Source organism: Pseudomonas sp. PHC1 (assembly GCF_046487845.1).
In the GTDB taxonomy this organism is placed as follows: Bacteria; Pseudomonadota; Gammaproteobacteria; order Pseudomonadales; family Pseudomonadaceae; genus Aquipseudomonas; species Aquipseudomonas sputi.
The window spans coordinates 1-115,343 of the sequence record NZ_JBJXHJ010000012.1 but is presented as its reverse complement, the minus strand read 5'-3'; the positions used below and the strand labels follow the sequence as shown (position 1 = coordinate 115,343).

The 115,343-nt window shown below is 61.4% G+C and carries 90 protein-coding genes, 4 pseudogenes and 1 riboswitch (1 of these 95 running past the window's edge); of the genes and pseudogenes, 50 read left to right on the top strand and 44 right to left on the bottom strand.

All coding sequences use genetic code 11. The features are described 5' to 3' along the window. From ACKJSM_RS16980 to cobM, 8 genes are all read left to right on the top strand, one after another. Positions 1–1,749, top strand: partial view of an acetyl-CoA carboxylase biotin carboxylase subunit family protein gene (locus ACKJSM_RS16980; protein WP_410238341.1) — the 3' portion only. It extends 672 nt beyond the left edge of the window; the window shows 1,749 of its 2,421 coding nt (coding positions 673–2,421); the start codon falls outside the window, past its left edge; its stop codon occupies positions 1,747–1,749. Beyond that, positions 1,746–2,663 carry a sugar phosphate isomerase/epimerase family protein gene (locus ACKJSM_RS16975; protein ID WP_236179032.1) on the top strand — a complete coding sequence of 306 codons (918 nt, stop codon included), beginning with the start codon at positions 1,746–1,748 and terminating at the stop codon, positions 2,661–2,663. The genes ACKJSM_RS16980 and ACKJSM_RS16975 overlap by 4 nt, the downstream gene beginning before the upstream one ends. Then, positions 2,653–3,351, top strand: a complete 699-nt coding sequence (locus ACKJSM_RS16970; protein WP_236179031.1) for an AzlC family ABC transporter permease — start codon at positions 2,653–2,655, stop codon at positions 3,349–3,351. The genes ACKJSM_RS16975 and ACKJSM_RS16970 overlap by 11 nt, the downstream gene beginning before the upstream one ends. Next, on the top strand, positions 3,338–3,664 hold the full coding sequence (locus tag ACKJSM_RS16965; protein WP_410238340.1) for a hypothetical protein: 327 nt from the start codon (positions 3,338–3,340) through the stop codon (positions 3,662–3,664). Before ACKJSM_RS16970 ends, ACKJSM_RS16965 begins: the two co-directional genes overlap by 14 nt. 34 nt (positions 3,665–3,698) lie before the next feature. Then, positions 3,699–3,921: riboswitch (cobalamin riboswitch) on the top strand. A gap of 121 nt (positions 3,922–4,042) precedes the next feature. Beyond that, positions 4,043–4,240 (top strand): CbtB domain-containing protein, encoded by a 198-nt coding sequence (locus tag ACKJSM_RS16960; protein WP_007959524.1) that lies wholly within the window; start codon positions 4,043–4,045, stop codon positions 4,238–4,240. Positions 4,241–4,251: 11 nt separating this feature from the next. Further along, the gene (locus ACKJSM_RS16955) at positions 4,252–4,953 is read left to right on the top strand and encodes a CbtA family protein (RefSeq protein WP_236179029.1); all 702 of its coding nucleotides are present in this window, start codon (positions 4,252–4,254) and stop codon (positions 4,951–4,953) included. Beyond that, entirely contained in the window at positions 4,950–5,363 is a 414-nt protein-coding gene (locus ACKJSM_RS16950) for a cobalamin biosynthesis protein (RefSeq protein ID WP_236179028.1), read from the top strand. The genes ACKJSM_RS16955 and ACKJSM_RS16950 overlap by 4 nt, the downstream gene beginning before the upstream one ends. Positions 5,364–5,454: 91 nt before the next feature. Beyond that, positions 5,455–6,201 (top strand): precorrin-4 C(11)-methyltransferase, encoded by a 747-nt coding sequence (gene cobM / locus ACKJSM_RS16945; RefSeq protein WP_410238339.1) that lies wholly within the window; start codon positions 5,455–5,457, stop codon positions 6,199–6,201. A gap of 86 nt (positions 6,202–6,287) precedes the next feature. Here the strand turns inward: cobM and nfuA are convergent, their stop codons facing one another. The 3 genes from nfuA to ACKJSM_RS16930 all read right to left on the bottom strand — a co-directional run bounded on the left by nfuA (position 6,288) and on the right by ACKJSM_RS16930 (position 10,344). Next, entirely contained in the window at positions 6,288–6,872 is a 585-nt protein-coding gene (gene nfuA, locus ACKJSM_RS16940) for a Fe-S biogenesis protein NfuA (protein ID WP_410238338.1), read from the bottom strand. Positions 6,873–6,963: 91 nt separating this feature from the next. Beyond that, positions 6,964–7,965, bottom strand: a complete 1,002-nt coding sequence (locus ACKJSM_RS16935; protein WP_410238337.1) for an acyltransferase family protein — start codon at positions 7,963–7,965, stop codon at positions 6,964–6,966. A gap of 96 nt (positions 7,966–8,061) precedes the next feature. Continuing rightward, positions 8,062–10,344, bottom strand: a complete 2,283-nt coding sequence (locus ACKJSM_RS16930) for a fatty acid cis/trans isomerase (protein ID WP_410238336.1) — start codon at positions 10,342–10,344, stop codon at positions 8,062–8,064. Positions 10,345–10,502: 158 nt separating this feature from the next. On the opposite strand from ACKJSM_RS16930, the gene metH reads away from it, so the two are divergent. Continuing rightward, entirely contained in the window at positions 10,503–14,213 is a 3,711-nt protein-coding gene (gene metH, locus ACKJSM_RS16925) for a methionine synthase (protein WP_236179024.1), read from the top strand. 100 nt (positions 14,214–14,313) lie between these two features. Continuing rightward, positions 14,314–14,532, top strand: coding sequence for a DUF2970 domain-containing protein (locus tag ACKJSM_RS16920; RefSeq protein WP_007959515.1), 219 nt, complete (start codon positions 14,314–14,316; stop codon positions 14,530–14,532). A 5-nt stretch (positions 14,533–14,537) separates the two neighbouring features. Here ACKJSM_RS16920 and ACKJSM_RS16915 read toward each other — a convergent pair whose 3' ends face one another. Continuing rightward, positions 14,538–15,611: an ABC transporter substrate-binding protein gene (locus ACKJSM_RS16915; RefSeq protein ID WP_410238335.1), complete on the bottom strand. Its 1,074-nt coding sequence runs from the start codon at positions 15,609–15,611 to the stop codon at positions 14,538–14,540. A gap of 526 nt (positions 15,612–16,137) precedes the next feature. Between ACKJSM_RS16915 and ACKJSM_RS16910 the strand changes: the two genes are divergently transcribed. Together ACKJSM_RS16910 and ACKJSM_RS16905 are read left to right on the top strand one after the other, a co-directional pair. Further along, a complete protein-coding gene (locus ACKJSM_RS16910; RefSeq protein ID WP_236179022.1) occupies positions 16,138–17,796 on the top strand; it encodes a nitrite/sulfite reductase in 1,659 nt (552 codons plus the stop codon). Next, complete coding sequence (locus ACKJSM_RS16905; RefSeq protein WP_236179021.1) at positions 17,780–18,274, top strand: DUF934 domain-containing protein; 495 nt, start codon at positions 17,780–17,782, stop codon at positions 18,272–18,274. Before ACKJSM_RS16910 ends, ACKJSM_RS16905 begins: the two co-directional genes overlap by 17 nt. Positions 18,275–18,317: 43 nt before the next feature. On the opposite strand, the gene ACKJSM_RS16900 is transcribed toward ACKJSM_RS16905, so the two are convergent. Together ACKJSM_RS16900 and sohB are read right to left on the bottom strand one after the other, a co-directional pair. Next, on the bottom strand, positions 18,318–23,195 hold the full coding sequence (locus ACKJSM_RS16900) for a dermonecrotic toxin domain-containing protein (RefSeq protein ID WP_410238334.1): 4,878 nt from the start codon (positions 23,193–23,195) through the stop codon (positions 18,318–18,320). 194 nt (positions 23,196–23,389) lie between these two features. After that, the gene (gene sohB / locus ACKJSM_RS16895) at positions 23,390–24,412 is read right to left on the bottom strand and encodes a protease SohB (protein ID WP_236179019.1); all 1,023 of its coding nucleotides are present in this window, start codon (positions 24,410–24,412) and stop codon (positions 23,390–23,392) included. Between the two features lie 206 nt (positions 24,413–24,618). On the opposite strand from sohB, the gene ACKJSM_RS16890 reads away from it, so the two are divergent. Both ACKJSM_RS16890 and ACKJSM_RS16885 read left to right on the top strand, forming a co-directional pair. Next, the gene (locus tag ACKJSM_RS16890) at positions 24,619–25,329 is read left to right on the top strand and encodes a histidine phosphatase family protein (protein ID WP_410238333.1); all 711 of its coding nucleotides are present in this window, start codon (positions 24,619–24,621) and stop codon (positions 25,327–25,329) included. Between the two features lie 48 nt (positions 25,330–25,377). After that, entirely contained in the window at positions 25,378–25,695 is a 318-nt protein-coding gene (locus tag ACKJSM_RS16885) for an SCP2 sterol-binding domain-containing protein (protein WP_007959502.1), read from the top strand. Positions 25,696–25,792: 97 nt separating this feature from the next. On the opposite strand, the pseudogene ACKJSM_RS16880 reads toward ACKJSM_RS16885, so the two are convergent. Beyond that, positions 25,793–26,063 (bottom strand): annotated as a pseudogene (locus ACKJSM_RS16880) (microcin ABC transporter ATP-binding protein); the annotation flags it as partial. A gap of 269 nt (positions 26,064–26,332) precedes the next feature. Here ACKJSM_RS16880 and ACKJSM_RS16875 point away from each other — a divergent pair. The 4 genes from ACKJSM_RS16875 to ACKJSM_RS16860 all read left to right on the top strand — a co-directional run bounded on the left by ACKJSM_RS16875 (position 26,333) and on the right by ACKJSM_RS16860 (position 31,303). Further along, complete coding sequence (locus tag ACKJSM_RS16875; protein ID WP_339487694.1) at positions 26,333–28,051, top strand: hydrogenase maturation protein; 1,719 nt, start codon at positions 26,333–26,335, stop codon at positions 28,049–28,051. 60 nt (positions 28,052–28,111) lie between these two features. Beyond that, positions 28,112–28,975, top strand: coding sequence for a LysR family transcriptional regulator (locus tag ACKJSM_RS16870; protein WP_236179016.1), 864 nt, complete (start codon positions 28,112–28,114; stop codon positions 28,973–28,975). A 109-nt stretch (positions 28,976–29,084) separates the two neighbouring features. Further along, a complete protein-coding gene (locus tag ACKJSM_RS16865) occupies positions 29,085–30,230 on the top strand; it encodes a sterol desaturase family protein (RefSeq protein ID WP_236179015.1) in 1,146 nt (381 codons plus the stop codon). 56 nt (positions 30,231–30,286) lie between these two features. Beyond that, on the top strand, positions 30,287–31,303 hold the full coding sequence (locus tag ACKJSM_RS16860; protein ID WP_236179654.1) for an SMP-30/gluconolactonase/LRE family protein: 1,017 nt from the start codon (positions 30,287–30,289) through the stop codon (positions 31,301–31,303). 46 nt (positions 31,304–31,349) lie between these two features. Here ACKJSM_RS16860 and ACKJSM_RS16855 read toward each other — a convergent pair whose 3' ends face one another. Together ACKJSM_RS16855 and ACKJSM_RS16850 are read right to left on the bottom strand one after the other, a co-directional pair. Next, entirely contained in the window at positions 31,350–31,517 is a 168-nt protein-coding gene (locus tag ACKJSM_RS16855) for a hypothetical protein (protein ID WP_236179014.1), read from the bottom strand. 109 nt (positions 31,518–31,626) lie between these two features. After that, entirely contained in the window at positions 31,627–31,869 is a 243-nt protein-coding gene (locus tag ACKJSM_RS16850) for a YdcH family protein (protein ID WP_039768852.1), read from the bottom strand. A 205-nt stretch (positions 31,870–32,074) separates the two neighbouring features. Between ACKJSM_RS16850 and ACKJSM_RS16845 the strand changes: the two genes are divergently transcribed. The 7 genes from ACKJSM_RS16845 to ACKJSM_RS16815 all read left to right on the top strand — a co-directional run bounded on the left by ACKJSM_RS16845 (position 32,075) and on the right by ACKJSM_RS16815 (position 38,263). Next, a complete protein-coding gene (locus tag ACKJSM_RS16845; protein ID WP_339487706.1) occupies positions 32,075–32,596 on the top strand; it encodes a DUF4142 domain-containing protein in 522 nt (173 codons plus the stop codon). A 240-nt stretch (positions 32,597–32,836) separates the two neighbouring features. Next, positions 32,837–33,688, top strand: a complete 852-nt coding sequence (locus tag ACKJSM_RS16840; protein ID WP_410238332.1) for an STAS domain-containing protein — start codon at positions 32,837–32,839, stop codon at positions 33,686–33,688. A gap of 3 nt (positions 33,689–33,691) precedes the next feature. Next, a complete protein-coding gene (locus tag ACKJSM_RS16835; protein WP_410238331.1) occupies positions 33,692–34,054 on the top strand; it encodes an STAS domain-containing protein in 363 nt (120 codons plus the stop codon). Next, the gene (locus tag ACKJSM_RS16830) at positions 34,051–34,455 is read left to right on the top strand and encodes an anti-sigma regulatory factor (protein ID WP_039768856.1); all 405 of its coding nucleotides are present in this window, start codon (positions 34,051–34,053) and stop codon (positions 34,453–34,455) included. Before ACKJSM_RS16835 ends, ACKJSM_RS16830 begins: the two co-directional genes overlap by 4 nt. After that, positions 34,452–35,462, top strand: a complete 1,011-nt coding sequence (locus ACKJSM_RS16825) for an ATP-binding protein (RefSeq protein WP_236179646.1) — start codon at positions 34,452–34,454, stop codon at positions 35,460–35,462. The genes ACKJSM_RS16830 and ACKJSM_RS16825 overlap by 4 nt, the downstream gene beginning before the upstream one ends. Next, positions 35,455–36,330 (top strand): sensor histidine kinase, encoded by an 876-nt coding sequence (locus ACKJSM_RS16820; protein ID WP_236179010.1) that lies wholly within the window; start codon positions 35,455–35,457, stop codon positions 36,328–36,330. The genes ACKJSM_RS16825 and ACKJSM_RS16820 overlap by 8 nt, the downstream gene beginning before the upstream one ends. Further along, positions 36,320–38,263: a response regulator gene (locus tag ACKJSM_RS16815; RefSeq protein ID WP_410238330.1), complete on the top strand. Its 1,944-nt coding sequence runs from the start codon at positions 36,320–36,322 to the stop codon at positions 38,261–38,263. Before ACKJSM_RS16820 ends, ACKJSM_RS16815 begins: the two co-directional genes overlap by 11 nt. A 51-nt stretch (positions 38,264–38,314) precedes the next feature. Here the strand turns inward: ACKJSM_RS16815 and ACKJSM_RS16810 are convergent, their stop codons facing one another. From ACKJSM_RS16810 to ACKJSM_RS16800, 3 genes are all read right to left on the bottom strand, one after another. Further along, the gene (locus ACKJSM_RS16810; RefSeq protein ID WP_410238329.1) at positions 38,315–40,948 is read right to left on the bottom strand and encodes an excinuclease ABC subunit A; all 2,634 of its coding nucleotides are present in this window, start codon (positions 40,946–40,948) and stop codon (positions 38,315–38,317) included. A 28-nt stretch (positions 40,949–40,976) separates the two neighbouring features. Next, a complete protein-coding gene (locus tag ACKJSM_RS16805; protein ID WP_410238328.1) occupies positions 40,977–43,088 on the bottom strand; it encodes an ATP-binding protein in 2,112 nt (703 codons plus the stop codon). 132 nt (positions 43,089–43,220) lie between these two features. Then, on the bottom strand, positions 43,221–43,910 hold the full coding sequence (locus ACKJSM_RS16800) for a GntR family transcriptional regulator (protein WP_410238327.1): 690 nt from the start codon (positions 43,908–43,910) through the stop codon (positions 43,221–43,223). Between the two features lie 15 nt (positions 43,911–43,925). Here ACKJSM_RS16800 and ACKJSM_RS16795 point away from each other — a divergent pair. Next, positions 43,926–44,329: pseudogene (locus ACKJSM_RS16795) on the top strand (ABC transporter ATP-binding protein); the annotation flags it as partial. A gap of 303 nt (positions 44,330–44,632) precedes the next feature. Here the strand turns inward: ACKJSM_RS16795 and ACKJSM_RS16790 are convergent. The 7 genes from ACKJSM_RS16790 to lexA form a co-directional block, all read right to left on the bottom strand. Further along, the gene (locus ACKJSM_RS16790; RefSeq protein WP_236179005.1) at positions 44,633–45,292 is read right to left on the bottom strand and encodes a DUF799 domain-containing protein; all 660 of its coding nucleotides are present in this window, start codon (positions 45,290–45,292) and stop codon (positions 44,633–44,635) included. Next, a complete protein-coding gene (locus ACKJSM_RS16785) occupies positions 45,289–45,657 on the bottom strand; it encodes a DUF4810 domain-containing protein (protein ID WP_236179004.1) in 369 nt (122 codons plus the stop codon). The genes ACKJSM_RS16790 and ACKJSM_RS16785 overlap by 4 nt, the downstream gene beginning before the upstream one ends. Before the next feature lie 29 nt (positions 45,658–45,686). Continuing rightward, positions 45,687–46,373, bottom strand: a complete 687-nt coding sequence (locus ACKJSM_RS16780) for a CsgG/HfaB family protein (protein WP_162130490.1) — start codon at positions 46,371–46,373, stop codon at positions 45,687–45,689. A 151-nt stretch (positions 46,374–46,524) separates the two neighbouring features. Continuing rightward, positions 46,525–49,623, bottom strand: a complete 3,099-nt coding sequence (locus tag ACKJSM_RS16775) for an error-prone DNA polymerase (RefSeq protein ID WP_410238326.1) — start codon at positions 49,621–49,623, stop codon at positions 46,525–46,527. Further along, positions 49,599–51,014, bottom strand: coding sequence for a Y-family DNA polymerase (locus ACKJSM_RS16770; RefSeq protein WP_410238325.1), 1,416 nt, complete (start codon positions 51,012–51,014; stop codon positions 49,599–49,601). The genes ACKJSM_RS16775 and ACKJSM_RS16770 overlap by 25 nt, the downstream gene beginning before the upstream one ends. A gap of 7 nt (positions 51,015–51,021) precedes the next feature. After that, positions 51,022–51,639, bottom strand: coding sequence for a translesion DNA synthesis-associated protein ImuA (imuA, locus tag ACKJSM_RS16765; protein ID WP_339487728.1), 618 nt, complete (start codon positions 51,637–51,639; stop codon positions 51,022–51,024). Continuing rightward, positions 51,639–52,256, bottom strand: a complete 618-nt coding sequence (lexA, locus tag ACKJSM_RS16760; RefSeq protein WP_236179000.1) for a transcriptional repressor LexA — start codon at positions 52,254–52,256, stop codon at positions 51,639–51,641. Before lexA ends, imuA begins: the two co-directional genes overlap by 1 nt. A gap of 201 nt (positions 52,257–52,457) precedes the next feature. On the opposite strand from lexA, the gene ACKJSM_RS16755 reads away from it, so the two are divergent. Next, positions 52,458–54,116, top strand: a complete 1,659-nt coding sequence (locus ACKJSM_RS16755; RefSeq protein ID WP_410238324.1) for a phosphoethanolamine transferase — start codon at positions 52,458–52,460, stop codon at positions 54,114–54,116. Between the two features lie 7 nt (positions 54,117–54,123). On the opposite strand, the pseudogene ACKJSM_RS16750 reads toward ACKJSM_RS16755, so the two are convergent. The 5 genes and pseudogenes from ACKJSM_RS16750 to ACKJSM_RS16730 form a co-directional block, all read right to left on the bottom strand. Beyond that, a pseudogene (locus ACKJSM_RS16750) lies at positions 54,124–54,393 on the bottom strand (DUF971 domain-containing protein); the annotation flags it as partial. After that, positions 54,390–54,653, bottom strand: a pseudogene (locus tag ACKJSM_RS16745) (HEAT repeat domain-containing protein); the annotation flags it as partial. The pseudogenes ACKJSM_RS16745 and ACKJSM_RS16750, both read right to left, overlap by 4 nt. Positions 54,654–54,773: 120 nt before the next feature. Beyond that, positions 54,774–55,742 (bottom strand): Gfo/Idh/MocA family oxidoreductase, encoded by a 969-nt coding sequence (locus ACKJSM_RS16740; protein ID WP_339487730.1) that lies wholly within the window; start codon positions 55,740–55,742, stop codon positions 54,774–54,776. A 9-nt stretch (positions 55,743–55,751) separates the two neighbouring features. Next, positions 55,752–56,639: a Dyp-type peroxidase gene (locus ACKJSM_RS16735; RefSeq protein WP_339487732.1), complete on the bottom strand. Its 888-nt coding sequence runs from the start codon at positions 56,637–56,639 to the stop codon at positions 55,752–55,754. 56 nt (positions 56,640–56,695) lie between these two features. Further along, the gene (locus tag ACKJSM_RS16730) at positions 56,696–57,730 is read right to left on the bottom strand and encodes an AraC family transcriptional regulator (RefSeq protein ID WP_236178997.1); all 1,035 of its coding nucleotides are present in this window, start codon (positions 57,728–57,730) and stop codon (positions 56,696–56,698) included. A gap of 212 nt (positions 57,731–57,942) precedes the next feature. Here ACKJSM_RS16730 and ACKJSM_RS16725 point away from each other — a divergent pair, with 212 nt between their 5' ends. After that, entirely contained in the window at positions 57,943–58,890 is a 948-nt protein-coding gene (locus ACKJSM_RS16725) for a transporter (RefSeq protein ID WP_134022428.1), read from the top strand. Between the two features lie 63 nt (positions 58,891–58,953). On the opposite strand, the gene ACKJSM_RS16720 is transcribed toward ACKJSM_RS16725, so the two are convergent. The 10 genes from ACKJSM_RS16720 to ACKJSM_RS16675 all read right to left on the bottom strand — a co-directional run bounded on the left by ACKJSM_RS16720 (position 58,954) and on the right by ACKJSM_RS16675 (position 82,239). Next, on the bottom strand, positions 58,954–71,466 hold the full coding sequence (locus ACKJSM_RS16720) for a filamentous haemagglutinin family protein (RefSeq protein WP_410238323.1): 12,513 nt from the start codon (positions 71,464–71,466) through the stop codon (positions 58,954–58,956). 190 nt (positions 71,467–71,656) lie between these two features. Next, entirely contained in the window at positions 71,657–72,766 is a 1,110-nt protein-coding gene (locus tag ACKJSM_RS16715) for a substrate-binding domain-containing protein (RefSeq protein WP_410238322.1), read from the bottom strand. Positions 72,767–73,114: 348 nt separating this feature from the next. Further along, positions 73,115–74,326 (bottom strand): type II secretion system inner membrane protein GspF, encoded by a 1,212-nt coding sequence (gene gspF, locus ACKJSM_RS16710; protein WP_262193297.1) that lies wholly within the window; start codon positions 74,324–74,326, stop codon positions 73,115–73,117. Continuing rightward, on the bottom strand, positions 74,326–75,732 hold the full coding sequence (gene gspE / locus ACKJSM_RS16705; RefSeq protein WP_410238321.1) for a type II secretion system ATPase GspE: 1,407 nt from the start codon (positions 75,730–75,732) through the stop codon (positions 74,326–74,328). Before gspE ends, gspF begins: the two co-directional genes overlap by 1 nt. Further along, entirely contained in the window at positions 75,729–78,074 is a 2,346-nt protein-coding gene (gene gspD, locus ACKJSM_RS16700; RefSeq protein ID WP_410238320.1) for a type II secretion system secretin GspD, read from the bottom strand. The genes gspE and gspD overlap by 4 nt, the downstream gene beginning before the upstream one ends. After that, complete coding sequence (gspM, locus tag ACKJSM_RS16695; protein ID WP_410238319.1) at positions 78,071–78,616, bottom strand: type II secretion system protein GspM; 546 nt, start codon at positions 78,614–78,616, stop codon at positions 78,071–78,073. The genes gspD and gspM overlap by 4 nt, the downstream gene beginning before the upstream one ends. After that, positions 78,609–79,754, bottom strand: coding sequence for a type II secretion system protein GspL (gspL, locus tag ACKJSM_RS16690; RefSeq protein WP_410238318.1), 1,146 nt, complete (start codon positions 79,752–79,754; stop codon positions 78,609–78,611). Before gspL ends, gspM begins: the two co-directional genes overlap by 8 nt. Beyond that, entirely contained in the window at positions 79,751–80,704 is a 954-nt protein-coding gene (gene gspK / locus ACKJSM_RS16685) for a type II secretion system minor pseudopilin GspK (RefSeq protein ID WP_410238317.1), read from the bottom strand. Before gspK ends, gspL begins: the two co-directional genes overlap by 4 nt. Positions 80,705–80,712: 8 nt before the next feature. After that, the gene (gspG, locus tag ACKJSM_RS16680) at positions 80,713–81,171 is read right to left on the bottom strand and encodes a type II secretion system major pseudopilin GspG (protein WP_007959380.1); all 459 of its coding nucleotides are present in this window, start codon (positions 81,169–81,171) and stop codon (positions 80,713–80,715) included. Positions 81,172–81,318: 147 nt separating this feature from the next. Beyond that, positions 81,319–82,239, bottom strand: a complete 921-nt coding sequence (locus ACKJSM_RS16675; protein ID WP_410238316.1) for a halovibrin HvnA — start codon at positions 82,237–82,239, stop codon at positions 81,319–81,321. Between the two features lie 259 nt (positions 82,240–82,498). On the opposite strand from ACKJSM_RS16675, the gene gspI reads away from it, so the two are divergent. Together gspI and ACKJSM_RS16665 are read left to right on the top strand one after the other, a co-directional pair. Continuing rightward, complete coding sequence (gene gspI / locus ACKJSM_RS16670; RefSeq protein WP_410238315.1) at positions 82,499–82,876, top strand: type II secretion system minor pseudopilin GspI; 378 nt, start codon at positions 82,499–82,501, stop codon at positions 82,874–82,876. Between the two features lie 376 nt (positions 82,877–83,252). Continuing rightward, positions 83,253–83,615: a DUF6124 family protein gene (locus ACKJSM_RS16665; RefSeq protein ID WP_410238314.1), complete on the top strand. Its 363-nt coding sequence runs from the start codon at positions 83,253–83,255 to the stop codon at positions 83,613–83,615. Positions 83,616–83,821: 206 nt separating this feature from the next. Here ACKJSM_RS16665 and ACKJSM_RS16660 read toward each other — a convergent pair whose 3' ends face one another. Beyond that, positions 83,822–84,037, bottom strand: coding sequence for a hypothetical protein (locus ACKJSM_RS16660; protein WP_410238313.1), 216 nt, complete (start codon positions 84,035–84,037; stop codon positions 83,822–83,824). Positions 84,038–84,336: 299 nt separating this feature from the next. Here ACKJSM_RS16660 and ACKJSM_RS16655 point away from each other — a divergent pair, with 299 nt between their 5' ends. Continuing rightward, positions 84,337–85,446, top strand: a complete 1,110-nt coding sequence (locus ACKJSM_RS16655) for a hypothetical protein (protein ID WP_410238312.1) — start codon at positions 84,337–84,339, stop codon at positions 85,444–85,446. 3 nt (positions 85,447–85,449) lie between these two features. After that, complete coding sequence (locus ACKJSM_RS16650) at positions 85,450–86,019, top strand: LemA family protein (RefSeq protein WP_410238311.1); 570 nt, start codon at positions 85,450–85,452, stop codon at positions 86,017–86,019. Between the two features lie 236 nt (positions 86,020–86,255). Here the strand turns inward: ACKJSM_RS16650 and ACKJSM_RS16645 are convergent, their stop codons facing one another. Next, on the bottom strand, positions 86,256–86,615 hold the full coding sequence (locus ACKJSM_RS16645) for a DUF6124 family protein (RefSeq protein WP_410238310.1): 360 nt from the start codon (positions 86,613–86,615) through the stop codon (positions 86,256–86,258). 544 nt (positions 86,616–87,159) lie between these two features. Here ACKJSM_RS16645 and ACKJSM_RS16640 point away from each other — a divergent pair. Both ACKJSM_RS16640 and ACKJSM_RS16635 read left to right on the top strand, forming a co-directional pair. Beyond that, complete coding sequence (locus tag ACKJSM_RS16640; protein WP_410238309.1) at positions 87,160–87,642, top strand: GNAT family N-acetyltransferase; 483 nt, start codon at positions 87,160–87,162, stop codon at positions 87,640–87,642. A 236-nt stretch (positions 87,643–87,878) separates the two neighbouring features. After that, the gene (locus ACKJSM_RS16635) at positions 87,879–89,264 is read left to right on the top strand and encodes an IS4 family transposase (protein ID WP_410238308.1); all 1,386 of its coding nucleotides are present in this window, start codon (positions 87,879–87,881) and stop codon (positions 89,262–89,264) included. Positions 89,265–89,276: 12 nt separating this feature from the next. Here ACKJSM_RS16635 and ACKJSM_RS16630 read toward each other — a convergent pair whose 3' ends face one another. The 3 genes from ACKJSM_RS16630 to ACKJSM_RS16620 form a co-directional block, all read right to left on the bottom strand. Further along, on the bottom strand, positions 89,277–90,725 hold the full coding sequence (locus ACKJSM_RS16630) for a hypothetical protein (RefSeq protein ID WP_410238307.1): 1,449 nt from the start codon (positions 90,723–90,725) through the stop codon (positions 89,277–89,279). 118 nt (positions 90,726–90,843) lie between these two features. Next, entirely contained in the window at positions 90,844–91,326 is a 483-nt protein-coding gene (locus tag ACKJSM_RS16625) for a hypothetical protein (protein WP_410238306.1), read from the bottom strand. A 315-nt stretch (positions 91,327–91,641) separates the two neighbouring features. Continuing rightward, a complete protein-coding gene (locus tag ACKJSM_RS16620) occupies positions 91,642–92,073 on the bottom strand; it encodes a type II secretion system protein N (protein WP_410238305.1) in 432 nt (143 codons plus the stop codon). A 133-nt stretch (positions 92,074–92,206) separates the two neighbouring features. Between ACKJSM_RS16620 and gspH the strand changes: the two genes are divergently transcribed. Together gspH and ACKJSM_RS16610 are read left to right on the top strand one after the other, a co-directional pair. Continuing rightward, positions 92,207–92,659 carry a type II secretion system minor pseudopilin GspH gene (gene gspH, locus ACKJSM_RS16615; protein ID WP_108562333.1) on the top strand — a complete coding sequence of 151 codons (453 nt, stop codon included), beginning with the start codon at positions 92,207–92,209 and terminating at the stop codon, positions 92,657–92,659. Further along, positions 92,656–93,264 (top strand): prepilin-type N-terminal cleavage/methylation domain-containing protein, encoded by a 609-nt coding sequence (locus tag ACKJSM_RS16610; RefSeq protein WP_410238304.1) that lies wholly within the window; start codon positions 92,656–92,658, stop codon positions 93,262–93,264. Before gspH ends, ACKJSM_RS16610 begins: the two co-directional genes overlap by 4 nt. Here ACKJSM_RS16610 and ACKJSM_RS16605 read toward each other — a convergent pair whose 3' ends face one another. The 3 genes from ACKJSM_RS16605 to ACKJSM_RS16595 are packed head-to-tail and all read right to left on the bottom strand — an operon-like array spanning position 93,265 to position 95,504. Continuing rightward, positions 93,265–94,203, bottom strand: coding sequence for a FecR family protein (locus ACKJSM_RS16605; RefSeq protein WP_410238303.1), 939 nt, complete (start codon positions 94,201–94,203; stop codon positions 93,265–93,267). Between the two features lie 33 nt (positions 94,204–94,236). Continuing rightward, positions 94,237–94,788 (bottom strand): RNA polymerase sigma factor, encoded by a 552-nt coding sequence (locus ACKJSM_RS16600; RefSeq protein WP_011334580.1) that lies wholly within the window; start codon positions 94,786–94,788, stop codon positions 94,237–94,239. Beyond that, positions 94,785–95,504 (bottom strand): STN domain-containing protein, encoded by a 720-nt coding sequence (locus tag ACKJSM_RS16595; RefSeq protein ID WP_410238302.1) that lies wholly within the window; start codon positions 95,502–95,504, stop codon positions 94,785–94,787. Before ACKJSM_RS16595 ends, ACKJSM_RS16600 begins: the two co-directional genes overlap by 4 nt. Before the next feature lie 150 nt (positions 95,505–95,654). Between ACKJSM_RS16595 and ACKJSM_RS16590 the strand changes: the two genes are divergently transcribed. Then, positions 95,655–95,969, top strand: a complete 315-nt coding sequence (locus ACKJSM_RS16590; RefSeq protein WP_236182969.1) for a hypothetical protein — start codon at positions 95,655–95,657, stop codon at positions 95,967–95,969. 45 nt (positions 95,970–96,014) lie between these two features. Here ACKJSM_RS16590 and ACKJSM_RS16585 read toward each other — a convergent pair whose 3' ends face one another. Continuing rightward, on the bottom strand, positions 96,015–96,455 hold the full coding sequence (locus tag ACKJSM_RS16585; protein ID WP_236182970.1) for a carboxymuconolactone decarboxylase family protein: 441 nt from the start codon (positions 96,453–96,455) through the stop codon (positions 96,015–96,017). A gap of 224 nt (positions 96,456–96,679) precedes the next feature. On the opposite strand from ACKJSM_RS16585, the gene ACKJSM_RS16580 reads away from it, so the two are divergent. The 4 genes from ACKJSM_RS16580 (at position 96,680) to ACKJSM_RS16565 (ending at position 100,118) form a co-directional block, all read left to right on the top strand. Further along, positions 96,680–98,116, top strand: a complete 1,437-nt coding sequence (locus tag ACKJSM_RS16580; RefSeq protein WP_236182971.1) for a PLP-dependent aminotransferase family protein — start codon at positions 96,680–96,682, stop codon at positions 98,114–98,116. Positions 98,117–98,236: 120 nt separating this feature from the next. Further along, positions 98,237–98,530 (top strand): putative quinol monooxygenase, encoded by a 294-nt coding sequence (locus ACKJSM_RS16575; RefSeq protein ID WP_236182972.1) that lies wholly within the window; start codon positions 98,237–98,239, stop codon positions 98,528–98,530. A 231-nt stretch (positions 98,531–98,761) separates the two neighbouring features. Continuing rightward, positions 98,762–99,163: a cupin domain-containing protein gene (locus ACKJSM_RS16570; protein ID WP_410238301.1), complete on the top strand. Its 402-nt coding sequence runs from the start codon at positions 98,762–98,764 to the stop codon at positions 99,161–99,163. Positions 99,164–99,404: 241 nt separating this feature from the next. Further along, entirely contained in the window at positions 99,405–100,118 is a 714-nt protein-coding gene (locus ACKJSM_RS16565; RefSeq protein ID WP_410238300.1) for an ATPase, read from the top strand. A gap of 167 nt (positions 100,119–100,285) precedes the next feature. On the opposite strand, the gene ACKJSM_RS16560 is transcribed toward ACKJSM_RS16565, so the two are convergent. Beyond that, the gene (locus ACKJSM_RS16560) at positions 100,286–105,178 is read right to left on the bottom strand and encodes an NAD-glutamate dehydrogenase (RefSeq protein ID WP_410238299.1); all 4,893 of its coding nucleotides are present in this window, start codon (positions 105,176–105,178) and stop codon (positions 100,286–100,288) included. A 658-nt stretch (positions 105,179–105,836) separates the two neighbouring features. Here ACKJSM_RS16560 and ACKJSM_RS16555 point away from each other — a divergent pair. The 9 genes from ACKJSM_RS16555 to ACKJSM_RS16515 all read left to right on the top strand — a co-directional run bounded on the left by ACKJSM_RS16555 (position 105,837) and on the right by ACKJSM_RS16515 (position 115,177). Beyond that, the gene (locus ACKJSM_RS16555; RefSeq protein WP_410238298.1) at positions 105,837–107,030 is read left to right on the top strand and encodes a colicin-like pore-forming protein; all 1,194 of its coding nucleotides are present in this window, start codon (positions 105,837–105,839) and stop codon (positions 107,028–107,030) included. Positions 107,031–107,041: 11 nt separating this feature from the next. Beyond that, positions 107,042–107,653 carry a hypothetical protein gene (locus ACKJSM_RS16550; protein ID WP_410238297.1) on the top strand — a complete coding sequence of 204 codons (612 nt, stop codon included), beginning with the start codon at positions 107,042–107,044 and terminating at the stop codon, positions 107,651–107,653. A 112-nt stretch (positions 107,654–107,765) separates the two neighbouring features. Then, positions 107,766–108,119 carry a hypothetical protein gene (locus ACKJSM_RS16545; protein WP_011334588.1) on the top strand — a complete coding sequence of 118 codons (354 nt, stop codon included), beginning with the start codon at positions 107,766–107,768 and terminating at the stop codon, positions 108,117–108,119. 212 nt (positions 108,120–108,331) lie between these two features. Next, positions 108,332–109,291 (top strand): AAA family ATPase, encoded by a 960-nt coding sequence (locus ACKJSM_RS16540; protein WP_011334589.1) that lies wholly within the window; start codon positions 108,332–108,334, stop codon positions 109,289–109,291. A 5-nt stretch (positions 109,292–109,296) separates the two neighbouring features. After that, positions 109,297–110,241, top strand: coding sequence for a DUF58 domain-containing protein (locus ACKJSM_RS16535; RefSeq protein ID WP_007959332.1), 945 nt, complete (start codon positions 109,297–109,299; stop codon positions 110,239–110,241). Further along, positions 110,238–110,735, top strand: a complete 498-nt coding sequence (locus ACKJSM_RS16530; RefSeq protein WP_236182199.1) for a DUF4381 domain-containing protein — start codon at positions 110,238–110,240, stop codon at positions 110,733–110,735. The genes ACKJSM_RS16535 and ACKJSM_RS16530 overlap by 4 nt, the downstream gene beginning before the upstream one ends. Then, positions 110,728–111,807 (top strand): vWA domain-containing protein, encoded by a 1,080-nt coding sequence (locus ACKJSM_RS16525; RefSeq protein WP_410238296.1) that lies wholly within the window; start codon positions 110,728–110,730, stop codon positions 111,805–111,807. Before ACKJSM_RS16530 ends, ACKJSM_RS16525 begins: the two co-directional genes overlap by 8 nt. Continuing rightward, complete coding sequence (locus ACKJSM_RS16520) at positions 111,804–113,540, top strand: tetratricopeptide repeat protein (protein WP_410238295.1); 1,737 nt, start codon at positions 111,804–111,806, stop codon at positions 113,538–113,540. Before ACKJSM_RS16525 ends, ACKJSM_RS16520 begins: the two co-directional genes overlap by 4 nt. Continuing rightward, positions 113,537–115,177: a BatD family protein gene (locus ACKJSM_RS16515; RefSeq protein ID WP_410238294.1), complete on the top strand. Its 1,641-nt coding sequence runs from the start codon at positions 113,537–113,539 to the stop codon at positions 115,175–115,177. The genes ACKJSM_RS16520 and ACKJSM_RS16515 overlap by 4 nt, the downstream gene beginning before the upstream one ends. Positions 115,178–115,343 lie beyond the last annotated feature (166 nt).

The window sequence follows — 115,343 nt, the reverse complement described above, 5'->3', positions numbered from 1 at the left end:
GTCGACGTGATTGCCGGTGTCGATATCGGGCGGGGTGACTTCCACCATTTCGCCCGCTACACGCCATCGCTGCTGGAACCCGATGCCGACCTGAAAGAACGCTGCCACCGACTGGCCCATGACGCCGTCAAGGCACTGGGACTCAGAGGCACGTTCGCCCATGTCGAGTTCATTCTCACCGCCAGCGGGCCGAAGATCCTCGAAGTCGGCGCGCGCCCCGGCGGCAGCCGGATTCACGTGATTCGCCACGCCTGGGGGTTGCACCTGGATGTCTGCTACCACCGGACACTGTCCGCTGAAATGCAGCCTCTGCCCGGCCGAGCCCCCGTTGCGTTCGGCATCGCCACACCGTTCGCCCGCACCGACCGGTTCTATGACGGGCTGCACCACGCCGAGCGCATCGAGCGCCTGCCGGGATTCCAGCGTCGGTACGCCTACGTCAACCCGGGCGATGCCATCGGACCGGTGAGCAACGGTTTCCAGAACTACCTGTACCTCGAGTTCAAGCAACCCGATACCGCCAGCCTGCGCGAATCCTTGCTGGCCGTCGCCGACATCGATGTCTACGGCGAAGTCCCCGGCGCGACGGGGATCCGACACATTTTGCTCATCGGCGGTCGCGATTCGGGAATGGACTGGGATACACAACGGCAGTTTCGCTTTACCCTCGTCCAACAGCCGGGTGACTTGTCTGACTATCAGCGCAAGCATGCAACGCCGGTACTGACGCCGGACATCGCAGAACTGGACACTTACAGCGAAACCATCGAGCGACTGCACCGCCAGCACCCGTTCGATGCCGTGGTTTCGTTTTCGGAACTGGGCCTGTTGCCGGCGTCCCGGCTGGGCGAACAACTGGGCATCGCCCACAACAGCCTGGGCAGCGTCGAAGTCAGCCGCGACAAGCTGCTGTTTCGCCAGTTGTTGCAGGGCAGCCGCTACGAATTGCCGGCCGCCGCCGTCAACAGTCGCGAAGAGGTTCGTGCCTTCGTGCTCCGTCACGGCCCGGCCATTGTCAAACCCGTCAACGGCTCCGGCAGCCAGGGCGTCTACGCCATCGACCGGCCAGAGGATGTCGCGCAACTGCCACTTGAGGGCCGCAATCTGATCGAGGCCTTCGCCAGCGGCGAGGAATACAGTGTCGAATCCTTGAGCCTGGATGGCCGGCACCGAATTCTCGGCATCACCCGCAAACATACCAGCGGTGCGCCGGGGTATGTCGAAACCGGCCACGACTTTCCCGCCGGGCTCGAAGATGACAGCCGCGTGCAGATCGAAGAAGCCGTGCTGTGGCTGCTCGAACGCATGGGCAACCGCTGGGGCCCGGCTCACACCGAGATCAAGCTCGACGGTTCACGCCTGCACTTCATCGAGACCCAGACTCGCTTCGGCGGCGACCAGATCTGGGAAATGGTCTGGAAAACCACCGGCGTGCATCTGGCGGCCAGTACCATCGCCGCAATGACTGGCTCTGCACCGCCGGAAATCGAGAAGCCCTACGTGAAAATGGCGATTCGCTACGTTGAAGCGGACCACGCCACCGACCCGAAACCGCTGCAGACGCATCTGCTGCAACAGCCGTTTGCGCTGCGCGCGATCCTCAACCATGACAAGTTCGGCCGGCCCATCCGCCGCTCTGCAGATCGTCACGGCTACGTGCTGCTGGGCTGTCGCGATGCGGACGACCAGGCAGCCTTCAACGCTGCGATTTCCCACCCACGGTTCACTACCCAAGGACAGGCGCAATGACCACGAATGAAACGCTGTACCGTATCGATGGCCCGATCAGTCCGGATTTTCCGCTGATCTCCTTCTCCACCAATGTCTACGACAACCCGGCGGACATCCTCGGCTCGATCACCGATCTGGCCCGACATTTCAAGGCCGTGGAGTTCGAAATCGGCGAAGACGCCGAACAGGTCTTCTGGTCACTCAGCGCCGAGGAACGTGTCAATCTGGCCCGGCAGATCCGCCGTTTCACTGAGCAGAATGGCATCACCCTGACCGTGCATGCCGGCTGGTGGGGACGCCAGTACAACCTGTGCTCCCCGGATCTGGCCGAACGCGCCCAAGCCGTCGACTGCCTGAGCGCCGCCGTGGATTTTTCCCGTGAGGCGGGTGCCACCAGCGTCACCTTTCACCCCGGCTACAAGGATCAGCTGGAAAATGGCGAGTTGCTGGACAACCTGATCAACGCGATCAATCAGGTCAGCACACGCTGCAACACCGATGGCATTGCCCTGTGCCTGGAAAACATGGGCGGACAGCGGCCGAAGTTCCCGGTATTCACGGTCGAGGAACACCTGCGCTTCCACCAGGAAACCGGATGCTTCGTGACCATCGACGTGACGCACCTGTGTTCGCTGCTGCCGTATGGCGAAAGCCTGTTCGAAGCCATCGCCGGTCTGGCGCCGATCACTCGGCACCTGCACATTGCCGATCTCAACGATACGCACCACCAACATCTGCCGATCGGCGAAGGCAACCTGCGCCTGAGCGATGTGCTCAATCGCTTCGCGGTCAACGGCTATCGCGGGGTCGCGGTGGTGGAAGAGTTCATTCCGCGTTTCTCCACCGAGTACTACCTGGAGAAGGCCCTGGCCTACAAGGAGGGGGTCGAGGAACTGCTCGCCGGCACGCGGCAACGCACCCATGCCGGTTGATTCCGCACTGGCAAAACCGGCGTCGCACAACGAGATAGCGACCGGCATTCGCGATGCGCTGCCGTTCGTGTTCTCGCTGTTGCTGACCTTCACCCTGATCGGCATGCTCGGGCGTCGCCATGGCCTGGACTTGCCGGCCATGGTGGTGTTCAGCGGTACGGTGATGGCCTCGCCGTTGCAACTGACGCTGCTGGAAACGCCCGCGCATCTGCTGAACGCCTTTGGTGTGCTGGTCTCTGCACTGAGCATCAACCTGCGCTTTCTGGTTTTCACGCTGAGCCTCAAATCCAGCCTTGAAGGGCCGATCAAGGCGTTCGTTCCGGCGCTGGCGGTGATGGCCAATGCTGCATTCACGCTAATGTCGATCCGCAAGGAACAGCAACCGATCAGTCGTGCGTACGCCAACACCGTGTGTTTTTTGCTGTACGCCGCCGCCCTGCTCGGCACCATCGCCGGCTATTGCTTTGCGAGCCTGGCCGACAACGCCGTGATGGATCACGTCAGCGTGGTGATCGCCGTCTTCATCAGCGCCTCGCTTGGCAAGATGGCCCGCGAGCGTCACAGCTTCCACGCGCAATGGATCGCCGGCCTGGCCACCGCCGTCAGCTTGCTGTCGCTGGGCGAAGTGAGCCTGCTGCTGGTCCTGGCGGTCACAGTCCTGACGAGTTATGCCTATGACCGAACCTAGTACTTTCTGGCTGTATGTGCTGATCTGCGCGCTGGTGTCCGCGATTTGCCGGCTGCTGCCGCTGGCGGTCGATGTCGAGCGGCTGTCCGGCGGTGCCCGCAGCTTCATCGGTCGCCTCGGCAAGTACACGTCGGTGGCGATGCTGGTCAGCCTGCTGGCCGGGTCACTCCATCCGCTGACCAAGCAGCACGCAGCCGCCATGCAGTGGGTCGTGCCGGTCACGCTGGCCTGGCTGCTGAGCCTGACGCCAATCAAGTCCTACTATGCGTTTCTGATCGCCTTGGCGGTGTACGTGGCACTCGCGACGCTTTAGCCGTCGATTGACGCGAATCCCCCGCCCATGGTCTCCTACACAACTTGTTACGGGTGCCCTTCACAGGGTGAAACGGGAAACCGGTGAATCATGTGCTTTACTCTCAAGCCATGTCAGTCCGGTGCTGCCCCCGCAACGGTAAGCGAGCGAAGCGTCAGATCCACTGTGCCCACGGGCATGGGAAGGTGACGCTTGCAGGTTGGCCTGACGCCAACCCCTCGTGAGCCCGGAGACCGGCCCGCAACACACAGTGCGCATCCTTGCGCCACTGAACATAACAAACCCGCGGTGGGCGGGCGCTGTTCGAACCTCTGTGTGCCCGGCCGCAGGGGCTTTCATGCGCTCTATTCACCCGCTGACACTCCAGAGGGAAGCGCCATGTCGATCATCAGCAGCACCGGCAGCAATTCGGACAAGATCTCCAGCACCACCACCCTGAGCCAACGCCTGACCGCCGCCGTCTGCGCGTCGATCCTGGGCGCCTGCCTGGTGTATTTCGCCGGTTTTTCGCACATCGAAGCGGTACACAACGCCGCTCACGATACCCGCCACAGCGCCGCGTTCCCGTGCCACTGAGACCTGACGACATGATCAAGCGTATTGCGCAGACCGCAGGTTTCACGGGCCTTCTGGCCGCCCTGCTTCTGACATTGCTGCAAAGCTTCTGGGTATCGCCGCTGATTCTTCAGGCAGAAACCTACGAAAAGGCCGAACCGGTTGCCGAAGCTCACGAACACGCCGCCGGCACCGCCGCCCACACTCACGATGCCGAGGCCTGGGAGCCGGAAGACGGCTGGCAGCGCGTGGTGTCCACCACTGGCGGCAATCTGGTGGTTGCCGTGGGTTTTGCCCTGATGCTGGCCGGCCTGTACACCCTGCGTGCACCGACCAAAACGTCACAAGGCCTGCTCTGGGGCTTGGCCGGTTACGCAACCTTCGTGCTCGCGCCGACGATGGGCCTGCCGCCTGAGCTGCCGGGGACTGCCGCCGCGGATCTGGCCTCGCGTCAAATGTGGTGGATCGGCACTGCCGCCTCCACCGCTGTCGGCCTGGCCTTGATCGCATTCAGCCGCCACTGGCTGATGAAGATCCTCGGCGTGGCAATCCTTGCCGTGCCGCACGTGATCGGCGCGCCGCAACCGCAAGTGCATTCGATGCTCGCTCCGGAGGCCCTTGAAGCTCAGTTCAAAATCGCTTCGCAGCTGACCAACGTCGCGTTCTGGCTGGCCCTGGGTCTGATCAGCGCCTGGTTGTTCCGCCGCAAAAGCGAAGGTCAGTACCCCGCATGACCGATGACAGCGCAGTGCCGACTTTCGTGGTCGGCCTGGGCTGCCAGCGCGGCTGCCCCGCCAGCACGCTGCGCGCATTGCTTGACCAGGCGTTGCAGGCGCACCGGATTGATCTTGAAAAGATCAAGGCGCTGGCCAGCATCGACCTCAAACGCGATGAACCCGGTTTGCAGGAACTCGCCGCCCAACTGGCACTGCCGTTGCTGTATTTCAGCAGTGAAGAACTGGCCAGTTATCAGCAACGCTTGAGTCACCACTCACAGATCGCCTTCGAACGCACCGGCTGCTACGGCGTGGCGGAAAGTGCCGCGCTGGCGCTCGCCGAACAGTTGATCAGCGGCCCGGCAAAACTGCTGATATCCCGGCAAAAATACGCCCAGGCAACTCTGGCATTGGCCGGCGCGGCGTAAATTCCCGATAATTCGCGCTTTCGATCATGAGCATTCTTCATCTGAAGAGTCGGTGAAGCACCGCCCTGCCCCTTTTCTACAGGATCCAACGATGACCGTTTACTTCATCGGCGCCGGCCCCGGCGACCCGGAATTGATCACTGTCAAAGGCCAGCGGCTGATCCGCAGTTGCCCGGTGATCATCTACGCAGGTTCGCTGGTGCCGACGGCAGTGCTGGAAGGTCATTGCGCTGAAACCGTGGTCAACAGCGCCGAGCTGCACCTGGAACAGATCATCGACCTGATCAAGACCGCCCACGCCAAGGGCCAGGATGTGGCGCGGGTGCATTCCGGCGATCCAAGCCTGTACGGCGCCATTGGCGAGCAGATTCGTTATCTGCGCGAGCTGGATATCCCGCTCGAGATCATTCCCGGCGTGACCGCCACCGCCGCGTGCGCCGCGCTGTTGGGCGCTGAACTGACGCTGCCGGACATCTCGCAGAGCGTGATTCTGACCCGTTATGCGGACAAGACCGCGATGCCTGCCGGCGAGGAACTGGGCAGTCTGGCGCAGCATGGGGCGACCATGGCGATTCATCTGGGGGTCAATCATCTGGAGAAGATCCTCGCCGAGCTGCTGCCGCATTACGGCGCAGATTGCCCGATCGCGGTGATTCACCGGGCGACGTGGCCGGATCAGGACTGGGCGGTCGGGACGCTGGAGGATATTGCCGAGAAGGTGGCGGCGAAGGGGTTTCGGCGTACGGCGTTGATTCTGGTTGGCCGGGTATTGGGCAGCGATCATTTCAGTGAGTCGTCGCTGTATCGCGCGGGGCATGCGCACCTTTACCGCCCATGACGGGCTTGCCCGCGAAGGCGTCATTGAATTTCACGCACAAAAAACGGCGCTCACGGGGCGCCGTTTTTCATGCCGCAGCGAACACCTTAGTAGTAGGCGTTTTCTTTCTGTGTGTGGTCGGTCACGTCGCGAACGCCCTTGAGCTCCGGAATACGCTCAAGCAAGGTGCGCTCGATGCCTTCCTTCAACGTCACGTCCGCCTGGCCGCAGCCCTGGCAACCGCCGCCGAACTGCAGCACGGCAATGCCGTCTTCAACCACATCGATCAGGCTGACCTGACCGCCGTGGCTGGCCAGCCCCGGGTTGATTTCGGTTTGCAGGTAATAGTTGATGCGCTCGTTGATCGGGCTGTCGGCGTTGACCATCGGGACTTTGGCGTTCGGCGCCTTGATGGTCAACTGGCCGCCCATGCGGTCGGTGGCGTAGTCGACGACGGCATCTTCGAGAAACGCCTCGCTGAACGAGTCGATATGAACGGTGAAGCTTTTCAGCCCCAGCGCCGTGTCTTCAGGTTTCTCTTCGCCCGGCTTGCAGTAGGCGATGCAGGTTTCGGCGTACTGGGTGCCAGGCTGGGTGATGAAAACGCGGATGCCGATGCCCGGGGTGTTCTGCTTGGAGAGCAGATCGGCCAGGTAATCGTGGGCGGCGTCGGTAATGGTAATAGCGGTCATGGAGACTCCTCGCAGGCTTGGGGCGGAGTTTACGCCAATCGGCGCGCGGCACAAAGTCCTAGTATTTACGTAGGAATAGTTCGCAAATCGGCTAAGCGCCAGGTTCGCCGTCAATCCGTGCCTTAAGCCACTGATAACTGCGTTTTTCGACCCATTCGTAGCTCAGCCACGAACCGATACCAATGGCCAGCACACAGATAACAAACATCAAATACGGGTTGATCCCATAACGGCGGGCCAGATAACCACCCGCCGACAACACCAGCACGTGCATCAGATACACCGAGTACGAACAGTCGCCCAGCAGCTTGAGCAGCCTGTTGCGCTCGACGTAGCGCTCCAGCGCCATGCTGGCCATGACCAGCACCGCACTGGGCACGCCCCAATTCAGCAACCGGGGCTGCGGCGCCAGGTGATAGATCGCCATTAGCGCCGCAGCGATTCCCAGCAATGGCAGCCAGAGCGCCGGTCCAATCCAGCCGCGGCGATAGAGCATGCCGATACCGATCCCCAGCAGGAACTCATAAACGATGTCCGAGCGATAAAACTCGCTGACCCAGCCAAATCCGGTCCAGGCCTGACACACCGCAAACAGCAGCGCCGCGACCACCAGCAAGCGCACCTGCAGCCGGAACAACAGCGCCCAGGCGAATAACACGTAGAACAGCATTTCGTAATTCAGGGTCCAGCCGACATTCAGGGTCGGATAGATCCCGTAACCACCGGGGTTCTCGGTCGGAATAAACAGCAACGACAGGAGCAGATGCCCCCAGTCCACCGCCTGGTCTGGCAGCAGCGGCCGGGCGAACACCACCAGCAACGCCATCAGCACGGTATAGAGCCAATACGCCGGAACGATCCGACACAGTCGATACAGCAGAAACCGCGCCGGCGGCAGCGCCTTGCCTTCGGTGGACAGGAAAATCACCAGCCCGCTGATCACGAAAAAGATATCGACGCCCACGGCGCCCCTGTCGATGAACAGCTGCCCTATCGGCCCCCGCGCTTCGAAGTCGAAGAAAATCTGCATGAAGTGATGGCAGACCACCGCCCACGCAGCGAGCGCTCGCAGGGCCTGCACTGAAATCAACATCGATGGCGCTCCCGTCCAGCATTTAGGGAGCACCACCGTTCCCACAACGGATTACGGTGCCCCTAAGGGTTCGGACAGCAGGCCGATCTCGAAAGATCAAAGATTCTCGTACCGGTTCATATCCAGCACGCCCTCTTCCACCGGATCGGTTTCGTGGATGTACTGACTCAAGTCGTGGAAATAGAACCAGAACTGCGGATGGCTGCGACGAATACCCCAGCGTTCGACGATTTTCTCGAACTGCGCCGCGTCCTTTGCGCCTTCCATGGCATCGACAAATGCCGGCACCTGATCCGCCGGGATGTTGAACATGAAATTCGGGTAGCTGCTGAGTACGCCCGGATAGATCGTCAGCGTGTCCAGCCCCGGTTGATAGCGCAGGGATTCACCGAGCAGGAACGCCACGTTGCTGTGGGCGCGGTTGCGCAGCAGGCTGTAGACCTCGCGTTTACCGCTGCGGGTTTCGACCCGAAGCATGGTGGCTTCCGGCAATTGATCGATCACTTTCAGGCCCGCCGCCGGGCGCGAAGTCAGGCGGCTCAGCGCCTGTTCGGCGTTTTGCAGCGCCGGGTCGATGTTCGGGCGCGAGCAATAGGCGTCTTCGCAGCGGTTGATCGGATCCGGGCGCGCGTTGAGCTCACCGTAACGCGCCAGCAACTGCAGCGCGAAATCCCGTTTCGGGTCTTTCTCGTCGAGTTTCAGTGCGCTCGGCTTGTCATCGTCGATGGCTTCGTAATCGAGCCACATCTTGAACTGGCCGCTGCTCTGGTACCAATCGTCGAGGTAGCCTTCACGGGAATCGGCAGGCATCAGGCGCAGGAAATTCTGTTCGGCACCGTTGCGGATCAGGTCGAAATACAAGCGTGTTTGCGCCTGATGGGAGACGTTGCCGAACACATCGAAATTCACCGCCAACTGGTAATAGGTGCGCTCCAGCAGCGGATAGTCAAACAGCCACATCGTCTGCGGCACCTCGCCGATCAGGCCTTTGGTCACCGAAGCACTGTCGAAGTGACGGAAGATGCTGAGCAAGGCGTTGTCGTTGCCGGCCCACAGGGTCGACCAGCTCGGCGCCGGCAGGTCGGCGTAGCTGTCACGGCGCAGCGCCTCGTATTGGTTGCGCTTGTTGCGGTAGTTGTGCCACAGGCTAAGGACGCTGCCGACGTCGTCGTTCTGCCCCGGCATGGCCAGCAACGGCGTGGCCTGGCCGCGATAGTTAGGGTCGGTGATGTACAGGTCGTGTTCGGGGGCCTGGAACAACGCCCAGAAGTTGTCGCGGATCACATCAGTCGCGATCTGCCCACGGCACACCGGGCCACGAATGAACGTGCGTACGAAGTATTCGGCGTTATCGAGCATGAACTGATAACGCGCCTGTGCCGGGATCGCTTCGAAGGTCGCGAACGGGTTGGCCCGGCTCTGCGGCCCGTAGCCCGGCAAGGCGTTGACCTGCCAGTTACCGTTATAGAACAGGCTCTTGACCCGCGCCATTTTCGCCGCGCTCAGCGGATAGGTGATGTGGGTCTTGTGCACGATCACGCCCTGCACCGGCCACAGGCGGTAATACACCTGAGTGCCCGGATCGTCGTTCGGACGACGCGTGGCGATCAGATCGATCGGCTGACCGGTCGGCGTGCGCGAACGCACCCACTGGAAGTAATGCCCCGGCTCGCCGTCCTTGAAATAGATGTGCGCCAAAAACCAGTGTTCGAACAACCAGCGCCCGACCAGACTTTCCCGCGCGCCAGGCTGGTTGAGCAGGTTTTCCCACTGGACGATCTGCATCGCCTCCTTGGCGCTTGGCGCCAGGCCTTGTTCGTCGATAGGCGCGCCGGATGCCAGCCAGCGCTGCAGCGTCTGATATTGCTGATCGGTCAGCCCGGTCACCGCCAGCGGCATGCCCTCTTTCGGATGGGCGCCGGCATAGCCGTCGAATTCGGCGGGCATCGCGCACAGGTTCTCGCGGTTGAGGCCCAGCACGATGTCTTCCGGCAGCTTGGCGTTAGGTGTCAGTGGCGTTTTGTGCCCCAGCTCCAGCATGCGCGCCATCAGCGCCGCCTGACTGCCCTGCGCGTCAAGCACCGAATAGAAGTCTTTCTGCTGCCAGGCACGTTTGCCGAAGGCGTCATAGAACAGTCGCGTGGTCGGCGCCGCCTGGGTGCGCTCGCCATCGTAGACCGGCATCTTGCTCGCGCCCCGCGCTGCGCCTTCACCGCTGCCCAGATTGAGCTGACAGGCAGAGTCGTAACACGCATGGCAGGCCACGCACTTCTCGGTGAAGATCGGTTGAATATCACGGGTATAAGAAATCGCGGGTTGCTGCGCAGCGGCGCCCCAGCTTAAGAACAGCAAAAAAATGCTGATGACGCGGTACGACATGTCCCTGACCCTGATCCTGAAGAAAAACGCCGCGATTCTACCGTTATGACGCCCGTACCAACATGAGCGATATTCATGCAAAAGTGCCACATGCTCTAAAACCGCACAGGTTTGTTATGATCCCGGCCCTTCGTCATGGTCTTTTTCGAGTAGCCCCAATGTCCGATCGCAGCGTCCGCCTTCAAGCTCTCAAGCAAGCTCTCAAAGAGCGCATCCTGATACTCGACGGCGGCATGGGCACGATGATCCAGAGCTACAAGCTCGAAGAGCAGGATTATCGCGGCAAACGCTTCGCCGACTGGCCGAGCGACGTCAAGGGCAACAACGACCTGTTAGTGCTGACCCGCCCGGACGTGATCGGCGGCATCGAGAAAGCCTACCTGGATGCCGGTGCCGACATCCTCGAGACCAACACCTTCAACGCCACGCAGATTTCCATGGCCGACTACGGCATGGAAGCACTGGTCTACGAAATCAACGTAGAAGGCGCCCGTCTGGCGCGCAAGGTTGCCGACGCGAAAACCCTCGAGACCCCGGACAAGCCGCGTTTCGTCGCCGGCGTACTGGGCCCGACCAGCCGCACCTGCTCGTTGTCGCCGGACGTCAACAACCCGGGCTATCGCAACGTCACCTTCGATGAACTGGTGGAAAACTACACCGAGGCCTCCAAAGGCCTGATCGAAGGCGGCGCCGACCTGATCCTGATCGAAACCATCTTCGACACCCTCAACGCCAAAGCCGCGATCTTCGCCGTGCAAGGCGTGTTCGAAGAACTGGGCTTCGAGTTGCCGATCATGATTTCCGGCACCATCACCGACGCCTCCGGCCGCACCTTGTCGGGCCAGACCACTGAAGCGTTCTGGAACTCCGTGGCCCACGCCAAGCCGATTTCGGTCGGCCTGAACTGCGCACTCGGTGCCCGCGAACTGCGTCCGTACCTGGAAGAGCTGTCGGACAAGGCCAGCACCCACGTTTCGGCACACCCGAATGCCGGCCTGCCGAACGAATTCGGCGAGTACGACGAACTGCCGGTGGACACCGCCAAGGTCATCGAAGAATTCGCCCAGAGCGGTTTCCTCAACATCGTCGGCGGTTGCTGCGGCACCACGCCGGGCCACATCGAAGCCATCGCCAAAGCCGTCGCCGGTTACGCGCCACGGCAGATTCCGGACATTCCCAAGGCTTGCCGCCTGTCGGGTCTGGAGCCGTTCACCATTGATCGCAGCTCGCTGTTCGTCAACGTCGGCGAGCGGACCAACATCACCGGTTCCGCGAAATTCGCCCGTCTGATCCGTGAAGACAACTACACCGAAGCCCTGGAAGTCGCCCTGCAGCAGGTCGAAGCCGGCGCCCAGGTGATCGACATCAACATGGACGAAGGGATGCTCGATTCGAAGAAGGCCATGGTGACCTTCCTCAATCTGATTGCCGGCGAGCCGGACATTTCCCGCGTACCGATCATGATCGACTCCTCGAAATGGGACGTGATCGAAGCCGGCCTCAAGTGCATTCAGGGCAAGGGCATCGTCAACTCGATCAGCATGAAAGAAGGCGTCGAGCAGTTCATCCACCACGCCAAACTGTGCAAGCGCTACGGCGCGGCAGTTGTAGTGATGGCGTTCGACGAAGCCGGCCAGGCGGACACTGAAGCGCGCAAGAAAGAAATCTGCAAACGCTCCTACGACATTCTGGTCAACGAAGTCGGCTTCCCGCCGGAAGACATCATCTTCGACCCGAACATCTTCGCCGTGGCCACCGGCATCGAAGAACACAACAACTACGCTGTGGACTTCATCAACGCCTGTGCCTACATCCGTGACGAACTGCCGTATGCCCTGAGCTCCGGCGGCGTGTCCAACGTGTCGTTCTCGTTCCGCGGCAACAACCCGGTGCGTGAGGCGATTCACTCGGTGTTCCTGCTGTACGCGATCCGCGCCGGCCTGACCATGGGTATCGTCAACGCCGGTCAGCTGGAGATCTACGACCAGATCCCGCAGGAACTGCGTGACGCCGTCGAAGACGTGATCCTCAACCGCACCCCGGAAGGCACCGACGCCCTCCTCGCCATCGCCGACAAGTACAAGGGCGACGGCAGCGTCAAGGAAGCCGAGACCGAAGAATGGCGCGGCTGGGACGTCAACAAGCGTCTGGAGCATGCGCTGGTCAAGGGCATCACCACCCACATCGTCGAAGACACCGAAGAATCCCGTCAGTCCTTCGCGCGCCCGATCGAAGTGATCGAAGGCCCGCTGATGTCCGGCATGAACATCGTCGGTGACCTGTTCGGCGCCGGCAAAATGTTCCTGCCGCAAGTGGTGAAATCCGCCCGCGTGATGAAGCAGGCCGTGGCCCACCTGATTCCGTTCATCGAACTGGAAAAAGGCGACAAGCCGGAAGCCAAGGGCAAGATCCTCATGGCCACGGTGAAAGGCGACGTGCACGACATCGGCAAAAACATCGTCGGCGTGGTGCTCGGTTGCAACGGCTATGACATCGTCGACCTTGGCGTGATGGTGCCGGCCGAGAAGATCCTGCAGGTGGCCAAGGAACAGAAGTGCGACATCATCGGCCTGTCCGGCCTGATCACCCCGTCGCTGGATGAAATGGTCCACGTGGCCCGCGAGATGCAACGCCAGGACTTCCACCTGCCGCTGATGATCGGCGGCGCGACCACCTCCAAGGCGCACACGGCGGTGAAGATCGAGCCCAAATACAGCAACGACGCGGTGGTCTACGTGACCGACGCTTCCCGCGCCGTGGGCGTGGCGACGCAGTTGCTGTCCAAGGAACTGAAGGCCGGGTTCGTCCAGAAGACCCGCGAAGAGTACATCGACGTCCGCGAGCGCACCGCCAACCGCAGCGCCCGCACCGAACGCCTGAGCTACGCCGCCGCGATCGCCAAGAAGCCGCAGTTCGACTGGGCCTCTTACACCCCGGTCAAACCAACCTTCACCGGCACCCGCGTGCTGGACAATATCGACCTCAACGTCCTGGCCGAATACATCGACTGGACGCCGTTCTTCATCTCCTGGGACCTGGCCGGCAAGTTCCCGCGCATCCTCGAAGACGAAGTGGTCGGTGAGGCAGCGACCTCGCTGTACAAGGACGCCCGCGAGATGCTGGCCAAACTGATCGACGAGAAGCTGATCAGCGCTCGTGCGGTGTTCGGCTTCTGGCCGGCCAATCAGGTGCACGACGACGATATCGAGTTGTACGGCGATGACGGCAAGCCAATGGCCCGCCTGCATCACCTGCGTCAGCAGATCATCAAGACCGACGGCAAGCCGAACTTCTCGCTCGCCGACTTCGTCGCGCCGAAGGACAGCGAAGTGACCGATTACGTTGGTGGTTTCATCACCACCGCCGGGATCGGCGCCGAAGAAGTGGCCAAGGCTTATCAGGACGCGGGCGACGACTACAACTCGATCATGGTCAAAGCACTGGCCGACCGTCTGGCCGAGGCCTGCGCCGAGTGGCTGCACCAGCAGGTGCGTAAAGAGCACTGGGGTTACGCCAAGGATGAAGCCCTCGACAACGAAGCGCTGATCAAAGAGCAATACTCCGGCATCCGCCCGGCCCCGGGCTACCCGGCGTGCCCGGATCACACCGAGAAGGCCACGCTGTTCGCCCTGCTCGACCCTGAAGCCCGGGAAATGCGTGCCGGCCGCAGTGGCGTGTTCCTCACCGAGCACTACGCGATGTTCCCGGCGGCAGCGGTCAGCGGCTGGTACTTCGCCCATCCGCAGGCGCAGTACTTCGCCGTGGGCAAGGTCGACAAGGATCAGGTGCAGAGCTACACCTCGCGCAAAGGCCAGGAACTGAGCCTGACCGAACGCTGGCTGGCGCCGAACCTGGGTTACGACAACTAAGCAAAAGCACGAGCTAAAGATCGCAGCCTGCCCCGCAGCCTGCGATCTTTTTTTATGGGTTGACTATGCTTGTCTGACACACACGGCAGACGAGGGATTTATGGACGACCCAGTCGACAACAAGCCACCGACCTTCTGGCAGATGCTGCACAGCGTCATGGCGGCGGCGTTCGGGGTGCAGAGCGGCAAGAACCGGGCAAGGGACTTCACCCACGGCAAGCCCAGCCACTTCATCTTTCTGGGCATCGCGTTCACGGCGGTGTTCGCCCTGACGCTGTTCGGCATCGTGCAACTGGTGGTGCACCTGGCGGGCGTCTGACGGCGTCAGTGCATCAGGGTCTGCAGGTTGAACGGGTAGCGGTACGAGACCGGACGCCCCTTCGCCGAGAACTTGCGAAAGTGCACGCCGTAGTTCGGCGAAGCGCCCATGGCAAGGATTCGGCGGGCATGGTCCCTGTCGATCAGTTGCAACAACGGAATCTGCCGGTCACGACCGCCATACTGATCCAGATCGACGCCTTGCGCGTGATCATGCAGCTCGACAAGCGCCCAGCCGCCCAGAGTGAAATGGCCGCCGAGCAACGCGCTCAGGCGCCCGTCGACTACCGCCTGCAAAGCTTCAGACGAGGTGTTGACCGCGCTGAACAGCACGTCCTTGCCCGGCACCTTCCCGACTTCCGAAACGGCGCGCATCGCACCGAAGGCCATTTCATCGTTGGCCGCCCACACCAACGAAACGTTGGGATAGCGGGCCAGCAATTGCCTGGCCTGCTCGTAGGCCCGTTGCTGCGTCCAGCCACCGTAGACCAGTTGTCGCAAACGCACCTGAGGGTGCTCGGCCAGCGCTCGCAGCATGCCCTTTTCGCGCAACTGCGCCGAAGGCGTGATTTTCAGACCGGAGAAGGCCAGCAGATCAATGCTTTCACCGGGCGCCACGGCTGGATGCAAACGAATCAATTCCTTCATCATCAGATAGCCGCCCTCTTCATCGTTGGGCACCAGGCTGCCGATGCGATCGGCGCGATCTGCCATCAGCGCCTCCTGGTTGGGCGTGAGTGCCGAGTTGACGATAAAGAGCTTCACGCCGCTGCCATTGGCCATGCGCAGGATCTGCGGCGCCACGTACTGCTCGTTGACGAACACCAGATAATCCGGGCGATCTGGCCCCTGCAGGGCCAGTCGCGCCTGCGCCAGGGTCAGTTCGGGCTGGCGCTGGGCGTAGAGGATGCGCAGGTCCACGCCCAGATCCCGGGCGGCGGCCTGCATGAACTGCGAGTAGCTGAGCCAGAACGTTTCCTGGGTCGAGCCCGGGTTCAGGAACAGCACCGACTCCGCACGCGCGCAGGTACCGAAAACCGCGCCGCACAGGAGCAGGCTGAGGTGGAAAAACTTGAACATGAATCATCCGGGCCCAAGGAAAAATGGCCGCGCATTATAGCCACTGATCACCTGGCCATTGGCGCTTGATCCCGCCTTTTGTCCGACAATCGTCGCAAGCGGGGCCCGGAAGAGTCGTTTTACTGATGGCTGACCCAGAACACCGCCGTTCCAACGACCAGAATGATCAGGAACAGAATCGCCCAGGCATCGACGCTGCTATCGCTTTTCCTTGCTTTGGTTGGGTTGCTCATTGCATCGCCTCTTGTCGGTTTTATCGGTGATTGCAGAAAGACTCGACCACAGTTAAGACGATGATTGTCCGCACGACAAATGTGGGTTAGCTGACAGTCATTCTCGTTAGGCGATTTGGTTCTTTACATATACTCAAACATCACTTTTGCGCATAACTGCAAACGGGTATATTGCCCCGGCTCCACTAGGGAGTGCGCGGCCGTGCGCGCGTAATTGCCGAGGCACCATCGGACTCCAGCAAGCGAAAACGCAGCGTTTTCCGAGTAGCCCAAAGCCTGAGAACAGGACTTATATGTACGTATACGACGAGTACGATCAGCGGATCATCGAGGACCGCGTCAAGCAGTTCCGTGATCAGACCCGACGCTATCTGGCAGGTGAGCTGAGCGAAGAAGAATTCCGCCCCCTGCGCCTGCAAAATGGCCTGTACATCCAGCGTTTCGCGCCGATGTTGCGAGTGGCGGTGCCTTACGGCCAACTGACCTCGCGTCAGGTGCGCATGATGGCCAAGATCGCCCGCGACTATGACAAGGGCTACGCCCACATCAGTACCCGCCAGAACGTGCAGTTCAACTGGCCGGCGGTCGAAGACATCCCGGACATCCTCGCCGAACTGGCCACCGTGCAGATGCACGCGATCCAGACCAGCGGCAACTGCCTGCGCAACGTCACCACCGACCAGTTCGCCGGTGTTGCGTTCGATGAGCTGATCGACCCGCGTCCGTGGTGCGAAATCGTTCGTCAGTGGACAACCTTCCACCCGGAATTCGCCTACCTGCCGCGCAAATTCAAGATCGCTGTCAACGGCTCGACCTCCGACCGTGCGGCCATCGAAGTCCACGACATCGGCCTTGAGCCGGTGCACAACGCCGCTGGCGAACTCGGCTTCCGCGTGCTGGTCGGCGGCGGTCTGGGACGTACCCCGGTGGTTGGCGCCTTCATCAACGAATTCCTGCCATGGCAGGACCTGCTGAGCTACCTCGACGCGATCCTGCGGGTCTACAACCGCTACGGTCGCCGTGACAACAAATACAAGGCGCGGATCAAGATCCTCGTCAAGGCGCTGACTCCCGAAGTCTTTGCCCAGAAAGTCGATGCCGAAATGGAACACCTGCGCGGCGGCCAGACCACCCTGACCGAAGCCGAAGTCCATCGCGTCGCCAAGCACTTCGTCGACCCGGACTACAAGGCGCTGGAAAACCAGACCGCCGAACTGGCCGCCCTCGACAAAGAGCATCCGGGTTTCGCCCGCTGGCGCACCCGCAACACCCTGGCGCACAAGATACCGGGCTACGTGGCCGTGACCCTGTCCCTGAAGCCGACCGGCGTTGCACCGGGCGACATCACCGACAAGCAGCTCGACGCCGTCGCCGACCTGGCCGACCGCTACAGCTTCGGTCAATTGCGCACCTCCCACGAGCAGAACATCATTCTGGCCGACGTCGAGCAGAGCCAGTTGTTCACCCTGTGGGGCGAGTTGCGCGAGCAAGGTTTTGCGACGCCGAACATCGGCCTGCTGACCGACATCATCTGCTGCCCTGGCGGTGATTTCTGCTCCCTGGCCAACGCCAAGTCGATCCCGATCGCCGAATCGATCCAGCGCCGTTTCGACGACCTGGACTACCTGTTCGACATCGGTGAACTGGACCTGAACATCTCCGGTTGCATGAACGCCTGCGGTCACCACCACGTCGGCCACATCGGCATTCTGGGTGTGGACAAGAAAGGTGAAGAGTTCTACCAGGTCTCGCTCGGCGGCAGCGCCAGCCGTGACGCCAGCCTGGGCAAGATCCTCGGCCCTTCTTTCGCCCAGGAAGACATGCCGGATGTGATCTCCAAGCTGATCGACGTGTACGTGGAACAACGCACCGAAGACGAGCGTTTCATCGACACCTACCAGCGTATTGGCATCGACCTCTTCAAGGAACGCGTCTATGCAGCGAATCATTAAGAACAACGAGGTTGTCGACGAAACCTGGCACCTGCTGCCCAAGGATTTCAATATCGACGAAATCAGCAACTGCGACGACCTGATCGTCCCCCTGCAGCTGTGGCGTGAACACGCCCGCATGCTCAAGGCCCGCGATGGCGGTTTGGGTGTATGGCTGGATGCCGACGAAGAAGCCGAGGAAATCGGTGACGACGTCAATGAGTTCCAGGTAATTGCCCTGAACTTCCCGGCGTTCACCGACGGCCGCAATTACTCCAACGCCCGCCTGCTGCGTGACCGTTACGGTTTCAAAGGCGAACTGCGAGCGATCGGCGATGTACTGCGTGACCAGTTGTTCTATATGCGTCGTTGCGGTTTCGATGCCTTTGCCTTGCGCGCGGACAAAGACCCGTACGCTGCGCTGGAAAGCCTCAAGGACTTCTCGGTGACCTATCAGGCCGCCACTGACGAACCGCTGCCGCTGTTCCGTCGCCGCTGACCGCCTGCCCCGGCCCCTTGTCGAAGGGGCCGGCGCTCCTTGTTCAGACCGACTTCATTCCCAATCTGTTGGGCCCTGACGTAACCGGCAAGGGCAGCCCCGGATGGCGTGCCAGTGCCGCATCGGTCAGTTGCTTGCGTAACTCCAGGCTTTCATTTCTGAAGTTGTCGTGAATTGTCGTCATTTGCTGTGCGGCGGCTTCGCGAGACAGACTGACCTGCGACTCCAACAGGGCAAAAGCCCGTGCACTGCGATCCAGAATCTCGGCGAACGCATCCCGACGACTCGTCAACAAATACTCGGCCCAGAATTCCTGCCGACTGATCGAGTCGGACAATCGCGAGGAGTTTTCGGCCTTGACCACCTCCAGATACGCCTTGTCGATCTGCTCGTCGGTGACCTCGGCATCCAGCCGCACATTCAGCTCGGTGGGTTGCGCAGGCAGTTGCAGACGTCCCGCCAGTCGTACCCGGTAAATCAGACTGATATCCTGCGCCTGGATCAGGCTCAACGATTCTGTCCGGGCGCGACGCGCGTTTTCCCGCACGACCTGGCTTTCCAGTTCCTGCAATCGAAACAATCCGCGCAACAGACGAACAAGATCGCGCTCAAGCGTCGCACTACCGGTACGCGCGACCGCCGCGGCCCTGTAACACAGCACCCTGACCTCCAGGTCGCTGAACAACAAGGATACATTGGCGGCACTCGCGCGCCCTTCTCTGGCCATGCGAAAGAGCACACGACGCAGCCGATCGTCTTCACAGGCGGCCTCCAGCACATCCCAGACCCGCTGGCCAAGCTGAGCGCGGACACGGAAATAGTCAGCCGTCCCCCGCAATTGCGTGAGCATGTCGAAAAATGCCCGTGAATCCGGATTGGCCGACAGCGACAACAAGACTTCGGTTGCCCGACTTATCTGCACGGAAGACAGACCTCTGATCCAGCCACCACCTTGCACATCACGCTCCGGCCGCTGCGCGGCGAGGTATTCGGGAGTGATGACCCCCAGGCTGATACCTTGCGCTCGCTGATAATCGGCAATGGCCTGCAGGCTGTTCGCGGACAACGGATTGCCATCGATGTGGGTGCCACGATTGAGCACTGCACGCGACTTGAACACGGACGCCGGAACTTCCACGATTTTGTTGTTGCGCAGATCCAGGGTTTCCAGGTGAGTCAGCCCATCGATACCCGCCGGCCACTGAGTGATGCCCGTGTCGTGCAGGTCCAGATGGCGCAAGTTGCGCATCGCACTGACCACGGGTACCTGACCCAACGCCTTGTTCAGGCTCAGGTCCAGTGAACGCAAATGCGCTTTGCTGCCAAGCGCCTGTGCAGATTGTTCGTTCAAGAGAATCTGGTTGTTGCTCAGATCAAGCCCCGTGAGACCCGGCATGTCCGCAACCGCCTGGGGAATGCGCGTCAGCTCGTTGCCAGACAGATCCAGCACTCGCAAACGGGTAAAGTTGCGCAGGAAGGCATTTAACCCGGCGCTGGCACCTACGCCATTCATGCGCAATGCCGTCACATGCGCGAAGTCACCAATGATCACGGGAAGGTCACCCAGTGGCGCCGCATCGAAGGTCAGGCTGTAAAGCCCCTCAGCGGAATGTCCCGGCGTACGGGTTTCCTTGCGCCACGCTCGCAGAATGGCCTGTGCCGCCCGGGTTTTACTGCGGGACGACACCTTGAGCCTCACGCCTTCGCGATCGTGGTACCAGGTATCGCGCTGAATCCAGCGTTCCAGCGTCCCCAGGATTGTCCGGTATTCCTCTCGCATGACCTCAAGGGTTCTGATGGCCAATACATCGTCAACGTTCAGTGTCGAAACAAATCGATCAATCTGCATCGAGGGCGAGGGGTAGAGTTCGAGAGCGCGTCGAATCAGCACTGGCGATTTTTTTGGCACCAAACCTTGAACGGGCATGGCGTACGCGACGGGTTGCTCGGCCTGTCGATCCGCCAGCCCCATCGGCGATCGATAGTCGTCGCGCAAAGCCTCGACACCCAGCACTTTTGCGAATGCCTCACGTCGTTGCAGTGCCAACGCGGTGATTTTTGCTCTCAAGCCCGTTCCGTCCGGATCCGCATCGACGCCGAGGGCTTTGCGCGCGTGTTCAGGAAGGCTTTGCCACAAGGTCTGGAAGAAATTCGCCCGCGTACGTTCAGGTTGGCTGGAAACGACATGACTACTTGAATCCAGACCCTGATAGCGTTCGGCATACGCTTCGAGCAATACCTGATGCTCGGCGCCATCGGGACCTGCAATGGCTCGCTGATCGGCATACACAGCCCAATCAAGTATCTCGATCAACACATCGCCGGGCCAGCCAGGCAAATGCGTCAACGTATCGAGCACCAGCATATCCGCATCACGGCCGCTCGCCGCGTCCAGGTACAAGCCCTCGTATGCCCGGTTCAGGCGCTGGATCTGCCGATAGCGCCGCGCCTCTTCTGCCAGACGCAGCGGAACGGTATCGGCATCAAGCTGCTCCCATTCATGCGCGTCGGCATGATAGGCCAACTCGTCAGCGACACTGGCCGACAGCCCGGGGAATGCCTTGATGATGGGCTCCCCCCTGGATAACTCGCAGACATCGGTGCGCCGAAACAACCGGTCCATCATCGCCATGCGCATGCGCGGCGCCAGGGCGGCAATATGTTTGCCAAGCAGCGCGCTTTGATTCTTCGGTTCCACGGTGGTCGAGCCCAGCAAGTGTGAACGTTCACTGTCGTTCAGTGCTGCCAGCAGCGGTGGGTAAAACTGCCCGTTGCTCAGCAGGTCTTCATTGATTTTCACCTCGCGGGCACCCTTGGTTCCGCCATAGCGCATCACTTCGTTAGCGGTGATGTCCGTCACGACAATCGCCATGTCCCGCGGCCAGCGCGCTGTCTCCGTCAGCAAGTACAACTGCAGATCCGCATCGGCCTGCGGCGCAGTGGCAGGAGCAGCCATCTGCTTCATGAACGCCGTGACTTCGGTATCCGCGCGAAAACGTCTGACCGTATCCGTCAGGGCCGCCATTGGCTTGCCGCGTTCGACAAATAGCTGGCGCATGGCGGTCTCGTCGATATTGCTGGCCGCGATGATCTGCAGGGCGCGAGCATCCGGAATCTTCGCTTCCTGAAATCCCAGACGACGGAACAGCGTCAGCGAACTCCATTCGTGAGGCAGTTCCGAATCGTGCCGCCAGGCACCCGCTCCATTGGTCTCAAGCACGGGGGAATAACGTTTGGGTAAAACGGGATTGTGTACCTCCCATAGACGTGTGCCACTCACCGGACGTACCGCGTAAGCGTCAGGGCCCAGGGACACATAGCCTTCGTTTCCACGCCAGACCAGTCCTTGTGCGTCGGTAGACAGACTGCTCGGCAGAGACTTGTGCTGACGATAAGCGCTCATGTCCGGATTCCATAGCCGATACGACCGCGCATCGACCCGTACACGGCGCAGGCCCTTAATGAAATTCGACGAGCGTACCACTCGATAAGCCTTGCCTGCGGCAACCCCGCCGGCAGCAAAACCCGCCATGAGAATCAGATTTTCGAGAGTATCGAACAGACAGTCAGCGGCATGCTCCTGGTCGCCATGGGCCCAACTGTCGATACCTTCGTAGATCTCGCCAAGCAACTGCAGACCGGCGACGGCACACATGACTTGCCCCAAAAGCGGTACGCAGGAAATAACGAACAGAGCCGTATTCAGCCCAATGGCCTTATACGTATCCAGCCGCGCCAGCCGGGTTTTTTCGTCTTCGTCATCCGTGGGCACCACCAGAAGACGAGTGTCAGCCCTGACCTGCGCCGCACGGTGTTGAAAAATCGCCAGAAACAGATCCTGTTTTGCATCGCCTTCAAGATCGATGCCTGTCAGATGCAGATAAGTTGCAGATACGGGGAGTTGACCCGATCGGGCTTTCAAGAGCCGTAAATCCAGCCCGGTGAGGAACAGCGAACGATCCTTCATCGAAATGAAGCGCAAGAAAAAATTGCGAAATTCGGGATTGCGCAGGCGCCCGCTCAACTCGAATTCGAAATTCTGAAACGACACGTATTCTTTCAATGGGTGAACAGGATCGCCAGGGATATAGATTACGCAACGATAATCGTCGTCCGCATGCTCGCTGACCGGGCCGATGAACATGGGACCTCTGAGTGTCACGCCGAGCATCTCGAGATTTTGATATCCGAGTGCGTTGTTACCAAGCTTGATCAGCGATGCCTTGTCTCGCACCGACTCGAGCATCTGGAAGACTTCGAGACTGATGTGGCCACGCAGCCGGGCGATATGCCGATCCACATCAAACTGATCTTTTGAATACGCTACAGAGGTTTCCTGCAAACTTGCGACTTGATCGTCGCCACCAAAAAGCGCTTCAACATGTTTTTGATATTGTTTACCAAGGTCAAGATAGCGACACAACCTGGCAAACTCGTGAGGTTGCATCGTTAATACCTGATTGGCGCGCCCCGTCACCCGTTTCGGAATGTATAAAAGAGACCTCTCGTGATAATTACTGGCCAGGGTTTCAGACAGTTCGAAGTTTTCGCAAGCTGCCGTCAGCAGGTCCCGATCAATCGGCAACACCAGTTTCCTGTGCAGCCCCAGCAAGCTTGATGTAGAACGCACATGCTGAAAAATGGCCCCTTCAACTTCAAAGGGCTCGCCCAGTTTCTCAGCCATCGCACTGGCCAGCAGTGGCGTGCAGAAGCTGTGCGGGGATTTCAACGTGCGCAGTTGCTCCAGCGCGAAATGACGCGACCTGAAACTGTTTTTCAGACTTTCATAGAGTTCATTCCGGGCAGGCTCTGAAGCTTTAAGCAACCAGGAAGGCATCTGTTTTTTATACAACCCAAAGAAGACACCCTGTTGAGCCGGTGTCATGACGGGCAAACTTGACTTGGTTCTTTCAACATCCATGTTTAACAACTTTTTTCTGAAGTGGACAATCAGAATAAAGTCGAAATGTCGTTCAATACAGTACGATTAGTTGATGTTTTCCCCACCCAAAAAATCAAAATTATCAAAGTTTAATACATCTATATACCGCACTGTCCGCGGATGAAAAATGCAGCACGCTCGCGGGATGAAAACCCCACGAGCGTGCGCAATGCCTACCAGAAGCGTTGCTGGGTCAAGCGGCTCCACCAGTTCAGCAAAACACGATCCACCGAACCGCTGGCCGCCATGCCGATGCGTTCCTGCAGACTTTTGCGCTCGGCGTAATGCAGATGATAAACCTCGGACTGTTTGGCGCGCTCGGCCAGGTATTCGTCACTGGTCTTGAGTTCATCGACCAGTTGCTTGTCCAGTGCTGCGATGCCCAGCCAGACTTCACCGGTGGCGACCTCGTCAATTGCCAACTGTGGGCGATAACGGGCGACGAAGTTCTTGAACAGCTGGTGGGTGATGTCCAGGTCTTCCTGGAATTTCTCCCGGCCTTTTTCGGTGTTTTCACCGAAGACGGTCAGCGTGCGTTTGTACTCGCCAGCGGTCAGCACTTCAAAATCGATGTCATGCTTTTTCAGCAGGCGGTTGACGTTGGGCAACTGCGCCACCACACCAATCGAACCGAGGATGGCGAACGGCGCACTGATGATCTTCTCGCCGATGCAGGCCATCATGTAGCCGCCGCTGGCCGCGACCTTGTCGATGCACACTGTCAACGGCACACCAGCCTCACGAACGCGCGCCAGTTGCGACGAAGCCAGACCGTAGCTGTGCACCATGCCGCCGCCGCTTTCCAGACGCAGGACCACTTCGTCTTTCGGTGTGGCCAGGGTCAGCAACGCGGTGATTTCGTGGCGCAGGCTTTCGGTGGCCGAGGCCTTGATGTCGCCGTCGAAGTCCAGCACGAACACCCGTGGCTTGGCATCGGGTTTCTTCTTCTGTTTCTTCTCGGATTTGGCCTGGCCCTTGCGCAAGGCCTTGAGCTGATCCTTGTCGAGCAGGGTCTGCTCCAGGCGTTCACGCAGGCCTTTATAGAAATCGTTGAGCTTGCTGACCTGCAACTGGCCCGCGGATTTGCGCCGGCCCTTGCTGCGCAACGCAGCAAAACTGGCCAGCACCACCAGAATGGCGATGACCAGCGTAACGGTCTTGGCCAGAAAACTGGCGTATTCAGTCAAAAACTCCACAGTCACTCCTTCAAACGATGCGCGGTCGTGAACACACGCGGGAATTGGCTCCAGCATACCCATGCACCAGTCCGTCGGCCAGCCGTGAAACCTCTGGCAACAAGGCTGGAACGGGCATTTCAAACAAGCGTATGTTTTTTCATTGACAGCTCACCGTCATCCCCATAACCTCGCCACAACCTTCAACGTACCGGGATGACGCGGACGTGGGCAGCATCTACTTGATTCGACATGGCCAGGCCTCCTTCGGTGCAGACGACTATGACGTCCTGTCGCCGACCGGTGTACGCCAGGCAGAAATCCTCGGCCGCCACCTCGCCGAACTCGGAATCAGCTTCGACCGCTGCCTGTCGGGCGACTTGCGTCGCCAGCAACATACGGCCAACAGCGCGCTGGAACAGTTCGCTTCGGTCGGCCTGCCGGTTCCCGCTCTGGAGATCGATTCGGCCTTCAACGAGTTCGATGCCGACGCCGTGATCCGCGCCCTGCTCCCGGCCATGTTGCCGGAAGAGCCCGAAGCCCTGGACATCCTGCGCAACGCTGCGCAAAACCGTGGCGAGTTCCAGCGCATCTTCGCTCTGATCATCGAACGCTGGCTGGCCGGCACTTACGACACACCTGGCCTGGAAAGCTGGCTGGGTTTCGTCGAGCGGGTCCAGGCCGGGTTGCACCGAATCCTCGAACAAGCCGACAACACTCAGAAAATCGCGGTGTTCACCTCCGGTGGCACGATCACCGCCCTGCTCCACCTCATCACTCAAATGCCTGCCCGGCAGGCCTTTGAACTGAACTGGCAAATCGTCAACACCTCGCTCAACCAGCTGAAGTTCCGCGGTCGCGAGGTGGCGCTGGCTTCCTTCAACAGTCATGCACACCTGCAGCTGCTGAAGGCCCCGGAACTCATCACGTTTCGCTGAGTCCGGATTACTGTGACCCTGCTGTAATCAACCAAAAAGGATCGAACCATGACCTCCGTAGCTGATGCCGTAAAAGCAATGCAAGCCAAGTTCAACCCAGCCGCCGCTGCCGGTCTGGATCTGGTCTTCGGTTTCAACATCACTGACGAAGACAAGCAATACGCCCTGATCGTCAAAGACGGCACCTGCGACATCCAGGAAGGCGAAAACCCGGATGCCAACTGCACGCTGGTGCTGGACAGCGAAACCCTCAAAGGTATCGTCAGCGGCGAAACCGACGGCATGCAGGCTTTCATGGGCGGCAAGCTGCGCGTTGAAGGCGACATGATGCTGTCGATGAAACTGTCCGAGCTGTTCCCTGCGTAAGACCGCGGCTCCGATATTGCGGAGCCTGTCTGAAAAAAATCCCGTACTTGTAACGGGATTTTTTTTACGATTTGAAAAGATCGGGTCGCTCAGTGCCCAAGCTGCTCAACCTTGCCAGCACCGTACGATCCAGCGCCGAGATTGGCTCATCGAGCAGAATCAGATCCGGCTTCAGAACCAACGCCGTTACCCGCCGGAAAACCCGTGGGAATAACAATGGCGCGTCGCCGGGTCGAGCCCGACTTCCTTCAATACATCAATCAGCGCCTGCTTGCGCTTGCGCACTCAAGTCACTGTGCACCTGCAAACCCTCGGTAATGATCTGCTGCACGCACAAGCGCGGGGGTGAGGCTGCCGAACGGGCCCTGCCCCCCCCCGTGCCGCCCTTGAAGTTGACGTCGACGCCATGATCAGGGAAGCGACTGGGCAATAGCGCCGGATACATTTGAAGTAATAAAAAATCAGTATCAGCGATACATTCGAGAATAAGGCACCTCGTCGCCACGGCAACATTGGCTGACACAACGTTGATCTCGATCAGTGGCGCCGGCCACGTCAGTCTCTAACCTTGCGCCTCCATCGATAGCCACGGAAGGCTCACGGGAGCCTGCGGCTGACCTTTCAAGGACGAGCAATCATGCGATCACTCAACATCATTCTTTTGTCGTCGGCGTTCAACGGCCTGACCCAGCGCGCGTGGCTGGAACTGCGTCAGGCCGGGCACTCGCCCAGCGTGGTGCTGTTCACCGACGAATCCGCCGTGTGCGAACAGATCGAAAACAGCGGCGCTGACCTGGTGATCTGCCCGTTCCTCAAGGACCGCGTTCCCCATGCACTGTGGAGCAACCCGCAACGTCCGGTGGTGATCATCCACCCGGGCATCGTCGGTGATCGCGGTGCCAGCGCACTGGACTGGGCCATCATGCGCGAGCTGCCGTCCTGGGGCGTGACGGCCCTGCAAGCAGTGGAAGAAATGGACGCCGGCCCGGTCTGGGCCACCTGCGAATTCAACCTGCCGACAGGCTTGCGCAAATCCGAGCTGTACAACGGCCGGGTCAGTGATGCGGCGATCCGTTGTATCCGTGAAGTGGTGGAGAAATTCATCGACGGCTTCGTGCCGGTAGCGCTGGATTACAACGATCCGAAAGTGCGCGGGCGTTTGCAGCCAAACATGAAACAGGACGACCGCACCTTCAGCTGGCACGACTGCTCGCGCTTCATCAAGCGCTGCATCGATGCGGCGGACGGTCAGCCCGGCGTACTGGCCAGCCTCGCCGGCGGGCAGTATTACGTGTACGACGCACACCTCGATCAGCGCACCGGCATGCCCGGCGAAATTCTCGCGGTGCACGACGACGCGGTGTTGGTGGCGACCGGTGACCACAGCCTGTGGATCGGCTCGCTGCGACGCAAACCGCAACCGGGCGAGGAAACCTTCAAGCGTCCGGCGCGGCATGTGCTGGCGGGGCAACTGGCGCACGTGCCGGTGCTGGACTGGTCGATTGCCAACGCGCCGTTCAGCGACGAACCGTATCAACCGATCCGTTATCGTGAATCCGGACAGGTCGGCGAACTGACACTGGAGTTCTACAACGGCGCCATGAGCACCGAGCAATGCCGGCGCATGGTCGAGGCGCTGCGCTGGGCCAAATCCCGTGACACTCAGGTGTTGTTGATCAAGGGTGGACGCGGCAGTTTTTCCAATGGCGTGCATCTGAACGTGATTCAGGCCGCCGAAGATCCGGGCGCCGAAGCCTGGGCCAATATCCAGGCCATCGATGACGTATGTGAAGAATTGCTCAGCGCACGGCAACTGGTGGTCAGCGGGGTCACCGGCAATGCCGGCGCCGGCGGTGTGATGCTGGCGCTGGCCGCCGATATCGTGCTTGCCCGCGCCGACATCGTGCTCAACCCGCACTACAAAAGCATGGGCCTGTACGGCTCGGAATACTGGACCTACAGCTTGCCCCGTGCTGTCGGCCCGGCCATGGCCGAACAACTGACCCAGGCCTGTCTGCCGGTCAGCGCTGCGCAGGCGCTGCAACTGGGCATGGTCCAGGAAATCGGCCCGCGCTGCCCGGACGAGTTCTCGCTATGGCTGCTGCAACGGGCCAACAGCGTGCTGAGCGATCCGACTTATGCGCCGGTGCGCGAACGCAAGCTGCGGGTCGATCATGTGCTGATCCGCCAATGCCGTGAGGCCGAGCTGCAAGAGATGCAGGAAGACATGCTGTACAACCGCAATCAGTTCGCCGAGAAGTGCCGCAACTTCGTGTACAAGCGCAAGACCTGCTGCACGCCGGCGCGGTTGGTGGAGGATTGGGCTCGGGTGCGTGAAGTCGCAGTGGCTGATTGAACAATGACGCGGTCCCGAGGCTACCCTTACAATGCGGGCACCTCAGACACCGGCCCGCCCATGGACATCGACCTCGCCCGCACCTTTCTGGAAATCGTCCGCCACGGCAGTCTCGCCGCGGCGGCCGAGAAACTGTTCGTCACGCAAACGGCGATTACCGCCCGGGTCCAGAAACTCGAAAGCCAGTTGGGCAGCACGCTGTTCGTGCGCAACCGGGCCGGTGCGCGGCTGACCGCCAACGGTGAGGCCTTTGTGGTCTACGCCAATCAGCTGGTGCAGACCTGGGAAGCGGCGAGGCGCGATCTGCCCTTGCCCGAGGGCTATCACAACGTGCTGCACATCGGCGGCGAGGTCAGCCTGTGCAACCCGCTGATGCTGAGTTGGGCTGCCGAACTGCGCGAGAAAATCCCCGGTCACGCCCTGCGCATGGACATCCGCGACGGCGAAAACCTGCTGCGCCAGCTCGAACTGGGGGTGCTCGATGCAGCACTGGTCTATCAGCCGGAATACTGGCCGGGGCTGCAGGTCGAGCAGGTGCTGGAGGAGAAACTGATTCTGGTGACCACGCCCGGCCGCCCTTCACCCTACGTCTACATCGACTGGGGCCCGGATTTCCGCCGCCAGCACGACGCCGCGCTGCCGGAAAAGGCCAAGGCTGCCCTGAGTTTCAACCTCGGCCCGCTGGCCCTGCAATACATCCTGGAGAACGGCGGCAGCGGTTATTTCCGTACCCGGGTCGTGCGCACCTATCTGGAAAGCGGCGCGCTCGAGCCGGTGACCAAAGCCCCGGAATTCGGCTACCCGACCTACCTCGTCTACTCCCGCGACCGCGATTCGGCAATCCTGCAACAGGCGTTCGATCTGCTGCGCGAGGTGATCCGGGCCGATGACGACTGGTCGCAGCGCTGGAACCCGTTGAGCTGACGCCCGCCATACACCGGAGCATGGCACTTGTGACCTGAAGGTTGCCGCTGCACAAACGGCGGGATCGGCTACGCTGCCGGGATAACAACAATATCTGCAGGTGAGCGCAGTGAGGCAGACCACCGAGGCTTTTCGCAGCCGCTACCGGGCGGCGATCCATCCCCGCTACAACCCGTGGCTGCACGGCGCATTCGTGCTGCTGTTCGGCGTGCTGGCCATCGGCGCGTTCTGGAGCAGCGTGCATCAGGTGCAACCGCTGGAATGGCTGACCGTGCCGCTGACCTTGCTGTTCTTCAATTTCGGCGTGTACATGGTGCACCGCCACCTCGGCCACCACAAAAAGAGCTTCGCGCGGATGTTCTACGCCCGGCATGCCGGCGATCATCACAGCTTTTTCACCCCCGGCCACATGACCTACGACGGCGCCCGCGACTGGCGGGTGATCCTGTTTCCGGCCTGGCTGATCGTGCTGCACACGCTGGCGATCACCCTGCCCTTGTGGTGGCTGTTCGCGCAGGTCAACAGCAACGTCGCCGGGCTGTTCGGTGGCTGCATGGTGTTCGGCTACCTGACTTATGAAGTGTTTCACGCCTGCGAGCATCTGCCGCCGCAGAACCCGCTGACCCGCCTGCCCTGGATCCGCCAGATGCGCCGTCTGCACGAGCTGCATCACCGTCGCGAGCGCATGCAGGAGCGTAATTTCAATATCGTTTTTCCGCTGATGGACTACCTGTTCGGCACCCTCTACTGGGAGCCGGAAACCGCCCATGTGACCGACTCGAGAACCCCCATGACCCGCATGCAGCACACAGTCGACATTGCCGGTGATCCGATCGCCGTCCTCGCCTACGCCGCCACCGTCAGTCGCTGGCCGGAGTGGCATCCGTCTTCGCTGAAGATCGACGGCCCGAGCGGGGCGTTGCATGCCGGTGCGCGATTCGACGAGGACATCCACGCCGGTGGGCGCGAGGGGCATTTGCGCTGGGAGGTCACCGAGTACCTGCCCGGCCGGCGCTGGTGCGCCCGGGCCCAGGGCGATCAGGGTCTGTCGTTGCAGCTGACCTATGAATGTTCAACGCACAACGCGGCCACGCGGTTCGTGCGCACCCTCGATTATCGGTTCGAGGGCATCGGCCTGCGCATCGCCAACCACTTGCTGCTCAAACGTCGCATCGAGCGCGAATCGGCAACGTCGATGCTGGCCCTGCGCGACATGGCCACCCGGCACTTGGCACTCGCGGGAGCCCACGTGTGAGATGGCGTTATCTGGTGTTGCTGCCGGTTGTCGGGCTTCTGGCCTTTTTGCTGGTGATGCCGACCAAGGTCGAGCCCGTGGCCTGGACGCCGCAACCGGCGCCCTCGCTGACCGAAGGCCAGTACGCTGACAACCAGCGACTCAAGGGCGCGGCGCAGGTCGGGCCGAGCGATATCGAAGGCCCGGAAGCACTGCTGCTGGAAAACGACTTTCTGATCACCGGCCTGCACGACGGACGTCTGCTGCGCACCAGCCTCGACGGCCAGCAGCGCACGGTGCTGGCCGATACCGGCGGCCGGCCGCTGGGGCTGGCGCGACATCCCAACGGTTTGCTGGTGATCGCCGACGCGGTCAAGGGCTTGTTGTCTCTCGACGCGCAGGGGCGACTGGTGGCGCTGACCACCGAAGCCAATGGCCTGCCGTTCGGGTTTACCGATGACGTAGCCATCGACAAGTCCGGGCATTACGCCTACTTCAGCGATGCCTCCAGTCGCTGGGGTTACGGCCACGATGGCGAAGCGATCATCGAGCATGGCGGCGACGGGCGCCTGCTGCGTTACGACTTCCAGACCGGAAAAACCAGCGTATTGCTGGACAAGCTGGAGTTCGCCAACGGCGTGACCCTTGGCCCTGAGGACGCCTATGTGCTGGTCAACGAAACCGGCGCCTACCGCATCAGCCGCTATTGGCTGACCGGGCCCAAGGCCGGCACTCACGATCTGTTCATCGACAACCTGCCGGGGCTGCCGGACAACCTGGCGTTCAATGGTCGGGATCGCTTCTGGGTAGCGTTGTACACGCCACGCAATCCGCTGCTCGACCGCACCGCTGGACACCCGTTCGTACGCAAAATGATCGTGCGGGCGATGACCGTGCTGCCCAAACCGGTAGAGAAACGCGGGTTCGTGCTGGGGCTGGATCTGGATGGCAAGGTGATTGCCAATCTGCAGGATGCCAGCGCCGGCAATTACTCGCCGATCACCACGGTGCGCGAGTATGGCGACTGGTTGTATTTCGGCTCGCTGAAGGCGACGCACATGGCACGTATGCCGCTGGAGGCCGCCTTGAAGTAAGACCATGGAGTTTGAATTGAGTCGACGTGCCAGCGATAGCGAATTGTCAGTTGCTGGATCGATCGAACTTGTCCGGGTCTTCGTCCTCCGGCACTTCTTCGCTCTCGCGTTCTTCAGGATTACCCACGGTATGCGCCGGACTGTTCGGCTCGGGATGCGTGGGAACCGGGTCAAATGCGCCCTGCTCTTCACTGGGAAACTTTGGCTTGTTCATAAGGCACCTCGTAGAGCATCGATGGCTGAAGACTCTGAACATTCGAGGTGCCGGTCGGGGCTGTCGTTCCAGTCAATTCACCACCGCAGGCCGGCGGCGCGACTGACGGTCAGGATCGAGCCTGCAATTGCTCGACGATCTTGTCTTTGACCTGCAGGCGTTTCTCTTTGAGTTTCTTCAATGTGTCGTCACTGGGCGCATCCGAGGTCGCCGTCTCGGCCTTGACGACTTCGGCGTCCGCCTGGGAATACTTGTTGATCAGTGCATCCAGATGTGGATCCGCGGTGCGTCGTTGCTGGATCTCTTCCTTTGTAAGTTTCAAGTCCTGTAACAGATCATGGGTCACCGGCATGGAACACCTCCGTCAGTTGATCGGCAGCCAACGCGACCGATTGCGCTGGCCAAGTATCAGAATGGCCTCGGTTGGCCACTTCTGTCGACCACCTGTCAGACCAGCGGTGTCCGTTCGTCGCCCTTTCGCAAATGCGATAAAACCTTTGGTCGGCGAACTCCCTCCATTGAATAACGCTCACAAAAACCTGCGTGGAGAAACACCAATGGACGGATTCAAACTGCGTCACCTTTTTCTGGCTGTCGCCCTGAGCACGGGCATGGGCTCGGCTTTCGCCGCTACCGACAACGACTTCGTCGATAACGCAGCGGCCGGCGGCATCGCCGAAATCGAAACCAGCCGCCTGGCATTGGAGAAGAGCCAATCGGCCGATATCAAGGCGTTCGCCAACATGATGATCACCGACCATGGCAAGGCCAACGATGAACTGGCCACAATTGCCAAGGCCAATGACATCGAGGTACCGGACACCACGACGCTGATCAAGCAGGCCAAGGAGAAAATCCTCGACATGCGCGATGAGTCCTTCGATGCCGCCTATGCCAACAATCAGGTCAAGGCTCACGAAGACACCATCGAGCTGTTCAAGAAGCAAGCCAACACCGTGACCGACGACAAAGTCAAAGGCGCCACCGAACTCAAAGCCTTTGCACAGAAAATGTTGCCGGGTCTGGAAAAACACTTGGCCGCCGCCAAAGAGCTGCAGGCCAAACACCCCAGCAAGTAACCGCCAGGTACGCCAAGAGGCCGCCTCCATTGGACGCGGCCTCTTTGCGTTGGGGCTTTGTTGCAGGCAAAAAATCAGCACTCCCGGCCACGCCGACTAGAGTTACCGGTGCGTTGCTTGCGGCAGATCAAAAATATCCTCGCGGGAACGAACAACTATTTCGAACGGCCACGGTCATTCACTTCGCGCCGGTCATTTTCCCAAGAACCGGCCCCCAATTCGCAATGGAGCAACAGGCACATGGCAGCACTGCAGAACAGCACACTCAATGCGATGAAAAACAATCAGGTTCAACTGCTGGGCGAATGGATCAACGGACTGCAAGCCAGCGGTGCTACCCGCAACCTCAAAGAACACGACATACAGCAACAGACCGGCGAATTCCTGCAACTGGTGGTCAGTGGCCTGGAAAACGACAGCGGCACCAACATCGCCGCGCCGGGCTGGGAAGGCATGCGCCAGTTCCTCGAAAAACTCTCCCATAGCCGCGCCCAGCTCGGTCAGGATTCGCAGCAGACCGCCAGCTTCATTTTCTCGCTCAAGGGCCCGCTGTTCGCCTTGCTGCAAAACCATTATCAGGATCAGCCCGCTCTGCTCGCCGAACAGCTGTGGGAAGTCTCCGAGCTGTTCGATGCCTTCGGTCTGTACACCATTCGCACGTTCCAGAAATCCCGTGAAGCAGTGATCAAGCGCCAGCAGGAAGAATTGCTGGAGCTGTCCACCCCGGTGGTCAAGCTGTGGGATGGCGTGCTTGCACTGCCGATGATCGGCACCCTCGATTCACAACGCACCCAAGTGGTCATGGAATCGCTGCTGCAACGCATCGTCGACACCGGCTCGGAAATCGCCATCATCGACATCACCGGCGTGCCGACCGTCGACACGCTGGTCGCCCAACACCTGCTCAAGACCGTGACCGCGATCCGTCTGATGGGCGCCGACTGCATCATCAGCGGCGTGCGTCCGCAGATTGCCCAGACCATCGTGCATCTGGGCCTCGACCTGCAAGGCGTGGTCACCAAAGCCAATCTGGCCGACGCACTGAAGCTGGCCCTGACCCGTCTGGGCATCACCCTCAGCAAGACGGTCTGAACAATGGAACGTATCCCGATTCTTCAGATGGGTGAGTACCTACTGGTGACCATCCAGGTCGACATGCACGACCAACTCGCCCTCACCCTGCAGGACGATCTGTCCGAGCGCATCAGCAAGACCTCCGCGCGCGGGGTGCTGATCGACATCTCGGCGCTGGACATGGTCGATTCGTTCATTGGCCGGATGATCGGCACCATTTCCGGCCTGTCGAAAATCATGGATGCCGAAACCATGCTCGTCGGCATGCAGCCGGCGGTTGCCATTACCCTGGTGGAGCTCGGTCTGTACCTGCCAGGCGTCAGCACCGCGCTGAACGTCGAGCGCGGCATGAAACTGCTGCAGGAACGAGTACGCCAGCAATGACCGTGCGCAGCAGCGGTACCCAACCGATCAATATCGAGCAGGACGTGGTGCTCGCCCGGCAACAGGCGCGCAAACTGGCCACCGAATGCGGCATGCGCCTGATCGACCTGACCAAACTGGTGACCGCCGTCAGCGAGCTGGCGCGCAACACCATGGTGTATGGCGGTGGCGGTGACATGGACTGGCAGATCCTCGATGACAACCACAAGGTCGGCCTGCGCCTGACTTTTCGCGATGAAGGCCCGGGTATTCCCGACATCAAACTGGCGATGACCGACGGCTGGACCTCCGGCAGCGGTCTGGGCCTGGGCCTGACCGGAGCCAAGCGCCTGGTGGACGAATTCGAACTGGACACCGAGCCCGGCAAAGGCACTCGCATAACGATCACCCGATGGACATGAACATCAGCGGGACATTGACCCAGGTGTTGGTGATCGAGGACAGCAGCCAGATCGGCCATGCCCGGCGTACAGCCCAGCGTCTGGCCGAGCAGCACGGTTTTGGCGAAAGCGATGCCGGGCGTGTGGCGCTGGTGGCCACGGAACTGGCGAGCAATGTGCTCAAACATGCCGGCCACGGCGAACTTCACCTGCGCCTGTTGCCCCGTCAGGGCGATGCCGGCATCGAGCTGATTGCGGTCGACCGTGCCCAGGGCTTTGATCTGGATGCGTGCATGGCCGATGGCTTTTCCACCGGCGGTACTCAGGGCATCGGCCTGGGCGCCGTGGCACGCCAGGCCGATGTCTTTGATGTTTTTGCCGACCATCGTGGCGCGGTTCTGCTGGCTCGTTTATACCCGCGCAGCGACCGGCAAATGGATATGCCCTATGGTGTCAGCCAGCACTCGCTGCACAACGATCCGGCCTGCGGCGATGTCTGGCATCTGGCGACGCATGGCGCCGATGTCAGCGCTCTGATAGTCGACGGACTGGGCCATGGCGAGGACGCCGAGCGTGCGGCTCGCGGCGGAGAAAAGGCCTTCGCGCTGAATCCGTTCGGTGCGCCGACGCTGCTGATGGAAGACATGCACCGCGAGATGATCGGGAGCCGGGGCGGCGCAGTGGCATTCGCGCAGTTTCACGCCGGCCGTGCCAGTCTGTCGTTCACCGGTGTCGGCAACATCGGTGCCAGCCTGATCGCCTCCGACAAGTCACGCGGACTGGCCTCGCACCCGGGGATCGTCGGCGGCCAGTACCGAAAAGCCCAGCCCTTTGACTATGCTCACGTGAACGGACATCTATTGATCATGTACAGCGATGGCTTGCAGTCCCGTTGGAACCTTCAAGACTACCCCGGTCTGGTGCATCGCCATCCCGCCGTGATAGCCACCGTCCTGCACCGTGACTTCTGTCGCGGCCGCGACGATGTAACGGTGCTGGTCGTTGCCCTGGAGGCCGCCCATGGCTGAGTCCCCAATCTTGAACAGCACCGAGCAGGCAGCGCTGATCGCCCAGTTGCAAAGCGAAACCGCGGCACTGCGCGAAGAGCTCGACGAAACCAATCAGGGCGTGCTGGCGCTGTACGCCGAACTCGACACCCAGGCCGAACAACTGCGTCAGGCATCCGACCTGAAAAGCCGTTTCCTGTCGTACATGAGCCACGAATTCCGCACACCGCTGGGCTCGATCCTGAGCATCAACAGCCTGTTGGCCGACGAACTCGACGGCCCGCTGAGCCCCGAGCAGCACAAGCAGGTGGCCTTCGTCAGCAGCGCCGCCCGGGAGCTCAGCGACATGGTCGATGACCTGCTCGACCTGGCGAAGATCGAGGCCGGGCGCATCAGCATTTCTGCGGCGTGGTTCGACATGTTCGACCTGTTTGCGGCGCTGCGCGGGATGTTCCGGCCGATTGTCGACGCCACGGCGGTGGACTTGATTTTCGAAGAACCGGTAGGCCTGCCGCGTCTCTACACCGACGACAAGAAGCTGGCGCAGATCCTGCGCAACTTCATTTCCAACTCGCTGAAATTCACCACCCGTGGCGAAGTCCGGATCTCGGCGCGCCTTGAAGGTGAGGACAAGGTGCGGTTCGCCGTCAGCGACACCGGCATCGGCATCGCCCCCGAACTGCACGGCACGTTGTTCGAGGACTTTTCACAGGTTGACTCTCCTTTGCAAAAACGCCTGCGCGGCACCGGGCTCGGATTGTCCCTGTGCAAACGCTTCGCCGAACTGCTCGGTGGCGAGGTCGGCGTCCAGAGCACCCCGAGCGTGGGTTCGTGCTTTTTCGTGATCATTCCATTGGCGATCGCCCAGGAGAGTGTCGATGAAACATGACATCCGTCTGTTGATTGTCGACGACAACGTCGCCACCCGTTACGCCTTGCGCCGGCGGCTGGAACGCCACGGCTATGAGGTGTTAGAGGCCGGTACCGGTGGCGAAGGCCTGGCATTGATCGCCAGTGAGAAGCTCGACGCGTTGATTCTCGACGTCAATCTGCCGGACATGAGCGGCTTCGACATCGTCCGCCAACTGCGCGCCGACTCCCGCACCGCCCTGCTCCCGGTGATCCACGTGTCGGCCGCGTCGATCCAGACCGGCGACATCATCACCGGACTTGATGCCGGTGCCGATGCCTACCTAATTCACCCGGTGGACCCGGACGTATTGCTGGCCACGCTGCGCACCCTGCTGCGGGTGCGCGACACGGAAAACGCCTTGCGTGAAAGCGAGGCGCGCTTTCGCGAGATCTTCGTCAATGTCTCGGCGCCCATCGCGGTACTCGACGCCGACCTCAAGGTCCACGAATGCAATCACGCCTTCTCCCAACTGATCCAGGACAACCGCGACGCCCAGACCCTCAGCGCGTGTTTCGCTGACGACCAAGGTGCGATTCTTCAGGAATTGCGCCTGCGCCTGGTGGATGGCGAGCGCTGGAAAGGCACGCTGAACATGCGCGTGCAGGGCGAAATCCGCGAAACCGAGTGGCAGATTTCACCCTACCGCACCCCGAAGCTGAGCCTGGTGTTCGTCGAAGACGTCACCGAACACCGTCAACGCGAACGCTCGCACCTGGCGCGGCTGGACGACACCACCACGCAACTGGCCAAGGAAGTCGCCGACCGGGTGCGTGCCGAATCGCAACTGCTGCAAGTGCAGAAAATGGATGCGCTGGGCAAACTCACCGGCGGCATCGCCCATGACTTCAACAACCTGCTGACCGGGATCATCACCAGCCTCGAACTGATCCAGAAACGCATGGCCGATGCCCGCCCGGACAAGGTCCAGTTCTATGCCGAAGCGGCGCTGAACTCGGCGATGAGCGCGGCCTCGCTCACCCATCGCCTGCTCGCTTTTGCCCGTCAGCAACCGCTCGACACCCGTCCGGTAGACATCAACAAGCATGTGCGCTCGCTCGAAGAATTGCTGGTGCGCACCATCGGCGAACGCATCGCCCTCAAGCTCGAGATGACCACCAAACCGGCCATCGCGCTGGTCGATCCGATCCAGCTGGAAAGCGCAGTGCTCAACCTGGTGATCAATGCCCGGGACGCATTGCCACGGGGCGGCAATATCTGGGTCAGCACGTACGCGGCGTATTCCCACGGCGACCCGAACCTCGCCGATGGTTCCTATGTGGCGCTATCGGTGCGCGATGACGGTACCGGCATCGAGCACAGCGTCATCGATAAGGTGTTCGAGCCGTTTTTCACCACCAAACCGCTGGGCCAGGGCACCGGGCTGGGGCTGTCGACGATCTACGGTTTCGCCCGTCAATCCGGTGGCGATGCGCACATCCGCAGCGTGGCGCGACGCGGCACCGAAGTGACGATCATGCTGCCGGCCACCAGCGATCCGACCGCTGTCGATGTGGCCCCGGTGACCATTGATCCGCAAGGCTCGGGCGAACATGTGTTGATCGTCGAAGACATGCCGGCGGTGCGCCTGTTCGTCACCGAAGTGCTGGAAGACGCCGGTTACCGCTGCACCCAGGCCGCCGATATCGAAACGGCGCTGGAGCGTTTGCAGAACGACTCGTCGATCGACCTGCTGCTGACCGACGTCGGCCTGCCACGCATGACCGGCCGTGAACTGGCGGACGTTGCGCGGGGCTGGCGCGAAGCGCTGCCGATCCTGTTCATGACCGGTTACGCGGAAACCGCGATCAACCGGCAGGTGTTCCTCGGGGCCGGCATGGAGATGCTGGTCAAGCCGTTCCAGATCCGCGAACTACTCGACAAAGTCCGTCGCACGCTCGACGGCGCCTGATACACCGCCATCGCGGGCAAGCCCGCGATGAGGCCCGCCCAGGCGACGCCGTTATCGGTTCAAGGCACGGGCGAGAAACGGCGCAGTCCGGCTCTTTTTGCTCGCCGCCACTTTCTGCGGCGTCCCGGCCACGACGATCCTGCCGCCCTCATCCCCCGCGCCCGGACCGATGTCGATCACCCAGTCGCTCTGCGCCACCACGCGCATTTCATGCTCGACCACGATCACCGTGTGCCCTGCGCTCACCAGATTGTCCAGTTGCTCCAATAAGCGGTCGACGTCTCGCGGATGCAACCCGGTGGTGGGCTCGTCGAGCACATACAACGTCGCGCCGCGCTGGTTGCGTTGCAGTTCGGTGGCCAGTTTGATCCGCTGGGCTTCGCCGCCGGACAACTCGGTCGCCGGTTGCCCGAGGCGCAGATAACCGAGGCCGATGTCGCGCAATACCTCCAGCGAACGGCGGATCGCCGGTTGCTCGGCAAACACCGTCACCGCTTCGTCCACCGTCAGTTGCAGCACCTGCGCGATGCTCAAGCCCTGCCAGAGGATGGCCAGGGTCTCGGGGTTGTAACGCGCACCGTGGCAAGTCGGGCACGGCGCATAAACGCTGGGCATGAACAGCAATTCGACACTGACAAACCCCTCGCCTTCGCAGGTCGGGCAGCGCCCCTTGGCGACGTTGAAGGAAAACTGCCCGGCGTCGTAACCCGCCGCTTTCGCCTCGACGGTGGCGGCAAACAGCTTGCGCACGTTGTCGAACAACCCGGTGTAGGTCGCCAGATTCGAACGCGGCGTGCGGCCGATGGGTTTCTGATCGACCTGCACCAGACGCTTGATCGACTCCAGCCCGGCGCTGACCTGGCCGGTGCTGGCAGACGGGGTATCGTCTTCCAGATTGAGCTCTTCCGGCTCGGCGTCACTGACGCTGCGCCCGAGCTGCGCGCCGACCAGTTCCAGCAGCGCCTGGCTGACCAGACTGGATTTGCCTGAACCGGAGACGCCGGTGACCGAGGTGAAACAGCCCAGTGGAAATTCGGCGCTGAGGTTATTCAGATTGTTGCGGGTGACGCCGTCGAGCTTCAGCCACCCCGACGGTTTGCGCGCGGCGCGTGTGGAGCGTTGCTGTTCGGCGAACAGATAGGCGCGGGTCTGGGAGTGTTCGATCGCCGCCAGCCCCGACGGCGGACCGCTGTAAAGAATCTGCCCGCCCTTTTCACCGGCCGCCGGGCCGACGTCGATCAGCCAGTCGGCGCGGCGCATGGTATCCAGATCGTGCTCGACCACAAACACGCTGTTGCCGTCGGCTTTCAGACGCTGCAAGGCCTCGAACAGCGCCTCGCCGTCAGCCGGGTGCAGGCCGGCGGAGGGCTCGTCGAGCACGTAGATCACGCCGAACAATTGCGAGCCCAATTGAGTGGCCAGTCGCAGGCGTTGCAATTCGCCGGACGACAGGGTCGGCGTGCTGCGCTCCAGGGCCAGATAACCGAGGCCGAGATCAGTCAGGGTGCTGACACGCTCCAGCAAGTCCTCGGCAATGCGCTGGGCGGCCAGGCGCTTTTCCAGCGACAGGTTCGGCGTATGGCGCACGTCCGGCGCGTTGGCGTGGCCGCTGGCGCCGTGGGCCACGCGCTGCTGGCGGGCCTCGCGGGTCTGGCTGTGGGTCAGGGTTTCACCGCTTTCATCGGCGTGTTCCAGCCAACTCGCGTCCGCCACCGGTTTCAAGACTTCGGCGACTTGCAGCAGCGGCATCCGCGACAACTCGCCGATGTCATGCCCGGCAAACGTCACCGACAGCGCCTCGCGCTTGAGGCGCTTGCCATCGCACAACGGGCACAGGCTGCCGATCATGAACTGCGAAACGCGCTTCTTCATCAGCGCACTTTGCGAATGGGTAAACGTGTGCAGGATGTAGCGCCGGGCGCCAGTGAAGGTGCCTTGATAACTCGGTTCCATGTTGCGCTTGAGGGCGACGCGGGTTTCTTCCGGCGTCAGCCCGGCGTACACCGGCACCGTTGGCGTTTCCTCGGTGAACAAGATCCAGTCGCGCTGCTTTTTCGGCAGCTTGCGCCACGGGATATCGACGTCAATGCCCATGGTCACCAGGATGTCGCGCAGGTTCTGCCCCTGCCAGGCCAGCGGCCAGGAGGCCACGGCACGCTGGCGGATGGTCAGATTCGGATCCGGCACCATCAACGCCTCGGTGACCTCGTAGACCCGGCCCAGTCCATGGCATTGCGGGCACGCGCCTTGCGGCGTGTTCGGTGAAAAATCCTCGGCATACAGCATCGGCTGACCCGGCGGATAGCTGCCGGCGCGCGAGTACAGCATGCGGATCAGGCTCGACAGCGTGGTCACGCTGCCCACCGACGAGCGCGTGCTCGGCGTGCCGCGCTGTTGCTGCAGGGCCACGGCCGGCGGCAGGCCTTCGATGGAATCGACGTCCGGCACCCCGACCTGATCGATCAGCCGCCGCGCATAAGGCGCCACCGATTCGAAATAGCGCCGCTGGGCCTCGGCATACAGCGTCGAAAACGCTAGCGACGACTTGCCCGAGCCCGACACCCCGGTGAACACCACCAGCGCGTCACGGGGGATATCGACATCAACGTTCTTCAGATTGTGTTCACGGGCGCCGCGCACGCGAACCATGCCGGCGGCGGAACTGGAGCTGCGCTTGGAAGTCATCGGCCAGCCTTGGTCAGGGGATTTGGGCTCAGGTACTAAGCACGGAACGGATCATCTGCAGCAATGCTTCGGGACTGTAAGGCTTGCCGAGCAAATGGGTGTCAGGGCTGAGCTGGTGGTTGCGCGAGATGATGTCGCGGGTGTGGCCCGAGGTGAACAGCACCGCCACCGGCGGCATTTGCACCTTGGCCCACGCCGCCAGATCGGAGCTCTTGATAAGACCGGGCATGACCACGTCAGTGAAGATCAGGTCGACCCGGGCGCCCTCCATCAACATCTGCATGGCCGCGTCGCCATTGCCGGCGATCAGCACGCGGTAGCCTTCTTCGCGCAACAGCTCGACTGCCGAGGTGCGCACCGCTTCGTTGTCCTCGACCACCAGGATCGTTTCGTGACCGCCCGTGAGGTGTTCTTCCACACTGGGTGCTGCTTCACCCATCGGTCGCAGGCTGCGCGGGAAGTACAACTGCACTCGCGTGCCCTGGCCCACCTGACTGTCGATCTCCACATGCCCGCCGCTCTGTTTGACGAAACCGAACACCATGCTCAAGCCGAGACCGGTGCCCTGGCCGTCGGCCTTGGTGGTAAAGAACGGTTCGAACACTTGCTCGAGTATGTGGGGGGCAATGCCCACGCCGCTGTCACTGACCGAGACCCGCACGAAATCCCCCGGCACGATGCCTTTGCCCGAACAGAACGCCCGGTCCAGTGAGAGATTGGAGGCGCCGAGCACAATCGTGCCCTCGCCCTTCATGGCGTCCCGGGCATTGATCGCCAGATTGAGAATGGCGTTTTCCAGTTGATTGCGGTCGACGTTGATGTGCCACGGTTCATCCGGCAGTTGCACGTCGATCTGGATGGTTTCGCCCAGCGCCCGTTGCAGCAACTCGCCGACACCTTCGAAGATCTGCCGGGGATTGCACACCGCCGGCGACAGCGGCTGACGCCGGGCAAACGCGAGCAGTTGCGAAGACAGCTTGGCGCCGCGCTCCACCGCCGCCAGCGAGGCGCCGACCCGACGCTGGACGTTGGCATTGTCCGGTTCATGGCGAGCCAGCAGATGCAGGTTGCCGGCGATCACTTGCAGCAGGTTGTTGAAGTCATGGGCCACACCGCCCGTGAGGCCACCGATGGCTTCGAGTTTCTGCGACTGGCGCAACTGCTCTTCGGCGGCGAGGCGCGCTTCGACTTCATCTGCCACACGCTGCTCGAGGTTGCGGGTGAACTTGAGCAGGGATTCTTCGGCAATCTTGCGCTCGTGAATATCGATCAGCACACCGGGAAAACGGAACGGCCGGCCCTGCTCGTCGAATTCACAAGCGCCGCTGGCGAGCACCCACAGACAACTGCCATCGGCACGCACCACCCGGTACTCGGCGTTGTAGGGCTCGCCGGTACGCACCGAATTCTCCACGCACTCCTGTACCCAATTGCGATCGTCAGGATGAATGTGCGCTTCGGCGATATGTTGCGGCAGGTTGGTCAGGTCTTGATCCGGCGGGTAGGAGAATGTCCGGGCAAAACGCTCGTCGGCCGACAGCACATTGTTTCTGACGTCCCAGACAAAGGAGCCGATCAATGCGCCGGCATTCAGTGCCAGTCGCACCCGCTCGTTATCGGCGCGATAGGCATCTTCAGCGGCCTGGCGCAGACGCTCGGACAACACCAGTTCAGTGGTTTCCACCACCATCGCCATGACGCCCGAAGGCACGCCGGCATCGTTGGCCACCGGGCTGTAATAAAGGTCGAGCCAGACGTCCTCCGGCACCCCGTCGCGCAGCAGCACCAGAACTTTGTTGCGATACTCCAGGGTGCCACCCGCCAGGCAGGTGTCCACCACATGCCGGTTGAAATCGGCGACCTCCGGCCAACCCAGTTCCACCGGCGATCCGAGCAGGTAAGGATGTCGTCCGCCAGCGAATCGGGAATAGGCGTCGTTGTAGATCATGTAACCGGCACGGCCCCAGAGCATGACCATCGGCAACGGCGAGGCCAGCATCAGCTGGACCGTGCTGCACAGGCTGGCCGGCCAGGTTTCGAGGGGGCCCAGATCCGTCCCGCTCCAGTCGAATGCTCGGATGCGCCCGGCCATCTCGCCTTGCCAGCCGTCACACCCATGGCTCTCGGTTAAAAACTGCATTGGCTGCTTCAACGCCTTGTGGTGGATCCGGTTCTATCGCTGCGCGTTCAAACGCCGCGCCCGTCTGTTTCGAGCGTGCCGGGCAGCGATGGTTTCATTAGAGGTATAGCCGATTTCACCTGCGCTCGATGTTCAGACTTCGATCAGGTGTTTGAGCGGATGGTAGCCGGTCTTCATCTTCGAAGCGACGTCAAGAATCGCCTTCTGGATACCGTCCAGGTGCATGCAGGTCAGCTCGATCGCCGCGCTCTGGTTGCCGGCTTCAATGTACTCGATCAGACGCAGGTGCTCGTCATCACGGCAGGCCTCATGGCTGTCATCGTCCAGCGCCGCGGCGTACAGCGAGGCGCGGGATATCAGCTTCTGAAACCAGTCGAGCAGTACAGGATTGTTCAGGCTGCGAGCCAGTTTGATGTGGAACTCGCCGAGCAGGTGAATCAGTCGCTCGTGATCGCCCGCTTCGTGGGCTTCGTCTTCCAGCAGCAGGTGGTCACGCAAATCCTGCATCGCGGCAGAGTCCTTGCGCCGGCACAGTTCGGTGACGATGCCGATCTCGATCAGGCGCCGGGTTTCGAACAGCGAACGGATCTCTTCATCACTGGGCAGCGACACCGACGCACCTTTATTGGGCTCGGTGGTGACCAGTCCATCAGCCTCCAATTGTTTGAGCGCGGCACGAACCGACGTGCGGCTGACATTGAACAGTTCCGCCAGCGACGCCTCACCCAGCTTCATCCCCGGACGCAGCGAGCGCTTGCTGATCGCCTCGTAAACCCCTTGGTAGACGCGGTCGACAGTGGTTTCCGTTTTTTTCTCGGTCATTTGAAAGCTCATTCAATGCTGGCAACGGTCCCTGGCGAAAGCGTCAGCCAGGAAAATGAGTTGTTCACCCTGCTCGGCCCCTCGGGCTGCGGCAAGCCCCCCCTGCTGCGCACCATCGCCGGTTTCGAACATGTCAGCGACGGTGAGATCCGTCTGGCGGGCGAAACGGTCAATCACCTGCCGCCGTTCAAGCGTCGGGGCCACACGGTGTTCCAGAGTTACGTGCTGTTTGCGCACCTGTGAATGTTGCGCAGAATATCGCCTTCGGCTTCGAGATGCAGGGTCTTGATCGCAAGACCCTGCCCGCACGGGTCGCTGAGATGCTCGCACGGGTGCAAATGGAGTACCTGGCCGGGTGCAAACCGGCGCAATGGTCCGGTGGCCAGCAGCAACGCGTGGCGCTGGCCCGGGCCCTGGCGGTGGTGTTGACCTTGCTTGCCCTGATCGCCATTGCGCTGGGCATCATGGGCTACATCAGCCTGCTTCCGCGCCACACCTGCGGCGGCGTCGACTGGCAGGCCCAATGGCAACTGGCAGAGCTACGTGCAGCTGTTTTTCCAGGAAGGTTTTGATCGACAGCGTGGTGCCGCGCCCGATTGCACGGGTCACCACCCTGGACGGCGAAGGCCGGGTCAATGCCACGCCGCTCAGCTTCTTCAATGCCCTGTCGGCAGATCCGCCCCTTCTCGCGCTCGGCGTGAGAATGATCAGGAGCCTGGATCTCAGTCGGTGCCGTACTTCGGCGACCGTGGCCCGTACAGCAGGCCCGCCGGATGACCGGCCGACAGCAGTCGATTGCTGGCCACACCGGCAATCGGGTAGCCGGCATCGGTGGAGCTGTTGATGATCTGCTTCACCGCCGCGGTGATCAGCGCGCCGATCAGGCCGCCACCGCTGTTGTTGCCGCCCTCTTCGCTCGACGCCCGGGCCGCGCCGGTCCACAGGGTGACGCCGGTTTTCAGGTCCACAAGCTTGGCGCTGGCGGTGACGGCCGTTTCGCTGCTGATCACGATGTAGCGCGTGCCGTACTCGCTGACCGTGATGTACAACGCCGCATCGGCACCGAAGATTTCCTGCAGTTTGTTGGCCGGCACCGCATGGATGTCATCCGGCGTGGTCAGGCCGTTCTGGCGGAACGTCTCGTCGACCAGCGTGATCGGCAGCACGTAGTAACCGGCTTCGGCCAGCGGGAACGTCACTTGCGACAACAGGCTGTAGGACGCCTTGACGTCCGGCGAGGTGTTCAGCGGCGGCAGCACCAGAATGGATTTCGGCCGTGCTTGTTTGTACGCCGAGTAATCCACGGTTTTCGGTGCAACACAGCCACCCAGAACGGTCAGTGCCAGGCCCGCAGCCAACAGTTTCAAGGCACGCGAGATCATTGGGCGTCTCCGCTCTTGGCGTTCTTAAGCAGAAAATCCATGTACGTGCCGGACTCGGGGAACAGGGTCTTTTCGGTGCGCAGCTGCTGCACCATCTGATCGTCCTTGCCCATGCTCAGGTACAGCAGACCGAGGTGGGCGTGGTAACCCGGCGGTACCGGCTTGCCACTGGCACGGATCTTTTGCAGATCGGCTTCCAGCGCTTCGGCCTGAGCCTCTTTCGGCGTTTCGCTTTTGAAGTATTCGTAGACTTGCGGCTGGTAGCCTTCCCACTGGTACAGGGTTTGCGGGCTGCTGCAACCGGCCAGCAAAGCGCTGGCGGCCAGGGTCAGGGCCATCAGCGACCGGGACAGGGACAGATTCATGGTGTGTTGCTCCTTGCGATGGGCGTCTATCAGTTGCCCGGTTTCCAGGCGCCGGCGTTCATGCCATCAACCAGGCGATTGATCGCCTCGCGCATGGCCAGATCGAGGACTTTGCCGTTGAGGGTGGAGTCGTAGGCAGCGGTGCCGCCGAAGCCGATGATTTCGCGGTTGGACAAGGCGTACTCGCCGGCGCCCTGGGTCGAATACACCACTTCGGAGGTGCTGATGTTGACGATGTTCAGGTTGACCTTGGCGTAGGCGACCTGAGTCTTGCCACGGCCGAGAATGCCGAACAGTTGATGATCACCGGTCTCTTTGCGGCCGAATTCGGTAACGTCACCCGTGACCACGTAATCGGCGCCTTTCAGACGCTGGGCCTGGCCCTTGATCGCCGCTTCCTGCTGGATCTCGCCCATGTTGTCGCGGTCGAGCACGGAGAAACGGTTGGTCTGCTGCAAGTGAGTGATCAGGATGGTCTTGGCCTGACCGCCGAGACGGTCGACGCCGTCGGAGAAGATCCCGCGCATGTAGCTCGAACGGTTGTCGAACTTGCCCACGGCCATCGGGATACGCACACCGGACCAGGCCTGGGAGGCGCTTTCCACCTTGGCCACCGGCAGTGCGCGGGAGCTCTCGGTGGCGCAACCGGAAAGCGAACCGGCCAGGGTGCCGAGGACGGCAATTGCAACGCCCGAGACCAACATCCGGGAGATCATTCTCACTGTGCATTCCTTCTGAAAAATGATGTGTCCCGGCACGGCAAAATCGTGGGGGATCGGGAAAGGGGCGGCATTATGCCAAAGTGCCATCAGTGAGGACAGGTTTTTTTGACGCCAGCAAATTGGCTTATAAATCACCCAGTTGCCGTCAGTGGAAATCGCGGCTTTGCACCCGAATCCCGTTGAGCAGCGGGCTGAGGTCACTCAAGCGTCCGGCGATCAGATGCCGCACTTCACCTTCTCGCTCCCAGCGGCCATCGACCTTGAGCAATTGTGAGCCCACCAGCACCTGACGCTGGCGCTCGGCCAGGTCGCGCCAGACCACCACGTTGACGTTGCCGAACTCGTCTTCCAGGGTCACGAAGGTCACACCGCTGGCAGTGCCCGGTCGCTGGCGCCCGGTCACCAGCCCCGCCACGCTGACCGGCCGGCCATGCTCGACGTCCAGCAACTCCCGGGAACTGCGACAGCGCCGCGCCCGCAATTCATCGCGCAACAACGTCAGCGGATGCGGCCCCAGCGTGGTACCGAGAGTGGCGTAATCGGTGAACAGGTCTTCGCTGACACTCGGCGTCGGCAGCAGCACATCCGGCTCTTCCTGACTCGGTAACCCGGCAAACAACCCGAGCTGTTTCTGCACCCCGGCCACTTCCCAGCGTGCCCGATGACGATGACCGGCCAGGCCGCGCAGTGCCCCGGCATCGGCCAGCAGCGCCTGGGCGCGACTGTCGAGCCCGGCCCGCTCGCCCAGATCGGCGACATCGGCAAACGCGCCCCTCGCCCGAGCGCTTTCAATGCTGCGGGCATCCTCCTCGCGAAACCCCTTGATCATTCGCAGGCCCATGCGGATGGCCGGTTGCTCGCCGGTGACCGGTTCCAGGCTGCAATCCCAGTCACTGGCGCGTACATCCACCGGGCGGATCTGTAAATGATGCCGGCGTGCGTCCTGAAGAATCTGATCCGGACTGTAGAACCCCATCGGCCAACTGTTGATCAGCGCGCAGGCGAACGCCGCCGGTTCGTGGCACTTGAGCCAGCAACTGGCATAGGTCAGCAAGGCAAAACTGGCGGCGTGGGATTCAGGGAAACCGTAACTGCCGAAGCCCTTGATCTGCTCGAAGATCTGCGCGGCGAATTCCGGGGAGTAGCCATTTTTCTTCATGCCGGCGGCCAATCGTTCCTTGTGCGGCTCCAGCCCGCCGTGGCGTTTCCACGCGGCCATGGAGCGGCGCAATTGATCGGCCTCGCCGGGACTGTAGTCGGCCGCGACGATGGCGATCTGCATCACCTGTTCCTGAAACAGCGGCACGCCGAGGGTGCGCTTGAGCACCACTTCCAGCTCCGGGGACGGATAAGTTTCCTCTTCTTCCTTGTTCCGGCGGCGCAGGTACGGATGGACCATGCCGCCCTGGATCGGCCCCGGCCGGACGATGGCCACCTCGATCACCAGGTCATAGAAGGTTTGCGGGCGCAGGCGCGGCAGCATCGACATCTGCGCCCGGGATTCGATCTGGAACACGCCGATGGTATCGGCGCGGCTGATCATGTCGTAGGTCGGACGATCCTCAGGCGGGATCGTGGCCAGGCTCAAGTCCTGATGACGATGACGGCGCAGCAGGTCGAAACAGCGGCGGATCGCGCTGAGCATGCCCAGGGCGAGGATATCCACCTTGAGCAGCCCGACGGCGTCGAGGTCATCCTTGTCCCACTGGATGATGGTGCGGTCGGCCATGGCGGCGTTCTCCACCGGCACCAGCGTGTCCAGCGGTTGCTCGGAAATCACGAAACCACCGGGGTGTTGCGACAGGTGCCGGGGGAAGCCGATCAGTTGCCCGGTCAGGCTCAGCACCCGGTGCAGCAGCGGACTTTCGGGGTCAAAACCACCTTCGCGCAAGCGCTCCACGGGCGGCGTGTCATCGCTCCAGTGACCGCAGCAGTCGGCCAGCGCATTGATCTGGTCCGGCGGCAAGCCCAGCGCCTTGGCCACGTCGCGGATCGCGCCGGCCGCGTGGTAGGTGCTGACCACCGCCGTCAGTGCCGCACGACGGCGGCCATAACGCCGGAATACGTATTGCAGGACTTCTTCCCGGCGTTCGTGCTCGAAATCCACGTCGATGTCCGGCGGCTCGTTGCGCTCCCTCGACATGAAACGCTCAAACAGCAGCGTGGTGCGATCCGGGTCGATCTCGGTGATGCCCAGGGCAAAACACACCGCTGAATTGGCTGCCGAACCGCGACCCTGACAGAGGATTTTCTGCTTGCGGGCGAAGTCCACCACGTCGTGCACGGTGAGGAAGTAGCTTTCGTAGCCGAGTTCGGCGATCAGTTCCAGCTCATCGTCGATCTGCTTGAGCACCTTGGGCTGGGCGCCTTTCGGCCAGCGCCAGGCGATGCCTTGCTCGGTCAGGTGGCGCAGCCAGGAGCTGGCGCTGTGCTCTTCAGGCACCAGCTCTCTGGGGTATTGATAGCGCAACTCGCTCAGATCGAAGGTGCAGCGGCGGGCCAGACTCACCGACTCGTCCAGCAAAGTCTGCGGATACAACTCGCGCAACACATCGCGGCTGCGCAAATGCCGCTCGCCATTGGGGTGCAGGCGCAATCCGGCTTCCGCTACCGGGACGTGATGGCGGATCGCGGTCATGGTGTCCTGCAAGGCCCGCCGGCCACGGGCGTGCATGTGCACATCACCGCTGGCCACTGCCGGAATCTGCAGCTCATCCGCCAGACTCAGCAGTGCGGCCAGCCGTTGCTGATCGTTCTGTCCGCGATGCAACTGCACCGCCAGCCACAAACGCTCGCCGAACGTCTGCTTCAGCCAGCGACCCTCTTCCACCTCATCGACCGCATCCGGCACCCACAGCACCAATAGCCCCGGCAGCGGTTCGCTGAAGTCCTCGCGCAATATTTGATACTGGCCTTTCTGGGTACGCCGTCGGGCCTGGGTAATCAAGCCGCACAGCGCCTGATAACCCTCGATGTTCTCCACCAGCAACACCAGTTTCGGGCCGTTCTCGATGCGCATCTCGCTGCCGATAATCAGCGGCAGCTCCACGGATTTTGCCGCTTGCCAGGCACGGACGATCCCGGCCAGGGTGCATTCATCGGTGATCGCCAGCGCCTGATAGCCGTGTTGCTTCGCCCGCTGGAACAGCTCCAGCGCACTGGAGGCCCCGCGCTGGAAACTGAAGTTCGACAGGCAGTGCAACTCGGCATAACCCTGGCTCACGCGAACCAGCCCTGCAGCCACAACGGACCGCCCTCACCCACCGCCCGATACGCCCAGCCTTGCTGGCCGGCGCGGTTCTGGATCAGGTAATAGTCGCGGCGCACATCGTCACCGTCCCACCAGCCGGACTCGATGCGTTCCGGGCCCATGAGGATGCGCGCCGAACCTTCGGGCACCGACTGCGGCTCGCCCAACAACCAGCCCGGACGCTGCACACCCGGCAATGCAGGGCAACGCTGTTTGTCATCGGCGTTCTGCCACGCGCACTCGGGGCGATGATCGGCCTGAAAGCGCAGGCCCTGCACCGCGTCATCACCCAGCCGCGCGCGCAGACGTTCGCGCAATTGCTCCCAGGGCAAGGTCTGCTGCGGGCGATCGTCGAACAGTTCCTGAAACTGCGGCACGAAACTTGGCAGATCCTCGGCGCGCAGACGAAAGCCGCGCACCGGGGCTTCGACCTGCACCTGCTCCAATCGGCCACGGGCCAATTCGAAGAGCATCGCCGGGTCACGCTCGGCGCTGAGCAGGCCGACCTTGACCCGCGTGTCCGGCAGCCCGGCGTGCTCCAGGTGCAGATCGAAGCGCTGCACGCCGCTGTCGCGCCCGCACAAAAACGCCGCCAGATCGGACGTCAGGCGGCGCAATGGGAACAGCAGCGCCTGATGGGACTGCACGTCGAAATTGAGTTCGATGCGCACATCGAAGCGATCCGGCGGCAGATAGAACGCCAACGCCAGCGGTCGTGCGCCGAACAGCGTATCCAGATGTTTGAGCATCGGCGCCTCGAAACGCCGGGCCAGGGCCTGACGCGGCAGGCTCTGCACCTGATGAAGGTTGCGCAGGCCCATGCGCGTCAGCGCCGTGGCCACGCTCGGCTCAAGCCCGATGCGCTCGACCGGCAATTGCCCGAGGTGATGGCGCAAGGCATCGCCATCGGGCACCACCAGTCCGTCATAGGCATTGGCCAACACCCGCGCCGCCACCGGATTGGGCGCGGCAACGATGCGGTGCCGAAAACCCAGCTCCGTCAGTTCCGTGCGCAATCGCGCCTCGAACTGCGCCCAGGAACCGAACAGCCCGAGGCTCGATTCGATCTCGAACACCACGGTGCGCGGGTAATGCACGCTGACCTGGGCGCTGAAGCGATAGGCCCAGGCGGCGAGAAACTGCTGCCAGTGTTCGACCTCGGCCGCGTCGTAATCGACGGTGGCGAACCCTTTGCTCATGGCCTGCGCGGCGGTCATCGACTGCCCCGGCCGCAAGCCCAGGGCCCGAGCCGCCGGGTTGACCGCTTGCAGCACCCGACGCTGGGCCGGGCCGCTGAGCAGCGCCAAGGGTTGCTCGGGATCGGGACGCTGACGCAGCACGGCGTCGAGGGCCAATTGCGGGAACAGAATGCAAACCCAGCGCATGGCGACCTCAATGCCCCACGGCGAAGGCAATCGGTGCGCTGCGCGCCAGACCGCCCCGGCACTTGAGCACGCGCAATTGTGCAGGTCGTGCATCAATGGCAATGCGCAGTGCGGCCGGCGACGGGTTGACCGCTTCGCTCAAGGGCCGCCACGCGAATGCCAGGGTCTGGCCGGTTTCCGCCGCCACCTGCAAACGGCGCAAGGCACGGTCATCGGCCTTGTGCGGCCAGCACAGCACCGCGCCGCAACTGCCCGAGCGCAGGCATTGTTCTGCCGCCCACAAGGCATCGCGTTCGCTGGCCTGGATCACCGACAACTGACGCAGATCGACCCCGGCATTGGCCCAGGCCTGCGGATACGGCACAAACGGCGGCGCCACCAGCACGATGCGCTCGCCCGCCACCGACAGCCGCGCCAGGGTCGGCCACACCAGTTGCAGCTCACCGACACCGGGCCCGGCCAGGAGGATTTCGCTCAGCGCCGCCTCAGGCCAGCCGCCACTGGGCAAGGCCGCGTCCAGCGCCGCGTGCCCGGTGGGTTGCGGGCTGGCGGTCGGTGGCGCAGGCCGACCCTTCCAGACCTGGCCACCATTGAACAGCGTATCCAGCGCAACGACGGCCCCCATCAACCTTGCCTCACCAGACCGCAGAACACCCCTTCGATGGCCAGGTCCTGATCGTCCCGCACCACAATCGGCTGGTACGCCGGGTTGCGCGGCAACAGGCGAACCTCATCGCCGACCCGCTCGAAGCGTTTGATGGTGACTTCACCGTCGAGCCGCGCCACCACGATCTGGCCGTTGAGCGCCTCGGGGTTGCGTCGCACGCCGACCAGGTCGCCGTCGAGAATGCCGTCCTCGATCATCGAATCACCCTGCACCCGCAGCATGTAGTCGGGCGTGCGGGAGAACAGCGCCGGGTCGAGCATCAGCCGATTGTGCAGGTCGGCATCGGCGCCGATGGGCGCACCGGCGGCCACCCGGCCGAGCACCGGGACTTCGAGCAGTTCCGGTCGCGCCGGTTGCCCGAGCAGGCGAATGCCCCGGGCCTGATGCGGATTGACCTCGATAAACCCGGCTTCAGTGAGCGCCAGCACATGCTTGCGCGCCACGCTGCGGGAGGCAAAACCAAAAGCCTCGCTGATTTCAGCGAGGCTTGGGGGCTGACCGTGTTCGGCGATGCGTTCGCGGATGAAGGTCAGGATGGCGGTACGGCGGGGAGTCAGAGTCGTCATGGAGTACATTTGTACTCCTGTGGGATTTTCCTGACAAGCACCGCCAGTCAGCTCGATCCAACTTCATCGCGCGGTGCTCAACGGCCACCTGAGTTACGTCAGCCATCGCTCAAAAAACTGTTACCGGATGTTTACAAAATTTTTACCAATCATCTTCTACAGTCAGGAGCACATTCGTATGTGTTTTCTATCGGTAGAGGAACGATTCAAATGGCGTTGGGCAAAGGACTGCGCTTGCCAGTCATCACTCCGACCCGCCTGGTGCTGCTGTTTTCGCTGGCACTGGTGGCGCTGTACAACCTGGCGACCTGGAGGGCGCTGGGAACACTGATCACCCTGCAAGGCGCACAGAAACTGGCGTTTTTCGCGTCCTTCGGGCTGTTTCTGTGGGCGGCAATCACGCTGCTGCTAACGCTGGTGTCGTTTCGCTGGACGTTGAAACCGGCGTTGACCCTGGTGGCTTTGCTCTCGGCCTGCGCGGCGTACTTCATGAACGAGTACGGCATCACCATCGACACGGTGATGATCCAGAACGTGTTCGAAACCAATCCCGGCGAAGCCACCGCGCTGTTCAGCGGCAAACTGCTCGCTTACGTGCTGTTGCTCGGCGTGTTGCCGGCCGTGCTGATCTGGCGCTGGCCGGTGGTTTATCGGCCGTTCTTTCGGGGCTTGCTGAACAAGGTGCTGGTGATCGCAGCTTGCGTGCTGGTGATCGGCGCTTCGGTGGGCGCGTTCTATTCGACCTACGCGCCGATCTTTCGCGAGGAAGACAAGCTCACCCACTTCATCAACCCGACCAACTACATCTACGCGATCAGCAAATACACCAAGCAACGGCTGGGGATCAAAAAGCATTTCGTGGTGCAGGCCATCGGCGAAGACGCAGTCATGAGCGCCAAGGCGGCCTCCCGCGAGAAGAAATCGCTGATGGTGTTCGTGGTCGGTGAAACCGCCCGGGCCGACCACTTCTCGCTCAACGGCTATGAGCGCGAGACCAATCCCGAGCTGAGCAAACTCGACATCCTCAATTTCACCCAGGTGCATTCCTGCGGCACTTCGACGGCGGTGTCGGTGCCGTGCATGTTCTCGATGTTCCCGCGCGAGGACTACAGCGACAAGAAAGGCAAAACCTACCAAGGCCTGCTGGACATCCTGCAACGGGCCGGTGTGCAAGTGCTGTGGCTGGACAACAACAGCGACTGCAAGGGCACCTGCCTGCGCGTGCCGAACCGCGACATCGCGAAGAATCAGCCGGGGCCGTTCTGCGACGGCAACAACTGCCTCGACGAAGCGCTCCTGGCCGACCTGCAAGGCTACATCGACAGCCTCAAGGGCAACGCGATCATCGTCCTGCACGCCGACGGCAGCCACGGCCCGGAATACTACGAGCGCTATCCCAAGGAGATGGAGCGCTTCAAACCGATCTGCCACACCAACCAGCTGGGCAGTTGCAGCCGTGACGAACTGGTCAATGTCTACGACAACACGATCCTCTACACCGACCATTTCCTGGCCAAGGTGATCGAGCTGCTCAAGCGCAATCAGGATCACCTCGATACATCGATGCTGTACGTGTCCGATCATGGCGAATCACTGGGCGAAAACGGCCTGTATCTGCACGCCGCGCCTTATGCGCTGGCGCCGGAGGCGCAGACCCATGTGCCAATGGTGATGTGGTTCGGCAACAACACCCTCGCGCAACTCGGCATCGACCGAGGCTGCCTGCAAGGTAAAAGCAGCCAGCCGGATCTGAGCCATGACAACCTGTTCCACTCGGTGCTGGGGTTGTTCGAGGTCAGGACGTCGCTGTATCAGCCGGGGCTGGATATTTTCCATGCCTGTCGGCCGGCAATGACGGCGGGACAGTGATCCCCTCCAGCTGCGCCAGATAGGCCCACGGGTAAATCCCGCGCTGATGGCCGTCGCTGAACACCAGTTGCAGGCCATAGCCCTGAGCGTTCAATTCGATGACCCGCACACGCGGGTCAACCATGGGCGGCGAGCCCCGCAGGCGAAATGCCCGGCATTGCGAGCACGGGCACTGGCGGCGCAGTTCGGCATGGTCGAGCCACTGTTCGCGGCCATCCGGCCAGCTCAGCCGCCATCGGTGTTCACGTTGGGAATCGCCGACCGACAGCGGATTCATTGCAACTGACTCAAGGCAATCCGTACGGCTTTGCGCACTTCCGGGTCGCCATCGTCCTGCGCGGCCTGCAATGCGGCCACCGCCCCGCGATCGTTCAGTTCGCCGAGGGCCAGCGCGGCTTCCTTGCGCAGGTTGCTGGTGCGGTGGCCGAGGGTGTCGATCAGCGCGTCGAGGGCCGGCACGTAACGCAAACGGCCGAGGCTGCGGGTAGCGCGCAGGCGAACCTGCCAGTAGTCGTCGGCCAAGGCTTCGATCATCGCCTGCATGCGGATACTACTGATCAGACTAAATGCCATGCTGCGTGACGGTACCGAATGGCGGTGACGAATGGCAGGGTCAAGACAGTTGCTCCCACATTGGTATTGAGTGCGACCAGCGAATCAGTGGCGTTTGAGGATCTGATCCATCACCCAATCGGTCTTCAGGGCTTCGGCGGCGACTGCCGGGTGCTGCGACTCACCGCGAATCTGCGCGTTCATGCCCAGTACGTGGTGCCACTGGATGTGGTCGTGATGGGGGATTTGCAGGCGGATGTCGTCATCGGCATGCAGCTCGACCGGATGCTCGTCGAACACCGAAAATCCGATCCGCCCTTTACTGCCGATGATCTCGACCCGATCCTCGCGCCGATCCGCAACAAAACTCCAGCAGCCCATGCCCAGCGCGCCCGAGGCGAATCGCCAACTGGCACTGACCGCATCCTCCGCCGCGTACAACCCGGCCTGATGTGCGGTAAAGCCGGCGACGTCAACGATATCGCCCAGCAGATACTGAAACAGGTCGAACCCATGGCTGGCCAGATCCGCGAAGTACCCGCCACCGGCCACTGCCGGATCGGTACGCCAGTTTGCGCTGCCGTCCAGATCCTTGGGCGATGGTGCCTTGGTCAGCGTCCAGCTCAAATGCCGCACCTCGCCGATTCGCCCCTGCTCCAGCCATTGCCGAACCTGCTGGAAACGCGGCAACGAACGACGGTAATAGGAGACGAACAGGTGCAAACCGGCATCGGCAAACGCCTGCTGCATTTCACGGCTTTGCCCGGCGTTGAGTGCCATGGGTTTTTCCACGCAGCAATGCTTGCCGGCGGCGGCGACTTTAAGGCTGTAGGCGTGGTGGCTGTCGGGTGGCGTGGCGATGTACACCGCGTCCACCTCGGGATCGTTGATCAGGGCATCGACGTCGGTGTACATCCGGGCGATGCCGTGGCGAGTGGCGTAATCGGTCACGGCTTCGAGGCGTCGCCCCATCACCGCGACCAACGCCGAGCCGGGCGCCTTGTAGAAGGCCGGCCCGCTCTTGCGTTCAGCGACGCTGCCGCAACCGATCATGCCCCAGCGCACCACGTTCATGCTGGCGCCTCAGCCGATGCGCAGTGCGCGCAGGTCGAGGTGGCCGTTTTGCAGCGGCGGGCACCAGTAGTAGCCGCCGGTGATCGGCCGGCTGATGCGGTACAGACCGTCGGTGATGCCGTCTTCCAGACCGCTCATACGGCGCAGTTGTGCTTCGAAGGCATCGAGGGAGAAGCCGAACGCGAGGAACATCAGACCGGCGCGGTCGCCTTCGATCCACGGCATCGAACGGCGCACGACGAAGGCTTCCGGGGCGAAGCTTTCCTGGGCGGTGCGCTTGACGTGGGCGGACACCGGGGCGTCGTCGATCTCTTCGTTGTCGCTCAGGCGACGGCCCATGATGTTGTCCTTGTCTTCGGCGGACAGCGCATGGAAACCCTTGAGGTCGTGCTGCCACTGCTGGATCGCGGCGAAGCTGCCTCCGACCAGGCCGTCAGCGCCTTCACTTTGCAGTGCGGCGGCGATGGCGGCTTCGTCATGGGGGTTTTCGGTGCCGTCTTCATAACCGGTGAGGTCATGGCCGTCCTTGTGGCGGAAGGCCTCCTGCATCTGCACCAGACGCAGCGCCGGGGCCAGTGCGGCCTCAAGGGCGGTGCTGCGGTTGAGCAGTTCGCCACGGTCGACGCCGTGCAGCCAGACCCACAGGGCGTGCTGGGTCGACGGGTTTTCCACGCCGACGCCGGTCAGCGCCGGAAAGCTGCGCAGGCCGTCGATGTGCACATTCAGGGCCTTGGCCAGGGACTCACCGAAACCGACCACCGCCGACTTGCCGTCCACCAGGCTCAGCAGGTTGTTGATCGCCTGCGGCAGCGCTTCAACCGACTCGAGGGCGAAAAACAGGTGACGAGCTTGCGGCGGAACAGGGGTGGCGAGAATGCCCGGCTGGTAGTAACTCATGTCGACTCCTTGGAAAGAGCGCGGAGTTTAACTGTAGCCGGAGGATTTGTGTGGGATCAGATGACGCACTCGCTGCGCCACGCACTCGGGCTTTTGCCCGTCCAGCGCCTGAACGCCCGGCGAAAACTGCGCACGTCGCTGTAGCCGACTTCCTCGGTAATCCGCTCGATCGGCATATCAGGATTGGCCAACAGACTCATCGTGCGCGCCTGACGCACTTGCTCAAGCAACGCCTCGAACGTCAGCGAGTGCTCGGTCAGGCGTCGGCGCAGCGTACGGCTGCTCATGTTCAGGTCACCAGCAATCTTTTCAATATGGCTGCCCCGACTCAGGTCTCGGGCAATCGCCCGCTCCACGGCCTGGATCAGATCGAGTTTCTGGTGAACCTGCGCCGCTTCCAGCTCCAGCAGCTTCACCGCCTGACGCAGCGCCAGCGAATGGTGGTTGGGCAGGTTCACATCCAGCCACTGCACATCGATCAGCATCCGATTGTGCAGACAGCCGAAACGTACATCCGGCCCCAGCAAGCGCCGGTATTCATCGATGTAATCCGGCGCGGCGTGCATGAACTCCACGGCAATCGGCTTGAACGTCTCGCCCACCAGCGCCCGGCCATAGACCAGCAGGCTGGCGAAAAACTCTTCCACCGCAAACACCTGCACCTCGGCAAACGGCAGCCGGCATTCAACGTCGACATACACCTGATCGCCCACCACATCGACGCTGGAAACGACGATCCCGCCGGAGGTGTGTTGATGCCGAACGCCAATGTCGAACGCATCGCGCAGGGTCTTGCACAGCGACAGCACATGCCCCAGCAAACCGAGAGTCCCGAGCACGTTCTGCGCACCGACCCACAGGCCCAGCCCCTGATTGGGCAAAACTTTAAGCGCACGCTGGATCATGGCCACGGCCTGGCGATAGGAAATCCGCTGCGCCGGATCCTGCAGGTCTTCGACATCAAAACCCAGGCCACGGCACAGGCTCTGCGGCTCGATGCCCTTGTTGGCGGCGACTTCGGCCAGGGTTTGCAGGAGAAACGGCGACACCAGCGCCAGTTCGAAGGTCGGGTCTTGGACTTTTACGTTCATGGAGGCTGACATTCCGGATCACGCTGAATTGTTATTTTTGTAACCGGTTATGTCGAAGGAAGTTAGCACAGGGTTCGCGGGCTGTCCGCAGAAGTCCCCTTCCGTGTCCGCCAATACCCTGCCCTGTTGTGCGCCAAGGGCTTATTTCTATCGTGGCCGGGCACCCTGCGTGCCGGCGTTGCGCCCAAAACACAATAATAATGAGGACGGACATGACCCCGAACCGCGCGACATTCCCTGTGCGACTGGCGCTGAGCCTGCTCGGCTGCGCTGCGACCCTGCCGGCGCTGGCCACCGAAGCCGGCGTCGACAACATCGGCCCCGGCACCGACGGCTTCTTCATGCTGCCGCTGGAAGTCGACAGCCTTCCGGAGAACATGGTCGCCTTCAACCTCTACTACAACCACTACAAGTCGCGAAAGCTCAACATCAGCTCGCTTGGCGGCAAGGTGCCGAATGTCGAGATCGAATCCACCGCCGTCATTCCGCGCCTCGATTACCTGAGCCCGGTGCGGATTTTCGGCGGGCGCCTGGCCGGCTACATCGCCCAGCCGTGGCTCAAGCAGGAAGTCTCGGTATTCGGCCTGAGCGACACCCGCGAAGGCATGGGCGATACCACCATCGCGCCGATCATCCTGTGGGACATGGGCAAGGACCTGACCCTCGGCGCTGCCGTGGAAATCACCGTGCCCACCGGTGAATACAGCGTCGATCGACTGGCCAACACCAGCAACAATTTCTACACCTACAAGCCGCTGTTCTCGTTCACCTGGCTGCCGACCGAGCGCACCGAGGTGTCGATGAAAACCACCTACAGCTTCAACGAGAAAAACAAGGACACCGACTACAAATCCGGGCAGATCTTCCACTTCGATTACTCGGCCAGCTACAAGATCACCGACGACCTGATGCTCGGTATCAACGGCTACTACCTCAAGCAGACCACCGACGACAAACAGTTCGGCCACACCGTGCAATTCGCCGGCGAGGACGTGAACGACGGCGTGCGCGGCAAAGTCTTCGCCATCGGCCCGGCGCTGCACTTCACCTTCCTCAAGTACGCCAGCGCCGAGATTCGCTGGGCCAAGGAGTTCGACGTGGAGAACCGGCCAGAGGGGGAAATGTTGTGGGCGAAGGTGAGTATTCCGTATGCTTTTTAAATAAAAGAACCGCAAAAAAAGGGCGGCCAAACGGCCGCCCGAAGCGTACTGCACGAGAGTTCTTTACAACGTCAGCTGCCCTCGCTCCTCTTCGGTCAGCTGCTGTTTCGCCTGTTCATCCAGCGCGCCGGCGCCCAGCACCTGCACCGGGCTGTTGGGGTTGTAGCCCGGCGTCGGTGCGCGGCTGGCGCCATCGCGAGTCGGGGCCAGTTGTTCGTTGCCGAAGCTCAGTACCTGCACGGTGAACACCGAGGCCTGGTTCTGACGCGATGCAGCTTGTTGCTGGCGGGCGACATCTTCCGCCGCCTGGGTGGCCGACGACGCAGCGGAACTGGCCGAGGTGATCGCCCCGGTGTTGACCGCCGAGACCACCGGCACGCCGGTCGCCTTGCCCTGCACCGAGATGTTGGCGGCGTTGACCACCGTCAGCGCGGCGATGTTGACGTTGCCCGACACGCGAATCCCCGCCTCGCCCGCATCGATGGTGCCCAGCGGCGCGATCAGGTCGATGTCCCCCGGGGCCACTTCGGCAATCGGGTTGAGCGTGGCAATACCGGCGCCGGTGCTCGGCACCGATGGCGACAGGGTCACGTTGCCCCAGTTGTCGTACACACGTTTCGGCGGGGTGTAGACCACGGTGGTTTTCGAGCCGCGACCGGCGTTGATGTCGCCCTCGGCGGACCAGCCGAGGATCGAGCCGCCAAACGTGGTCATGATCCGGCTCTGCCCCAGCAAAATGCTGCCCTGGGAGTAGAGCTGAATGTTGCCCGAACCCTGGGTGATGATCCCCGCCGTGGACGGTGGCGCCGCGCCTTCGATGCCGAACACCTGACCGCCACCCGGCGTGAGCATCTGGATATCGCCACCGAACAGCGTCTTGACCCCGGCACCGCCATAAAGCGTGATGTCGCCGTCGTAGCGGATCGGGTTGCCGGCCACATCGACGGTCGGGAACAGCGAAGCAATGGCGTTGCGACCGCGCAGGTAACTGCCCTTGCGCGGGCCGTCGGCGTCGTTGTATTCCAGACCACCGGCACGCAATTCGGCGAAGTACACCTGACGGGCGAAGATCGCTTGTTCGGCACTCGGCAGCGCGGCGAAGAAGGCTTGCGCCTGCTCTGCGTTGCCGCTGAATCCGTAGCCGAGGGTCAACCAGCTCTGCAGCTCGTCGAGGTAAGTCTTGACCACTTTGCCCGGTTGGCCATTGAGGGAGGCGTTCGGATCGGCCATGTTCTGCGGGCTCAGGTAACGGGTGATGAACCGCGAATAATCCGGCCCTTGTGCACCCACACCAGCCTGCAACACCACACTGGCGCCCGCTCGCTGATCACCGGCCACCAACGCGCCGAGGCTGGTGATACTGGCGCGATCCTCCATCAGGATGTTGCGCCCGGCATTGATATCAAGAACGCCAGGGCCCGCGATGTCGAAGCTGCTGTAGAGAATGTCGCGCCCTGCCGATACCCGCGAAACGTCTCGAGGGTCATCGTGCACGAACAGGTTGCCGGTCGAAGTGATGCTCTCTGTCGGCGGTACGCCCATCTCGGCAGCAGACACGGTCGTGGGGTTGCCCAGGACAGTGCCGGACGCCACGACATCGCGCCCCGCCAGCATCCAGACCGGACCTGCCGCTTCGTGCCAGGTGCGTTTCGACAGGCTGAACGTCAGCGTTTCACCGCTGCGAACGCCCACCAGATCGCCGGTCAAGGCATAGAACCGTGCCGGTGCCTGAACGTCACTCAAGCCCGAATAGCTGTTGGCGCCGAACGCGAATAATGGATAGCGCAGGTTCTTGTCCGGCGACACCCCGTCGCCGTTGCGATTGCTCATGATCGGTGTGGCCGACATGTTGTTGCCGTAACCGTTGAAGGCCGGCGCAAATGGCGTCGCGATGGCCAGCGGACTGGCGCCCGACTGATTGATCGCATAGCCGCCGGCATAGATCGAGTCCTGCGCCAGCAACTCCAGTTGCCCGCTCCTGGAGGGTGCCAGCAGCAGCGAATACTCGGTTGCCGGCACTGTTCCACTGCCCTGGCTGTAGACCGCTGAAGGTCCGGCATAAATCGAACCTTGCGCCGCCACCGCCCGCAGGATCGACGGATACACGAAGCGTCCGTCGGTCGGCGACGTATTGCGACCGGTGACAGGGCCCTGACCCGTCACTTCGCCCAGTTGAGTGCTCGGTGTCAGGTTGCCTCCCGCCGAAAACAGGTCGATGGCTGTGTGATCGGTCCACAACGAGAACCCCGTCAAGCCACCCCCCTCATGCACGACACCGTCGGGTGTAGTGAACGGCGTGGAGTTCTGCAGCCGCACCCGACCCGGGTCCGCCGCCCCGCCCAGCACCAGATCGCCGCGCGTGCTGAGGCTCATCCCCGAATCCCCCGGAATCAGCACCAGCCCGCCGGAAGCGCTGCCCATGGTGGACGTGAACGGGTCGAACGGGCGCACTTCGCGAGGATCCTGGGTCGAGGCTGCGGCGCCATATTGCAGATTGATCCCGCCCAGCGCGCCGCCGGTCAGTCGCGCGGCACCGCGCAGGTTGATCAATGCACCTTGCAGGTCGTGTTGTGCGACACCGATACCGTTTTCTCCGGCCCGGGCCTGCAACGACGGGTTGATCGATCCGCCGATGCGGATGTCCATGTCGCCGCCACCGGTCAATTGCAGGCTGCCGTCGCTGCCCACGCGCCCGGTGCTGCCGACCGCCACGACCAGCCCCTGCCCGCGCGGATAAAGGTTGGCCTTGTTACCGTCGCCCATCGCCTTGAGCATGCCGGCATCGGCCCCGGCACGCAGGCTGATATTGCCGCCGCCCAAGGTGCCGAAACCGGTGAAACCGACCAGGTACGGCCCCGTATCAACACTTTGATCCGGCAACGGTTGCGTCGCGTAGCTGCCAAAGTTGATCCACCACGCCGTCGGCACATCACTGTTGCCGGTGCCCTGACGCCAGAGCCAGTTGCCCACGGCCACACTCGGCACCTGCTCACGGGTGTCCATGGTTTGCGACAAACCGCGACGCCCCAGCACATCGCCCGAAATCGAACCGCCGGCATTGATGGTCAGGTTGCCGCCCATTTGCGGGTACCAGGCCTGATACAGGCTGTCGCTGCCACTGACCCATTTTTCGTAGGCGCCGCCGGCACTGCCCAGTACCGAGCCGTTATCCGACAGCCGTCCGCGAGGCTGATTGAAGCGCGGATCGATGTCTTGCGACTGAGTGCCGGCGGTATACACGCCGTACGGCGAATCCATGCTCAGATCGCCGGCGGCGAGCACGTCCAGATCGCCGGTGCCGGTCCGCAGCACACTGAACATCTGTGTGTGGGTCTTGACTGTGGTACCCGGTTTGTTTTCCACGCACAGTTCCGGGAATGCACCACACCAGGCCAGCACGTCATCGTCGCTCATCGGCGAGCCAGGTGGCATGCCCATCCAGTTGTCCGGCGCCCAGACCCACCGCGGGGCCGGCACACAGGAGTTCGGCGCCCAGTCGCACCACATCATTTGATCCTCGGGGACAGGGTCGCCCGGCGTGAAGCCGCCCAGGTTGCCCTCGCCCCAGACCAGGGTCGGTGGTTTTTCGGTGACAGTCAGGCCGTAATGGGTGTCGGCCAGGCGCAGGTGGCCATCGCTGGATAGCGGTTTGATCGCCCGGCTGTCAGCGGCGCCCAGATCGGCCCCCGCCACCACGCGCATCGACCACGACGCGCTGCCGGCCGGCAACAGGCTGGCGACCGCCCAATTGCGCCCCTGAGTCGTGCCGGTCAATGGCCGCAACTCGATGAACGCCGTGCCGTCCGCCAGCACGACATGGGTCATCGACGGAATCAGCGAGCCGCGCAACAGGGCCAGCGAGCCGCTCAGGCGCACGCCCTTGATCCCGTTGTCGCCGGCCTCGACGCTGCCCGGCAGCGGCACGCCCTTGGGCCAGCGCAGGGCCTGCAGCGCCGTTGCGTCATTCAAGCGGATACCCGCTCCCAGCCGACTGCCCGCAGGCAAGGTCACGCTGTCGGCGAGCAGCGTGCCAGCGGCATACAGCACGTTGCCCGCAGCATCGCGAACCGAGCCGGCGAGCACCGTGCCGGCGCCGAAGGTGTAAGGCGCCGCCAGCGTCGCCTCGGTCGGTAACAGTGTGCCGCTGGCCAGCGTCGTCGCTTGCAACGGCAGGTCGTAGTTCAATGTCGCGCCCACCGGGAACACCGTGCCGTCCGCGAGTGTGACGCCCGCCCCCGGCACGATCAGATCGCCGCCGAACGGCTGAATCCCCGGCAGCAATTTCCAGCCGGCATCGTCCACGGTCTCCGGCGGCGGTGCAAAACCGTCGTTGAGGCTGCCGTGGATATCGAGGTTGCCGCCCGCGCGAATCACCAGGTTACCCGCCTCGCCCGAGCCGTAGACCGAAGTCTTCTGCGTATGGGGGTTCAGGCTGGCATAGCGGTAACCGGACAAGTCCACATCACCCTGCACCACCAGATCACCGTCGGCGGTTTTGCTGGCGATCTCGACCCCAGGCCGCAGATGGAAGGCGTCGGCATAAGAGGCGTTGTTCAGGCCGGCCAGTTTGTTATTCAGCAGGTTGCTGTTGGCCAGCGCCGCGTCGATGAACGCCGTGCTGTCACCGTGGATGCGATCGAGGTACGCCTGATCGATCACCTGATACGGACGTCCGCTGGCCGCCGGATCCGTGCCGTCGCTGGCATCGGTGTAGCGTCGTGTGGCGTTCAGAGCAATCGAGCGCGCTCCCTGAATGCTCAGGGCACCGCCGGCATCGATGGCAATGTCACCCGTCCCCAGACGTGGGGCGTTCAGCTCGAGCGTGCCGCGCAGCAATCCGTCGGACTGCCCCGGCAGAGTGCCGCGAACGGCCTCGGTGCCATGGCGCAAATCGATGCGCGCACCGCTGCCGAGCGTCAGCAGGCCTTGTCCGGCGTTGAGTTCGACCATCGCCCGGTTCGGGGCGTCGATGATCTTGCCGTAGCTGTCGACTCGCAGCACGCGACCATGGGCGTCAAGCACCGCATTGCCCGCGACGGTCAGGCCGTTTTGCGCCGACAGGCGAATACTGCCGACCCGTTCGCCGCTGGCATCGATCAGGCCAGCCACCGTCAGCCGTCCATTGTCCACCGACACATTGACCTCGCCCGCCTTGAGCCCGTCGCCGATCAACAGATCGCCTTGCTTGAGCTGCAAGCTGCGGCTGCCGAAGACCTGCCCCGCGTTCAAGCGCTGATTGAGGGCCGCGAACTGCTGGCTCGGATCGCCATTGAGGTGCTGCGCACGGATATCCACGCCACCGGACTTGTAGGGCACCCGCGTGCCGCCGGCATCGTAGTCGCCGCTGCTGGCACCGAGGATATCGCCTTGCAGATCGACCATGCCGGCATCGGTGGTCAGCGCAACCGCACTCAGGGTACCGGCCTGATGGTTCTGCGCCGACAGATCGATTCGCGAACCCGCCGCCTGGCGGATATTGCCGTGGCTGCTGTACAGCGCCACATCACCGCCCCAGCTGTACTTGTTCACATCGTTGAACGGCAAGGTGCGACCGGCCATGTCCAGATACGCGCCACTGGCGAGGGTCAGATCGTCCTCGGACTTGACCACCAGTTTGCCGCTGGCCAGGGCGATGCGACTGTCGAGCAAGACATTGCGCGCATCGAGGGTCAATTCGGCTCCCAGCGCATTGGCGGCCGCCGCTGTACCGGCCCCCGTCAGAGTCAGGTTATTACCGGCCTTGAGCAGGTTGACCGAGCCCGCCTCTCCCGTCAGCAACGGCGTGCGCAGTGTGAGATTGCCGCCGCTGTAGGCATAGCCGTTGACCGGATCGAAAGCGCCCTGCGTCTGGTACACCGCCAGGCTGCCCTTGTGGTTGGCGGTGATGCGATCACTGGCAGAGAGGTTGACGTCGGCAAAACCCAACACCAGACGTTTGTTCTGGTCCAGACCACTGGCCTGCGGATTGGCGCCGTAGCCGAACTCGATGCGTTGCGCCTGAATATCAAGCGAGCCGCGACCGGTGCCGGCGCCGCCCGTAATCACCGCGCCGGGATCCTGAGTCGCACCGTTCCAGATCAGATTGGCGGTGCGAATGGACGCGACGTCACCGCTTTCACCCAGGCCGTAAATGGCCGGGGTGCTGAGGATCAGGTTTTGCAGCTTGCTGATACCGGTCTGCGGATCCAGCGTATCGAGGCTGACACTGCCGTAGAAATTGAACGCATCGCGGCTGGTCAGGCTCAGGGTTTCCAGCGCCGGCGCGCCGAACTGGGTATCGCCCCGCAACAGGCGATTCAAGACATTCTGGTTCAGGGTCAGACCGCTCGGCACCCGGTTGCCGGCGGCGCTCAAGGCCTCGGCACTGCCGGCATTGACCGAGCCGACGGCCAGCGTCAGATGACGGGTGCCGAAGCGTACCGCTTCGTCGAGTTCGAATTGCTTGTCGGTGGCAGCGGTAATGCTGCCGTTGGAATAGAGCAGCGTCGGGTTGCTGCACGTTGTCGTCGGGCACCGGCCAATCAGAATATTGCCCGCGCCGGATGTCCTGACCGACGCGTCGGGCGCCAGCACATTGGTCCAGCCGTTCGACACCACCAGCAGACCTGCCGCACCCGGTTTGTAGATGAAGCCGGTGCTGGAATCATAAGGCGCATCGCCACGCCCCAGCGTGTTGATGCCCGAGCCGGCTTCGAGGGTGATTCCGCCATCGGTCCGGGTGGTGCGCAGCAGCACTTCGGGGGCCGACAATACGGCGCCGTCACGCAAGGTGATCGTGGACGTATCACCGCTGAACGCGATGATGTTGCCCGAGGTGTTGTAATCGATCGTCGGCTGCGCGCCGAGGGTCAAGCGGCCGGCGCCGAGCGAGTTGAGGCTGTCGGCATACAGCGACACACCCGCAAATCCTTCAGTGCTCGAATGCCCCGCGCCGAGAATTTCGAAGTTCGCCGCGCCCTGCACCACCGCCGTCCCGACGACGCCGCCCGTGGCTGGCTGGAACAGCGCCTGACCGTTGAAATCCAGCGCGTTACCCGGTGCGGCACCCTGGGACAGATTCAGTCGCAGCGATTTGCCGTCCATTGGCGCCAGGGCCCGAGGCACGCCCCGGCGCAGCGCATCGCTCTGGATGAACTGACTGAAAGAGGTCTCGTTGTACTGCGAATAACGGCGCAGCACATCGGCGGATGTCAGGATGACCTGGCTTGCCAGGCTGTCACGCAGGCCGGTATTGGCAATCGACATCCGCCCCGAACTGGTCCATGAACCATTGCGCAGTGGCAGCGCAGCGTGGGTTGCGCCCGCTGCCGCCTGGCCGTTGACCTCGACCCGGAAGGCTCCCGGCAACAGCGCAAAGGTCGAGGGCAGCAGCGTATAGGTGCCCGCCGCCAGCCCCGGCACGCCGGCCCCGACGGTGATCTGCTGGCCGATACGCGGATCGACCGCCCCCGCCTCGGCGAGCATCGGCGCATAAGCACTCTGATTCCCCGGCACGATGGCATACACCGGGTTGCTGGCCAGGCCCGGCAGGCTGAAGGTGCCGTCACTGGCATTGCGCACCAGCGGGTTGTAGCGGGCATCGGTGGAACCGCCCCGCCCGGATACGAAACCGGCACCGCGCAGATCACCGCCACCCGACAGGTCGATCAACGCCCCACCTTGCACATCGACGGACTGCGAGGTGAGCGTCACGCCGGCGGTTTCAGCGGTAATCCCTCGAAGCAGCACGGACTTGCCGTTGTAGCGATAGTCGATGCCGTCGGTGGTGCCGCCATAAGGCATGACCAACCCGGCGGCGCTGGCCGACGTGAGGCTGCCTGGCAACAGATGCAGTGTCCGGGTGTTGAGAACCAGGTTGTCACCCAGATTGATCATGCCCAGCGGCGCACGGATCACCCCGCCCTGCTCGATATGGGCAGCGGCCAGTGTCAGGCTGCCGAAGACCGAGTAAGGCAACGCGCCAGGCGCCGCGCCGGAGCTGGCGATGCGCAAGGTTCGCTCAGGATTGGCGTCGCGCTGGACACTTTGATAACCCACCCGCACCTCGGCCACGACATCGCTTGCAGGGTAGATCTGCGCGGCACGCAGGTTCAGGTCGCCCGGCGTCCAGAGTTCGGTTTTCTCGACGTTGCCCGTGGGTGCCAGAAAGCGCAGATCGCCTCGGCTGTCGAGCGTGACCTGGTCAAAACCACGCCGCCCGACCTCCCGCGCCGGGCCGCTCAGTTGCACGATCGACCCGGCCGTGCCGAACGACAGACTGTTGCCCAGATCCAGCAGATCCGCCGTGGCGGTGAACTGTGCCGGCGCCACTTCGGTGGTCGGATTGTTCATCACCCGTGGCCGGATATTGCCGGGGGCCTCGAAATACTTGCCCGTACCCGACAGGTGCACGTAAGGCGCAGACAGGTTGATCCGCGCGCTGCCTTGCGAGCCGTCAGCCAGCGACAGGGCCCCGGCATACAGGCTCAGGCTTTGATTCATGTGCAGATCGACGTTGCCGTCGAACGACAGCAGACCGTTGCTCAGCACTCTCAGGTTGTCGAACCCGCCGGACATCAACTGATCGGCGCCCAGACGGGCACGTCCGTATTGCAGCGCTGGGGCGGCTTCGCCCGCTTGCAGGCTGGCCGGCAACAGCGACGGGCCTGCGTTCTGGCCGATGACGATTTCCCGCGGCACGCGAACCTCGTTACTGGCATCGCTGCGCAGATAACTCGGCGTCTCCAGGGCAATGTCCAGTCGCCCGCCCGCCGCCCCGGCACCACCGGCCGCAGCCCGCAGGTCGCCTTCGATGAACAGGCCGTTGTAGGAACTCAGCGAGATTCGCCCGCCATCCGTGGCCACCCGCGTCGGCCCCTGCCCGGCGATGTCCAGCATCGCCTGTGCGCCGGAGGCCTCCAGTCGCGCACCGTTTCGCACGATCACATAAGCGTCGGCCGACGTGGCCGTGGCCTTCTTCGCATCGATTTCACCGCCGATGATGATCGAGCCGCCCTTGCCGACCTGGCCATACACCCGACCCAGTGCATCGATGCCGGTGGCCACACGACCGGCCACATCCAGCACCGCGTGCTCGCCGATCCAGATCGAACGGTTGTGGGTTTGCCTGTCTGCCGTTTGCGAGGAATCGGCAACATTGATCGAGCCGAACGGCTGCTGACGGATATCGATCGTGCCGCCCCACGCATTCAACTCACCATCGACCGTGAGCTGACCGGCGCTGCGCAGATCGATGCGCTGCCCCGGATCGACACTGATCCGCGAGCCCTGGCCAAGGGTCAGGGCGTTGCGGGTCGGATCGACCAGCGCGACCTCGCTGGAACCGGCCTGCAACACCAGGCTGGCGCCGCCACGCTGGGTCAGTTGCGCCTTGAGCGGGTTTTCCTGATAGAGCGTGGGCGTCCACAATTCCAGCGCCTGCCGGGGTGCGGTGCCACTGACCTGATTGGCTGCCGCGTCACCAAAACGGTACACCGGCATCAAGACGTCAATGAGGGTGTTGTCCGCAACGTCAAGATGATTGAGGCCTATGAGGCTGTAAGCCGAGAACCCCTTGTCGAACAGCTGCGGTTGCAGTTGCAACGTGTTGTCAATGCGGGGTTTATCGGTCTGGCCGATGAGGATGTCGCCCGCCTGAATCAGCAGTCGGCCACCGCCGGTCACACCGTAACCCCGCAGTTGGCCGTTCAGGGTCAGATGGCTGTCACCCGGCGCGGACAAGGCGCTGGACTCCAGTGTCACGTCACCGCCCTTGCCACCGCGAGTCTTGCCGTTGGCCAGAATCGCACCGCCGGAAGACACGTCCAGCAGGCTGCCGGCACCGATCTCGATATCGCCGCTGCTGCGAATCGACACCCCGCCACCGTCCAGGTACGCCAGGCTCGCGGCATCATCCGGATTGGTGCGCAGGTTGCTCCACAGGCCACGAGTGTCCAGTTGTGTCCCTTCAGCCACGCTCACACGAGTGGCCTTGTCGGTCGGCGCGACGAGCCGGGTGTCGGTCAGGCGATCGGTGTTGAGCTGATTGAGCACGTTGCCCAGGTGCAGGCTGCCGCCACGCGCGGTCAGGTCGGCGTTGACCTGCACGTCCGGCCCGTAAAGGGTGATGTCGCCGCCATGGTCGACGGTGACGGCACCTTGCACGTCGATCCGTTCCCGGGCCGCCACTTTCAGTGCGCCCAGTTGCCAGTCGCTGAGTTGGCCGGCATCGAGGTACAGCTTGCCGCTGCGAGAATCAGACACGGCACCGGTCAGATCCCGATCATTGCCGGCGAGCAGACGTTCGCCGCCGATCTGCACCTGATCGAGCAACGGGTTAAGCCCATACAGCAAGCCACCGGAAGCCGCCACGTACGCCGGGTCGTAACTGCCGACAATCAACTGCCCACGCCGCGCCAGTGCCGTCTGACTCTGCGCATAGCCATCGAGCACCGCACGCGGTGCCTGGGTCTGGCACTCGCCCTGATACACCTCGCCAAGCATTTGCCCTTCGAGCACAGCGTTGCGGGTGCCAATCACCAGTTGCCCGGCATCGCGTCCCACGGTGTAGCCCGATTCCCGACGACTGGACGGCGCAATCAACGGGTTGTAGTAATAACTCGTCTGGCCCCAGCGTTCACTGCTGTCTTCATAGCCCTTGTACAGCCCGGTGTAGAGCAGATCCCCAGGCGCCTTTGAGACTTCATACAGGCGCCCGTCGGCCCCGCGCAGCCAGCTCTGGCGAATCTCGCCGCTTTGTACATCCAGCGTGCCGCCGGACAGGTTGATCAGCGAGCCCTTCTCGGTCACCACGTCATTGCCGGCAAAACTCACCATGCCGCCCTGGGCCATCCACTCGCCGATGCTGTGGCCCTGGGTGCCGAGATAACCGCCGACCTCCAGCAAACCGCCCGCCGTGTACCAGCGATCCGTGGCGTAACCGTTGGTGCCGGCCGGGACGTAGACCAGTTCACGCACATCCACCCACACGTCATTGCTGTTGAGCGCCCCTTTTTCGCGATTGACCGAAGCATCACGCTGCTCGTTGCCCTGGACGTTGATCTTGATGTTGTTGGATTCCATCGCGACTTTCACGCCGATGGCACCGGAGACATCGATCAACGCGCCGTCACGCACCAGGCTGCGCCGCTGCGCCGCCACCGCCACTTGCCCGCCAGTGGCCAGGGTGATCGAGCCGTTCTGGAACTCGACGCTGCCACCGCTCTGGATGTCGATGCGCGACTGATCGCTGCGAATCCGGTTGTTCGGTGTAACGCCGCTCAGAGCGGCCTGATGCTGACTGTCGAGGGCGGTCAGGTCGCTGCTGTCGAGCAGGATCGCCGTCGTGCTGCCCTGCTCCAGCGTCACGCGGCCCTGAGCGTCGGTCGCCGGGTTGAGCAAATGGATCGTGCCGCGGGTCGCGACCGACGTGCTGGCCAGCAGCACACCGCTTTGCACGACCTCATGGCCGGTCAGGGTGATGTCGCCGGTCGCGGCCTGAATCAGGCCATTGTTGCTGACCTTGCCGGCAGCACTGCCGGCCTTGAAACCCGGCGTGACTTCGTTGCCGAACGTCGTGGAGAAGCCGTTGCCTTCAGTGCCCGCGCCTTTGCGAATGTAAAAGCGATCCCCCGCGCCGAGCACGGTCTGGCCCCTGGCAGTGTTGATGCTGCCGTCGTTCTGCACTTCGTTGCCGAGCAGCAAGGCATAGCCACCGGCATCGGTCGATTTGGCCGGCCGTGCGGTCTCGATGGACGCACCGCGTTCCACCAGCACTTTGCCGGCCGCGTCGGTGAATGTCGGCTGGCTGCCGGTGCTGTCGAAATACAGGCCGCGATCGCGGAACTGAATGTCCGTGATATTGGCCGCCGCGGCCACCAGGTTGCGCACATTGACCTGGCTGGTGCCGCTGAACACGATGCCGTTGCGGTTGATCAGCATCACCGTGCCGTCACCTTTGATCTGGCCCTGAATCTGGCTGGCCCGCGCATTCGGATCGTTGACCCGGTTGAGCACCGCCCAGTTCGACTGCTGGGCGAACTCGACCGTGGTGTTGCGCCCGACGTTGAAGGTCTCCCAGTTGAGGATCGCCTTGTCGGCGGTCTGCTCGATCTTCACCGTGGTCTTGCCGTCGGCCTGAGTCTGCTGCGGGCCTTTGGCGTTCTGCCAACCCTGCGTGAGGCTGTTATCGACCTTCAGACCGCCCTCGCCCAGACCGTCAGGTACAAACTGCACCGTGCCCAATGCCGCCGCCCGACCGGCCGCCTGCGCGGCCTGTTGCGCGGCAATCGCAGCTACGGTGTTGTTCAGGGTCTGAATCGAGCGCTGCAACTGCTGGTTGGCCTTCTGCTGCTGCGCCAGCGGTGGCGTCATCCCCGGCAATCCGCCCACGCTCGGCCGTGCGGCGGCCGCCTGTTGCGCCGCGCCCTTGGCGGCAAACCATCCCGAACTGAACGCGGTCGCCGCCTCGGCACTGCCCGCCACCAGGCACAAGGCAACCGCCTGCGCCAGGGGCTTGAGCAACCACAGCGCCGGATCGGCGGCCATGCGCTGCTGAGGCTGAACACGGGTACTGCGACGGGATGGGCGAGCGAGCATCACTACGAGATCCTTTTTGTTTGCCACACGAGGCCGCAGGTCGGCTTGCCCCTGCTGTTACGACATAGGCGGTTGGCGAGGGCCGCGACCGAACGGATGTCACACAAACTTCATGAATGAGGAGTAGATCGGCCAAAAAAAATGGCAGCAGCCCGAAGGCCGCTGCCATTTCATTGCCGTGAAGCGAGGCTTACAAAGGACGGCCGACAGCGTTGCAGACGCTGGCGTTGTTGATGTCCAGGTTGTTGCCCGAGGTGTTGGTGACGAAGTTGGCCGTCACAGCCGCTTTCCAGTTGGTTGGAACCGGAGTGAAGCTGTGAGCGATGGTGGCAGCGTTGTTGCCCGGGTTGCTGTAGTGAGTGGTCAGGAAGGCTTTGACATCAGCGGCCACGGTGGCGTCCTTGTAGCACTGGCCGAAGATGAAGTTGGTGTAAGCCACGATCGGATAACCGCTGGCTGGGTTAGGAACGACCGGTACCCACTGCGCAGGGTTCGAAGGGGTGGTTGGCAGAGCAGCCGAACCCAGGGCCAGCGAAACGTTGGCGGTGGTGGGCTGTACGCCGTTGACGCGAGCAACCACGGCGTTGCTGGCAGCATTCACACCGTCCGGACCGACGTAACCGATGGAGCCGTCAACAGCGTTGACCTGAGTGGCCACGTCAGCAGTACCGGCAACACCTACCCAGTTCGAAGGCAGGGTCGAACCGGCTGGCAGACGCGCGTTGGTGAAGGTGGAGCTGGTGGCGAACTTGGTCGGGCAGATCGCGTTCAAGTGACGGGTCAGGATTTCCGAAGTACCGCTGGAAACGTTGCGATAAACCACGCGGATCGGCGTGGTGTCGGAAGTGCCCAGCAGATCGCCCCAAGTGGTTTTGGCGCCGGAGAAGGCATCGCACAGCTGAGCGCTGGTCAGGTTCAGAGCAGTCTGACCGGATTTCTTGTACGGAATGGCAACCGAAGTGGCCACCGAAGGCAGCTGGATCAGCGGGCCGTACGAACCGCCGAAGTTGGTGTTGTAGGTGCTGATTTCCGAAGCGCTGAGGATCGAGTCGCTACCGGCGAAGTGAACCGAACCGGTGGTGCTGAACAGTGCCGAGTTGTTGGTCAGGAAAGCGGTCTTGCCGGTGCCGCTACCGGTACCCAGGTAGCTGAAGTTGGCTGGCAGGATGCTGTTGCTAGAGCCTTTGTACAGAGCGGCAGGCAGAGTCGCGCCACCACCGGTTACGTTGGCGGCCATGGCCTGGGCGGAAGCCAGGGCAGCGACGGTCAGGGAAGCTGCGATCAGAGTGCGCTTGAACATGAAGAATCTCCTTTTCAACGTTGGGTGTGAACACAGGTTTTCAGGGGTCTTGCATGACACTGGGAAGACTCACCGCCGACCTTCGCAAGCGGGGTGCGTGGTTAAGTCGCACTGAGAAATTCGCAGTTTCCGGTGACAGATAAAGGAAAAAACCTCGGGAGGTGCAGGCTGATTTTCGAGGGATTTTCTCGGGTGTTTCTTGAGTTGTGCGGAGTGTCTGCGGCGGGCTTTTCGAGGGAATCGGCCACAGCCCTTGAAGGGCCGTTGCAGATGACAGAAAGGAGAACCCGAGGATGCCGGATTTCGCGCTCGGGTGAGATCTGACGCTGGTAAAAAAAGTTGAGAAAACTACTGCACCAACTGGTTGATCTCGATGATCGGCAACAGCACGGCCATCACGATCACCAACACCACCCCGCCCATCACCACAATCATCAGCGGCTCCAGCAACGCAGTCATGCCCATCGCCCGGCGCTCGATATCGCGGGACAGGGTTTGCGCTGCGCGTTCGAGCATCGGTGGCAGCGCACCGGTTTTCTCGCCGCTGGCGATCAGGTGGATCAGCACCGGCGGAAACACGTTCTCCACTTTCAACGCGGCCGCCAGGTTGACGCCCTCGCGCACCTTGGCAGTGGCTTCATTGACGCTCAGGCTCAAGCGATCATTCGACAAGGTCTGCCGCGCCGCCTCCAATGCGCGCAACAACGGCACCCCGGCGCCGCCGAGAATCGCCAGCGTCGAGGCGAACCGTGCGGTGTTCAGCCCCAGCACAAAGCGCCCGATCAGCGGCAACTTCAGCACCCGATGATGCCAACTCAAGCGCGCCGCCGGGTTGCGCAGATACAGGCGCCAGCTCCAGAACGCACCGGCCATGACGCCCGCGCACAACCAGCCCCACGCCCGGATGAAATCACTGGCATTGAGCATCGCCAGCGTCAGCCCCGGCAGATCCTGTCGCGCCTGGGAAAACGCGCTGACCACCTGCGGCACCACGTAGCTCAGCAGGAAAATCACGATGCCGATCGACACCAGCCCGACCACACCCGGATAAATGAACGCGGTGAGAATCTTGCCGCGCAGGTTGTTGCGTTCCTCGATGTAATCCGCCAACCGCTCCATCACCTGCGCCAGATCCCCGGACTCCTCGCCCGCCGCGATCAGCGCCCGGTAGATTTCCGGAAAATCCCGTGGCCGCGCTGCCAGCGCTTCGGCCAGGCGCATGCCGCTGCGCACGTCGGCGCGCACGGCGCTAAGGGTGTGGGCGATGTGTTTTTTCTCGGCCTGTTCGACCGTGGCGCTCAACGCGGCCTCCAGTGGCAGACTGGCACCGAGCAGACTCGCCAGTTGCCGGGTGGCCCACGCCAGATCGTTATCCGAGAGTTTGGCGCTGAACAGGCCACCGCCACCGTGCTGGGAGACGTTGCTTTCCTTCTCCACCGACAGCGCCGTCAAGCCGCGCCCGCGCAACACGCCAAACGCCGCGCCCTGGCTGTCCGCCTCCAGGTGCCCGGACTCGATCTTGCCGCTGGCATCGGCGGCTTCAAAACGATAGCGATTCATCAGGCGTCCCGTGTCACGCGAAGGATTTCTTCAGGCGCCGTGGCACCGCTGCGAATCCAGCGCTCGCCGTCCTCACGCAGGCTGAACATCCCGGCCTTGCTCGCCGCCGCGCGCAACGCCTGCTCCCCTGCGCCTTGGTGAATCAGGGTGCGGATGTCGTCATCGATGCAGAACAATTCATGAATGCCGGTCCGGCCGCTGTAACCGGTGTGATTGCACGCCGCACAACCGACCGGGCGCCAGGTGCCGGGCGTCGCCGGGTCTTCCTGTTTGCACTGATTGCACAGCCGCCGCACCAAGCGCTGGGCCAACACCCCGAGCATTGACGAGGCCAGCAGAAACGGCTCGACGCCCATGTCGATCAAGCGGTTGACCGCCGACACCGCATCGTTGGTGTGCAGGGTCGCGAGCACCAGGTGACCGGTCAGTGACGCCTGCACCGCGATCTGCGCGGTTTCGAGGTCGCGGATCTCGCCGATCATGATGATGTCCGGGTCCTGGCGCAGAATTGCCCGCAAGGCCAGGGCAAACGTCATGTCGATCTTGGCGTTGACCTGAATCTGGCTGATGCCCGGCAGGTCGTACTCCACCGGGTCTTCCACGGTGAGGATGTTGCTGGTGCTCGCATCCAGCCGCGCCAGTGCCGCATAAAGACTCGTGGTTTTGCCGCTACCGGTCGGGCCGGTGACCAGCACAATGCCGTGGGGCTGGCGGATCAGGTGATCGAGTTTGGCCAGCACCTGCGCGTCCATGCCCAGGGTTTCCAGATGCAGGCGCCCGGCCTGCTTGTCCAGCAAACGCATCACCACTCGCTCGCCGTGGCCGGTGGGCACGGTCGAGACGCGAATGTCGATCGGCCGCCCCGCCACGCGCAAGGCAATCCGGCCGTCCTGTGGCAGGCGTTTCTCGGCGATATCGAGCTGGGCCATGATCTTGATCCGCGACACCAGCGCACCGTGCAACGCCTTGCGCGGCGAGACCACGTCGCGCAGCGTGCCGTCGACCCGGTAGCGCACCACCGAATGGGTTTCGAACGGTTCGATATGAATGTCGCTGGCCTCGTCCCGCGCCGCCTGGGTGAGCAAGGCGTTGATCATACGGATCACCGGCGCGCCGTCCTGGGTGTCGAGCAGGTCGGTGATTTCCGGCATGTCCTGCATCAGGCGGTCGAGGTCGACTTCGTTTTCCGCCGCACCGACCACCGCCGCCGCACTGCCGGTGTCGGCGTAGGCACTGGCCAGCAGGCCGTCGAGTTCGTCATCACGCACTCGCTCAAGCTTCGCCGCGCCGAACTGCCGCCGCACTTCGCTGATCGACCAGCCCGGCGTCGAGGGGCACACCGTCAGCACGCCGTCGCGCAGCAGAATCCGCTGCGCCTTGGCCCAGGCGTAAGGCAATGCGCTCATTGCAGCGGCACCGCTTTGATGGTCGCGCGCGGCCCGGACACCGGTGCCGGCACGCCTTGGGCGGTGGCCGGCAATTGCGGCGCCTGCATGTCCGGCATCGCCCAGCTGCGCTCCGGTTGCAGACCGCCCTGGGCGCGGCGCATGAAGTCGTAGCGGTTCAACGTAATGCTGCGCCCCGCCGCGCTGTCGCGGATGATGTACGGGCGCAGGAACACCATCAGGTTGGTCTTGGTGATCGAGCGGCGTTCGTTGCGAAACAGCGCGCCGATCCCCGGAATGCTCGACAGCCACGGCACCGCGTCATTGCTCTGGCTGTAGCCGTCCTGCAGCAGACCGCCGAGCACCATGATCTGGCCGTCGTCGAGCAGGATGCTGGTGTCGAGTGCGCGTTTGCTGGTGACGATCCCCGCCGAGTTGGCCGCCGCCGAAGCGCGTTCGTCAATGCTGCTGACTTCCTGATAGATATCTAGCTTGACCGTGCCGCCCTCGGAAATCTGCGGCCGCACGTTGAGCTTCAAACCGACCTCTTCGCGGGTCACGGTCTGGAACGGGTTATTGCTGGTGCCCCCGCCGCCGGTGACGTAGCTGCCGCTGACAAACGGGATGGTCTGGCCGACGAAAATGCTCGCCGCTTCGTTGTCCAGGGTCAGCAGGTTCGGCGTCGACAGCACGTTGGTGCCGCCCTTGCTCTTCAGGGCCCGCGCCAGCACTTTCAGGTCGAGAATCTTGCCGATGCCGGGGATGTCGACGGTGCCGTTTACATAGCCGAGGTTCAGGCCTTGGGGCAGCACATCGAGGCTGGTCTTGCCGTTGAGGTTGATCCCCGAACCGCCGAGGTTGGCGCCGCCGATCACGCCTTTGCCGCCGAGGTTGCCGGTCTGCCATTGCACGCCGAATTCGCTGGCGTCGTCCTCGCCGACTTCGACGATCAGGCTTTCGATCACCACTTGGGCGCGGCGCTGGTCGAGCAGGTCGATGACTTCGCGCAGGTTGCGGTACAGCGGTTCCGGCGCGGAAATCAGCAAGGTGTTGGTGGTCGCGTCCGCCTGAATGGTCACGCCGCCGGCGCTGAACGCGACGTTCTGTTCGCTGCTTTGCGCAGTGCTGCCGGTGGCGCTGCTGCCCTGGGCGTAACTGCCGCCGGTGCTGCCGCTGTTGGTGGTCGAGGTGCTGCCGTTGGTTTGCGTACCGCTCTGGCCGTTCTGCCCGCCGCCCGAGTTGGTCGAACTGCCCATGTTGCTGAGCACCGAGCGCGCATTGTCGCTGGTGCCGCTGTCGCTCTCGCCGGTCAGCAACCCGCGCAGTGCCTGGGCCAGTTTGCCGGCCTGAGCGTTGCGCAGGTACACCACGTGCAGGTTGCTCGGGTTACTTTGCGCGTTGTCGAGTTTGTAGATCAGGTTGCGCGCCAGCTCCGTACGCTCGGGGCTGCCGGCGCGGATGATGATGGTGTTGGAGCGCGGGTCGCCGATCACTGCGATTTTCTGGGTTGGGTCGTTGCCCGGTGCGTCGAGCAGGTCGGCGACCATCGGTGCTATGTCGGCGGCAATGCCGTTCTGGATCTGCACCACATCGGTGTCGATGGCGCTCGGGGTGTCGATGCCCTGAATCAACTGCGCGACCCGCGTCAGGTTCTCAGCGTAGTCGGTGACGACGATGGTGTTGTTGCCGGGATAGGCGTTGATCGGGTTGTTCGGCGACACGATCGGGCGCAGCACCGGGATCAGGTTCACCGCGTTCTCGTATTGCAGGCGGAACGTGCGGGTGAGCATGCCGTTGCCGGCCGGTTTGTCCGCGCTGTAAATCGGCCCGCCGAGTAACTTGGCGTCAGCCTCCGGCACCACCTGCGCCACACCACCGACATCCACCACGCTGAAACCCTGCATGCGCAGCGCCGCCAGCAGCATGTCGTAGGCCTGATGCGCCGGCACCTGGCCTTCGGAGACCAGCGTCAGGTTGCCCTTGACCCGAGGATCGACCAGAAACTGCTGACCGGTGGAGCGCGACAACGCCCGCACCACCGCTTGAATATCCGCATCGACAAAATTCAGCGTCACCGGCTGATCGCCCAACGGATTGGCCGGCAACGTCGTGCCCCGCGCCGAACCGCCACTGCGGGCGCGTTCGGTGATGTTGTGCAATTGCTTCGGCGCCGGTTTGACCTGAGCCTGCGCACGCTCGCGGTCGAGCACCGCGTCGCCACTGCGCTGGGTGTTGGCCAGCGGCCGGCCGAGTTCGCTGTCCACCAGCAGCGGCGGTTGATTCGGTGGCGTGGTGTGGCTGCACGCGCTCAATGCCATCAACAGCATCGGCAACGCCATGCGTTTGGATCCTGACCCCTTCATGAAGCTTCCTTAGCGCCCAGCGCCTGATCCATGCGTACGGTGCCCGACAGAGTGCCGGCGGTGTCATCGGTCGCGGCGTCGTCTGCGCGTTGCAGACGGGCCTCGACCACTTGCAGTGAAAAATTCTGCGGTTGGCTCAGCAGCCAGTCGAGCACGGCGTCGGCCGGTGCCGCGTCGAAGGTCAACTGCCAGCCGGCGGACGCGGCCGCCAATTGGTAATGGCCGCCCAGTCCGCTGGCCTGCAACGTCTGTTGCAGCGACTGCTCCAGGTTCTGCCCGTCGGGGCGCACGCTGACGTCGCGCAACAGCACCTCCAGCGCTTCGGCCTGGGCGCGCAGTTTCGGGGTTTCGACTTGCGAGGCGGCGATCTTCTTCAGCGGCGGCTCAATCAACGCCACCCACACAAACAGCCCCAACAACAGCGCCGCCATGCCGCCAACCATGCGCTTTTCCCGCACGGCCAACGGTTGCCAACGGGCCTGCAACTGAGCATTGAAGCGCTGCCAACCGGCGCGGTATTTCGCAAGCGAGGGGCTATTCATCTTCGGCTCCGCTGCTGTCGTCGTTGCCGGTGGCGGCGGTCGCCTCACCGGCCGGGCGCAAGACCCAGCCGTCGTCATTCGGGCTGATGCTGATACCGGCCTGAGCCAGCGCGCCTTGCCAATCCTTGTCGTTGCCCGAACGCCGGGCCTCGGGCAGCAGACTCAGCTGCAACGCACCGTCGACAAACTCCAGCCGCTGCACCGTGCCCGCCATGGACGGCATGCCACTGCCGGCCTGCGACACCAGCCGCGTGAAATCCTGCCCCGGCGCATCCACCGCGCCTTGCTGACGCGCCGCGATTTGCTGACGGGCCTGTTGCAACGGATTGAGGATCACCGGCAACTCGGGGAACGCTTGCTTCACCCGCTGCGCCATCTGCGCCTTGAGTTGCTGGCCCTGCCCGGCCTCGCGAGCGGCGTACAGATTCAAACCAATCACCCACACCGCCAATGCCAGCGCACAACAACCGAGCGCCCTGCCCCAGCCGCGATGTTCGATGCCCGGTTGCTGAAGGCCACCGTGAAGGCCCCAGTTTGGCAACGGGCCTACGCAACGCTGCGTGTCAGCCAATTTTGATTGCACCGATTCGGGGGCGCCGTCACCGATCCAATGCGCCGGCAGACCGGTTTCCAGCAGCCACGCTTCGTCGATCATCGGCTGCACCTGCGCCGCATTCGGGCCGTGGCGCAGCAACAGATGCTCGTCATGCAGACAGCCGACGCCGCCGGCCATCACCGGCAAGCTGTAGGCCGCCGGGTACAGGCCTTTGAGGTGCAAACCGAATTGCCCGAGGTGCTGCAAATCCTTGCGTGTTACCCAGGCAATCTGCACCTGGCCGCTTTCATTGCGAGCGCTGTGGGCGATGTGCATCTCGGCGCTGTCGCCGAGCATCAAGGCCTGCGCCGCACATTGCACCGCCGCAGCAGTTTTGTTCGCCGGCAGCGGCGGCAAATCAATGCTCGCCAACAGGCTGTCCGACGGGTGCAGAAAGCACACCAGCGGTTGCTTCGGCAGTGCGCCGAGCCGCACACGTTCCTGGCGAGTGACCTGCCCCTGACGATCCAGCCACGCACAATCCACTTCAATGTCGAGACCCAGCTCCGCCAGCGGCGGCAAACTCACACGCAACGCGCTCATACGCCCACCCGCGACCAGATCACTTGCGGCAAACGATCCTGGCTGCGATGCAACAACGCATCGAGGCTCACCCGCCGCTGATCGCGCCGCGCCTGCCCACGCAGCCGGAACCAGTCGCTGGTGATGCCGACCTTGACGCTGGTGATCTCCAGTTGCGGCAGTCGCAGGCGATTGACGAAATCCCCGCGATTGATGAACCAGCGCCCGGCATCGCGCTCATTGATCAACGCCTGCGCCCGCTCCAGCGACAGCCCCGGCACATAAGCCGCCAGCACCGGCGCCGTGGCCGTGTTGCCATTGAGCCAGGTGGTCGCCGGAATCACCGTCAGGTACGGCGCCAGTTTTGCCAACAGCGCATCGTTGACCCCTTCGACACTGCGCAAATCGTCCAGCGTGCGCAGCATCGGCAAGGTCGGCGATTGCGGTTTGCGCGACGCGGACGGCGACGTGGCGCGCCCACTGTCGAACGTGTTTTTCGCCACAGGCTTGTCCACCACTTGGGCATTCAACAGGTGCGGATAAGAGCCGATCACCCGCTGACTGATGCGCCGGCTCAAGCCGCTGCTCACTCCAATCAACTCGCACAAACGCTCGAACGCCTGCACCTGCGCATCATCGATCCGCTCGTTGGCCACCAGATTGCGCAGGTTGAACTTGCCCTGCTCGTCCTCCAGCCGCCCCTCGAAACCCTGGGTGTTCAACCGCTGCGCCCAGGGTTGATCGAGCCGGGTCAGCGGATCGCGCTGACGGGCGTCCCACAACAATTGCCGGCTGATCTCCAACCCACCGTGCAGCACCCAACGGCCCTGCACGCGCAGTTGTTCGGCTTCCAGCGCCCGGGTCGCAACGCTTTGGCGGGTCAGCATGCCGGCGGCGATCACCGCGACCACCGCCGCAATCAGCAGCGCACTGATGATCGCCATCCCCTGCTGGTTCGATTGGCTGTTCATGACCGGCCTTACAACTGCCAGGAACCGATGTCGGCATTCACGCCATCGCCGTCAGGCTGGCCGTCAGCGCCGAGGGAAAAGATGTCGATTTCGCCGTTGGCACCGGGATTGAGGTACTGATAAGGACGACCCCACGGGTCATTCGGCAGGCGCTCCAGGTACGAGCGCCAGTTGGTATTCTTCGCATCGGCCGGCCGCTCCACCAGCACCTTCAGGCCCTGACTCTGGCTCGGGTAGGTGCCGTGATCGAGGCGATACAGCTTCAGCGCCTGCATCAACCCGCCAATGTCCTGCTTCGCCGCCGTGGCCCGCGCCTGATCCGGCCGGTCGAGCACCTTGGGCACCACCATCGCCGCCAGAATCCCGAGAATCACCACGACCACCATGATCTCGATCAGCGTAAAACCCTGCTGCCCACGGGGCATCCGGCTCGGTCGATTGGGCTGTTTGAATTGCGCGATATCCATCTCGTCATTCCCTGGCTTGATTCGATTCGACGCGCAGTGTTGCAAGAAGATATGTCAGGGATGTTGAAAATCCTCGGGAGGAAAAGTCATCTAAATAGTGGCTAGGCGGCGACTGCCCGGTCGCCGACCAGCCTTACGCAGCACCTGTCACTGCGTACCTGCATAGGTGCCTTTCGCTGGGTTCGTTGATTGCCACTTGCCTACCACCTGTTCCCCGCTGAAAAACTGGAAACTGGCACTGCCCCCCTGCACCGCAGGCATGGTCACGCGGATGATCGGTGCCACGATCCCCCCTGAAGCCGTATAGAAATCCTTCTGGTTGTATTGAGCATCCGGCAGGCCGCTGCCCGTGTAGAAGAACGCCCACACCGGCACGGTGCGATGAATGTTTTGCGGCCAGATGCCGCTGACGACTTCATTCCAGCCCTGGAACGAAGTGGCCCCCAACAACGCCATCGCGCGTATGCCTTCAATGTAGGCTGACGCCGAGTGATTGCCTGCCGTCGTTTCGCGGACATTGAAGCCGCATTGCGCCTTGTTGTTGCGGTAGTTGGTCATCCATTGCTGGGCTGTGGTGATGCCCTGAATATGGCAAGGCCGGCTGGTGAGCGGTTGTGAAGCTGACGCACCACAACCGTTTTCAGAACGGCCGCTGGTACCGGCATTCATGGGAAAGATGCAGTAAAAGTCGAAATCGATCTTGTCAGCCGGGCTGTCGAAGATCGGATAAACGAAATAGCCGTTGTTGTAGAGAAAAGTTCGAAACGACGAATCACGCCGCAACCAGGACCATGACACCCTTCCCTGCTGCACAGAGGTCGGGCTTGGATTCCAGACATGGTAGGCCGTCGACTTCACGGTTGCCCTTCCCACGACACCGGCGCACAGAAACGCAGGCCGGGACGGACCGCCGCAATCGGTACGAGTGTCGTTATACAGTGCCTGGAGCTTGGCGGCCGTTGCCGCTCCGTCAAGGGTAGCTTGCTGAAGCTGCAGATCATCGGGGGCCTGCTGCTGGCGGGTGCAGCCAACCAACAGACACAGCATCACAACCGTGAGCATTCTCATCAGTGAAATTCCTCTCTCGAATGGACGTGGCCAGCGACAGACGCAATTCCAACTGGCGGATACCCTTCGAACCCTCTGCAAAAGTACCCGCCAGACAGAGCTTTTTCAGGGACGCCTCAATCAAATCCCACTGACAAAAGGGTCGCTACTGTCAGATCTGACAGTAGCGACCAACGGTCTAGCGTCCTCGGGAGCTTTGGTCAGCAATCGGTCAACTCCGATGTTTACAGTGCAACGTCCTGCCCATCGAAATGTCCCGATGCCCAACAAAGCCCCACAAGCCGGATTCACCCTGATTGAAGTGCTCGTGGCGCTGGCGATCATCGCCGTCGCCATGTCCGCCGCCGTGCGCGTGGCGGGGTTGATGACGCAGAGCAGCGGGGTTTTGCGGGATCGCTCGATCGCGATGATTGCGGCGCAGAGCCGGATGGCGGAGTTGCGGCTGGAAGGCAAGTTGCCAATGGGCATGAAAGCGCAGGATTGCGATCAGGGGCGGTTGATGCTGCGCTGCGAGCAGATCATCTCTGCCGCGGAAAACGGCCGCTTGCTCAAGGTCGGCCTCCAGGTCTTCGACCGCAACCAGGAAGCGCCGCCGTTGGCTCGGCTGGAGACGTTGTTGAACCGGCCTCAGGACTGAAGCCTGCGTCTGTTTAACCGACTTTTGAATGCTGTTTAAAGACACTCAGCGTTACTTCCCCAAGGCTACAACGCCTTGCGTCATTGCCTACGACTACGCCAGAATCCGCCGGCTTGTGCGTCTGGGGTGCGGGTCTTATCGTTTCCGGGTCACTGAAAACCAGTGATCGGGTTTGGTAGCCCGACCTCCCATATGACGCATAACGTCACCTAGCGCAGATGCTCTTTCGGCATCCGTCTTATGGTGGCCATGCGCAGGGCGCCCTCGGGCGCGCCGGATTTTCCATATGGGCCGGTCTACCAACCTTCGTATGGCCACCACCACTCGTTTGGTAGCGAGAGTGATGGCTCCTTAAGTCCCATATGGAGCTACATCTATGTTCAAACCAACACCAAACCCACCAGAAACCGATCTGGTTTCACCCTACAAATTCCCCGATTCCCGAACCCTCAACGAAGCCGCCGAACGCGCCCTAGACCACTACCTCACCCCGCAACAACGCATCATGGGCAGCCACACCAAACACGACCCCATGTACCTGGCTAACCCGGCCTACAACACCGAATCCCTCCTGGCCAATGCCAGCGAATCACTGGGATCGGCCAGCGAAATGCTCAACAACTTTGCGGCCACGCTGGAGCCCGCCCATCGCAAGACTGCGATCGGGATTGCGCAGTTGGTGATGTTGAGCGAGTTGGCGGTGAATCAGGCGTTGGATCATGTTGAGGTGAAGGCGTAAGCGGTTGACCGCCATAGCTCAATAAGCGGAAACAAAATGGTGGAGGTTGCCAGGTGTAACTGACAGCCTCCGCCAAAGGGACGGTCAAATTTTTTCCGGCACGTTTCAACGACAGATTGAGACATCACCCATTTCTGCCATTCACGATCTACTGCTTTTGGCCATTAGCGTCCGTTGCCTCTGCACCGAGCGTCTAGTAAAACGGCTTATCCAATTCCCGATACTGAAGCGAATTTATGATTAATGGCCATGGTCAACGTGTTTGTAATCGATGCGGCGAGCTCATTACGGCTTACTGTCCATCGGTTGAAACGCTCGCGATCATTGGGGTCTTCCACGAGAAGGGTGACCAAGCCGTAGTAGATGAGATCGTCCGGCGAGAAGATATTGATCCGAATATCGTTGGGGAGTACTTCCGCCATCGAATGGCACCTATGTGCGAACAAAAGCTTGCCCACTGCCCTCACTGCTCAGGGCAGTTAAGGTCTTGGCGTGCGCGCCAATGCATGCATTGTTTTAGAGACTGGCACTGACGCAAAGCGGTTATCGAGCTGCCGGATGCAGACGATCTCTCTCAAGCAGAGGCCGGAAGCCATCATTGCCATGAAAATGGTATCGTCCCCTCCTTTTTCAAATTTCTGACAGATCATGAATATCATCGAATCCTCAATCCGGGCCGTTGCTCCCGCACCGGGCATCGCTGAATCAATGGATACCTGACATGCCCAACACGTCGCAGAACGCGAGATTTAGCGAGTTGCTGGCTGTAAACGAAGCCAGTACTGACAGCGCTGAATCCACAGCCGACCTATTGAAGGTGATTTACGAGTTCGCCTCGTACGATGGCCCGCTCAAATTCAATTGCACACGCGCATGGTGGTTTTTTGGTACTGGCCTGCTATTGATAGCGGGCGCTGTAGCCCTTTTTTGCTATATCGACACCTATCAAGTGGTTTCTTTTTTTCGCCGTCTGCAAATTGAGCCTGGCTTGGTCGGCGCAGTCACTGGTGTGCTAGGCATCGGGTTCGCCATTGGGAGCATAAAATGGATGAAATCCAAGGCTGATCGCTTGCCATCGCTCAGCCGCAAAATTGCTGCACTGTCCTCCTACTTCCACAACAGGTTGATGTTCCTGGAAGAAAACTCGCACTGCACCCTCCACGAACTGGATACGCAATTTGGTGACTACCGCCGGGGCAACTACAGCCGCGAGTTGGTTGAGTCGTTAGAGGGCGTGTTTACCGGCAAGCTGCGCGATCTCCCTTATCACTACCGCCATTTGCACTACGTCAACAAACGGACGGAGCAAGTCACGGAGACGGACAAAGATGGCAAAACCAGAACCGAGACTCGAGTGGTGTATGACCACTACGACCGGTACAGTCTGGTCTTCGACTTTCCCTGGGTTACCGGGATATCGGTCAGATCCGATGACCAATCAGAGAACGACTATTCATGGTCGATGGACACAGCTTCTCCGGACTTCAATAAATCGTTCTGTTTGACAGGTCAGAGCGAGATACTCTGCGCGAAATTCATCAAGCCTTCGACAGTGCTGCATTTGTTGAAGCTATTGGAAATCCTCGATCGTCCGAACCTGGAGTTCTCCGACGATGGCTTGTTCTGCCTCAGCTTCGCGAGCAGCGACCTGCTCGCGTTCAGCACAGAGTATTCGCTGGCTTCACCCAACGAGTTTTACGCAGAAATTGCTGCGGGTGTAAAACTGCCGCGCCTGAAGTCTGTGCTCCAATGGAGCCACGCACTCTCTGAGCTGCACGATGACAACTTTACCTTTACCGCCTCTCCCCCAAACAAATGCAAAGAGAAGTAAGCCATGGACATTGCACTCATCCTCTCCGCTGTTATCGCTGTAATCATCATCTTGGTGGGGTTGGGCATCTACAACGACATCATTGCCCGACATAACGGGGTACAACGTGCCTGGTCGGACGTCCTGGTTTACGAACGCCAGAAGACAAAAGTTCTCGATCAGCTGCAAAAAGTGCTCGCAGATTTCATGGTTTTTGAGTCCAGCCTCCTCGAAAAAATCACCGGCCTGCGCAGCGCCATTCACGCCCTTCCTGCTGGCGCGAACGGCAACGCACTCACCAACGTTGAAACCGCGTCGAGGGAAGTAATGGGTGGTTTGCGCATCGCTTTCGAGGCCTACCCTGACCTTAAAGCATCCGAAGCAGCCAACAACATGATGCGTGAAATTGCCGAACAACAAGAAAACGTCGGCGCGGCCATCACCATCTACAACCGCAACGTCGAACTGTTCAACAACGCCATCGAAATGTTCCCAGCCTCAATCGTCAATGGCCTGTTCAACAAAAAAACTCGCGTCACACCGTTCACCGATACCGAAGCTTCGCAAGGTTTCTCCTACACCCCGAATATCTAACACCCGTAGCGCTTCAGACCATCACCCGTGAGGGTGATGGTCTGAAGCTCCCTCCTTGGCCGAACACGATATCCGTGACCAACCCATAACCTTGTGGGAGCCAGTCCACGGCAGCTCCTGCAGGTTTGGGGCGCCCGTAAATTGTGCATTCACCCCAAACCCTGTGGGAGCGGGCTTGCCCGCGAAGGCGCCAGAACGAACACCCAATTAATAACCAGGTGCTCCAGATCCGAGCATCACCCCGGTAACTGCAAATTATCCAACGCCCGATTCACCGCCAACTCCCCGAGCATGATCAACTGCGTAATGCCCACCAACGCCCGACGCTGCGAAGCCGGCACCAGACTGGCGATGTTTTGGGCAATGGTTTGGGCTGAAGCGAGCGTTTCACTGGCATCAATCAGCAGTTCTTCGTTTTTGTTGTCCGCCGTCACGGCATACATCCCGCGGGCTCTACGTGGAGGCGGCGTGGAGCCGGGCGGACAGAGGTAATGGTCGAGCGCGCGGTCGGCGGCTTCGTGGAGTTTTCTGGAATCGATGGATTCGTAGGGGGAAACCGAGTCGGTTTCGGGCGGGTTGGGTGTTGGTTTGATCATGGTGAAGCTCCTTGATGACTGGAGCTGCCACCGTTCGCGGTCAAACAAACAGGGTGGCAGCTGTACGCGGGTTGACCGACCGGACATCAAGGAATCCGGCACACCCGAAGGTGTCCCACGCACAGCCACCGCGACATGATTTCAGACAATGCCTGAACACGTGCAGAACGCTGGTGCGCCTTGATGTTGGGCGGACGGTCAAATCCGATCACTGATTCGTCAGCGACCGCACCACAATAGAACCCGTCCCCAAGGCGCACAAGCCGGCGGATTCTGGCGTAGCTGTAGGCAACGGCGCAAGGATATGTAGCCTGAGAGAGTGTCTGGAGATGTCTTTTTAAACGTTGGTGTTTATCGGAATTCTCATTGCGTCTCGGCCCCCACGACAGATCCGTCTCCTTGCTCCAACAAACGTAAGCGTCCGGCGAACACATCCCCCTGAAGCTGATTTGGAGCCATCGCCTCCATTGAACCGAAGCAGTAGTGGTTATGCGGAATCTGTTCTCTGCATAATGACCGACCGGCCATGTTTAGGGTGCTTGTTATGCCAGCCTCCGCTGATCAAATCTCCGCTGTCGTTTTATGCGCAGCTTCCATTAACGACCTGGAAGATCTGGTGGCCATCAGGATTGAGGCCATGCGCGAGAGCCTTGAACGGCTTGGACGATTTAACCCAGATCGTGCGCGCGAACGATTTGTTGCTGGGTTCGACGTTAACAGCACTCGCCGCATAGAAGTATCAGGTGATCTGGTCGGTTTTGTCGTAATCAAAGACCACCAGAGCGAGCTTTTGCTTGACCATTTGTATGTGATACCCAGTGCTCAAGGAGCAGGAATCGGCTCTGAAGTTCTTACTCAGATCTTCAGAGAGGCTGATGAGATCGGGCGTCCCATCAAGGTCGGTGCTCTCAAGGAAAGCGCTTCAAATCGTTTTTACACTCGCCATGGCTTCGTGTTCGTCGAAAGCGGCGAATTCGATAATTATTATGTTCGGGCTAACGGTAATGCCGGTGATTTGGGCGACTAGGCAGATCTTGATACGGCGCCCCGTCAGATGTTGCACCGTTAGATGGGCATCCACCTATGAACAAAGGGGACTATGAACGAAGGGGGCTGATCTATTTTCTGGAAAATAGATCTGTCCCGAATGGCACTTACTTAACAGCTAACCGATTGAGCTGAAAGCAAAAAATGAAGAAGGGCTGGCCTTGGTCTACGGTGATAGTTGCGAACACACACCAGAAAACCAAGGACACAGCCCACATGGATCGTAGACGCCAAATTCTCCAGCATCAACAGCAACGTTTTCGCCGCCATGCTTCGAATTGTGATGCCTATGCTTTTTTCAACCTGCTCACGGCTCCCGAGTTGCTGCAGCGCGTTGAGTCAGCACTGCCAGAGCATCGGGAGCGCTTGTATCCGCCAACGGAAGCTCTGTCGATGTTCCTGGCTCAAGCGATGAGCGCCGATCGCTCCTGCCAGAATGCCGTCAACGATTTCTCCATCAAGCGATCCTGTAGCGGCATGAAACCCAATAGCACTCGCACGGGCGCTTTCTGTAAGGCCAGGCAACGCTTGCCGGTAGAGATGGTTTCCATGCTGGTTCGACAGACCGGTTCGTCTATCAGTGATCAGGCGCCGCCTTCATGGCGATGGATGGGGCGACCTGTACGCCTTGTCGACGGGACAACCGTCTCGATGCCCGATACCGCTGCGAATCAGGGGGCCTATCCGCAATCTCGCGGGCAGAAAGTTGGCCTTGGTTTTCCGTTGTGTCGAGTGGTGGGCCTCGTTTGCCTCTCCAGTGGCGCCGTTTTAGATGCCGCACTTGGACGTTTCCGAGGTAAGGGCGGCGACGAACAGACGCTGCTCAGATCAATGCTCGGCACGTTGAAAACAGGCGACATCTTGTTGGGCGACGCTTACTACGCGACCTATTTTCTGCTGTGCGAGTTGCAGCGACGAGGTATCGATGGCGTGTTCGAACAATATGGCGCGCGACGGCGCAGCACGGACTTTCGTCTGGGCCAAAGTCTCGGTTCGGAAGACCACTTGATCGAATTGAAAAAGCCCGAAAGAAGGCCGCCCTGGATGAGTCAAACACATTACGAACAGGCCCCTGGAAGGCTGATAGTGCGAGAGTTGAAGACTGGCGGAAAAACGTTGGTGACCACCTTGCATTGCCCGAAGCAGACACCCAAAACAGCTCTCAAATCGCTGTACAAGGGGCGATGGCATGTCGAGTTGGACTTGCGAAATCTCAAGGCCACGCTGGGCCTTGGAAGGTTGAGCTGCAAAACCCCGGGCATGGCCGTCAAGGAGTTATGGGTCTATCTGTTGGCCTACAATCTGATCCGAATGCTCATGGCCCAATCGGCTCTCTTAGCGGACTGCTTACCTCGCGAACTGAGCTTCAAACACAGCCTTCAGCTATGGCTGGCGCTACGACAATATGGGAGTCCTGAAGACGAGGATGGTCTGGCGAACTTACTGATGCTGATAGCGCAAAGACGCGTTGGAAATCGACCTGGTCGTATCGAACCGCGAGCCATAAAACGAAGACCTCAAGCCTACCCCTTGCTGACCAAGTCACGTCGGTCAGCAAGGGCTGAGGTAAGGAAGAACGGGCATGCTAAACATGTTAAGTAAGTGCCATTCACATCACACCCCTTTTTCAGCATTAGCTTGCTCAGTCTCTGTAGCCGTCTCCTTTGGAACATCGGGAAAATCAACTTTCCCCACAGATGCCAATATAGCCTTTCGACATCTCGCCGCATATGCACTATCCGCTTTACCACTCAAATATTTCGCAACAAGAAAGAGGTCTGGGGTAAACACAAGCGCGGTAGAACTTGTAATTGCTGCCGAAACACACTTCACTGTAAATGGCTCCAACCTATCACCTACTGGTTGCAACCTATAAGGATTGCCAAACAATACTGGCTTTGCCGGTTCACTAACATCCTCCCTCTCAAGATCCTCATGTATATTCATCGCCAACTGCCGAAGCTTATCGATGTTTATCGCTTTATTGTCCTTGCCCTCAGCTTCGCCAATCAATCTGCCTTCGTCAGACTTAAAAACAGCGTCAAACTCAGATTCACCATTATCGAATTGTGACACTTCGAATCCGATTATTTTTAAAGCATCTAAAATTGCAAGCTCCAGTGGCTTACCCTTTTCGAATAAAAGATTCCTGAGTCTAGCCAAGTCTTTTATCTCATCAATCGCAGCCTCTTTTTCAGCTTGAATAGCTTCAAGCTTCCCTTCTATTTCCAGAAGCTTCTCAGACACTACCGCTTCTTTACTTAACTTATATTTTGAATCCCTTGCCCAGTCTGGCTCAGGAGTTAATTCCGCAGCGGATCGCAAGGCTTTCTCTATCGAAACAATCGCATTTATCATCCTTGATGCAAACTGCATCGCTTCTGGCGTCCAATCACCTTCATTCTCTTCGTCCTCCTCGCCGACGAAAAACGACTCAGGATAGAAGTCAATATCAGGCAGACATAACAATGCACCATTAGAATTTTTCGACCTGTAAATAGCACCCACTACTTTATTACCATGTCTAGTCAACAGACATGGTACTACTTCACCCTCAATAAAAACCTTATACGAAGAGACACTTGAGAATTCGTTCCAGTAGGAGGAGATACATTCGAAATTCTTATCCGCAAGCTTTATCTCCCTTCCCTTTGAGGTTACTGGCTTTAAGACTAACGGGATAGATTGATAATTATCATATCCTGTTACAATCCTCGTAACCTTTTGATTCCTACCGGTACCAGAGTACTCTTTCTTTCCTGTCGCGACACTTAACTGGGTTAGCTCGCTCAAATAAACCAAGACTAGTTTTCCATGTTCAATAGCCGCTTTTATTTCTCTCCGCCAATGCTCGGACTGTGCTTTCAGCTTGAATGATTGATCGTCTGACAAGCATGGCTTCCCTTCAAAGGTACTCTCACGCCTATAGAGATAATCGTTAATATCCGGCTTAAAAAGTACTATATCCCAATCTAGAAGAGACATATCTGAATCAAATTCACAGGTTTCAGTTTGGTCACTAGCTAGCGAAAACCCAATGGTTAATATCTTTTTATTTGCCATTAATATCTAGCATCCTTAAACAAAATAACGTTCCTGGGTTATTTTCAATCTACCTACCAAATCTTGGGTGGTGCAAAGTCCAATATTCCGCAGCTTTGACTGTTGAGCGGCTAGCCTTCTATTCGCTGCTTTTAGCATGCCAATGGAGCGACGACTCAATGCAACGCCGATATTGGGTATCAATCTGCTTCGGTGCCAGACGGACATATTGTTCTGCTGCCTCTCGCCGTTCGCCAGTGAGCTTTTCTAGATACTCGACTACCTGCAGCGCTGTGGGCGTGATTTCTTCATCATCGAATTTTGGGGGGAGACCGGTCCATATCACTTGATGAACGTCATGTGCTCCAGCCCATTCGGCTAGACTTGGAATCAGTCTTGGAGAAGGCTGACCGGCAGACCAGCTACAGACGTGCTTTTCCACATTTTTTTCCCCTCGAATACCTTCACGAAAGGCTAAAGCCCCAACGGCAGAGGAGAGATCTGATGACTCCACTAGTGCCCACAGAGAGGAAACAGGTTGTGCGGATTCAGTTAAAACGAGTGTAATTCGCCCATCTTTCGATTGCCTGGCGAACTCTACCGGTATCAGTGGGCCATCCACATTCCATCCCCCTCGAATCGGAAAATCCCTTAGATCCCAAATTAAGGAGCCCCATCCAAGACAAGCAATGCGAGTCAATATGCCTCCGTTCAGCTCTGGATGTTGATTGACCAATATTCGTGACCGTGAGACGCAATGAAGCTGGCGACCAACGGAATCGCACCAATTAATGCTCCTGACTTAATAGACCCTGAATCACCGAATGTCCAACTGCCACTATAGGGAACTCCAAATATTTTTTGCTTGTCCTTTCTCTTTCGATACGGATTCACTCGAACCTACATAACATCTACAAATTTCCTTCATACGTACAAATCACGGCCTAACCAACCTAGGCATCTCCACCCCCTCCCCCAACCTCTCCACCCCCAACCTCACCCTCTCCCCCCCCTGCTCAATCACCACCCCATCCCCCTCCACCGCCACCAACTTCACCCCCGGACTCACCCGCTCCCCCTGCAAGAAACTCCTCGGCGGCCCGTCATTCAGGCTGAGTATCGCCACCGCCCCGCGACTCCCCGCCATCACGCCGCTGACCTTGATCTCCACCGGCGCCGTGCGGTTAGAAAACCACTGCAACGCGGGGTTATCGCTGCGCGCCGCAAGCAGTTGCGGCGTAGCCGCCGGGGTGTGGGATTCGGCGGTGGTCAGGAGCAGGGATGACCAGATGGCGATACCGACCAGGGCGGCCAGCAGTGCGGCGGCCTGGGTGAGTTGGGGGGGTGAAAAGCGTGCGGTGAATCTCATGGGCTGAATCTCCTTTTAGTCCCGGTGACCAGACTACGCGGCAATTCTCACGGTTTTATTTCACACGCCTTACATGTTGGCCGTGCAGGATGGTTTTTTGGGACGGGGCTGGACGCAAGGGAGTGCGCTTTCGATGAACCGGTGCAGGCAGCAGGGTTTTACGCTGATCGAGTTGATGGTGGTGCTGGTGATCATCGGCATCGCCAGTGCGGCGATCAGTCTGAGTATCAAGCCCGATCCGTTGCAGTTGCTGCGCAAGGACGCCGAGCGCGTGGCGCAGTTGCTGCAGATTGCTCAGGCTGAGGCCCGCGCCGATGGCCGGCCGATTGCGTGGTTGAGCGATGGCAAGGGGTTTCGGTTCAGTCGGCGCAGTGACAGTGGCAAGGGTTTTGATCATTTCGATCGGGACCCGCAGTTGCGGCCGCGTCCCTGGCAGAGTCCGAAGCTTGCGGTGCGGGTGGAGCCGAAGCAGAAGGTGGTGCTGAACGCGGAGTGGATCAATCCGCCGCTGCAGTTGACGCTGTCTGACGGGCTCAATCGGTTGAGTGTGCTGCGCGATGCTTCGGGCCGGATTAGCGTGCAATGAACAGACAACAAGGTTTTACGCTGATCGAGGTGATGGTCGCGATTCTGTTGATGGCGGTGGTCAGTCTGATTGCCTGGAAGGGGCTGGACAGCGTCACCCGCGCCGCCAAGCATTTGCAGGCCAGTGGTGAGCAGAGTGACAGCCTGTTGCGGGCGTTGAATCAGATGCAACGGGATGTGGAGATGCGCGCGGGGATCGAGCTGACGGAGCCGAAGAAGGTCGGCACCGAGGATGAACCGGCGACGGCCCCGCCTGCCGTTACGGTGCGCAGCAGTGACAGCAAGGGGTTTCGGCTGGACATCATCCGGAGCGCGGCGGATCAGCCGGGGGCGTTGCAGCGGGTGCGCTGGTGGCTCAAGGGGGACACGTTGTATCGCGCGGTGGCGCCGGCGCGCAGTCGCTATCCGTTGCCGGCGCCGACGGCTGGCGTGGCGGTGTTGGGTGAGGTGAGTGATTTGCAGGTGCGGGTTTGGGAGGTGGATAAGGGGTGGCGGCAGTTGAGCGGGAATCGGCGGGAGGATCCGTTGGGGTTGGAGGTACGGTTGACCCGGCAAACACCGCAAGGGCCGGAGAAGTACCGGCAGGTGATGGGGCCCTTGCAGTGATCAGCTGAGGACGACTACGCCGCCCGGTAGCTCGGTGCATTTGACGCCGTAGGCATCGCGGATCAATGCGCCTACGCCGGCCAGTTGGTCGAGGGAGAAACGTGCTTGTACGCGGCGCTGGCCGAGTTCGCGGTTGAGCAGCAGCAACATCCCCGGGCGGTAACGGTTGATCTCGTCGATCATCTGGCTGAGGGTCGCGCCGTTGAACACCAGCACCTGCTGACGCCAGTTCATCACCGCCGCCGTGTCGACGCTTTGTACGGTGCCGACTTGTTTTGCGTCATAGGTCAGTTGCTGGCCTGGTTCCAGGCGCAGGCTGCGGCCTTCGACTTCCACATCCACCGCACCATCGAGGCAGGTCACGCACACCTGTTGATCGAGGTTGCGCAGGTTGAACCGCGCCCTGCTCGCCCGCAGCCAACCGCCACCGGCCTGCATCGCCATCGGCAGTCGCGCGGTCTGCACTTCGACTTCGCCGCTGACCAGTTCAAAGCCTTGCACGCCCTCATCCACCGAACGCTGGTTGATGCGGGTCTGGGTGTTCAGTTCCAGGCTCAGGCCATCGGCCGGTTCGACGCGACGTTGCTGGCCGACTTCGGTGATGTAATCGGCGCCGAGCCCGGAGAACCCGCCCGGTATCGTGCCGCGCACCAACAGAAACGCCGCTGACGCCGCAATCGCGCCGCCGAGAAAGGCCCGGCGTCCAAACCGTCGTGGTGCCCGCAATTCTTCCGCTGCCGGTTGCAGCAGGTGCCACAACGCCTTGCACTCTTCGAAGGCGCGGGCGTGTTCGGGGCTTTGCGCGCACCACTGGCGCAGCGCCCGGGCGTCGGCGACCGTGGCGCGGCCGGAAGTCAGCAGAATCAGCCAGTCGCGGGCTTCGCTTTGCAGACGCTCGGCAGGCGCGGGCTCGGCAGGTGTCAGACGGAAGATGTTCAAACGCGCAGGTACTCGACGGGTTGATCGGGAGCTTCATTCACTAGACGGTTTTCCGGCCCCGCGACCGAACCGCTGAAACACTTTTCTTTCCAGTTTGGCCGCGCAGTGTCCGAGGGCAGCCTTGATTTCCTTCTCGACCATGCGCGTGGAGATGCCGAAACGCTGGGAGATTTCCAGGTGCGGCGCTTCTTCCAGGCGTGCGGCGATGAAGATTCGACGGCGCCGGGCCGGCAGTTCGTAGAGGGCGCTGAGCAGGGACTGGATTTCCTTTTGGCCGCCGACCACGCGCATCGGGTCGAGCGCTTCGTCGCTGACTTGCAGCAGTTCTTCGACTTCGCTGCCGGTGAGCAGCCGCGCATCGGCCTGGCGGCGGTCGGCGGCGATGTTCAGGGCCATGCGATAGAGGTAGGCGTTGGGCCGCAGCAGGTTCGGCGGCGCTTCCATGCGGTCGACCCGCAGGTAGGTTTCGTGCAGCACGTCGTTGGCCAGGTCCTCCGAGCCGAGACGGCGTCGCAGGCGCACCCGAAAGTCCTCGTAGGACGTCAGGAACAGCTGGACCATCGAACTTTGTCCGGCGTCTTTCATCCCCCGGAAACTCCTTCCCATTGTGTGCATTCCATGCGCTTTCCTGACGATTCGGGTAACAACAGCAACGTGACTGGCTGGCGCAATGCGCCGGGTGTGGGCCGGTCGATCTTGAGCGTGTGAAAACTGTCTACCAGCGCGGCATCGCGCCGAACATCGCCGGTGGTGGTGACCAACCGGTTGTGCTGCACCACGCCGTCGCGGCCGATCCACAATTGCAACACCGCGCGAAAACTGCCGGGCCGGGTCAGCGGCGAACGGCACAGGTTGCGTTCAATCGCGGCCTGCACCGCCGTGGCGTAACTGCGGTTGACGGCTGCGCTGGCGGGGGTCGGTTTCTCCGCCGGCATTGGTACGTCCTCGACTTGCGCCACTTGCAAGGTGAACGCGTCGTCGCGGCTGTACTTGGCCATCAACCCACTGCCGCCGAGCATCCGGCGCAACGCTTCGGCGGCGGTGAATTCGCCCTCCACTGCCAACGAGCGACGACCGCGACTCAACTGGCTGTCGACCAGCACCGCCATGCCGGTGGCGCGGCTGAACTGTTCGAGGGCGCGGGCCAGCTCCTGGGCCGGGATGTGCAGCGTCATGCGCATCGTCGCCGGCATCGGGTCGGCGCTGGCGCGGCTCAGAAACAAGCCAAGCAGCAGCCCCAGACAGAGCTGGCGCACGAGCGCTGAGCGCGCAAATTCGTCCCTGGCACGGCCTCGCTGCACGACTGATGCACCCCTGAAAACCGTCATCCTGAGGGCTGTTTATGAATCTGGTGTGACGGCCACTGCAAAAAAACCATCACGGGATCGGCGCCGCCGTTGCACTAGACTCTTGTGCTAGAGCGGCCCCTTCGGGCCGGCCAGGAGGCAGGCATGAAATCAGTCTGGAAAGTCGCCCTCGGCGGGATGTGGCTGGCGGTGTTGGGCGGTGCATACGCGGAGGAGCCGCTGGGCTGCGTTGAAGTGACGGTGGGAGGTTACAAGGCGCCGAATTACGACTGTCTGAGCCAGCAGATGGGCAACAACCCCGACGGCGCGGCGGCTGCGCAGAAGAATCAGGAAGCGATGAATGTGCCGGTCAACAAGCGGCCGCCGAATCAGGTGGGGCTGGCGACGCCGGCGGCCACGGCTACGCGGATGGGCAACACGTTTGGCACGTCGGTGAAACCACAGCGGCCACCGAACTAACTGATCGTTCCCACGCTCTGCATGGGAACGATCAAGATCCAAAGATCAGTCACTGGGAATCTGGCGGAAGCTCACCGCCAATCGGTTCCAGCTGTTGATGGTGCTGACGGCCATGGTCAGGTCCACCAGTTCGCCTTCGTTGAACTGCGTCCGCGCCTGCTCATAGACGTCGTCCGGCACATGACTTTCCGCCAGCAGCGTCACCGCCTCGGTCCACGCCAGTGCGGCCCGCTCACGCAGGCTGAAGAAGCTGCTGTCGCGCCAGACCGCGATGGCATAAAGGCGCCGATCCTTCTCTCCCGTCCGCCGCGCCTCCACCGAGTGCATGTCGGTGCAGAACGCGCAGCCGTTGAGTTGCGAGGCGCGGATCTTGATCAGGTGCAACAGCGGCGGTTCGATGCTCAGGTTGCTGGTCAGCGCTTCCAGGCCAATCATCGCTTTCATGGCTTTGGGTGAAGCGCTGTAGTAATCCAGACGCGGGGACATGGGCGGGCCTCGGGCAGCAGAAGAGTGATTTCACGGTAGGCGCTGGTTGGGCAACGTTACAGCCCCAATTCCACGAAAAAATGGCAGACCATTTCCCCGAGCCAAGCCCGCTCCCACAAGGGCAAGTGACCAATTCTAGATTTTTGCTCTACGCAACTACTGCCCCGTAAACAAACGGGAGTAATCTGGCCGGCACACTCAATCGCCCGGAGCGCCCCGTCGGTATGGAACTGCATGTCGTGATCAATGGCCGCAAGGATCTGGCCGGTCAGTTGTACCAGCAACTGCGCGGCGCCATTGAGTCCGGGCGTCTGGCCGCTGGCACCCAGTTGCCGCCCAGCCGTTTGCTCGCCGAGCAACTGGGGATCTCGCGCAAGACCATTTCCGACACCTACGCGCAATTGACCTATGAGAACTTCCTCACCGGCGTGATCGGCAAAGGCACTTACGTCAACGCGCGCCCGGCGACCATCGAGCGCAAGCAAAACCACAGTGACCTGGCGAGCGCCGAGGTGATCGAGAGCTGGCGCAATCTGCCGGTGTTCCTGCGTCATCCGACGCTTGAAGGCTCGCTGCGCTACGACTTCATCGGCGGCGCCACCAGCAAAGGCCAGTTTCCCCAGGATGACTGGCGCCGCTGCGTCGCTCATGCGCTGCGGCAGATGGCCAATGCCAAAGGTTTCTACAGCGTGCCGGAGGGCCTGCCGGCGCTGCGCAATGCGATTGCCCGGCACATCGCGTTTTCCCGTGGCGTGAACTGCCAGGACGAGGACATCGTGGTGTGCAACGGCGCGCAGCAGGCGCTGGACCTGATCACCCGCGTATTGATCCGCCCCGGCAGTCTGGTGGCGATGGAAGATCCCGGCTACCCGCCGGCGCGGCTGCTGTTCGGCACTCATGGGGCGACGGTGGTCGGCGTGCCGGTGGATGCCGAGGGCATTCAGGTCGAGCGGATTCCCGAGGGCACGCGGCTGATCTACGTGACGCCGTCGCACCAGTTTCCGCTGGGCATGCCGATGAGTCAGGCGCGGCGCGAAGCCCTGCTCGAACGGGCTTATGAACTCGGCGCGATCATCATCGAGGACGACTATGACAGCGAATTCCGCTACGAGGGCCGGCCAACCGATTCGCTGCACAACCTCGACCAGCGCGGCATCGTCGCCTACGTCGGCACCTTCTCGAAAACCCTGCTGCCGGAGCTGCGCCTCGGCTACGCGATCCTGCCACCGGCGATTCTCGAAGCGGTGATCCGCGCCAAGCAGCTCACCGACCTGCACGCCTCCACCCTGCCGCAATGGGCGCTGGCCAAGTTCATCGCCGAAGGCTGTCTGCTCAAGCACATTCGCCGCTGCCACACCATTTACGCCCAGCGCCGCGAGCGGATCCTGGCGCGCATGGCCACCGACCTGTCGCCATGGCTGCAAGCCGTGCCGCCCAGCGCGGGGTTTCACATGGCGGTGTTCTGCAAAGTGCCGATCGACTTGCCGCTGGTGATCGAACTGGCGAAAAAGGTCGAAGTCGGTCTGTACGCCATCGATGGCTTCTATTACCAGCAGCCTGCACGAAGCGGCATGTATTTCGGTTTCGGCGCCATCGAGACGCTGGACATCGACATTGCCCTCGACCGTCTGCGCGACATTCTGCAACAGGTCGTTGGGTAGATTGGCCTAAACGATTAACCGCCGATTGGTTATTGGTGATCCGGGGGTGCAGGCCTATCCTGCACGAGCGTTATCCCTCAATGAGCAGGATTCGTCCGGCCTGATTCAGGAGTGTGAGCAATGTCCAACGAAGTGATCAACACCGTACAGGTGCAGGCTGCCGCCGGCCGATCGGAGGAGCTGGGCAGGCAGTTGCAAAAGATCGTCGAAACCCTGCGCGAAACGCCGGGCTGCGATTCCTACATGGTCGACCGTTGCCCCGAGGACAGCCACCGCTGGACCGTCAGCGCCCGCTGGCAGTCGGAAGCGGCGATGCAGGCGCATTTCAATCGCCCGGAAGCCCAGGGTTTCATCGACCTGATCGACAGCCGGCTGGCCAATAGCGTGGATTTCAACAGTTTTCCGATCGTTTGACTGACTGACGCCATCGCTGGCAAGCCAGGCTCCCACAGGTCCTGTTTTCGTTCATATGATTTGTGACCGACACAAAACCTTTTAGGAGCCTGGCTTGCAAGCGATGGCGTATTTGGAAGCGCTGAAACATCGAGGATTGGTCACCCGATCTTCCCGAATATTGGCGGTGTGAATGGCCCAAAGCGCGGACTACTGTGAAGACCGACTCCCCCACTTCACAGGTAACCCGCCATGAAACGCCTGCACATTTTCGCAGCCTCTCTCGCCCTGTCTGTTTCTGCCGCCGCCATGGCCCACGACACGTCCGAGAAGGTCTCGGTCCTGCAAGACCAGATGTTGAAAAACGTCCCCGGCAAAAAAGCCCTGATGATCGAAGTTGACTACAAGCCCGGCCAGTCCTCTATCGCCCACAAACACGACGGCACCGCGATGGCGTACGTGCTTGAAGGCGAGATCGTGTCACAGGTCAAGGGCGAGCAACCGGTCACCTACAAGAAGGGCCAGTATTGGTACGAACCGGCCGGTTCAGAACATTTGGTGTCGAAAAACGCCAGCAAGAGCAAGCCAGCCAAGTTGCTGGTGTTCATGGTGCTGTCGCCCGACGAGCAAGTATTGATCCCATTGAAAAACTGATGGCTGTTTAACCAGCCATAAATGAAAGGCGCAAAACATTGATTGGCGCCTTTTTTATTTCTCGCGGCAATTAATCCAAAATGCTTACAGCCAATAAAACTATTACATGACAGTCATTCAGCAAATTGTCAGGTTGTTTTCAGTTGGGCGGGAGTAGTCTGAGGCGGCTGTCGCCGGTTCTATTTAATCAACCCCGACATGCCTGACTTTCCGACTGAAGTTGCTTCACGGGAGACTCACCATGAAACTTGCATTTGCCAGTAGTTTGGCGATATCGGTTTTAGCCTTGTCAGCCTGTTCTGTTCCCACCGCTCCGAAAGCGGTTTCCTCCCTCGATACGCTGTTCACCCAACCGGTGGGACGCAGCAGCGCCACCCAGGTCAAAAGCGGTCCCGGTGTCTCGCTGGGTGTCATCTACAGCCCAAGCACCCAGGCCAATCGTGACTATTTGCGCAACTACCAGACCAACGCCGGCACCGGTTTCGGCCAGAGTTTGCTGGTGCGGCCGATCCACGACGCTTACGTCGCCACCTCGAAACCGGACATGGCGGTGGATTGGGTCAAAGCCTCGCTGCAACGCCAGTTCGGCTCGGTCACGGTGTACCCGGACATGCAAAGCCTGCGTGCGGCCAACCCGGATGTCGTGGCGATCGTCGACACTCACAGCCAGTTGATTACTTCGCGCAGTTCGGACGTCAGAGCGGATGTCAGTGCGGATTTTTATGACGGGAAGTTCAACTACATCGGGACGGCCAAAGGAACGGACGCCAGAAGTTTGAGTCCGCTATGGGCGGATTACAAACGCTCGGAAGATATCGTCGCGGATATTAATGAACAGCAGAATGTACAAGTTCGGGCGTTGCAGAAGTTTGACCAGTCGCTCAGTAATTTGCTGACCAGGTCGGCAGGTAATGTGTCGACGCTCGAGATTAAACAAGGTCTTAGTGTGCGGTGATCGTTAGACCGCCGCCCTCACCCTAACCCCCTTGGGGGCGGTTCGACGTTTCGGGAGGGCTGGGATGAGGGGGTTCGGTCTTAGCAGCAACACATAAATACCGCCGAACACAGGCATGAAAAAGCCCCGCCTCTTTCGAGAGCGGGGCTTTTTCATTCAACGGCTACTCAAGCAAGCTCAAGCTCCGCAGTTGCCGCAGCAGGCACAACCGCCTGACCGCTCAGCGCCACGTCGTTCAGCTCACGGTTGGCCACCGCGTACATGGCGTAGTCGGTGCCGCTGGCGGCACGGATTTCCACCAGCATGGCGCGCCAGCGTTCGATCATGGCGTCGTTCTGCTTCATCCACAGCGCCAGACGGGTTTCCACGTCCGAATCACCGCCGCCCGCTTGCAGAACGGCGATGGTGATCGCGCGTTGCTGCCAGTCGACGTCGTCGCGGAACGCTTCACGGGCCAGGGCCTGCCAGTTGTTTTCAACCGGCAAGGCGCTGATCTGCGAAATGTACCAGGTGATGTCCAGCGCGCTGCCCACGGCGAAGTACGCCTTGGCCACTTCGGCTGGATCCTGACCGGTCACGTCGGCCGCTTCGATGATCGGCAGCAGCGTGTAGAGGTGGGTAGTCCCCGCCACCATACGCGCCAGCAGTTCCGGCACACCGGCGGCGACGTACGCCTGATAACGCTCTTGCCAGTTTTCGCGGATTTCGCCGCTCAGCAGCTCGTCCAGCTTCAGGCCCAGCTCTTTCAGGTGCGGACCGAAATGCGCGACGTCACGGGCAGCGTTCTGCTCGTTGCGGCGGGCACGCAGGAACCAGCGCGTAGCGCGACGGCCCAGACGCATCAGTTCGTCCATCAGCTCCAGTTGCACGTCAGCGGAGACCTGGTAGTCCAGTGCTTCGATCTGACGGAACCAGTGCGGGAGGTGGAAGATGTCGCGCACGATCACGTAAGCGCCCGCCACGTTCGCCGGGGTCATGCCGGTGGACTCTTTGAGCCTTTGAACGAAGGTGATGCCCATGTGGTTGACCAGATCGTTGGCGATCTGGGTGCTGACGATCTCGCGCTTGAGGCGGTGACGACGCATGGCTTCGGAGAACTTGCTGACCAGAGTCGGCGGGAACGCCGTTTCCATGTCGCGGGTCAGGTAGTCGTCGTCCGGCACCAGGGAGCCCAGCAACTGCTCCTTGAGGTCGATCTTGCTGTACGAGATCAGCACCGACAGTTCCGGACGGGTCAGGCCATGGCCTTCGGCAACACGTTCGGCCAGTTGCTCTTCGGTCGGCAGGAACTCGATGGCACGATCCAGCTTGCCACGGCCTTCCAGGTCGCCCATCAGACGCTTGTACTCGGCGATGCGCGCATAAGCGCGGCGTGCCGCCAGGGACAGGGCCTGAGTCTGCTTGTAGTTGTTGCCCAGCACCAGACCACCGACTTCGTCGGTCATGCTCGCCAGCAACTGGTTGCGTTGCTTGTCGGTCATGTCGCCAGCCTGAACCACTTCGTTCAGCAGGATCTTGATGTTCACTTCGTGGTCGGAGCAGTCCACGCCACCGGCGTTGTCGATGAAGTCGGTGTTGGAACCGCCGCCATTGAGACCGAATTCCACACGACCCAGTTGAGTCATGCCGAGGTTACCGCCCTCGCCCACCACTTTGCAGCGCAGTTCGTTGCCGTTCACGCGCAGTGCATCGTTGGCCTTGTCGCCGACATCGGCGTGGCTTTCGGTGCTGGCCTTGACGTAAGTACCGATACCGCCGTTCCACAGCAGATCCACCGGCGCCTTGAGCAAGGCGTTCAGCAGTTCGGTCGGGGTCAGCTTGTCGGCCTGGATGTCGAAGCGCTCTTTCATCTGTGGCGAGATGGCGATGCTCTTCGCGCTGCGCGAGAAGATGCCGCCGCCTTCGGACATGATGCTGGTGTCGTAGTCGGACCAGGCCGAACGCGGCAGGTCGAACATGCGCTGACGCTCGGCGAAGCTGGTGGCCGGGTTCGGGTTCGGGTCGATGAAGATGTGCATGTGGTTGAACGCGGCAACCAGTTGCAGCTTGTCGGACATCAACAGGCCGTTACCGAATACGTCACCGGCCATGTCGCCCACGCCGACCACAGTGATGCTGTCTTCCTGGACATTGATGCCGCGCTCGCGGAAGTGGCGCTGTACGCCAACCCACGCGCCCTTGGCGGTGATGCCCATTTTCTTGTGGTCGTAACCGGCCGAACCACCGGACGCGAACGCATCACCCAGCCAGAAGCCGTAGTCGATGGCGATGCCGTTGGCGATGTCGGAGAAGGTTGCAGTGCCCTTGTCCGCCGCGACCACCAGGTACGGGTCATCGTCGTCATGACGCACGACGTTGGCCGGCGGTACCAGTTTGCCGTCCTTCAGGTTGTCGGTGATGTCCAGCAGGCCCGAGATGAAGATGCGGTAGCAGGCGATGCCCTCGGCCGCGATTTCGTCACGGCTGCCGCCCAGTGGCAGGCGACGCGGCAGGAAACCGCCCTTCGCACCCACCGGCACGATGACCGAGTTCTTCACTTGCTGGGCTTTTACCAGGCCGAGGACTTCGGTACGGAAGTCTTCTTCACGGTCGGACCAGCGCAGGCCACCACGAGCGACGTTGCCGAAGCGCAGGTGTACGCCTTCGACGCGTGGCGAGTAAACGAAGATTTCGAACTTCGGCACTGGCTTGGGCAGCTCAGGGATCAAGTGCGGATTGAACTTGAAGCTGAAGTACGACTTGTTCTGGCCGTTGGCGTCGGTCTGGTAGAAGTTGGTACGCAGAGTTGCCTTGATCAGGTCCAGGTAACGACGCAGGATGCGGTCTTCGTTGAGGACTTGAACGTCGTCCAGCGCGGTCAGGATCGCCTGTTCCAGACGCTGTTGCTTGTCGTCCAGATCATCGCTGCCCAGCTTGCGGGCCAGGTAGAAACGGGTCTTGAACAACCGGGTCAGTTCACGAGCGATGTCGGTGTGGTTGTTCAGGGTGCTGGCGATGTAGCCGAGGTCGAAGCCCAGGCGGATCTGCTTCAGGTAGCGGGCGTAGGCACGCAGCAGCGCGACGTCGCGCCATGGCAGGCCGGCGGTCAGCACCAGACGGTTGAACGCATCGTTCTCGGCATCGCCACGGACGATGTGGACGAACGCGTCCTGCAGGGTGTCGTTGAGTTGCTGGATGTCCAGGTCCAGGCCTTCGGCGGCGGTGAACGCGAAGTCGTGGATCCAGAACTCGCGGCCGTTGGTGTGACGCAGACGGTACGGGAACTCACCCAGCACGCGCAGGCCGAGGTTTTCCAGGATCGGCAGCACGTCGGACAGGGCCAGCGGGGTATCGGCGTGATACAGCTTGCAGTGCAGCTCGCGCTGGCCAGAGACCTGACCCAGCGGCTGATAGAAGCTCATGGCCAGCGGCTTCTTCTCGCTCAGGTTGAGCAGGTGCTGCATGTCGACCACGGCCGAATGCGCGGCGAAACGCTCGCGGTAGCCGGCCGGGAAGCCTTTCGGGAAATCAGCCAGCACGTTGGTGCCGTTGGCTTCGCCGAAGGTCTCGACGGTCAGTGCGGCGTAGTCGTCCTGCCAGCTGCGGCAGGCCTGGATCACTTCGTTTTCCAGTTGCAGCGGGTCGATGTCGATGCGGTTTTTCGGGTCGACGCGCAGGATCAGTTGCACGCGGGCCAGCACGGACTCGGAGAAGAAGGTCCAGAATTCGCAGTCGGAGGCTTTCAGGCGCTCCATCAGCACTTGCTGGATCTTCTGGCGAACTTCGGTGGAGTAGATGTCGCGTGGCACGTAGGCCAGGCAGTAGCAGAAACGACCGTACGGGTCTTTGCGCAGGAACACGCGGATCTTGTTGCGTTCCTGGATCTGCACGATCGACATCACGGTGTTGAACAGTTCGTCGACCGGGGTCTGGAACAGATCGTCACGCGGCAGCACTTCCAGCACCTGTGCCAGTTCCTTGCCCAGGTGAGCCTTGGCCTGGAAGCCGGAACGGCGCTCGATTTCCTCGACCTTGCGGCGGATGAACGGGATGACCCGCACGCTTTCGCCATACACCGACGAGGTGTACAGGCCCATGAAGCGGTGTTCCTTGATCACTTTGCCGTCGGCGTCGAGTTCGCGGATCGACACGTAGTCCGGGTAGGCCGGACGGTGCACGCGGCTCGGGTGCGCGGCTTTGGCGAACGACAACAGGGTCGGTTCGCGCAGATAGGCAACGGCGTAGTCTTCGATGCGCAGCTCGTCATAGGTCATGCCGGTGCGCAGCAATTTGGTCAGGCCAAGGAAAGAATCCTGGTCGTACTTGATGTGGCCGCCATCGGGCTCATCGGTCACCGTGAATTCTTCGTAGCCGAGGAAGGTGAAGTGGTTGCCCACCAGCCATTCCAGGAAGCTCTTGATTTCGTTCTTCTCGTCGGCATCGACGGCGAATGCGCTGTTGTCGAGCTTGGTGAGGATTTCCTGCACCTTGGCCTTCATCGGCTCGAAATCGGCGACCGCGACGCGGACTTCATCCAGAACCTGTTCCAGTTCCTTGCTCAGCACATTCAATTCGGCCGCATTGGCGCAGCGGTCGATTTCCAGGTACATCAGCGACTCGTGCAGCACGCCTTCGTCGGTGGTGCCTTTTGGCAGGATTTCCAGCAGCTCGCCCTTGCTGCCACGACGCACGCTGAGCACGGTGGTCTGCAGGGTGTGGATGCTGTAGCCGCGACGGTTCAGCTCGGTACGCACCGAGTCCACCAGGAACGGCAGGTCATGGTGCAGCACTTCGACCGCGGTGTGGGTCGACTGCCAGCCGTGACGTTCGTAATCGGGGTTGTAGACGCGCACTTGCGGTTGCGCGTGATCGAAGCGCTCAAGCAGGCGCCACGCAGAAAGAGTACAGCCAGCGAGGTCGGAGAGGCGACGTTGGGTCAGCTCGTCCAGGGAAATGATGCCGAAGAATTGTTCAGCGAACAGCGCCACTTGTGGCAGTGCCTGTTCACTGATGTGCTGCGCCAGTGCCGCTTGCAGTTGGTGCTGGAAGTCGGCTTTGCTGGCTGCGGTGAAGAACGCCATCTGTGGTACTCCGCTTGGGCTTGTTATTGATGGAAAGCGTCGCGTACAAAACCCCTTTCGGGGCGTTCCGTCGTCCTGTTCCTGATTCTCGGGCAGAGGAAACAGGGTGACAGGTGGGTGAAGCTGGACGAGACACTCAGGTCACATTCACCTTCCATGAATGGGCATCTGCAAAAACGACTGCCGGGCGCCGCTCGCGGGGCCATGGCAATGCCTTTACGGGTGCTCATCCGTTGCGCAGCTTAATGGGTGCGACAATGTGTCTGCTTGCGGTGCTGCGACATATTCGGTCATTGGCACGTAAACAAAGGCCGGGGCATGGCACAACACTAGCAGTGGATCAGCGATCTGGCCGGTTTGCAGCCCGATATTTACGCCATCCGTACCGGATGTGACTGCCTGAGCAGGGAACGTTCACACGCGCTCGGCTCAGTACTTTTCCATGCTGGCTGGACCTGCTCGACAACCGGACTACCTGTAAGTAAAACAACAAGTTACAAGCCCTTCTTTTTTCTTACAAACTGTAAAGAAACCACTCACAGAAAACTCGGAACGAATTCTTACAACCTGGTTTGTTTGAATGATCCGGCGATGATATCAATGCAAGAACATTTTTCGCCCGAAGGATCGGGCTTAAAAAAGCACAAGGAACTTGCACATGTCACAACTGGAACTTCCCGGAATAATCACCTACGGCGACGGCTCGTGGGAGATCATCAATCTTAACCCAAACAAAATCCGCGGCGACATTCGTAAAAATTACCCTTTGGGTAACCCAATGCATGGTTTCACACTCGCCATTCAAAACGATTACGAAGCCCGCAAACAAAGCCTTGAACCCAACTTGCAATCAGAACTAAACCTTATCGAAAGCCAACAGCCGCCCCTGAATAACTTCACGCCGGAGCAATGGCTGTCTCGCGCCACCGACATCGTCAACGAACTACTCTTCCGGAAAAACACCGAACTTCAACATCAGTTGAGAAATGTTAAAAATGCAAAACAACATGCGAAGTTACAAGCCACCTACAACGCCATGATCCTTAACGACCAGATCGCAAGCCTTCAATCCCGGCAAACAAGGTTATACGCCGAAAGAGCCCGCCGGCAGGCCGAAGCGCTGGCCTTGCAACAGGCTGCCGAAGCGGCACGCCGGGCAGAAGAGGCACGCAGGCAAGCGCAGGAGCAAGCGCGCTTGGCCGCCCTTGCCGAGGCACAACGAATTGCCAAGGAAAAAGCGAGGCTCGCGGCTGCCGAGGAGGCTCGGCAGATCGATGAGTACAAACGTGCCGTGGCGTTCGTTGCCGACGCGAACAAGTACATTCTGGAGAAATACGGCGCGAACCTGCATCAGGTCGTGATGGATCTTCAAAAGGACATTTCCGGCAAGAAAATCCGAAGCTACAGCGAAGCCATGCAGACCTTCGAGCAAGTGCGGACCAACCCGAATGCAAGGCTCAGCCCGCAGGATACCCGTGCAGTGGTGGACGCGCTGAATGCACTCGATAAAGCGACCTACATGGACAACGTCAACCGACTGGCCAAGGGGTTTGGCGTGACCGGCAAAGTCGTGCAGGCACACTCGGTGATCGAGAAGACGGTCATTGGGTTCCGGGACGGTAATTGGAAACCCTTGATGCTGGAGCTGGAAAGTATTGCTGCCGGAGCAGGAGCAGGTGCACTGCTGGCCCTTGCTTTACCACCGCTACTTTCCCTGTCTTGGGTTCCTCCCGCGGCGGTGGTAGTTGTTACCGGAATCGCAGTGGCTGCCGCAGCGATCTTTCTGGACGCCAAAGCCGTGGAAACAATAAACCGCTCCGTGCTTAACGCAATTACGAAAAACGATATCTAACCAGTTACCAAATGCAAACCGGCTCAACAGCAAATAAGCCGGTTTGCACGCTCACGACGGACACAACAATGCAAAAAAAAGAAAAGTCTGAATTATCCAACGCTTTCGTTTTAACGGTCGCCGCCCCAATCCTGCTCATCAACCTGATAGTTCCGATTATGGGTGAGCAACAACACGCCCTCCTCGAAAGTTTACTCAGCGGCTACTTAATCGAAAACATCGGCTTCTGGTCTTCGAGATTCCCGCTAAGCTCAAAAATAACCACAAACTATATTGCTATATTCGGACCAGTATTTGGAGCTGTACTTTTCCTGAAAAGTTACAAAAACGCCTTCAAATCAATCGAAAGATTTGACCAAACACCGTTATACAAATATCTGTTCATGACCTTGACAACGATATTGATCTGTTCCCTTTTCGTATACGAAGCCTATTTCAATTCCACAGACCTAATAACTCAGGGCCCCAAGCTCAGAATCATGGGACTCAACTTTCTTTTTTATTCGATGTTCTCCTTTGCAGTTATTTTTTTAATATTGCTTCTACCTGCGCTCGTGATTCACCTCCTGATTTATGCCCCTTATCGATTGATCAAGCTTTTAAAGCGTAAACAGCACCCATAAACAGGTTGACCTCCAGTACGCGAACATCAGAGCAGCGGAAATGGACACAAACTGGCAAAATCACCTTTTTTTGCGTGGCACCCGTCGCGCCCGCCAAGCCAGGAACTCACCCATGCAAATGACCACCGCCCTACTCATCGTCAACCCGTGCGATGACGAAGAAGACAACATGGCCATGCTCTGCTGCCACAGCGACAAGGGCGACATGTTCCTGATGAGCCGCTACCCGGACGAGGACGAGCTGGAGATCACGCTGGATGGCGAGCCGTCGACCCTCGATGGCGTCAAGGTCACCCTGAGCAAGACCCTGCTGAAGATCGAAATCGCCGCGGCGGATGCCGATGCGTTGAACGGGGATGATGTGCTGGAAATCACCTTCAATCCGGACATGGTGGATCTGGCTGAAGTCGAGGAAACCCTGAAGAACATTCTTGATGGTACTGGCACCTACATCAGCCAGATTTGATGGCGTCTGGGCCGGCCCTTTCGCGAGTGAAAGGGCCCGAGAGCACATCACACCTCCCCCCTCCCTACAAAATTCCAACAATCGCCCCGGTCATTTCCCGCACTTTGCGCAAAATGCCGTTAGTCGCCACCCCCTGCGATGGATTAAAGTAACGCCCCCAGCCCCGGCGTTATCCGAACGCCTGTGGCCACCCTTTCCAGGAACAGTCATCGATGGAACATCGTGAAGCGCTGCTGGCGCTGCGAACCTTTCTTTCAACGCAGATTCTCGGCCAGGAAAAACTCATCGAGCGCTTGCTCATCGCCCTGCTCGCCGACGGCCACATGCTGGTCGAGGGGGCTCCGGGTCTGGCCAAGACCAAAGCGATCAAAGAGCTCGCCGAGGGCATCGAAGCCCAGTTCCATCGCATTCAGTTCACCCCCGACCTGCTGCCCGCCGACATCACCGGCACCGAGATCTATCGCCCGGAAACCGGCAGCTTCGTGTTCCAGCAAGGGCCGATCTTCCACAACCTGGTGCTGGCGGACGAAATCAACCGTGCCCCGGCCAAGGTGCAATCGGCGCTGCTCGAAGCCATGGCCGAGCGTCAGGTCAGTGTCGGGCGCAGCACGTACGAGCTGTCGCCGCTGTTCCTGGTGATGGCCACGCAGAACCCGATTGAGCAGGAAGGCACCTACCCGCTGCCTGAAGCGCAGCTCGACCGTTTCCTGATGCACGTGAAAATGGGTTTCCCGGACGCGGCCGTCGAACGCCGGATCCTGCAGCAGGCACGGGGCGAAGCCCTCAACGGCGAGACCAAGCCTGAACGCCGGGTCAGCCAGCAGGCGATTTTCGCCGCGCGCAAGGAAATCCTCGGTCTGTACATGGCGGACGCGGTGGAGGAATACCTGGTGCAACTGGTCATGGCCACGCGCAACCCGGCCAAGTTCGACCCGGAAATGGCCGAGTGGATCGCCTATGGCGCCAGCCCGCGCGGTTCCATCGCCCTCGACCGCTGCGCCCGCGCCCACGCCTGGCTGGCCGGTCGCGACTTCGTCAGCCCGGAAGACATCCAGGCGGTGCTGTTCGACGTGTTGCGTCACCGCATCATTCTGTCGTTCGAGGCCGAAGCCGCTGGCATCGACCAGGATCGGGTGGTGCAACGGATTCTTGACGTCGTAGCCGTCGCTTGACCCCGATGAACGCCTCTCTGCCGTCCGAACCCGGTATCCGCATCTCCCTCGCCGAGCTGATCGAGATGCGTCACCGCGTGCGCGAAGTGCAGCTGTTTTCCACGCCGAGCCAGCGCAGCCCGCTGATCGGCCTGCACCACTCCAAGTTTCGCGGCCGTGGTGTGGACTTCGATCAGGTGCGGGTCTACCAGGCCGGCGACGACGTGCGCACCATCGATTGGCGCGTCACCGCGCGGACGCAGGAACCGCACACCAAACTGTTCCATGAAGAACGCGAACGACCGATTTTCATCATGGTCGAGCAAAGCACGCGACTGTTTTTCGGCTCCGGGCTGATGTTCAAATCGGTGCTGGCGGCGCAGGCAGCGGCGCTGATCGGCTGGGCCGCGCTGGGCCACAACGACCGGGTTGGCGGGCTGGTATTCGGCGACAACGAGCATTACGAAATCAAACCGCGCCGCAGCAAGCAGAGCCTGTTGCAATTGCTTAACCGGCTGGTGAAGGTCAACCAGTCGCTGCACAGCGAACGGGAGCCGGATCGCGATGCGTTTGGCGTGGCGTTGCGCCGGGCCCGCGAGGTGCTGCGACCGGGCAGTCTGGTGATCGTGATCTGCGACGAGCGCGCACTGTCCGACAGCGCCGAGCAGCAATTGAGCCTGCTGTCGCGCCATTGCGACCTGCTGATGCTGCCGCTGTCCGATCCGCTGGATCACGCCCTGCCCGCCGCCGGGTTGCTGAGATTTGCCGAGCGCGGCGCGCAGCTGGAACTCGACACGCTGAATTTCGATCTGCGCCAGACCTACCGCGCCCAGGCCGAAGCGCGCATCGCCCGCTGGGAATTGCTCGCCCAGAAGCTGCGCGTGCTGCTGATGCCGCTGAGCACCCAGAGCGAAATGGTCGAGCAGATGCGTGAATTCCTTAACCCGCAACGTCCGGGGAAAGGTCGATGAACGGCCTCGAACAACTGCAACCGCTGATCTCCCCACCGCCGATTGCCTTCTGGCCGCCGGCGCCGGGCTGGTGGCTGCTGCTTTTACTATTGCCGGTGATCGGCTTCGTGGTTTGGCGCTTGCGGCGTTTCATTCCGATCAAGAAAAAACCGATCGTGCGCGCCGAACTGCCGCTCGACCCGGTGCGTATCGCCGCCCTCGCCGAACTGGCGCAGATGCCCAAACCCTACGATGGCGCCCCCGCCGGGGCCTGGCTGCAGCAGCTCAACGGCCTGCTCAAGCGCCTGTGCCGCAACCACTACCCCTACAGCCAGAGCCATACCCTCAACGGCCGCAAATGGCTGGCGTTTCTCGACAACCGTTGCCCCGCCGCCGGCCTGACCCGCTGGATGGTGCTCGTCGAAGGCGCCTACAAACCCGAGTGCAAACTCGACGACAAAGCCATCGCCGGCCTGACCCAGGCAGTCGACACCTGGATCCGCAAACATGTTTGAGTTCGCCTGGCCGTGGATCTTTGTGCTGTTGCCGCTGCCGTGGCTGATGCGCCTCGTGCTGCCGGTGGCCGACAGCGGCGAGCCGGCGTTGAAAGTGAGCTTCCTCGCTGACCTCGAAGGTCTGGCCCGCCGTCGCGCCCGCGCCAATCTGCCGGCCTGGCGTCAGCAGGCCCCGTTTCTGTTGTTGTGGCTGATGTTGCTGACCGCTGCCGCCCGCCCGCAATGGCTCGGTGAACCGCTGCCGATTGCCGCCAGCGGTCGTGATCTGCTGGTGGCGGTGGACGTATCCGGCTCGATGGATTTCCCGGACATGCAATGGAACGACGAAGACGTCAGTCGCCTGTCGCTGGTTCAGCATTTGCTCGGTGACTTTCTGGAAAGCCGCGATGGCGACCGAGTCGGCCTGATCCTGTTTGGCAGCCAGGCCTACCTGCAAGCGCCGCTGACGTTTGACCGGCGCACCGTTCGGGTCTGGCTCGATGAGGCGCGGATCGGCATCGCCGGCAAGAACACCGCCATCGGTGACGCCATCGGCCTGGCCCTCAAGCGCCTGCGCATGCGTCCGGCCCAGAGCCGGGTGCTGATTCTGGTCACCGACGGCGCGAACAATGGCGGCGAAATCGACCCGCTGACCGCCGCCAAACTGGCCGCCAGCGAAGGCGTGAAAATCTATCCGATCGGCATCGGCGCCGATCCGGAAGAAAGCGGCGCCACGGCGTTGCTCGGCGGCAATCCGACCCTCGACCTCGACGAACCGGCGCTCAAGGCCATCGCCGAGATCACCGGCGGGCGCTACTTCCGCGCCCGCGACGGTAAGCAGCTGCAAGCGATCAAGGACACCCTCGACCAGCTTGAACCGGTGACCCAGCAACCGACCCAGGCCCGCCCGGCGCAGGCGTTGTATCAGTGGCCGCTGGCGTTCGCGCTGCTGCTGAGCATTCTGCTGGTGGCCCGTGTGTTGTGGCCGGACAACCCGCTGCAACGGCTGTTCACCAAGGAGCTGTATCTGCAAAGCCCCCTGCCTGACTGGCGCGAACGGCTCAAACGCCTGCGTTTGCGGAGGCGCCGATGATCGCCCTGTGGCCGCACTGGTTCCGACCCTGGTGGCTGTTGCTGCTGCCATTGCTCGGCTGGCTGATCTGGCAGCTCTGGCACCGGCAGAAGCGCGCGGGTCGCTGGCAGATGATTCTGCCGCCGGCCTTCCACGCCACGTTGCTCAGTGGCGGCAGCGGTCGCGACAGCAAGTTGCCGTGGGTCGCCCTGAGCGTGGCCTGGCTGCTGACGATCCTGGCGCTGCTCGGGCCGAGCTGGGAACGGGTCGAACAGACCAGCCAGAAGCCCGCCGACCCGTTGGTGGTGGTGCTGGAACTGACCCCGGAAATGCTCGCCACCGATTCGCCACCAACGCGACTGGAACAGGCCCGACGCAAGCTGTTCGACCTGCTGAAAGTGCGCAGCGACGCCCAGACCGCCATCGTCGTTTACGCCGGCAGCGCCCATACGCTGGTGCCGCTGTCGGATGACCTGGCGACCAGTCGCAACCTGCTCGACGCGCTCAAGCCTTCGCTGATGCCGGAAAGCGGCCATCGCGCCGATCTGGCGGTAAGCAAGGCGTTGGCGTTGCTCAAGCAGGGCGCGTTGGGTCAGGGGCGGATTCTGCTGATTGGCTCTTCGCTGTCCGAAGAAGAACGCCAGGGCATTCGCCATGCACTCAGTGGCCAATCGGCGCAGTTGTTGATGCTCGGCATCGGCACCGCCGAGGGTGCGCCGATTGCGCAGGAAGACGGCAGCTTCCTCAAGGATGCCCAGGGCGCGATCCGGGTGCCGCAACTCGACAGCCCGGGCCTCGGCTCCTTCCTCAACGCGGTCGGCGGCGAGTACCGCAGCGCACGGCTGGATGAATCCGATCTGGGCGACCTCGGCCTGCTCGACGGCCCGCGCAGCCTGCGCAACGATGGTCAGACCGTACGTCTCGACACCTGGGCCGATCAGGGTTACTGGCTGCTATTGCCGCTGTTGTTGCTCGCCGCGTGCGCCGGGCGGCGTGGCTGGCTGTTCTGCCTGCCGTTGCTGCTGGCATTGCCGCAACCGAGCTATGCCTTCGACTTCGAAGACTTGTGGCTGCGCCCCGATCAACAAGGCTTGCACCTGCTCAAACAGAAGCGCCCGGCCGAAGCGGCGAAGCATTTCGAAGATCCGCAATGGCAAGGGGTGGCGTTGTACGAGGCCGGCGACTACAGTGGCGCCGCTCAGCGTTTCGCCGAGGGCAATGACGCCCACGCCCACTACAATCGTGGCAACGCCCTGGCCAGAAGCGGCGAGCTGGAAGCAGCGCTGGACGCCTACGAACAGGCCCTGGAGCGCCAGCCGGATCTGCGTCCGGCGCTGACCAACAAGGCGCTGGTGGAAACCCTGCTGAAACAGAAAAACGCCCCGCCGCCGGCCGAACCGCAAGACCAACCGGCGCAGCAGAACATTCCGGGCGATGAACCACCGCCGCCGACTGCTCCGCCGCCAGCGGTCAAAAGCGAAACCCACAGCGAGCCGCAGACCGGCGAGTCCGCCAGCGAGCCGCCGCCGACCACCCCGCCGCTGCCGGGTGCCAACGAGCTGCCGGACAGCGAACCGGGCGAAGAGCAGAACACACCGCCGCTGCTGCGCCCCAATGAGGACACCCTCGAAGGCGAGCAACAGCAGGCGCTGGAACAATGGCTGGGCAAGATCCCGGATGATCCGGGCGAACTGCTGCGACGCAAATTCTGGTACGAACAGCAACAACATCAGGATCAGGAAAACATTCGATGACCCGTTTCACCGCTCTCTTGCTGCCCCTGCTGATCTGCACGGCCACCGCCCAGGCGGCCGAGCTGACGGCCAGTGTGGATCGCAGTCGCCTGAACTCCGGCGAGACGGTCGAACTCACCCTCGAATCCAACGATGTCACGCAGTTCGGCAAACCGGACCTGAGCCCGCTCGAGCCACTGTTCGAAGTACGCGGCACACGTCAGGTCAACCAGTTGAACACGCTCAACGGTGACAACCGCGCCACCACGCGCTGGATCATCACGTTGCTGCCCAAGCAGAACGGCAGCGTCGAAATCCCGCCGCTGAAACTGGGCGACGTCGAGAGCCAGCCGATCACCGTCCAAGTAATCGAGAGCGACACCCGCGAAGAGAACAATGCCCGCGAACCGGTGTTCATCGAAGCCAGCCTCGACCAGACCAGCGTCTACGTGCAGGCCCAGGCCATCCTGACGTTGCGCATCTACCATTCGGTGTCGCTGTACGACGACAGCAGCCTGACGCCGTTGCAGATCGCCGATGCGCGCATCGAGCAACTGGGCGACATGCGCACCTACGAAAAAGACATCAACGGTGTGCGCCATGGCGTGATCGAGATGCGCTACGCGATCTATCCGCAGCACAGCGGCTTGCTGAGCATCGCCCCGCAGACCTTCAGCGCCACACTCGTCGATACCCAGCCCTCGCAGGACGCCACAGCGCAGGGGCCGAAGCCGGGAAAACTGATGCACATCAGCTCCGCCGCGACTTCGCTGACGGTCAAACCCAAACCGATGACCTACCCCAGCGACGCGCCGTGGCTGCCGGCCCGCAGCCTGAGCTTGAGCGAAAGCTGGAACCCGGAACCGGAACACACCCAGGTTGGCGACTCCCTGACCCGCAGCCTGACCCTCAAGGTCGAAGGCCTGGCCAGCTCGCAACTGCCCGCCCTGCCCGCCACCGAAGCCAACGGCCTGCGCCGCTACCCGGACCAACCGGTGCTGAACAACCAGAGCAGCGACCGCGGCCTGATCGGCAGCCGCGAAGAACGTGAAGCGCTGGTGCCGAGCCGAAGCGGCTCGATCGAGCTGCCAACGGTTGACGTGGTCTGGTGGAACACCTTCGAAGATCACCTGGAACACACCAGCCTGCCGGCGCGCACCCTGCAAGTGGCGAACAACCCGAGCCTGCAAGTCGACACCCCGGCGGGCAACGCACTACCGCTCAGCGCCGCCGACAGCGAAGCCTTGTGGTGGTGGAAGCTCAGCACGTTCGTTTTCGCCTGCACCACCCTGCTCGGCTTCGGCCTCTGGTGGCGTGCCCGTTGGCAACCGGCGATCCTGCGCGCCGCGCAAACCGGCCCGAGCCCACGCACCCTGCTCGACGACATCAAACGCGCCAGCCAGGCCAACGACCCCCACGCCACCCGCCAGGCCCTCGACGCCTGGGCCCGTCAGCAGCCGGAAACCCTGGCGGACATGGCGGCGCGGTTTGTGCCGCTGTCGGATGCGCTCGATGGTTTGAACGGCGCGCTGTACAGCGAGACCGGGCAGCATTGGCAGGGTGAGGATCTGTGGCGAGCGATCCGCACGATTCCGACGGCGGAGCGGGTGCAGGATCCGGTCGGGGATAGCGGGTTGCCGCCGCTTTATCCGAAGTAGTTCAGGTGATCCTCAGCGACTGATTTTCACGGCAACTGACGATCGCTTCTCATGTAAAAAGGGGACGACTAAAAAGGGGACAGATTTATTTGTCTAGTCCTGAAATAGGTTTACACCTGTTTCACCCCAACGCCCGATGCATCGCATCGGGCGTTTTGTATTTCAA

What these genes read in the sequence shown, in the direction of transcription:
- ACKJSM_RS16975 (WP_236179032.1), top strand. Translation starts at nt 1,746, where the DNA reads ATGACCACGAATGAAACGCTGTACCGTATCGATGGCCCGATCAGTCCG.
- ACKJSM_RS16970 (WP_236179031.1), top strand. Translation starts at nt 2,653, where the DNA reads ATGCCGGTTGATTCCGCACTGGCAAAACCGGCGTCGCACAACGAGATA.
- ACKJSM_RS16965 (WP_410238340.1), top strand. Translation starts at nt 3,338, where the DNA reads ATGACCGAACCTAGTACTTTCTGGCTGTATGTGCTGATCTGCGCGCTG.
- ACKJSM_RS16960 (WP_007959524.1), top strand. Translation starts at nt 4,043, where the DNA reads ATGTCGATCATCAGCAGCACCGGCAGCAATTCGGACAAGATCTCCAGC.
- ACKJSM_RS16955 (WP_236179029.1), top strand. Translation starts at nt 4,252, where the DNA reads ATGATCAAGCGTATTGCGCAGACCGCAGGTTTCACGGGCCTTCTGGCC.
- ACKJSM_RS16950 (WP_236179028.1), top strand. Translation starts at nt 4,950, where the DNA reads ATGACCGATGACAGCGCAGTGCCGACTTTCGTGGTCGGCCTGGGCTGC.
- cobM (WP_410238339.1), top strand. Translation starts at nt 5,455, where the DNA reads ATGACCGTTTACTTCATCGGCGCCGGCCCCGGCGACCCGGAATTGATC.
- nfuA (WP_410238338.1), bottom strand. Translation starts at nt 6,872, where the DNA reads ATGACCGCTATTACCATTACCGACGCCGCCCACGATTACCTGGCCGAT.
- ACKJSM_RS16935 (WP_410238337.1), bottom strand. Translation starts at nt 7,965, where the DNA reads ATGTTGATTTCAGTGCAGGCCCTGCGAGCGCTCGCTGCGTGGGCGGTG.
- ACKJSM_RS16930 (WP_410238336.1), bottom strand. Translation starts at nt 10,344, where the DNA reads ATGTCGTACCGCGTCATCAGCATTTTTTTGCTGTTCTTAAGCTGGGGC.
- metH (WP_236179024.1), top strand. Translation starts at nt 10,503, where the DNA reads ATGTCCGATCGCAGCGTCCGCCTTCAAGCTCTCAAGCAAGCTCTCAAA.
- ACKJSM_RS16920 (WP_007959515.1), top strand. Translation starts at nt 14,314, where the DNA reads ATGGACGACCCAGTCGACAACAAGCCACCGACCTTCTGGCAGATGCTG.
- ACKJSM_RS16915 (WP_410238335.1), bottom strand. Translation starts at nt 15,611, where the DNA reads ATGTTCAAGTTTTTCCACCTCAGCCTGCTCCTGTGCGGCGCGGTTTTC.
- ACKJSM_RS16910 (WP_236179022.1), top strand. Translation starts at nt 16,138, where the DNA reads ATGTACGTATACGACGAGTACGATCAGCGGATCATCGAGGACCGCGTC.
- ACKJSM_RS16905 (WP_236179021.1), top strand. Translation starts at nt 17,780, where the DNA reads ATGCAGCGAATCATTAAGAACAACGAGGTTGTCGACGAAACCTGGCAC.
- ACKJSM_RS16900 (WP_410238334.1), bottom strand. Translation starts at nt 23,195, where the DNA reads ATGGATGTTGAAAGAACCAAGTCAAGTTTGCCCGTCATGACACCGGCT.
- ACKJSM_RS16885 (WP_007959502.1), top strand. Translation starts at nt 25,378, where the DNA reads ATGACCTCCGTAGCTGATGCCGTAAAAGCAATGCAAGCCAAGTTCAAC.
- ACKJSM_RS16875 (WP_339487694.1), top strand. Translation starts at nt 26,333, where the DNA reads ATGCGATCACTCAACATCATTCTTTTGTCGTCGGCGTTCAACGGCCTG.
- ACKJSM_RS16870 (WP_236179016.1), top strand. Translation starts at nt 28,112, where the DNA reads ATGGACATCGACCTCGCCCGCACCTTTCTGGAAATCGTCCGCCACGGC.
- ACKJSM_RS16860 (WP_236179654.1), top strand. Translation starts at nt 30,287, where the DNA reads ATGCCGACCAAGGTCGAGCCCGTGGCCTGGACGCCGCAACCGGCGCCC.
- ACKJSM_RS16855 (WP_236179014.1), bottom strand. Translation starts at nt 31,517, where the DNA reads ATGAACAAGCCAAAGTTTCCCAGTGAAGAGCAGGGCGCATTTGACCCG.
- ACKJSM_RS16850 (WP_039768852.1), bottom strand. Translation starts at nt 31,869, where the DNA reads ATGCCGGTGACCCATGATCTGTTACAGGACTTGAAACTTACAAAGGAA.
- ACKJSM_RS16845 (WP_339487706.1), top strand. Translation starts at nt 32,075, where the DNA reads ATGGACGGATTCAAACTGCGTCACCTTTTTCTGGCTGTCGCCCTGAGC.
- ACKJSM_RS16840 (WP_410238332.1), top strand. Translation starts at nt 32,837, where the DNA reads ATGGCAGCACTGCAGAACAGCACACTCAATGCGATGAAAAACAATCAG.
- ACKJSM_RS16835 (WP_410238331.1), top strand. Translation starts at nt 33,692, where the DNA reads ATGGAACGTATCCCGATTCTTCAGATGGGTGAGTACCTACTGGTGACC.
- ACKJSM_RS16830 (WP_039768856.1), top strand. Translation starts at nt 34,051, where the DNA reads ATGACCGTGCGCAGCAGCGGTACCCAACCGATCAATATCGAGCAGGAC.
- ACKJSM_RS16825 (WP_236179646.1), top strand. Translation starts at nt 34,452, where the DNA reads ATGAACATCAGCGGGACATTGACCCAGGTGTTGGTGATCGAGGACAGC.
- ACKJSM_RS16820 (WP_236179010.1), top strand. Translation starts at nt 35,455, where the DNA reads ATGGCTGAGTCCCCAATCTTGAACAGCACCGAGCAGGCAGCGCTGATC.
- ACKJSM_RS16815 (WP_410238330.1), top strand. Translation starts at nt 36,320, where the DNA reads ATGAAACATGACATCCGTCTGTTGATTGTCGACGACAACGTCGCCACC.
- ACKJSM_RS16810 (WP_410238329.1), bottom strand. Translation starts at nt 40,948, where the DNA reads ATGACTTCCAAGCGCAGCTCCAGTTCCGCCGCCGGCATGGTTCGCGTG.
- ACKJSM_RS16805 (WP_410238328.1), bottom strand. Translation starts at nt 43,088, where the DNA reads ATGCAGTTTTTAACCGAGAGCCATGGGTGTGACGGCTGGCAAGGCGAG.
- ACKJSM_RS16800 (WP_410238327.1), bottom strand. Translation starts at nt 43,910, where the DNA reads ATGACCGAGAAAAAAACGGAAACCACTGTCGACCGCGTCTACCAAGGG.
- ACKJSM_RS16790 (WP_236179005.1), bottom strand. Translation starts at nt 45,292, where the DNA reads ATGATCTCGCGTGCCTTGAAACTGTTGGCTGCGGGCCTGGCACTGACC.
- ACKJSM_RS16785 (WP_236179004.1), bottom strand. Translation starts at nt 45,657, where the DNA reads ATGAATCTGTCCCTGTCCCGGTCGCTGATGGCCCTGACCCTGGCCGCC.
- ACKJSM_RS16780 (WP_162130490.1), bottom strand. Translation starts at nt 46,373, where the DNA reads ATGATCTCCCGGATGTTGGTCTCGGGCGTTGCAATTGCCGTCCTCGGC.
- ACKJSM_RS16770 (WP_410238325.1), bottom strand. Translation starts at nt 51,014, where the DNA reads ATGCGCTGGGTTTGCATTCTGTTCCCGCAATTGGCCCTCGACGCCGTG.
- imuA (WP_339487728.1), bottom strand. Translation starts at nt 51,639, where the DNA reads ATGGGGGCCGTCGTTGCGCTGGATACGCTGTTCAATGGTGGCCAGGTC.
- lexA (WP_236179000.1), bottom strand. Translation starts at nt 52,256, where the DNA reads ATGTACTCCATGACGACTCTGACTCCCCGCCGTACCGCCATCCTGACC.
- ACKJSM_RS16755 (WP_410238324.1), top strand. Translation starts at nt 52,458, where the DNA reads ATGGCGTTGGGCAAAGGACTGCGCTTGCCAGTCATCACTCCGACCCGC.
- ACKJSM_RS16740 (WP_339487730.1), bottom strand. Translation starts at nt 55,742, where the DNA reads ATGAACGTGGTGCGCTGGGGCATGATCGGTTGCGGCAGCGTCGCTGAA.
- ACKJSM_RS16735 (WP_339487732.1), bottom strand. Translation starts at nt 56,639, where the DNA reads ATGAGTTACTACCAGCCGGGCATTCTCGCCACCCCTGTTCCGCCGCAA.
- ACKJSM_RS16730 (WP_236178997.1), bottom strand. Translation starts at nt 57,730, where the DNA reads ATGAACGTAAAAGTCCAAGACCCGACCTTCGAACTGGCGCTGGTGTCG.
- ACKJSM_RS16725 (WP_134022428.1), top strand. Translation starts at nt 57,943, where the DNA reads ATGACCCCGAACCGCGCGACATTCCCTGTGCGACTGGCGCTGAGCCTG.
- ACKJSM_RS16720 (WP_410238323.1), bottom strand. Translation starts at nt 71,466, where the DNA reads ATGCTCGCTCGCCCATCCCGTCGCAGTACCCGTGTTCAGCCTCAGCAG.
- ACKJSM_RS16715 (WP_410238322.1), bottom strand. Translation starts at nt 72,766, where the DNA reads ATGTTCAAGCGCACTCTGATCGCAGCTTCCCTGACCGTCGCTGCCCTG.
- gspF (WP_262193297.1), bottom strand. Translation starts at nt 74,326, where the DNA reads ATGAATCGCTATCGTTTTGAAGCCGCCGATGCCAGCGGCAAGATCGAG.
- gspE (WP_410238321.1), bottom strand. Translation starts at nt 75,732, where the DNA reads ATGAGCGCATTGCCTTACGCCTGGGCCAAGGCGCAGCGGATTCTGCTG.
- gspD (WP_410238320.1), bottom strand. Translation starts at nt 78,074, where the DNA reads ATGAAGGGGTCAGGATCCAAACGCATGGCGTTGCCGATGCTGTTGATG.
- gspM (WP_410238319.1), bottom strand. Translation starts at nt 78,616, where the DNA reads ATGAATAGCCCCTCGCTTGCGAAATACCGCGCCGGTTGGCAGCGCTTC.
- gspL (WP_410238318.1), bottom strand. Translation starts at nt 79,754, where the DNA reads ATGAGCGCGTTGCGTGTGAGTTTGCCGCCGCTGGCGGAGCTGGGTCTC.
- gspK (WP_410238317.1), bottom strand. Translation starts at nt 80,704, where the DNA reads ATGAACAGCCAATCGAACCAGCAGGGGATGGCGATCATCAGTGCGCTG.
- gspG (WP_007959380.1), bottom strand. Translation starts at nt 81,171, where the DNA reads ATGGATATCGCGCAATTCAAACAGCCCAATCGACCGAGCCGGATGCCC.
- ACKJSM_RS16675 (WP_410238316.1), bottom strand. Translation starts at nt 82,239, where the DNA reads ATGAGAATGCTCACGGTTGTGATGCTGTGTCTGTTGGTTGGCTGCACC.
- gspI (WP_410238315.1), top strand. Translation starts at nt 82,499, where the DNA reads ATGCCCAACAAAGCCCCACAAGCCGGATTCACCCTGATTGAAGTGCTC.
- ACKJSM_RS16665 (WP_410238314.1), top strand. Translation starts at nt 83,253, where the DNA reads ATGTTCAAACCAACACCAAACCCACCAGAAACCGATCTGGTTTCACCC.
- ACKJSM_RS16660 (WP_410238313.1), bottom strand. Translation starts at nt 84,037, where the DNA reads ATGGCGGAAGTACTCCCCAACGATATTCGGATCAATATCTTCTCGCCG.
- ACKJSM_RS16655 (WP_410238312.1), top strand. Translation starts at nt 84,337, where the DNA reads ATGCCCAACACGTCGCAGAACGCGAGATTTAGCGAGTTGCTGGCTGTA.
- ACKJSM_RS16650 (WP_410238311.1), top strand. Translation starts at nt 85,450, where the DNA reads ATGGACATTGCACTCATCCTCTCCGCTGTTATCGCTGTAATCATCATC.
- ACKJSM_RS16645 (WP_410238310.1), bottom strand. Translation starts at nt 86,615, where the DNA reads ATGATCAAACCAACACCCAACCCGCCCGAAACCGACTCGGTTTCCCCC.
- ACKJSM_RS16640 (WP_410238309.1), top strand. Translation starts at nt 87,160, where the DNA reads ATGCCAGCCTCCGCTGATCAAATCTCCGCTGTCGTTTTATGCGCAGCT.
- ACKJSM_RS16635 (WP_410238308.1), top strand. Translation starts at nt 87,879, where the DNA reads ATGGATCGTAGACGCCAAATTCTCCAGCATCAACAGCAACGTTTTCGC.
- ACKJSM_RS16630 (WP_410238307.1), bottom strand. Translation starts at nt 90,725, where the DNA reads ATGGCAAATAAAAAGATATTAACCATTGGGTTTTCGCTAGCTAGTGAC.
- ACKJSM_RS16620 (WP_410238305.1), bottom strand. Translation starts at nt 92,073, where the DNA reads ATGAGATTCACCGCACGCTTTTCACCCCCCCAACTCACCCAGGCCGCC.
- gspH (WP_108562333.1), top strand. Translation starts at nt 92,207, where the DNA reads ATGAACCGGTGCAGGCAGCAGGGTTTTACGCTGATCGAGTTGATGGTG.
- ACKJSM_RS16610 (WP_410238304.1), top strand. Translation starts at nt 92,656, where the DNA reads ATGAACAGACAACAAGGTTTTACGCTGATCGAGGTGATGGTCGCGATT.
- ACKJSM_RS16600 (WP_011334580.1), bottom strand. Translation starts at nt 94,788, where the DNA reads ATGAAAGACGCCGGACAAAGTTCGATGGTCCAGCTGTTCCTGACGTCC.
- ACKJSM_RS16590 (WP_236182969.1), top strand. Translation starts at nt 95,655, where the DNA reads ATGAAATCAGTCTGGAAAGTCGCCCTCGGCGGGATGTGGCTGGCGGTG.
- ACKJSM_RS16585 (WP_236182970.1), bottom strand. Translation starts at nt 96,455, where the DNA reads ATGTCCCCGCGTCTGGATTACTACAGCGCTTCACCCAAAGCCATGAAA.
- ACKJSM_RS16580 (WP_236182971.1), top strand. Translation starts at nt 96,680, where the DNA reads ATGGAACTGCATGTCGTGATCAATGGCCGCAAGGATCTGGCCGGTCAG.
- ACKJSM_RS16575 (WP_236182972.1), top strand. Translation starts at nt 98,237, where the DNA reads ATGTCCAACGAAGTGATCAACACCGTACAGGTGCAGGCTGCCGCCGGC.
- ACKJSM_RS16570 (WP_410238301.1), top strand. Translation starts at nt 98,762, where the DNA reads ATGAAACGCCTGCACATTTTCGCAGCCTCTCTCGCCCTGTCTGTTTCT.
- ACKJSM_RS16565 (WP_410238300.1), top strand. Translation starts at nt 99,405, where the DNA reads ATGAAACTTGCATTTGCCAGTAGTTTGGCGATATCGGTTTTAGCCTTG.
- ACKJSM_RS16560 (WP_410238299.1), bottom strand. Translation starts at nt 105,178, where the DNA reads ATGGCGTTCTTCACCGCAGCCAGCAAAGCCGACTTCCAGCACCAACTG.
- ACKJSM_RS16555 (WP_410238298.1), top strand. Translation starts at nt 105,837, where the DNA reads ATGTCACAACTGGAACTTCCCGGAATAATCACCTACGGCGACGGCTCG.
- ACKJSM_RS16550 (WP_410238297.1), top strand. Translation starts at nt 107,042, where the DNA reads ATGCAAACCGGCTCAACAGCAAATAAGCCGGTTTGCACGCTCACGACG.
- ACKJSM_RS16545 (WP_011334588.1), top strand. Translation starts at nt 107,766, where the DNA reads ATGCAAATGACCACCGCCCTACTCATCGTCAACCCGTGCGATGACGAA.
- ACKJSM_RS16540 (WP_011334589.1), top strand. Translation starts at nt 108,332, where the DNA reads ATGGAACATCGTGAAGCGCTGCTGGCGCTGCGAACCTTTCTTTCAACG.
- ACKJSM_RS16535 (WP_007959332.1), top strand. Translation starts at nt 109,297, where the DNA reads ATGAACGCCTCTCTGCCGTCCGAACCCGGTATCCGCATCTCCCTCGCC.
- ACKJSM_RS16530 (WP_236182199.1), top strand. Translation starts at nt 110,238, where the DNA reads ATGAACGGCCTCGAACAACTGCAACCGCTGATCTCCCCACCGCCGATT.
- ACKJSM_RS16525 (WP_410238296.1), top strand. Translation starts at nt 110,728, where the DNA reads ATGTTTGAGTTCGCCTGGCCGTGGATCTTTGTGCTGTTGCCGCTGCCG.
- ACKJSM_RS16520 (WP_410238295.1), top strand. Translation starts at nt 111,804, where the DNA reads ATGATCGCCCTGTGGCCGCACTGGTTCCGACCCTGGTGGCTGTTGCTG.
- ACKJSM_RS16515 (WP_410238294.1), top strand. Translation starts at nt 113,537, where the DNA reads ATGACCCGTTTCACCGCTCTCTTGCTGCCCCTGCTGATCTGCACGGCC.